Below are 115,343 nucleotides of genomic sequence, written 5' to 3' on the forward strand. Positions count from 1 at the left end.
TCCTACTCCTCGTAAAATGCGCATATTTTACTACCGGTACCTGTTGAGCAAAAACCAATTGATCGGTAAGTACGGGGCTCTCCAACGGCCCAATATCTGGCAGTACCCAATTGGTATTACTGCCATCATGGAACTGATTTATTTTTATTCTCATGCTCCCAACCATGGATTGATCATCAGGGATTATAGGCAAAGCTGGGAAAATACTAACGAAATGATACCTATACCGCATAGTTCGGAACAACGAACAGTGCCGCGCATGGACCTGCTGTACCTGCTGGAGGTGTTAGAGCTAACCATAGCCTATTGATGACTGTGACCATCAACTGATTTTATGAGTTTTAAGTATCGGTAAGGTTATCCAAGTCTTTCAAAAGGGGGCAGCTATACCAGGCGAGTAATTTTCGCATACCTAACAGACGCTAATAAAAACTCAGCCCAGCTCCAAATGCTTGAGCACAGGTTGTTTCCTCTTCGATACTGACCTAAATAATTATTATGAGTTATGTTAACGAGGCCTTTCAGGGAACAGTGTCTTGCTGCTTATTGGCGTGTTTATGGTTGTTTGCCACCCAACGAAATGAAGGATTACTGATCCGGATTACTCCCAGAATTTTATTACATGTTTAAGTCTTTGAATTTCATCAAATCATCCAAAAGCCAGTTCGACAATCGTCTAGCCGGCCCGACTAAAAAAATGACCCCTTCAAGTGATTGGATTTGAAGGGGCTTTTTGGTTCGAAGTGATCTTGTTAAAGAGACTCCGGCGTTATATCAACAAAGTTACCTTCAATCAATTTGTAAGTTACTCCATGGATTTTAATTGTTTCCCCTTCTTTTAGCAACGAAATTGAATATATGTCTTCTTCAATTAGATGTATAGATCCCCTCGTCTCTCTTGCCAGTTTCAGGTAGTCTTTATTGATCTTATCAAAAACACCGCACAATACAATTTTTACTGGTTTGTGATAACCTGCAAGGAGTGAGATATCTTTTACGGGCGCCCAATTATCAGCAATCATAACTATTGAATCACAGTACCTACAGATTCTGTCACTTTCGATCAGGGCTTCTATATTATTTTCAGGAAGGTCTCCACCACTCCCGTTTTCCATTGCTGTAATAATGGTATTTTCAATTTCGTCATATTTATTAGTAAAAACTGAGTAAATGCCGCCTGTTTTGCCAATAACTTTTTTATCATCGTCTTTGCTATCCCCATCATTGAAAAACACGAACTGTCTTTTTACCTTATCAGTAAGGTTAAGTTGTAACCATTTGAGTAGTTGTGCTGTGTACGGATACATACTGCCTGTAACATCGGCTACTATAAACGAGTTTTTCCAGTTATGTCTTTCAAATACCTTTGCAACAGTAGAATCAACTGGATTATAAATCAAATAACCAACCTCGTCGCATCCGTCTTCGCGTTTGTCTTCAACACAAAAAACAGAGTCTCCAAACTGTAGAAATTCCCTTTCCGATTCTTCCTCAATTAGCTCACGCGATACTGCCTTCTTAACGGATATCTTTGTAATTGTTCGTGTATATTCCTCTGGCAGCACCGGCAAATTAACCTTGTTTGTATCAACACAAATAGTAATCTGTGAACACCATGTGACATTGTTAGTGTCGCCAGCCTTTTCAGCCTCCCCATCAGCAAGTAAAGCTTTTAGCTTCCGCGCTTCTTTTTTACCTGATGTCTTTGTTGGCAAAGGCCTGAAGTAAATAAAAAAACCGTGTTGTAAACCAGATGCAATATTTTTGGTTTTTCCTATGGTTTGTCTGATTTTCCTGAACTCAATTGATTTATCCAAAAAAACCTTCGGTATTATTCTTTGTAAAGATTCCAGTCTTCTTTTTGTTAAAAGCGAAAAATCTGTCCTGGCAGGATAATCAGAATACACCAGATCAATACGTACAATTACAGCATTTTCCAGACGCTTAATCGCTTCTTTCTGATTGTTTGAAAAGTCCGACCTGCCATAATCCATCGGAAGGTAAAGGACTTTACCGCCTGCTTCGGTCAATTCGTAATATGGCCTGAAAATCTCTTTAGCGGTTACTGACGATGTAATGCTATTTTGACAATAACCCTTTAAGGAAATAAAAATAATCAGGGTAACAAGGGGCATTAATCTCATATGTTACTTTATTTGAAATAAATTTGCCTGATGTCCCGTTTTTAATCAATGTACAGGGAATATACACCCGGAAAGGTCATTATTTATTGCGGCATCTTATTATAAGTAGATGTTAGCCTAAAAATATTACTATTCCTGTATATTAAGGCTCTCTTTTAACCACCTCTTGAGTTATTGCAGGTCGAATTGCTGGACAATCGAACCTTAGTTACCGTGATTTCTAATATTTGAGTAATAAAAACAAGTCTTTTCACTTTTTTATTTAACTGTTTGATTACTCCCGTTTCAGGGCATATATTGACTTTAGCGGCTAATGGGTTTTGCCATTTACGACTTGACGGTCACATATTTTTATAAGGTCTATATTAAGGTATACAAACTTGCCTAATTCTTTTATATCCTGTATTAACAGGTTAGAAATTTGTCCATTTGTCCCGACTAAAAATTACAAGAGCCTTCAAGTCGTTGGATTTGAAGGCTCTTTTTGGTTCGAAGTATTCTTGTTCTTTATAGGTTTTGAAGCGCAGAGTAATTTCATTATTTATTCCCGTTCAACTGACGTTTCCCAGCCGTCATAGTCTCCATCACATTCTTCTGCCAGTCATGCACGTGTGGCAGTTTGGGTTACAGGTGTTCTGCTATAAAGCTGATTTAAGACAGTTTGTTTCGCGTGTTTTCAAAAGCACTTTTGTATAAAACTACGTGTTAGGTGCTGCCTTCTTTTTGAATAAGACCACCAAAAGAGTAATGGCAATGCAGCTATCGCACTATAAAAATCAGGCTCGGTATTGAAGCAACGCTGTTTACGTTTTTAGATACCCGCAGACGGCACAATTACAGACCTCACCACGGGAGAAAAAGAGAAAGTTGACTAACAGGCGGCCGTTTTCGTATATCACTTCGGTTTTCATTGCCCCATTCTCATACCACCATTTTCCATCTCCCTCTATTTTGTCGTTTAAATAAAAAGCTTCATGCTTAAGTTGCCCGCTATCATAGAATTCTTTTAAATGTCCCTATCTGATAAATGCGTGAATTTTGCTATTCTTTTTTTCTAGATAAGGCTGGATGTATTGTTCTTTTTGGTGCCAGTTTCTAAGTATGTATTCAATATGCCATGGGTATAAAACCTCTATCAGGTCTTCGATATTAAACTTTATTTCCTCCCTCGTTGTAGGGTAATGGGTTATTGTAACAAATCGGGGGAACATTTTTAAATTATAATAGGCCTTCAGTTTATGATGTCCATCAATTATAAAGTTATCAGAGAACAGGGAACGGTCATAGATGTTCCCATTTTCACTGGTTACCTTTTGTTCATAATGACAGTTGAATACTATTGCAAAAGGGCGGTCCCCTTTGGTTATTTGTTCTTCAAAATATTTTACTCTTTCCTCCTTGATGCCTGAAGCCGGCATTGTTGCCACAAACGAAAATTCAAAGCCATCATAAAATGAATAAGTGGTTTGTCTCCATAGTTTGGCAATATTGTGCCATTGGTGTCTTTTATTTTCAGCTAAAAACTCCAGATATTCTTTCAGCTTGAGTTCCTGCAATTGTACATCGATAGGGTTTGCAAAAGCTAACTCCCAATCGTTAAAAATGTAGTCTGTTTCAGTGGGCTTTTTCCAACTTGTAGTATGAAACTGTAAACTGTATTCTCCTGCAGGGAATAATTGCAATAAAGGATCAACGATCGCTTTCAACTCCGGCAGCCTGTTTGTATAATCCTCATTCAAATTGCTGATCAGTCGCTGTCTTACTTCATCTCTGTATTCCTGATTATTAGGTAGAACGGACAATAGCTTTACAACCGTTGGACTGTTATCCCACCAGGCAGCAATAAGCGGCTGTTGAAAGTGAAAATAACTTCCAATTTCACTTAGCTTTATAGAAATTAAATTTAACCCTTTTGTGTTTTGATATCTGGACGGTTTATCGTACATCTGCTTCTTAATTGAAGTACAATTAAATAAAAATTTAAATGATAGACAATGTAAAGATCCTGAAACATGGTGCGGTCCTGCGTTTTGTTGATACGAAGGGTAGCATTTTTCATTCACGGCCCAGGTTAGGGGTTACAATGAAGAGGTGTCACCCTGCCATTTGCAGGTTTTTGAGCTTGATCGTTCCATTAGGTAAAATAGCGAAGATATAAATGGTGCTGCCTTCCCCTGATTCGTATTCTCCGTTGCCAATGTCAACTCTGGAGTGACTGTTTAAGTTAAGCGTTAAGATGTTGTTCGTTTTTTCAACAGTGCAATATAGTACGTAGGTGGTAGTACCGTCTTTTATCGACGGGGTTTGATATTTTCCGCTTTTATACAATTCTTCCGCTTTTACTTTCAGCAAACAATTGACGAATTCTTTAAAGAACAGTTTTGAGTAATGCTTTTCAAAGTCCTTTTCGGTAAAGGGTATGCTTTCACCTGTTTGTACATTTGTTTTACTATCATCGCCAACGAGGTACCATATTTCATGGCTTGCTATAGGAAACTCAATAAATGGCTTTACTTTTTCCTTTTTGCGCTGGTAAACCGCATCCCTGAACTCCCGGAAGCTGTTGATCCATTTTGCGGTATCGCTGGTGGCCGGAGCCAGTTGGGCCGTCTCAACTTGGGTAATTTCTTTCATTGCCGGTTGGCCTGTGCGAGCCGGTTGGGTTGCGTTGTTGCCGCAGGAAATAATTAGGCAGGAAGCGACGAACGCTTGCAGGTGTTTGATTATCATTTTCAAAGGGGTTAAACAAGTGATAAAGATAGGTATTAGCCTGATTTTATCAAGGAGGTAATAAATACTTATAATGAATGGGTTTGTCGGCACCAAAGGGGGACCAAATTTAATAGGGCAATAGCACTAAGGAGCAGCCTAAGTTTTTAGACTTTCCCAACGAAGAAAAAGAAAAATTATCAAAAGCATTTTCAATACTATAATTGTAATAGTATTTATATAAACAATAACTGTTATGTTATGTTTTTGATGAAGGAATAATGTATAGCCATTTTGTCATCTGACTTAAGCTAATAATGCATCCTTATCAGTAATCGATTAAGGTTCATAAATTCACCAATTACTTTTAAATCCTGTACCAACAGGTTAGAAATCTGTCCAGTTGACCCGACTAAAATTAAAAAGAGCCTTCAAGTCGTTCGATTTGAAGGCTCTTTTGGTTTGAAGTATTCTTGTAAAGAATGAACAAGGATCAGGTATTCCCCGATCAGTATGTTTTCATGGGGAAAAATCACTTACTCCATCTTCTCCCAGTCAAACCTTCCATTCTGATACATGACCAATGTTACCACCTTCCCGTTTTTAATCAAAAACTTACCCGTTATATCAAATACGCTTTTTGCCTTAAACCGGGTATCCGAATAAAAGCTAAGCGGCATCTTTTCCTTACCAAGATTTATGAATAACTCCTGCTTATGCGACTCGACCTTTAACTTACGTGACTCGCCCTTTAGTTGGTACGTGCCAACATAGCTTTTCAATAGATCCGAAGAAAGCGTTACAACGGTTGCAGCTTGCTTCATTAACTCGTACTTTTCTTCTCCATCATTTACTCTTACTTTTTCCACCTCCCCTTTTGAGTTTTTAAAAATTCAAGTGTAACAGGAAAAACCCTCATGAAGAAAAGGTCTTCGCTTGTGGCATACAGAACTGTTTTAGGCAGGCCAGCATCAGCAGACTCAACTTTTAACTGGTTATTTTCCACCAAAAAAATTGCATTGAATTTACCGGTGTATCTGCCCGTGTATTTTTGAAGCAGGTTGCCGGAAAGTTTTATAGCTGGTTTATATAGGGGATAGCCTTCCCATTCCCACGGAATGTTCACACCTATTACAGTACTTACCAGTTCTTTGTAGATACTTTCACTATTCATGCTATTTCCCATCAGAACAAGCGCTGTTTTCTTTTCAGGGAGCGCGATCAAATAATGTTCCCAACCATCATCGCTGTGCCCCTCTTTAAAAAAGGCCCGGCCATAACTACCTGCATTAAACAAACCCCATCCCAGTCCATAGGAAAGTTGTATTGAGCGATATTGATCCGTAGTATCGTTATTCAATGAGGGAAATTGTTTTTTACTGTTGATGTGAATTTGAGGAGAAAGCATTTCACCTTTGGCCGCTTCACTGAGACCCTTTCCCTGGAGAACAGCAGCAATGAAATTAGTATAGTCTGTTATCGTTGTCTGCATTGAGCCACCCGCATTGGCTTCACTCCTCTTTTTGACAGCAAAAGAATCTTCGTCTACGCTATGCCCATTGGCGTAGTCGCTATCGAAAACGGGTTGCCAGATAAAACTTGATCTTGCCATACCGAGAGGAGTAAAAACCTGCTCGCGTGCCAGTTCTTCCAACTTATTACCGGTGATCGTTTCTATAACCATTTGTAATAAATAAAGCCCTTCACCGGAATAAGCGTAATGCGAGCCAGGCATAAAAAAGATCTCCAGCTTTTGGCTGCCTTTCGGATTTAAAAATCGCCAATTGGGGAACCCTGTCGTATGGCTCAGACAATGCCTGGCCGTGATTATTTTCCACCGATCATCACCTTGCAGGTCTTTATAGCCTGTATACTCCGGCAATGGCTTTGGTAAATACTGGTATAAAGGTTTGTCGAGATCGATTCGTTTTTGATCTACAAGTTGCATGACCAAATAAGCAAATAGGGATTTTGTAAACGATGCTGCATAAAGGCTTGTATTGACGTTACCCGGCTGATCCAGTATTTTATTTTTATAGCCGTAACTTTTTATAAATACTGGTTTATTATCCTGTATGATGCCAACAGATAATCCCGTAACACCGGCACTATCCATTAATTGCTGTATTTTTTGGTCAATGATATTGACTGCGATGCTGCTTCCATCAGGTCGGATAATTTCTTTTCGTTGTGCGAATGTTATTAGAGTGTAAAGCGAAAATGAATTAATAAAGAATAAGAATTTAATCATTGACTGGATATTATCGTTAGAGTTAGTTTATTGAGATGACAGAAAATTAGAGATATTAAAAAGCTATGTGGTTCTTTGAAAAATATTTAACAATTATTTAGGCACCACTTGCCAGTTCAATAATCATTTATTATATGTTTAATCTTTTTGATTTCTATCAAATCTCTTATAAACGGGTTCCGGGTAGAGCGGTTCGTTGCGTCCCCGCTCCCCCCACAGACCCGTGCGAGCAGCTTTCCTGCACACGGTTCCTCCACTTACGGTTTCGCTAAAAGTCGGCTGTGATAGATTCTCGGCTTCTCTAGTGGTAGCCATTCCTCCGTTAGCTTTGTGATCTTTTCCCATGACCAAACCCGTTTACCGCCACGATGGTTTAACCAATTGTGGAGTAGACGTTTTGTTTGGTAATAGTATGAGTTCAGCCTTCGGGTGTTGAATGTCATTCCATAATAGGCATAATGGCCCCGGAGTTTACCCTCGGCAATCGCTGTCTACGCTTCGTGCAGGCATCTCTACCTACTACGCAAGACTCGCTTCCGGTGGTTGACTAAACCTTGCCGAACAGGATTGGTTACCTGCCGGGTAGTGTTGAAGTGTTTCATTCCTAAAATCCCCACTTCACGGACTTTGCACAGCGCGATCTACAATTGTCCAGCCGCCCCGACTAAATTTAAGAGAGCCTTCAAGTCATTGGATTTGAAGGCCCTTTTTCGTTCGAAGTATTCTTGTTCAAGGAAAATTTTAAGGCTATACCTGACTAGTAGATTTCATTCTCAGTGATCTTAATGCGTGATAGTTTTAAAAAATACAAACAACATTTTGCGTAGCCTCCAGTCTTTCCGGGAGACCACCTGGTTGTAAAATGATAATTGTTTTGGGTTGCGTCCTCCAATATCCACTCAGCGCCATCAAAACCTCTAAAGTCGTTTTCAGCGTTAAGTTGATAAAAATTGATTTGCTTAAGCTTTGATTGTATTTCATCCCATTCTGTCTCTTTTATTTTAAATGTTTTGTTCATAATAATTTGTCCGGGCTCATAGCCACTTTGCCCACTTAATCGTTTTACGGTTAAAGTGAAATTACTTTCTACTTTCTGAACTCTTATCATTATTGGGTTGTGAAACGTTCTAAGCCATGTAAAACGATAAATCTCGATGTCTTCTTCACAATCTGCCAGGATTGGCTCTTTCATAGCGGCTAGATTTTTTGAATACCAGACATTCATAAAGGTGTCTAACGAATTGACTGTTCTGTTGAATTCTGCGTCGAATCTTTTAGCGGAAAATATAAGAATAGTGTATCCTTGTTTTTTGAGTTTACAGAACAATAAGAGCCTTTTAATTGACCAGCGGCAGTTAATGAAAAATATACAAAAATGCAAGTAGTTATATACTTCATGGAGTAAAGATGCAAACGTTGTATGAATCCATATAAATTTGCATAATATTAGAAATCGACGTTATCCAAATTTTCTGGATTTCAATGAAGAAATGTTACCCTGCCATTAGCATATGCGAACCATTTTCTCAACGAAAATTAAAACTACAAGTATTACTGAAAAAAGATTGTTGGAGTTTATTCGCACCCTGATGTCAAAATATACTTTGTCAGACAATGAAATACTTGAACAGTACATTAGAATTTCTTTCAAGCCGAAGAAGGAATATATTACGATTCGACGTTTTCAAACGTAAAGGAAAATGAATTAAATATTAGTTATTATACTCAAAGCAGCGATATATCCGTAGAAGTTTCCTTAACTAATTAAATGAGATGTGTGTAATGGGATGAATTGTACTCAAATAGGAAATACAATTCTTAGTATAGCGACGAGCTATCAGATCTATTTTCAACTTTAGGATCAGGCGTTTTATAATCTGACGTCCGGGCCTTATTCCAAAACTGAAACAAAGAAGTATTATCTTCCATAAACTGTTTCAGTCTCTCAGCAGGAGATTTCGAAAGCCATATTTTTAACTGCAGTTCTTTAATGTGTTGTGGTGTATCATTCATGATGGTAATAAATCAAATGTTTTCAAATTCAATTTGCTGATCCATTTCTTAATATAAGCCCAATCCATATTTTCAATAGCCGTAAAATTTTTAATATCTTCTGCCTGCTGTGCCGATAGATAATCCTGTATCCATATTACTTTCGAAATAAGCAAATCTTCTGGAGATACCACAAATATGGTTTTATCGAAAAAGTCTACTTTTTTTCTCCTATTAAATTCCTCTTGTCGAAAAGGCTCATTTTTTAATACAACGAAATCTGCCTTAAAACCAGATGCATGATCGATAATATTGAAAAGACTTCTTCTTTTTACCGCATCTCGTATTGCATCTTTATCGCAGAATAACCTTCCTGAAAATGCTGAATAAATCGATCAATATTTTTTTCTTCAAGATGAATAATAAAATCAAAGTCCCTGGTAGCCCTGGGTACAATGTATATACTCATTGCTACACTGCCTTAAAGCATATAGGGTATATTCGATTCATTGAGTACATCTGTTATTTTCTGAAAAAATGCGATCATACGGAGGACAAGTTACTTCAAGTCACTCTATTAAGCAAAAAATATCGCCTAAAAGTTTAGTTATCAGTGTTATACATTGACTTTTCGTCCGGATTCTGCACTAAATTTTGCATGGTAGCTTAAATCATCGCTTCCTATAACTTATATCCTGCTACTCAAAACAATTACCCGTGACACGGTACTATCTTATACCATTGATTAACTTCTTGACGTCTGACAATACTGCTGATGCAGAAACTATCTTATAGCTCTCTCTACAACAAATAAGATATAACATTTTGTTACAACAATAGCAGATCCGGTTAGTTCCGTCACCAGCAAACATCCCACCTTTGACACCTCAAAACATCATTTCATGAAAAAGCTAATTTTCATTTTAAGCATTACTATTTCCTCCATTTGCTATGGACAACAGCACAATACTTACCTTTTCGTTCCCGGTGCATGGGACGGAGGCTGGGATTATGCAAAAGTAGATTCGATCTTAAGCGCACATGGAAATATCGTCTATCGGCCAACGCTTACCGGGCTGGGAGAAAGAGTGCATCTGGCAAGCCCTGGGGTTAACCTAACGACCTACATCAACGACATCGTGAATCTGATACAATTTGAGAACCTGCATAACGTCATCCTTATAGGACACAGCTACGGAGGAATGGTGATTTCCGGAGTAGCAGAACAAGTTCCCGATCGTATCAAGCAACTTATCTACCTGGATGCGATGGTTCCAAACGATGGAGAAAGTGCAAAAGATGTATGTGGTGATCTGTGGGCCCCTATGACCAAAGGCAATATCAAAGACAGCATGGTCCTTTATCCCTTTGGTGTTACTCAAAAAGATGTGCCGCAACCTCTGAACACCTTTACGGAACCCATAAAACTGAACAATCCATTAGTCAAAAAAATCCCTACTGTATTTCTCCAAATGACCAAAGATGGAAAAGGAAGTCCTGCCCACGATAAAATGGGACTTTTAAGAGCAAAAGCAAGGAATTGGAAGATCTATACCCTGGAAGGGGGGCATTACGCCATGCGCGAACAACCCCAAAACCTGGTTAAAAAGTTGGAAGAGATCACGCAATATTAATCCTTAATTTAGGGTATGGGAAAAAGGGTGATCCATAATATAAGAACGATCAGTGAATACCATAAAGTAATGGGGCTTTCCAAGCCGGAACATCCCCTGGTCAGCGTAGTTAATTACGGGTCCATTACCTTGCCTTGCAAAGCAAGCATGAGCTTTACATTTGATTTTTACACCATCCTGCTGGACAAAGATTTTAAAGGTAATATGAAATACGGTCAGCAATCCGGCGACTTTGAAGATGGCGTACTATTTTTTATGGCGCCAGGACAGGTATTCGAAGTTGAGCTGCTAAGCGCAGACCCAATCGATCGCTCCGGCTTGGTATTACTCATTCATCCTGATTTTCTGTGGAAAACACCCTTGTCAAAGTCGATCAGGCAATACGAATATTTTGGTTATTCAGTCAATGAGGCATTATTCCTATCTGATAAGGAACAAAAATCCATTCAGGGCATTATGGAAATTATGGCACAGGAATATAAAAATAACATTGACAAATTCAGTGAGCCAGTAATTCTGGCGCAGCTCGAATTACTATTGACCTATTCCGACAGGTTTTATCAACGTCAGTTCATTACCCGTAAAAAGTCAGGCCATTTTATCCTTGATCGTCTGGAAAGTCTGTTGGACGAGTATTTTAATAAAGAACATCTATCAACTAAGGGCATTCCGACTGTGCAGTATATAGCTTCATCCCTGAACGTTTCGCCAGGCTACCTTAGCAGCTTGCTAAAATTACTAACAGGAAAAAGCACCCAGCATTACATTCAGGACAGAGTCATTGATCAAGTCAAAGACCAGTTGTCAACGACTGATCGCACCGTAAGTGAAATTGCCTATGTGTTAGGCTTCGAACACCCACAATCTCTAAGCCGCTTATTCAAAGCAAAGACCAGTTTATCACCTCTGGAATATAAAAAACAACTAGGTGCCCCAAATTGAGGCACCTTCTTTCTTTTGCTTTCTGTAGTATAAGAAGCGCCACGTATTTTATTATACAGCTAGCTCGTTACTTTTAAAGTTTGAATAAGTCCATCTTTTATATCAAAATGAAATTTTAAGATAATTGGACTTCCATCAAAGGTTCCTGAACACTCTGCAGATAAAACGCTTGTTTTACCTTCATGAGCTATTGACAGAGGCTTCATTACCGATTTATACTTTTTATTTGCTTCTTCGATCCACTCCTGAATAGCTTTTCTTCCTGTATGCGTTTTCCCTTCGTCAAACGCAACAGCTGTTTTAGTAAAACAGTTAGCATAAGCCAGACTGTCGTATTGGTTTTGAGCCGTTACTAAGTCAGCTATTACTTTTGGTAAATTCATGATTTGTTATTTTTATTGGATATTAAATTGTTGGTAGTGTGCCGCCATCGATGACGAATTCTGTCCCTGTTAGATAGTTCGCTCTCGGAGAAACCAGAAACCCAACCAGTTCAGCTACTTCTTCGGGCTCTGCTGGTCTTCCGAAGGGTATTCCACCCAAGGCATCTATAACGCTTTGTTGAGCCTCCTCAATAGAACAATTTGAACTCTGGGCGATCCGTTCCAAAAAATATTTGACATTTTCAGTCCTTATCCATCCTGGAGAAACTGTCAGTACCCGCACCCCTTTAGATGTCACCTCTTTCGATAACCCTTTGCTGTAATTGATCAGACCAGCCTTAGCTGCCGCATATGGAAGCGTTGCATCATATAAGGGAAGCCGCCCCTGGATAGAAGCAATATGAATGATCACCCCGTTTTTCTGCTCAAGCATTTGCGGTAAAAATCCCCGGTCTAATCTCACTGGTGCCAGCAGATTTGTTTGCAGGGTTTTCTCCCAGTCTTTATCGGTTAAAACCGCAAAACCACCTCCCGGGGTTTCCGACGCTCCCAGGTTGTTTACAAGGATGTCGAGTTTTTTGTGTTTTGACAAGACTTCGTCCACCACTTTTTGTGTTCCCGATTCCGTACTCATATCTGCTGAAATAAAATGCAGGTTTTTGGCTAGATTTTCAGGTGCGTTTCTTGCGGTAATAATAACCGTTGCGCCGGCCTGTAGCAGCCTTTCTGCAATTGCCCTTCCGGCTCCCTTTGTTCCTCCTGTTACCAATGCAATTTTACCATTTAACTCATCGTTGTAATTCATACTGTTTTCTTTTAAAATTGATACTGCAATTTCAGACGTATGAGCTACTAAAACAATTACGGGGAATCGAATTGCATAGGGATAAATTTGTCCCATATTGTATTTATAAGAACATTAGGTTAATTTTATACAATGCGCGAAAGAAAAACTCCTTTAAATTTGAATTGCGGCCTTGACCTGATAGGCGAGGTTTTGTATGGCAAATGGAAGATCCGTTTACTTTGGTTTATTAACGAAGGGCATAAACGTCCGAGTGAATTACAAAGAAAAATCCCAGATGCCTCACGAAGAGTTTTGAATGTACAGTTAAACGAACTCGAAGCTCACGACTTAATTAAAAAGAAAGTGTTCGCAGTGGTTCCTCCAAAAGTGGAATATTCTTTGACACCTTTTGGAAAAACAATAATTCCTATCATCGGGGCTTTAGGGAAATGGGGCGATGAAAACGAGAAAAAATTACGTGATCTTATCCTAAATAGTAAAATAAAACTGCATGCAGAGAATTATAACAGTATTAAACAACGTAAAGCCATCAAACACGATTAAGCAGTTTAATTCAAGACATCCATCATCGACTGCTCGATATTAGCCACACAAACTGATTGAAATTTGACCAGCTATTGCCCCTGGAAAAATCTCCATCTTGCTGCTGATTAAAATGTCCGAATTGAAGGCTTATTTTGCCGGGTAAGTTCAAAAACCGGGTCGGTAAGCACCCGCTTACGGTTTAACGGCGTTTTTTTCTTCTTCATAATGAGTGGTAAATTACTATACTGGCAGTGTTAGGTGATAGTATCGCAGTTGCTTACAAGATAGCCATTTTCCGCCTGGTAATTGCATAGGAATCGCATAGGAATTGCATAGAACTTGTATGGTAAAGTGCAATTCAGGTGATAAACCGGTGTAGAAAGTATGGGTTATTCTGGCTATTTAAGGAGCTGAATTAGTACATTGCCATAACGAGCTTCTCTGCATCCACCGTTCTGCTTATGATAAATATCTATATATTTAATCCCTTAAATTTTAACAAGGCTTTGATCAAATAATTCGACAATTGTCTGGTTGTCCCGACGAAATTGGCCAATGCATCCGCTAGCCGGCAGATGCATTGTTTGTTTTTATCACTTTCTGAAATTATGGGTAATCCCTTATTATCAAATCCAAATTGATGATAATCGATCTCTTCATTTGGCTGTTGGGTCTGGAAAACGCCTTCCCGATAAGTAGAGAGGGCGTTATTAAAAGATACATATACAGCAAGCTTAATTTTTAAATTGCGGGCCATAACAGTCAACCTGCCGCAGATCACTATTATGAATATTCAACAGGTCTCTGTACGAAATGGTAAGCTCAAAGCCACCACGATAGTTACTTGCCGCAACCAGTTTGCTTACGTTAACATCATAACTCAACCCAACTATAAATTTTGAGATCTGCAATTTAATAACAGGTATAACTGCATCCTGCAATCGGTGCAATACCCCAAAAGTGATGGTTTTTTGCACATCCCCATCTACAAAAAGATCACGGCTGAACATAATACCATATTGAAACGAACCTTTACCTGCAGGCTTAAAGCCAGTTGCAAACTGTTTAAAGTAATCTGCATATAAAATAAACCGGTCTGTTTCACTGGTTGGGGCCGATACCCCACTGTTCAACGTGAGTTTTCTGTTACGGGTAATTATATTTCCCTCATAAAAGCCAACCTTCGGTTTGGTAAGATGGAACAGCCCGGCCCCGGCAAAATATTGTATCTCATTGGCAAATTCACTACTATAACTAATACCCGCTGAAAGATCTAAATAAGTCACATCAGTTCTATTAAACACCTGGCGCGAAGCCGGTGATACACTTAAGCTGCCGTTGCTTCCCGAAACAAACTGATCATTCATCACCAGCTTAGTTGGATCAAATTTTTGTTGCAGTATTCCACCCATAACACCAAACGATAAATAAGCGGGCCGCTCGCTGCTCAAAGGCAAACTGAAATTAGCTGCAGGCATAATTTGCGTAGTACTGAATTGGGAAGTTCCGGCCACATCTCTGATCAGCTGCAACCCCAACGTAAGGTTATTGTCTGTGAGCACAGGTATCTTATACTCACCGTTCAGGGCATAGGTCCTATAAGGGATAGTAACGCTTTGCCACTGGTTCCTGAAAGCTGCCGTTACCCGCACATCACCGGTAAACACGCCCGCCAGGGCCGGGTTGCGCAACAACGGCTGGTCATAAAACTGTGAAAACCCAACATCCTGTGCCTTTCCGGATATAAACGATTGCAATAAGATTACGGTTAAAAACCACTTCACATTTCTTTTCATACCAGAAGAGTTTAAAGTAATGTAACATTCCCTTTATAGGTGTAGGGCACCCCATTCTCACACATCACATCAATGGTATAAATATATACACCGCTATCGCCCGGCTTGCCGTTCACCTGCCCATCCCAGCCAAAAGAAGCATCGTTGGGTGGAAAATTATTTCTCTCGAATACAATTCTACCCCAGCGATTAAATACCCGGAATGCTTTAACAGAAACAATCCCGGTTGCCCGTACGATCAGTTTTGTATTTTCAGGCACATTGCCACGCGGTGTAAAAGCATTTGCGATCAGTACCTGTGAATTGTTGCAAAATACTTTCACACAAAGGGTATCACTACCGCTGCAGCCATAGATATTGGTAGCCTTCGCAATAAAGCAGGTATTATTTTTTATAGTAGCAATAGGTGAAGCACATACCACATCATTGCAGGCAATATCCTGGGAGGGGGTCCATGCTACATTTTTGATGGGTAAAATTCCCGGATCGGTAGCATTGGTGATCACGGGCTTTAATGGTAACAAAAAGCCTGTAGGCAAGGTGAGGGAATCCTGAGCAAATTTAACGATGGGGTACCCGCCTATTTGTATCAGTGTATCAGAAGTGGAACTGCAACCTGTAGCAGGCGAACTCACCGTGATGGAATAGATGCCGCCATCGGCAACTCTTACATTATTGATACTGGCAGTAGCTGCATTTACCGGGAAACCAGTGCCGGGACCTTTCCACAAATAATTTAATACCGGGGTAGGGCCCAGCATGGAACTATAGGCCTGCAGAAAAAGATTATCCCCCACACACAAAGGTGTTCTGGTAACAATTACCGGTTTTGAAGGCGATTGATTTATATCTACAAGGAAACTGGTCGCAGCTGAAATACAATTGTTCTGCATCGCATATACGACATACGTACCCGCATCTGACACAGCAGCAGAAGGGAACGTAATAGAGGTATTCCTTACCGTATCGGGCGCGGGCCCAAACGCATGACCGGCCCACACATAGTCAATAGGTCCGGCAAGGGAACTGGTAGGCGACAGTGCGGTCAGTATAAGAGGCGTTTCACTGCAAATGGGCGGATTGTACCCTGCAACCGGTTGCGCCGGCGGGTTAGGGTCTTTTAGAACAAAAACATCCGGGATCTGCTGCGATGCACAACCATATGTTTCAACTGATATTTTAGAATAGACGCCGGCTGTTAAAGGCACGGTAACTGTACCACCCGCACTGGTATTGCCAACAAAAGAAAGTGGCGTTTGAAATATAGTATAGTGCACGATCAACGGCGCATTGGGAATGGGGTTGCCATTGAGGTCGAGCAGGTTTAAAACAATAGACCCTGATGGAGTGCCGCAAGCCGTTGGATGGGTAAATGAAGAACCGGTAACTACCGGCGTGGGATGAACAACCGCAATGGCTTTCGACTTCGGGCTTTCGCATCCACTGGCATAAGACTGGCTCACATAGTACGTGAATTGTGCAGGGCTTGTGGTAGGTATAATTGGAGCGGCGCTTAACAATACCTGATTTTGATCGTGCCATTTAACTGTTGTACCCGGTAATGAAGAAATGCTGATGGCAACAGGCGGGGCTCCCATACATAATTGCAGGGTATCAACCAACGGCGCAGCCGGAATTGGATTCACAAGCAGCGTTAAATCATATGGTGCGCCCGGGCATGGGTTCTGACCCTGATTTACTGGCATTACCTGTATGTTAAGCGATTGACCCGTAGCGCCGGTATTGGTGAAAGACAAAGAGATGGCGTTAGAACCCGAAACACTGCCCGATGAAACACCTGTTACCCCCGGCGGCAAAGGCGCAATAACCGACCAGTTATAAATAGTATTGGTAACCGTAGAAGACGGCGCAAAAACCGCCGTTCCACCCGAACAAATACTTTGTGTAGCTGTGGGGAAAGTGATAACGGGGCTGTCGTCTATTTGTACAGTAGTACTGGTTACAAAACCCGGGCAAGGTGGTGCTGCAGGAATGGTGTATGTAACTGTATAAATACCCGGCGTGCTAAGCGAAGGATTAATTTCACCGGTAGCTGCATTCAGTGACAATCCCGCAGGAGCGCTATAGGTTCCACCCGGTGTACCTGACAGGGATATCCGTTGCGGCGTATTGTTTCCACGGCAAAATGGAGAGCCCGGATAACTAATGACTGCTGTGGGTGAACTGTTAACGGTAACGGTAGTTGTTACATTATAGGTAGTGCAACCACCGGCACCGGGGATTGAATATTTTATTGTATAAGTTCCTGCCTGGGCACCCGAGGGATTGAGCTCGCCGGTTGTTGTGTTTACAGATAACCCGGCAGGAAATACGGAAAAAGCGCCTCCTGTTGTACCCGTTTGGGTTACAGCCACTGGCGCATTTGGCGTGGCAGGGGTATTCACCACATTACAAAGTACTGCCGGATTGTAGCTGATTGCAGCTGAAGGCGCAAGGCTTACTGTAATAGTAGCGCTGGCAGTAAAGCCGGGACAAGGCGGCGATGACGGAACCGTATACGTAACCGTATATGTTCCCGGCGTGCTGGTAGCAGGGGTAATAGTACCGGTAGTTTGATCAATTGTTAAACCGGCGGTAGTGGTATATGACCCGCCGGCGGTACCATTGTTGGTTACTCTAACCGGACCATCGCTGGTACAAACAGCCGGATAACTTATAGCAGCATTGGGCGTTCCACTTACGGTAACAGTTGCTGTAGCAACAAAATTGGCACAGCCACCAGTTCCGGCAACAGTATATCTTATAGTATAGTTGCCAGGGATAGCGCCTGAAGGATCTATCTCCCCTGTTGCTGAATTTATTGACAACCCTGATGGCGATACAGTATATACTCCGCCGGAATTACCGGTTTGTACAACCGCAATAGGCGGATTGGGCGTTGCAGGCGTATTCGTTACGTTACAAAGCACTGCGGGTGTATAGCTGATGCCAGCAGAAGGACTGGCGCTCACTACAACTGTAATACCAGTTCTGGGCCCTTCGCCACAAGCAGTGGTTTGACTAACATAATATGTTATACTACTGGCAGTACCGGTAGCAGGGATTGGCGCAACCGGGGAGCCCGCTCCCCCAGCCTGGCCTGTATACCATAACAAGCCGGTGCCCGTTGCCGTTAATGGAGTTGCCGGTTGGTTCTGGCAATAATTTACCGGCGAATTAACAACCGGCGCCGCCGGCAAAGAACCAACCGTAACTGTTATCATCGCCCGGGGACTTTCACAACCATTTACGGTTTGGCTCACAAAATAATTCGTATTACCAATATTCGAAGTAACCGGTGTAGGCGGGGTTGATGAGCCGGTACCACCGGTTGCAGCCGTGTACCATAATAAGCCGGTTCCTGTAGCTGCAAGTGGCGAAGCCGTCTGGTTTTCACAAAGCAATACAGGTGTGGTAACTGCAGGGGCGGCAGGCGTTGCATTAACGGTAACAGTGAGAGGCGTTCTCGGACTTTCACAGCTATTGGGTAACGTTTGGCTTACATAATAAGTAATGCTTCCAGCCATACTGGTTGAAGGTGTTGGGGCTACAGCAGAACCGGTTCCGCCTGTGGGACTGGTATACCATAACAAACCTGTGCCGGTTGCTGAAAGCTGAGAAGCAGCCTGCCCCCGGCAATAAATAACCGGGCTCACGACAGCCGGTGGTGGCGATGGCGGTGCAACAGTCACTGTTTTTGTTATGGCATCGCTGCCGCAGGCTGTATTGGAAGCAGTTAAAGTAACAGTATACGTACCCGGCGCTGCATAGGTATGGCAGGAAGGGTTTTGTTGAGTAGACGTTGTGCCATCACCAAAATCCCAGTTGAAGCTGGTATTCGTATTACAGGAATTGCCACTATAGCCATTCGTACTTTGATTGGTGAAACAAACATTACTGTTCACACAAGCCGGTGAAGGTGAAAAACTAAAATTGGCAACGGGTTTCTTTCTAACAATGATCTGATTTAAAGTATAGGTAGTAGTATAGCACCCATTGTTCGCTTCGAGTTTCGCAGTAAAATCAGGATAAGGACAGGAAGTGGTGTTGTAGATATGCGATAATAACTGGTTAGTATTGGTGGCGTTTAACGGATGCTGCAATGTAGCGCTGGACGTGCCATCGCCAAAAATAACCTTATAAGTAGTTCCTGCCGAATTGTTGAACCAGTTACCAATAACAAATTCAATGGGCGCCGGAATGCATAAACCTGTAGTGGGAGCCGAAGTGGTAAAGCTGGCCAACGGGTTCTTTCCATTATAAAACTTGTAAGTGGTGGTTTTGGCGCAACCGTTTTGCGGCGTAATGGTAATGGTTACAGTAAAATAACCCTGGGCCGTATAAGTATGAGCAATTTGAGCACCTGCAGGCCAGTCGGTTTGGGAAAATGCCGGCGTGTTATCGCCCCAGGTAATATGATAGGCATTGCCCGAACCGGAAGCGGAAGAATTATTACTTACTCTAAGCTGATAGGTGTTATTGCCATCGCAATTGGTAAATGGTGCATCACGGGTGCCAACATCGGTGAGTGCCGGTTTGGGTGTTGGTAAAATGTTTAAAGCGCTGGCACTGGTCCCCGTACCTGCGGGTGTAATTACAGTTATAACGCCACTTGTAGCAAAGTCAGCAACCACTGCTGTAATGGTATTGGCATTATTAACGGTGAAACTGGCTGCATCCAGGGAACCGCATTTTACTGCGCTGGCATTGGTAAAATTGACGCCATTTATGGTGACGGTGCTTCCCTGGCAAACAGAATTGGGTGTGAAGGAAGATATGGAAGGCGCTTGCGCCAGTACGGAAATATGATCGGAAATCAGCAGCACAAACAAAAAGAATGTTCGAAATACATACTTTTTCGTGCCCTGGTTAGGGTTCAAGTTGCATACACGCATAAAATTCCATTGCAGTTAGGGGGGCATAAGTAACTGTAAGTCAATAAAATTTAAATTAACAACAGCTTACATGCTAATAATAAAAACAATGGGATATCTAATTATGGAAGTTGGTTGGGAATATTCGAGGGCGAATGCCTTGTGAATTGCAACGCAAAGATATTCTTATTTTTTAAAATGCAAAGGAACAATGAGTGATGTCCAGCCGGCAGTAAAGTTTTTGGCAATTGTCAAAAAATTAAAGTTTTTATATTAGCGCACACTCCCGTTCTTACTTCCTTCATTCCGTTGTAACCCCCTACTCTACTCACTTGTATACATTTTTCAGAAAATCAAGTGAACATATATGATGGTTTTATAAAATATCACAAACAAAACTTTTACTTATTTCTTTGTCCCACATTGCTTTTTTGTGATGGCTCGTGGCTTGCCAAGCTGCCCTGTCTAAAAAAAACTACAGGCTGTCAAGGCTGTCTTTATAGCCTCTGCCAATTGGAATTGAAATGCCATTTACTTCAATTATTTCAGCTGTATAGGAATCAATTTTATTTACAGCCACTATAAATGACCGGTGTACCCTTTTGAACAGACTAGCCGGCAACAATTCCTCCATTTCATGGGTACTCATTTTTGAAATATATTCCTGTTTGGTGGTAGCAATTTTTATATACTCCCGCTGGCTTTCTATATACACGATCTCGGAGAACAATATCTTCACTTTCTTTTTCTGTATGGTAAGAAAGATGAAATCTTTCATCTGCCGGTTTTCGTACAACGGCTGTTTTCCATTGTCTGCCGGTTTTACCTTGTTTACGGCTACCAGGAACCGTTCAAATTCAATTGGCTTCAACAGGTAATCCGTTACATTCAAATCAAAGCCTTCCACTGCATACTGATGATAGGCTGTAGTAATGATCACGGCCGGGGAACTGGTAAGCGTTTTTAAAAATGCCATTCCTTTTAGCTTCGGCAAATGGATGTCAAGGAAAATCAGCCCGGTACTGGTATTTCGCAGGTAATCGGTTGCCAGGATGGCATCTTTAAAGCTTGCCTGTAGCTGCAGAAAGGGCACCTGCGAAATATAGTCGGCCAGAACTTTTACAGCCAATGGCTCATCTTCGACTATGATGCATTTGATCTTAGACATGGCTTTTCAAATTAATTTGTAAAGAAGCTGTAAACACCGATTCGCCCTGTTGCACCGTAAGGTTAAATTCTTTATAAAGCAATTCCAACTGGCGCCGGAGGTTGGCCAACCCTATATTTTCCTTCAGGCTGCCATCTGCCGGCAACGTTTCTGTGGAATTTTTTACAATGAACTGCAACTGCTGGTTATTCACGGAACAGTGAATATCCACAAAAGGCCGGTTCCTTGTTTCCGAAACACCATGTTTGAACGCATTCTCAACCAGGGGAATCAGCAACAGGGGTGGCAGCGATTGTTTCATATCCCCGATGTAATAATTAAAATTAACCAATAAAGATTCGTCGTAACGCAATTGTTCAAGTGCAATATAATCACTGATGATCTTCAGTTCCTGTTCAATGGCAATATATTCTCCCCCTGCTTCATATAACATATAACGTAAAATTTTCGACAGCCGTAGAATGGATTCCGGGGCCAGATCAGATTTATCTCTTGTCAGCGAATAAATATTATTCAGGGTGTTGAACAGAAAATGCGGATTGGTTTGTGATTTCAGAAAGTTCAGTTCCGCTTCCTGTTTTTCGATACGCAACCGTTGGGCCGTTTGCTTCAATTTTCGTAGATCATACGTGTACCTGATAACACCAAAAAAGAGCATGGAAAAGAAGCTGTAGGGAACACTGTATTCAACCGCTTTTTCAAGCGAAGGATGTGTTTTCAATGAAAAACAGATGCCCGATGCAACGCCGATATGCCGCCAGGCATAAAAGCCAAAGGAAGCCAGTATCAAATGCCCGAATAATAAAAAGGGGGTTGCCAGCATTCTTGTCCAGCGCAGCCTGATGAAAGGTATGGTATATTCGAAAAGAATATAATTCATTACTACCAGGTAAATTACCATCCAGGCATTATTCACCATTTTTTTAAGAACCGTTTCGGGATGCCGCACCAGATCGATAAACAACAAGAACAATAAATAAGCGGCGCCTATGCGTAAATACAATACCCACCGCTTTTTATTGAATGTGGCCATGCTGTTCTTTTATGAAGTAAATGTCGTCAAATTGTTCGCTTTTCTTTTTAACGTCTACAGAACAGGGTTTGTGGTAACCCAATAACCGAAAACAGTCAATAAACCCATAATAAGTTGTTTGTATACAACAATCCGTTGTGTATCGACAGCTGCTGTATTCGCCGGTATAATTTAAATATTCTTGTGTAAACAATCAACATATGAACAAGCTTTCACTGCTAATTATGACCGTACTGTTAACCGGTGCGGATCTGCAGGCACAGCCCGAGCCTGGCGCCGCAAACTGGAAGACGTGGTTTATTTCATCGGTCAGCGACCATCGCCTGCCACCGCCCCCCGCTTACAAAAATGAAATTGGGCAGGTATTGCTGGCACAGCAGGCGCTCGATTCTGCAGGCTGGCAGCAGCTTTTGTATTGGAACGCAGGTGCGCCCGGTTACCATTGGGTTGATATGGTAAAAGATCTATGGATGTCAGACACAGGTTATAACGGGGCACTGGCCAATATGCTGGTGGGTGTTGCCATTTATGACGCCACCATTGCTGCCTGGGATACAAAGTATGCATACAATCGCCCCCGCCCCTTTACCGCAGATAAGCGTATAAAGGTGTACGTGCCGAAGCCGGAAAGTCCTTCATATCCCTGCGAATATTCAGTAGCGGCAGGCGTTGCCGTTACCATCATTGGCCACTACTTTCCCCACATGCACGATTCGGTAAATAAAATGGCGCAGCAACTCATGACCGCACGCATTGCAGCAGGTGCAGCATTCCCGGGCGATACCCGTGCCGGTTTTGAATTAGGTAAAACAATTGCGCAAAGGGAAATAGACCGTACCAAAGGTTTTACACCGGGTACTGCCTGGGATGGAAAGATGCCGCAGGGGCCAGGTGTATGGAAAGGAAAACGGCCCATGTTCCCGCTGGCCGGAACCAACAAAACGGTTGTACTCGACAGCAGCAGTCAGTTTCGCCCTGCCCCACCGCCCGATTTTGCCAAAGAGATGGAAGAAATGAAGCGCTACAATCAAACGTTCAGTTCACGCGCCAACGCTTTTTATTGGGCAGGCAGCCAATTCTGGTATGATGCACTGAACAAAAAAATATTTGAGCATAATTTGCACCTGAACCCGCCGCGGGCCGCCAGGATATATGCGCTTACTGCTATTGGAAGCTATGATGGTTTTGTGGCCTGTTGGGATGCAAAATATGCCTATTGGGGCTTGCGTCCCGACCAATATGATACTACCTGGCATCCGCTGATACCTACGCCGCCATTTCCCGGGTATCCCTCAGGCCATGCAGCGCTTAGTGGTGTAATGGGTGAGCTGTATGCTTATTTTTTCCCTGCCGACAAAGTTTATTTCCGGAAAAAAGCGAAGGATGCAGCTGAATCCCGCTTCCAGGCAGGCATTCATTTTCGCAGCGACAATACCGTAGCGCTTGAACTTGGTAGTAAGGTAGCAAACGCGATCATTCAACGGGCAAAACGGGATGGAGCGGAAGATACCCCGGAAACTAAAGTATTTTTCCCAAAGAAGCCGGTAGGTCATTAGCCGCTACTAATGCAAAAATGTCAAAGCCCGGGAGTGTGTTGCATAATTTTACCTGTAAGAAATACCCACCGAACTGTTCATGGTATTGAAAACAGGGTCCATTGTACCGCTGATCAGTTCGGAATTGACTACTATAGAACTGCCGTAGATCTTGCCGAATAAATTGCAAACAGCCGTGTCGGCGGCATCCCGGCCCATGGCAATTCTTACAAAACCATTCAAAGGTGCCAGTTTGGTGGCATCAAACATTATCCAGTAGCCCGATAAATAAGCCTCAAAGCAGGCATGAAAATCCTGCGGAGATAAATCAAATGCATAACCGGAGCAATACCGCGCCGGGATATCCAATGCCCGGCAAAATGCAATTCCCAAATGTGCAAAATCCCTGCATACACCGGCCATTTGAACAATGGTATCACAGGCAGTGGTTTCGCCATTGGTTGAACCGCTCAGGTATTCAACATGCTGATAGATCCATTCAGTAATGGCAAGAACTTTTTCGAATTCGTTATCTATTTTTCCAAATAAACGCGAAGCCATTCTTGTCAACTTATCAGACTGGCAATACCTGCTTGGATGCAGGTACAACAAAATTGCAGGGTTCAATTCTGAAACCGGTTGGGGCGAAAGACCTGAGAAATCTATAAAATCGAACTGGCTTTTTACCACTGACGAGTAGGAAATGCTCACCTCACCGGGTTCTACAACAGGCAATACCAACAGTCTGTCCATATCTGATCGATAATCAAGATATGTTATTGTCCCGGGTTCAATGACCAATGATTCGTTGTCCCCCTGTAATGCCCGGATATTCAATACCAGTGTCCCGGGCTCTTCCGCATTGTACATCAATTGTGAACTGACTTTGTATTCCATCCCTGAATATAACGAATAAGTTCACTATCGTGATTTTTTCTCTTAAAGTTATCTGAGTAGTTTATTAAAGACTTTGACAGGGCAAAATACACAACAACGTATTCACGGGAAAGTAATTGAAACAACCAAAGAAAAGCTAACAACCAGCAATCGCTCTGTAAGCGAAATAGCTTACGAATTATGGTTTGAACACTTACAATCCTTCACAAAGTTATTCAAGTCAAAAACCAGGATGTCACCCACGAAATTCAAAAAGTCCTTTAACTAATTCATAGGCCAGGAATCATTCAGGTGTTTTTCCTTATTGCGTAAATGGATTTCCCTTTTTTGAAAGCGCCCCCGTTACACGCGAGCTACTTTTGCTTTCCCTTAACCGGGTGCCATATAATGAAATTCCAATGTAAAATCATTAATACCTTATGTGTAATTACCAGACCTTATTTTATGACGATGAATGCGGTTATGTGATCCTCTGCCGGGGTTGCGATTCAATTCAGGTAGCTTTCGGCAATGTTTTGCTGACCTGGAACCGCCCCGATTTTTACGACTTCTATAACTTCATAAAGCGGATGTTCAACGAAACGCCCATCGATTCCGCTACCATCAATAAAAAAACACTGGCCATTCCCGTTCCCTGCGAAGGGGTTCGGATATTGTTAAGTTCACGGGAATTGCAACAATTGCACAAGATGCTCGACTCGGCCGAAACAGAGCTGCAGTCGCAACAACTGATGAGCATGCTGAGCGGCGCATAACCGACCAGACCCTGAAAATATTTTTGAAAACAAGTTCCCCGATGAAAAGGATATCAATAGTTCTGGCATTATTATTAATTGCCATTATTCCCGTTATGGCCAATGACCCCGATAATGGGTTCGGCACTATCAAAGGCCGCGTTACCACCGCCGACGGCAAACCGGCCGCATCTGTAACTGTACTGATCAAGGGCACTAAAAAAGCGACCGTTACCGAAGAGGATGGCTCTTTTTCCTTCAATCGAATTAAGTCTGGAAATTACGAACTCGAAATTACCCAGGTAGGATATGAAACCATTGTACAACAGGTACAGGTAGATGGGAATAAAATAACCGCCGTTTCCATTCAACTGAAAATTTCTTCGAAAGAACTGCGCGAAGTGGTGGTTAGCGGCCGCAAGGGATTCGGCATCACCGGCAGCGATTATGTGTCGAAGATGCCATTGAAGAATATTGAAAACCCGCAGGTGTATTCAAGCATTTCGAAAACATTGCTCAACGAGCAACTGGTACTCTCTGTTGACGACGCCCTGCGTAACGCACCGGGCGTTCAAAAAATGTGGGATGCTACCGGTCGCAGCGGCGATGGCGGCAGCTACTTCAATATGCGCGGTTTTATTGTACAAAGCACCCTGCGAAATGGTATTGCAGGTAATGTTTCCGGTATTACCGACGCTGCCAACCTCGAGAAACTTGAAGTGATAAAAGGGCCCTCAGCCACTTTATTCGGTAATGTGCTCACTTCCTATGGCGGTATCATGAACCGGGTTACGAAAAAGCCATACGATCATTTCGGTGGCGAGATCAACTATACTGCCGGCAGTTTCCAATATAACCGGGTAGGCATCGATATCAATACCCCGCTCGATTCCGCCCAAAACGTACTCTTGCGCGTAAACGCGGCCTACAGGTCGGAAGGCAGCTTCACTGACAATGGCTTTAGCCGGGGATTTGTTTTTGCGCCCAGTCTTTCCTATAAAGTAAACGAAAAATTGAACTTCCAGTTCGATGCAGAATTTTATAGCGGACAAAACACCGGACTGAACGTATACTTCTTCCCCTGGAAAATGAAGATAGCCGACCTCGGCGCCGACAGGGCCGATAAACTCAACCTCGACTACAAACGTTCTTACGTGAATGAAGACCTGTATCAGACTTCCAGGAATATCAACTTCTTTGGCCAGATGAATTACACCATCTCTGACAACTGGAAATCACAAACGATCTTCTCTGCAACCAACGGCTATTCAGATGGACCTTCTCCTTACTTCTACCTGTTATCGAACGGCACGCCGCATGAGGGTACGCTTTTCTCGCGGAATGATCAGTATACCGACAACAGCAAAGACCAGGTGATTGAACTGCAGCAGAATTTTATCGGTGAATTCAACCTGGGCCGGTTCAGGAACCGCTTTGTGGGCGGACTGGATTTCACGCATCATTTTTCCGACCAGTACTTCGGCGGTAATACCTGGGATACCATTACAGCTTACAGAGGTGATTTGACAGTAGATGAGTATAGCAAAAAATACCACAGTTTTAACCGCACCAATATGGACCGGTTATACCAGGAAAAAGGCGATTTCTTCACGTACCCCGCTAACTACATTACCAACACGTACAGTGCGTATGTAAGCGACATGTTCAATATCACCGATAATTTTATGGTGCTGGCAGCGGTGCGGTTAGATCATTTCAATAACCGCGGACCGGCGGATAACATTACCGGCACTTATTTGAATGCCAAAGCATACAGTCAGACCTTCCTGGCGCCTAAATTCGGCATCGTTTTTCAGCCGGTAAAGGACAAAATATCGCTGTTTGCCAATTACCAGAACTCGTTTACCAATAAATACGGGGTCAATGGCAACAATGGTGAAGGTGAGGACAATGATTTCAAACCTGAGCAGGCGAACCAGGTGGAAGGCGGCGTAAAACTCGATGTTTTCGAGGGTAAATTGAGCGCTTCGGTAAGCGTTTATAACATCAGGGTAACCGATGTGATACGCCCTGATGCGGCCAATCCCGGATTTTCGATCCAGGATGGCACCCAGATAAGCAAAGGGGTTGATGCTGAGTTAATTGCCAACCCGATTGCCGGTTTGAGCCTGGTTGCCGGACTGGCCTATAACGATTCCAGATTTGAAAAAGCGGATGATGTGAATGTAGAAGGCCTGCGTCCTGGCACCGCCGGTTCGCCCTGGGTGGCCAACTGGTGGATCAGCTACCGCCTGCAATGCCCCGGCCTGAAAGGTTGGGGAGCAGGATTTGGCGGCAATTATGCCAGTGACAATAAAGTCATCAATGCAAAGGACCTCGGCACTTTTACCCTGCCGGAGTATGCCGTGTTGAATGCAGCTGTATTTTATGATCAGCCGAAGTTCAGGCTGTCGGTGAAAATGGATAACCTCACCAACAAAAAGTATTGGGTTGGCTACACTACCGTAAACCCGCAAAAGCTCAGGAATTTCGCGGCAGGCATCGCATTTAAGTTCTAAAAATTATAACGTAAACACATAACAGGCGTGGCACGGTTCCCCAACTAAATGGTACGGAACAGTGCCACGCTTTATTATGCCCTTTCGCCCCCTTATACCGGTGAGAAAAAAGGGCATATTCCCCCTATGTAAGCCCTATCCTAACCTCTAAGGCTAAGTATTTGTATTTATTGAGTTAAAGTGTTACTTATCAATATGGTGAAGGAGTAAGCGCAATACTTGGAATGGGGGTGCCGCGGGGTGTATTTTTACATCGTTATAACAATCCAATGCAAATGAAACCGAAAAACGCCAAACGCTGAACGCAGAAAGCAAGGCAGAAAACCGAATCCGACCCAGACCTTACAACCGTAGCGAACAAGGAAAGCGTTAAATACAATCCGAACCCGACCGTACCCTATGATGCTGATTTTGTAGCGAACCGTACCCTGATGATTTTGTAGCGAACAATCCAATGATCCGAAAAACCGAAGAACCTGCCATCCTAAACCGTAAACGACCCCTAAACCCTGATACCCCTAAAACAGACCGTACCCTTTAGGGCCTGATTTGTAGCAATAATTCGTACCCGAACCCTGATTTGTAGCAATAATTCGTACCCGAACCCTGATTTGTAGCTAAGAACCGGCACCAGTCCACCCTTATTTAATCCGAATTGAACCGTACCCTTAAGGCCTGATTTGTAGCAATCCCTAAACGACGCTTAACGCGGAACGCAGCGCGAAACCCGACCCTATGAACGCAGTGCCCCAAAAGTTCAACGCTAATGCAAAGAGCCAAATCCAATGAAATCCGAAAAACCCAATCTGAACCCTGGAAAACCGATCCTTTTATCCTTTGAAACAGAACCAATGAACATGTAGTGTACCCTTAAACGAAATCCTGTACAACGATCCGAATCCATGAAAGCCAAACGCGCTGTGCCAACGCAAAAGGCAGCGCGCAAGATCCGAAAAACCAAAGTAAACCCGTCCCTGAAAACAAGAAACACCCTTTCGAAAACGTAATTTGCAATCCGTACACCGTGCCGCCCGACTAAAGCCGGGACACGTTATGAAACCGGCTTATAGCCGAAGATCCAATCCGTTGAAAAACACGTAATCAATGATCCTTTTGGAAACCATCCAAAGAGATTGTCCTCCCGGCCTGCCGGGAGGATTTTTTATTTAAGGAAATTATTTTTTTGTTATATTCGTATCGGAATCCTTACCTTCGGTTCATGGTAAGTGATATACTGGTAGTCAACCTCCCCAACCAGAAATATCGGTAAAGCTTCTGATTGTAGATTTTATCTTTTTGAATTAGACGTAATGTGTAGAAGGCTGAACTATGTTCAGTAAATATAATTCCCTGCTATAATGCATTTTATAACCGCATTTGGCAAGGCAGCGATTAACGTTATACAGGAAACAATAAGTCGGCACGCACATGGAAGCATGCATTTAAGGTATGTGTGAAGTACAGCCTGAAATTAAAAGTTGCTTCCGGCAACAGGCCCTGTTTTTGCGCAGGGCTTGTTTATTTATATGGATCATCATTTTTTCCGTTTCATTATGGACATAACGATAAGCGTTATAGCTGCTGCCGGGAATAGAAAAACAGAAGCGTAGATAAGAACATAACAGGTGGTGAAAATGACCTCTGAAAGACTGTTTGTCTTCATCATCAATAGAAGTACCAACCGGCAAATGATGATCAGCAGCAGGCTAATGACCATTATGCTGACAGCTATTTTTCCGGTTCTGGTTAGTAATAATTCTTTCATTCGTATATAATGTTTTCGGCAGCAAATTAGTTCATGACTTATTTTAATTTGTTAATATATTGATGGCATTTTGCGCTGCATATTAGTATTATTATAACAATTCTGCTATTTTGAATATCCTTAATTTTTTACACCTTGAGGACCGTAAGCCCGAATTCATTACACCGTACTTAAAAATATGATGAAACCCCTACGCTGTTTATTAGCGCTCGGTATTGTAGTGGCAGGTTGTACCAATAACCAGGAAAAAGATCAGCCAGTTGCCACCGGCTCTTTAAATGCCAGATCAATAGCCAGGACGAATACAATTGATTCTGCTGTTACGCAGCAAAGTGAGCCAGCAATTGTTGACCTGCCGTTTGGTCCCAAAAGTGGCGCCAATAAAAATTTCTGTAATGAAACAATGTTTTATTTGAATATAATTGGAGAGAACTACACCGCCGCAAATGGCTTTAAGAACCTGAAACCTGCCTATCCCCTTCCACCGATCGACAGATACATATACACGGTAATTGATACCGTATATGATCCCGGAGAGTGCGCTCAGGATATATCTATGGATAGTGTTTTCAGGGTTACCAGCTACAAATTACGGCTTCCCGACCATGAAGGTTTTGAAGTGTATTACATGGCTGATGACATGGCCAATAACAACCTCACACCTGGCTTTACGGGACGTTGTGCGAATTTCGAATTGAAATTTTATGGTGCGCTGATCTTTTATCAGAAAGCGACAAAAACGGCGCGGTTACTCCCGGTATATCATAATTATTATAACGAGTCGCAACATGAACGGTATTTTGCTATCGATAAGAATTACCGCATAACCATTTGTAATAAGATATTTTCTGAAGGTGATTATGATTCAAAAAATGCTGTTGAGATGTGGGATGGACCCCGGTATGAGGTTACCATGAAAAAAAGTGGAGCGTTTGAAATAAAGAGGTTTGGAGAGTAGCTATAATGCAATATCCTCCTTTTTTAACCAGCCTCTTATGCGTTTGCCCGAAGGGTTCATATACTCAAATGAAACCCAGTTCTCATTAATGGCAACTATTGTTTTTTAACCGTATAATTTCTTCCTGTCGCTGCTGAACCTTTTTATTCAGATCGATCACATATAAAGTCAGCTCTTCAATTTTCTTTAATAGCAAAGCCTGGTTATCGCCCAAATCGATGCCATTTTTTTCTACCTCTGCAGCGGCTGGTATTTCGGGTAAGTGATGTTTAGCGTATATAAATTGCTCGAGTTCAGACAGTGGGCGTAGTATATATGAAGGATCAAATACATAATCGGCCCAGCCGGCATTTTTATTGAAATAACGTGGCGTCTTTAATTGCTATCCCCAACCCCGGCGCATCGCTGCAGGTTACTTTGCCGTTATCAAATTGTAACCCGGTTGCTATGTCTTCGGCCAACAATAACGGCCCGTCCATATCAACGTAATCGAGCAGCGGATTCAGGTGGGCAATGGCGGCGGAACCTACCGTGCTTTCGTTCATACTTCCTACCATTACCTTCATGCCTAACGAGCGGGCATTGGCGATCATGCGGCGGGCCGGCGTTATACCGCTGCATTTGGTGAGTTTGATATTGATACCATGAAAATGGCCATGGCATTTTTGTACATCCCCTTCCAGCACGCAGCTCTCGTCGGCAATGAGGGGTAATGGCGATTCGTTATACAACCGTTTCATTCCCTCCCAATCGTCTTTTGCCAGCGGCTGCTCAACAAACTCAACGCCCAGTTCTTTTAAGGCAGGCAGTTTTTCCAGTGCTTCGTCAACCGTCCAGGCGGCGTTTGCATCTACCCGTAAAATGGCATTGGTATGTTTTCGCAATGCGGTAACGATCTCTATATCCTGGTCGGTGCCTAATTTGATCTTGTAAATGGGCCAGGGTTTCTCCTGCATTTTCGCTACCATTTTTTCAATGGTATCTATCCCGATGGTGTAATCGGTGGCGGGGGCCTGCTGCATATCGAGACCCCACAACTTGTACAGGGGTTGTTGCCGCAGCTTTCCATACATATCCCAGGCGGCGATATCCAGCGCGCAAACGAGAAAGTTATTTTGCGGATAAAGATGGTGCAGGTAATGCCAGTAACGTTCGGGGTCGGTAAAGGCGAATTTTTCTACAAACATTTTCTTCTGTTCCAGGTCGGCCGCCATTTTTTCAACGGGAATATTGTAATACGTAATGGCCGGCGCCTCGCCATAACCCACATGGCCGCGAAATTCCAATTGCACGATCAATGACGGCTGGTGGGTTTTGGTTCCTTTTGAGATGGTAAAAGGGTAACGGAACGGGAGGTTAATTGTTTTGTATGCTACTTTCATTGGGGTTGGTTGGTGTATGGGCAATGTGACAATGTGATAATTCGATAATGAAATACAAATACAGATTCACGCTACTCGCAGCTCGCGAAATGCTGTTTGCTTTATAAATTTTTCCGGTTTCATAGCATTAGCTTTTTCATTTCTATTCAGTATTTATTAGCGGCTTCCAATATCAAATTATCGAATTATCACATTATCAAATTATCGCCCCGCATCTTTTATAAACTCCTCCAGCTCACTATTGAACTCCTTCTCCTTCAACAACTGCTCCAGCGTAATGTGCATCCTGTACCGCCAGTAATGTTTGGGCATGGCCGGTATATTGATGCGTTCTTCATTCGGGTTTTCACGGCGCAGGGTTTCGTTCATGCCCAACAGGTCCTGCAGCTGAAAGGTTGCCCACAATGCCGGTGACTGCAAATGCTGAATCACAATGGCCTTGTTGATCCATGCTTCACAGGTTGGCGGCGCATCGCCCCACTGACCTAAAATATAGTTATAGAACCGTTGCGTTTTTGTGCGGTCCTCTTCCCACCAGCCGCGGATGGTGCTCATATCGTGTGTTGCCGGCGTAACTACCGATAAATACGGCGCATGCGCGGGATGAAAGAACTCTGCATGAATATCTTTCGGCATCCGCTGTATTTCGAGGCTCGCAATTCCCAACTGTTTCATTACTTCCGGTACGCAATGCGGCACCATGCCGAGGTCTTCGCCGCAGATCAGCATGTTGGTCGACCGTTTCAGCGCCGGCAATTTACGTAACCCTTCCTGCATCCAGAAATGTTCCTGCCGATGATAAAAATAATTTACGTACAGGTCTTTCAGTTTATCCTGCAGATAACCGTCGAGGTGACGGAACGATGTGGTACTTTCTATGCCTATCCTGAAATGATATTCCGTGCCATTTGAACCCGGTTGTTCAAAGAAGATCACGTTTGAAATGAGATCATACAATCCCTGCCGTAAGTGCTGATTCTCCTCACTTCTATCCAGCGCATCGAAATGCGCTTCTACCTGGCGCTGGGTTGCAAATTCCGGCTTCAACGTGTATTGATTGCCGGCAGCATCGAGATATGGTTTGAACTTTTCTGTGTTCGGCCCGAACATATCCCATAACACCGCATCGTTTATAAAGGGCTGACAATATCTTACCGGGTTGAACCAGATGCCGCGTTGTTCAAACTCCACAACATGTACGGGCACTGCATGTACAAAGCGGCCCATAATGCCTTCTACAGCGTGTATTGGAATGCTCCAGATGCGAAAGAAACCTAGTATATGATCTATGCGAAAAGCATCGAAATAGTTACTCATTTGTATGAACCGCCGGTGCCACCATTCATACCCGTCGGCAGCCATACGTTCCCAGTTATACGTAGGAAAGCCCCAGTTCTGTCCGCGTACTGCAAAATCATCGGGCGGCGCGCCGGCCTGCATTTCCAGATGATACAATTCGGGTTCTACCCAGGCATCGCTGCCATAACGGTACACCCCAATCGGAAGATCGCCTTTTAGTATAATGCCATTCTTGTGCGCATACTCAGCCGCCTCCTGCAGTTGCAGGTGTAAATGATACTGTGTAAAATAATGAATGGCTACCTGGTCGTATTGTTTTCCTTTGGGTGAAGCCAGCTTTTGTATGGCCTCTTTATTATACATATTGTTCGACTTCCATTGGTTAAAATCGGCCGTTCCATAGCGGTCGCGCAGGCTGCAGAAAACCGCATAGGGTACCAGCCAGTGTTTATTGTTCTCAAAAAATTGCTGGTAGTCCTCATCATTTGCCCATTCATCTTTCTGCACCATGTACAGCTCTTTTATGGCAGCGAGTTTTGTATGCATCACGGCTTCATAATCCACATCGGGCAGTTCATTCAACTGTGCCTGTTTTTTCTTCAGGGGTTTTATAAGGCTGGCAAATTCTTTACCGGCCACTTTGGTGATGTTGAGGTACATAGGATGTAACGCAAATGCCGAGATGGCCGCGTAGGGATACGAATCAACCCAGGTATGGGTTGCGGTAGTATCGTTAACCGGTAAGATCTGGATCATCTTCATGCCGGTTTTTGCCGCCCAGTCAACAAATAACTTCAGATCGGTGAATTCACCAACGCCAAATGAGTTCTTACTGCGCAAACTGAACACGGGTATCACTACGCCGGCGCCCTTCCAGGTGGTATTGGGTAAATGCACAAAACCATCGTGCAGGACGGTGAGCGTATTCATGAGTGCGTCGCCGTGCAGCCAGCGGTTCTCTCCTTCTTCAAACCGTACAAAGGTTTTGGTCTTGATATTGTAAATGCCGTATTTGTATTGAATGGGGAACGATTCCTTGGGTAAGTCCAGTTTTACCGCCCACCAGTTGTCTTCGCGGTGCAGCAATACAGGACTGGTTTCATCCCAATCGGCCATTTCGCGGGTGCCGCCAAGCACACAAATCACTTCATTTTTCTGCAACAGCGGCGCCTTTGCCTTAAAGTAATGGGTGGCATGTTTAACCGCTTTTGGCTTGGTGCGGGTTTCATTGCTCTTAAGCAGGATCTGCTGAAAAGGATCGGTATAGAAAGCGTTCTCAAATTCGCCAGGGTGGTTCCAGGTATCCAATACCCTTGTCTCCTGCATGGGGCTTTTGGTAATGGTGATGGATTTATTATCGTCCCATTCCTGCACCATACTGCCATCGAGCCCCTTATAGATATAGTTATATTTAATGGCATCGGTTTGCGGATCATTGATCGTAATGGTACCCGTCCAAAGGTCGTTATTGAGCCAGGTTAAAGGGAACGCGTGTTCGATATTGTTGTTTCCTAACTCGTCGGTATTGCCGGTAACATAAAGCGATTCACCGGGCCGGGTATAAAATCTGAGGTAAAAATGGATCGTCATAATGCTTTTTTTATTTATCACTGCCGGGTTTTCATGCACGGGTTAAGACAGATAAAGCGTTCATTTTCAGAACAAAATTATAGCAAGCTGGTTGAAAATAACAACAAAGGCCTTATTGGTTCGGGATAAATCAAGGACTAAATCAGCAGGCCGTAACCGGATGGGATTCGAGGTTTGAAAGATAGTAAAAAATACACACCCATTTTCTATTAGATCCAGATCTTTCGTTTTATTTTTGCGGCAAAATTTTACCATATGGCTAAAGGCGCTTCTAAATTTTTGTACTGGATCCTGTTCCTGGTTTCTACTGCTGCATTTCTTTTTGCTATTGCTATCGGCTGGCCTTATCTGACCATGATCCTGCCTTTCGTTTGTACTTTTTTTGTATTGGCGATGGACATTATTTAATCGGCAATGCCTCATACGCTGCTGATTTTCTGATTTAATTCGTGCTTCATATTATTTGAAATTTTAGAAGTTATTATAAAAAACATGCCCCCGCCAAAAGCGGGGGCATGTTTTTAAGCATATTGATACAATTATCTTGAGACGTCTCGAAATAGATAAGCTGATGAGCTTGCGGCATCCATTTGCCGACTGCCGATTCACGATTCACGATTCACGCTTTACTGCACACTCCCAATCACCTCTTTCTCCGGCTTTTCTATAAAAATGGTTTGTTTCAGTTTCACGCTAACGGTTTGTTCGTGTTTTATGGCCGGTGTCCATTGCGGCATGTTCTCAAAAGCCTCAATGAGCCTGTCGTTAAGGTCGTCATTGCCGCCTTTGATCACATTGGCATAGATCACTTTTCCTTCCTTGTTTATTACAAACTCCACCATGGCAAAGGTCTTCGACTGATCTTCTAAAAGATAAGGCGCCATTTCCGTGCTCAGCTTATCAATAAAGGCCTGGAACTTATCATTTCCACCCGGGAATACCGGCAGGCGCTCAACCACCGCGGAAATTTCAGCCGGGTTATAGGTCTTCAGCGGACGGCGCTCTTTCTTCACTACCACATGTTCCTTTTCTTTTGGTAGAATGCCTTCAACCAGGTAATCGCCTTTTTTCGTTACCATGATGATGGGCAGCTTTTTTGTCTTTTCAAAATATGCATAGGCATGCCTCAACTCTTCCGACAGCATTTTATATTCCGGAAAATCTTTTACATATTTTCTCAGGAATTCGCTGCTCCGCGGATTCTGGAACCGGATGGGGAAAATATGCACCGGAATGAAATCCTGTCCGGCATTGCGGGCATGCGCCGCAAGAATATATAATTCCTCTATTTGTTCATTATTTACCGGAATACAACCGGTGGTAACGCAACTTCCATGAATATAGATATCGCCGCCGGGCATCAGGGAATCGCTGAGGATCCTGTCGGAGGCATTGGGATAATTTAAACCGAGCGACAGGTGATACTGGCTTTTTGGATTGAATTCATTGATGTAATAAAAACCTTCGGGCACCTGGTAATCGCCCTGCATACGTTTGGGGCCCAATGAACCGGCCAAAGCGCATACTCTATACGTTTTAAACAGGGAGAATTTTTCATTCATTTCCTGTTTCACCCAAACTTCTATCTGGCTGTCATACTTGAATGAACGAATGTAAATGTATTTGGCAGGCCATTCCAGCCGTTTTTCCCGGAACTGCTTCATGAGGGTATCTTCCTTACGTTTCAACGCTTCGTTCATACGCGGAAAGGAACGCTGGTAATCAATAAAATTAAAACCCGACGCAGCAGTTTGCGCCGTTGCTGTTTTAATCAGGCATAAAGCCCCCAGTAAAAGTATATACGAGTATCTCATGTAAGGTAACTGGAATTTGAACGCAAAATAGGTTATGATTATTTACTCACTTTTCACAATCGGTGTTAAAATTAATACAAACAAAGCACCAAAAAACACTTTAGCTTATTCACATTGTGGAAAAACTACAAGTCATTGGCCGTCATCTTACAACGGCTGTAATGCCCGATGGTGCTGCTAATTGCTTATAAATTACATATTAGCAGGAAGTATTCTTCATTCTCAGGTGATTCAACAAGAAATAGGGAATAATGTTTAGTAAGGGTTACCGGTTGCCAGGGGATACAAAATACAGGAATGAGTTGCCGGTTGCAGGGGGAAACAAAATACAGTTTGCCCCGCTGATCGGGGTTACAGGTTTCATGGGAGAATGGCTTCGGTTTTAGCGTACTAAGAAACTGGTTTTGAAGCCTGAGTAGAAGGCTTTTCACGATTCACAGCCTGCCCCGGTACAGTGGGGGATTGCCCGATTCTTGAAAAAAAGATAGTCCGGCCACAGCCATTTGTTACCCTGGCTTAGCCGGACCCTCTTCAGAACAGCAGATCTTCTCAATAATAAATTATAAGTTACCTCTCAGTTCCTGCTCCCGCTCAATGGCTTCGAAGAGGGCTTTGAAGTTCCCTTTTCCAAAACTTTTGGCGCCTTTGCGTTGAATGATCTCGAAGAACAGCGTTGGCCTGTCCTCAACCGGGCGGGTAAATATCTGTAATAAGTAACCTTCATCGTCTCGATCAACCAAAATGCCCAGTTCTTTCAGCGGCTCCAGGTCTTCATCGATATGCCCTACCCTGTCGAGCAGATCATCGTAATATGTGCTGGGCACTTTCAGGAATTCAACACCCCGGTCGCGCAGCGTTGTTACCGTTTCCACAATATCGTTAGTTGCCAGGGCTACGTGCTGGCAGCCTTCGCCATCGTAATACTCGAGGTATTCTTCTACCTGTGATTTCTTTTTGCCTTCTGCAGGTTCGTTGATGGGGAATTTCACAAAGCCATTGCCATTGCTCATTACCTTACTCATCAGGGCTGAATATTCGGTTGAAATATCATTGTCGTCAAAGCTCAGGATGTTGCGAAAGCCCAGCACTTCTTCATAAAAGCTTACCCATTTGTTCATCTGGTTCCAGCCTACATTGCCCACGCAATGGTCAACATACTGCAAGCCGGTGGAGGCAGGATTATATACCGTTTTCCATTCTTTGAAACCGGGCATAAAAGCGCCGGTATAGTTCTTTCTTTCAACAAAGAGGTGCACGGTTTCGCCATAGGTATGAATACCGCTGAGCACCACTTCGCCATGTTCATCATTGAAGCGGGTGGGTTCCATGTAGCTTTTACCACCGCGTTTGGTAGTTTCTTCCCAGGCTTTGGCGGCATCCTGCACCCGAAGGGCCAGTACTTTTACGCCATCGCCATGTTTGTAAATATGATCGGCAATGGGATTGCCGGCCCGTAAAGGAGTGGTGAGCACAAAGGTGAGCTTGTTCTGACGGATGGCGTAACTGGCGCGGTCTTTTACGCCTGTTTCCGGACCGGCATATGCCAGCGACTGAAAGCCGAAAGCCGTTTTGTAGAAGTGGGCGGCCTGTTTGGCATTCCCTACATAAAACTCAACATAATCGGTTCCTTCGAGCGGTAGAAAATCGGTTTGCGTGTTTGGCGCAGCCGCCATTGATGTCTTTGACATGCTATTTTGTTTAAATGATATTAAAGCACTATGCTGGCAGAACAATCAAAACAATTGCAGCCGGCAGTAAAAGAATAGAAATGTAAGTGGTGGGAATTTCCTACTTCATAAAAGGGCTGCCCATGGCCAATGCCTCCATCAACAGGCAGTAGCCCATGCGTTTATCGTTAAAAACCTTATGTGGGTAATCGGGTTTCATTCGTATTGATACGGCAAATATAGAATAATTACTCCTCTTCCCCTACACCCCGACTTCCCTATCTTTGCCGCTTAATTAAAAACTAACCATGCAAAAAATCGGAATCCTTGGTGGCGGACAATTAGGTAGAATGTTATTACAGGCCGCTGCCAACTATCCTGTTGAAACCTTTATCCTTGAAAACGATGAACAATGCCCCTCAGCTCATTTATGCCACCATTTCATAAAAGGAGATATCCGCAATTTTGATGATGTGTACAATTTTGGAAAAGGATTGAACGCCATTACCATTGAAATTGAGTCGGTGAACGTGGATGCCCTTGAAAAACTGGAACAGGAAGGCGTTCGGGTATACCCCCGCCCCGCAGCCCTTCGTACCATAAAAAACAAAATACATCAGAAAGAATTCTATAAACAACATCAAATTCCTACTTCCGCCTTTGTAGTTACCCAAAACCTGGGCGAACTGCGGGCCAATGCGAACTTTCTGCCGGCCGTTCACAAAGTGGGCGAAGGCGGTTATGATGGCAAGGGCGTTCAGTTACTGAATAGCGCTGCCGATATAGAAAAAGGTTTCGACGCGCCGGCCGTACTGGAAAAAATGGTAACCATTCAGCGCGAAATATCAATGATCATTGCCGTCAATGAAAAAAACGAAACTGCTCTTTACCCGCCTGTTGATATGGTCGTTGACCCCCGCCTCAACCTGCTCGATTACCAGATCAGTCCGGCCGAACTCACGGAAAAGGTATTATGGAAAGTGGAAGCTATTTCACTGGCTGTAGTAAAAGGTTTGAAAAGCCCGGGAATTTTTGCAGTTGAACTGTTTGTCGACAAACAGGGTGACGTATTCGTGAACGAAACCGCTCCGCGTGTGCATAACAGTGGCCATCATACTATAGAAGCCAATTACAGTTCGCAGTTCGATATGTTATGGCGCATTATGTTACAGTATCCGTTGGGGAACACCGATCCTATTTTACCAGCCGCCATCGTGAATCTTGTAGGCGCTGCCGGTTTTGAGGGAGAAGCGAAATATGAAGGCCTGGTAGAAGTTTTGCAAATGGATAATGTATTCGTTCACCTCTATGGTAAAAAACAAACCAAACCCGGCCGCAAGATGGGGCATGTAACTATCGTCAGTAAAGAGAAACAGGATTTAACGTATAAAGCGAACAGGATTAAAAACATATTAAAAGTAGTGAGTTAGTATCTGTTCTGCCTGCCGTTCATACCCTTTTTGGTTATGGTCCTTAGTTAAAACATTAATTTTGCGGGCGTGAAACAAGTAACATTTAACGGTAAACAAGGAAAAGTATATCCCGGATTAAGAATGGATTAATACGGAATATTTTTTCTCGTTTGCCGTTTCCTGTTTTGCGCTAAAACAAACTATAAACACTCAGATGAACCGTAAAAGCCGGATTGTAATTGGAATAATTCTGTCCTTCATTTTTGTATCCTGCAAAGACGAAAAAAAAGAAGCCCCTGCAGGAAATGCCGGCCGTACCGGCGGTAATCGTCCCGTACAGGCTGAAGCATTTATTGTAAAGACAAAAGCCCTTAGTGAGAACCTTGAAATTCCCGGCACCCTGTTACCTTTTGAAGTTACGGAGATCAGGCCAGAGATCTCGGGCCGTGTGATATCTTTAAATATTCCGGAAGGAAGTTTTGTACAAAAAGGAACTTTGCTGGTAAAGTTGTTCGACAGTGACCTGCAGGCACAGTTAAAGAAATTACAGGTGCAGTTGGAGATCGCTCAGAAAACAGCCGAACGCCAGGAGGCTTTGTTAAAGATAGAAGGTATCAGCAAACAGGAAGTTGACCTTAGCCAGTTGCAGGTGAGCAACCTGAAAGCGGATATTGAACTGGTGAAAGTCGATATCGGCAAAACGGAAATAAGAGCGCCATATACAGGCCGTATAGGGTTGAAGAGCATTAGCAATGGCGCCTATATTACACCGGCTACCCTTATAACTACCATTAGCCAGGTGAGCCAGTTGAAACTGGAGTTTTCGGTACCTGAGAAATACAGCGAAGCCATGCACAAAGGCAGGAAGGTGAACTTCAATATCGCAGGCTCCGATAGTAAATTCAATGCTTCGATATTGGCAACCGAATCGAACATAGAGGCCAACACGCGTACATTGAAAGTACGGGCGGTAGTACAGGGTAATCACAACCTGCTGGTGCCCGGTGCTTTTGCCAAAGTGAATTTGCAGTTGGGTAAGAACGACCATTCGCTGATCGTTCCTTCGCAGGCAGTGATTCCGCAGGCGCGTAACAAACGGGTGATCGTTTATAAAGATGGTAAAGCCGATTTTGCCGTAGTTACTACCGGCATTCGCGATTCGTCGTATGTGCAGGTACTGGATGGCGTGAAGGAAGGAGATACAGTGTTGACAACGGCTTTGCTGGCAATACGCCCTGATAGTAAAATTAAATTAACCAAAGTACAATAAGCGATTTTCATGAACATTTCGGAACTGAGTTTACGGCGACCGGTGTTGGCAACGGTACTGAACATCCTGATCGTGCTGTTTGGGGTGATCGGTTTTACCTACCTGGGCGTTCGTGATTATCCTGCTATTGACCCGCCCAACGTAAGCGTACGAACGCAATATCCTGGCGCCAATGCAGAGATCGTAGAATCACAAATAACCGAACCACTCGAAAAAGCCATCAATGGTATTGCGGGTGTAAGAAATATAACGTCAACCAATAGCCAGGGAGTAAGCAGCATCAACGTAGAGTTCGACCTGAGCATCGACCTCGAAGCTGCGGCCAATGACGTGCGCGATAAAGTGTCGCAGGCGCAGCGCTCGTTACCCGATGACCTTCCTGCCCCGCCGGTGGTATCGAAGGCCGATGCGAGCTCCGATGCCATCATTTCCATGACGGTGCAAAGCAATACCCGCAATCAGCTGCAGATAACCGAGTATGCCACCAACGTACTGGTTGAACGGCTGCAAACCATTCCCGGGGTAAGCGGTATTCAGATCTGGGGCGAGAAGCGGTATGCCATGCGCATCTGGTTCAACCCGGCCAAACTGAGTGCATACGGTTTAACACCCGGTGATGTACAGGCGGCGCTGAACAGGGAAAATGTGGAACTGCCTTCAGGTAAGATCACCGGTAATTCAACCGAGTTAACGGTTCGTACATTCGGCCGGCTTACAACGGAAGAGGATTTCAATAATGTTATCGTAAAGAATGTAAATGGCAGCGATATCCGGCTGAAAGATGTGGCCGAAGCAGTGCAGGGCCCCGAGAATGAAGAAACCATTCTGAAAGAAAGCCGTATTCCCATGATAGCGCTGGCGCTGGTGCCGCAGCCGGGAAGTAATTATGTTGCTATTTCAAACGAGTTCTACAAACGGCTCGATCAGCTGAAAAAAGAAGTGCCCGACGATATAAAACTGGGTATAGCGCTCGATCAAACCAAATTCATCAAGAAGTCGATCTCGGAAGTAGAGGAAACACTGATCATTGCCCTGATTTTGGTGGTGCTGATCATTTATTTGTTCTTCCGCAGCTGGCTGATAGCCCTGAGGCCGCTGGTTGATATCCCCGTATCATTGATTGGCGCCTTCTTCATCATGTACCTGAGCGGGTTTACGGTGAATGTATTGTCGCTGCTGGGTATTGTACTGGCAACCGGCCTGGTGGTGGATGATGGTATTGTGGTTACCGAGAACATCTTTAAAAAGATGGAAGAAGGAATGAACAAATACCAGGCGGCAAAAGAAGGTTCGAAGGAAATATATTTTGCGGTTATCGCAACCTCCATCACACTGGCCATTATCTTTTTACCCATCATCTTCCTGCAGGGCTTTACCGGCCGGCTGTTCCGTGAGTTCGGTATTGTGGTAGCCGGTGCGGTGCTGATCTCTGCCGTGGTGTCGCTTACGCTTACACCGGTACTTAACGTAAAGCTTACCCGCAATGTGCATAAACATGGCTGGTTCTATCATAAGACAGAGCCTTTCTTCCGCTGGATGGAAACCGGTTACTACAATTCGTTGAAGCGGTTTATGCGTGTAAGATGGGTGGCCGGCATAATTGTGTTGGGTTGTATTACGCTTATCGTATTAATTTTCGGGAACATAAAATCTGAACTGGCGCCATTGGAAGACCGCAGCCAGTTCCGTTTACAGGTAACGGCGCCCGAGGGTACATCGTTCGATTATATGGATGCCTATGTTGACCGGCTTGCGCAGTTTGTTATGGATTCGGTTCCTGAAGCCAGAACAGTGCTTACCGTTACCGCGCCCGGTTTCAGCGGTTCGGGCGCAACCAATACCGGTTTTGTTCGCGCAACGTTATCTGAACCCGGTGAACGTACCCGTTCACAACAGCAGATCGTCGATATGATCAACCGGAACCTGAGTAAATTCTCCGACGGTAAAGCATTTGCCATTCAGGAACAAACCATTTCGGTGAACCGGCGCGCTGGCTTGCCGGTACAGTTCGTTATACAGAATAATGATTTCAATAAACTTGCCGAGGTATTGCCTAAATTCCTTGAACAGGCAAACAGGAACCCTGCATTCCAGGGCGTGGATGTAGATCTGAAGTTCAACAAACCGGAAGTTAGTTTACAGATAGACCGTCTTAAAGCCGCCCAGCTGGGTGTAAGTGTGGCCGATGTGTCGCAAACCCTGCAACTGGCGTTGAGTAACCTGCAGCTGGGGTATTTTTACCGTGCCGGTAAACAGTATTCAGTGATTGGCCAGGTAGCGCGGAACGACCGCGACGACCCCACCGATCTTAAGAATATTTATGTACGTAATAACCGGGGAGAGATCATTTCGCTCGATAACCTGGTGACCATGCAGGAGCAAACCACCCCGCCTACCCTGTATCACTTCAACCGGTATAAATCGGCTACGGTTTCTGCCGGTGTGGCCCCGGGGCATACCCTTGGCGAAGGTATTCAGGCGATGAAAGACATTGCCCAACCTTTACTCGATGAAACTTTTTCAACGGCACTGGCAGGCGCCAGCCGCGATTTTGAAGAAAGCTCCGGTAATATCATGTTCGCATTGGGACTGGCCATTCTGCTGATCTTTTTAGTTCTGGCGGCCCAGTTCGAAAGCTTTATAGACCCTATTATCATCATTATTACGGTGCCCCTGGCCTTTGCCGGCGCCTTGCTGTCACTATGGTTGTTTGATCAGACCTTTAATATATTTTCACAAATCGGGATGATCATGCTGGTGGGGCTCGTTACCAAGAACGGGATCCTTATTGTGGAGTTTGCCAACCAGAAACAACATGCGGGCATGTCGAAGCGCGATGCGGTAATTGAAGCGGCCAGCGCCCGTTTGCGTCCCATTCTCATGACGAGCCTTGCTATGGCCCTGGGCGCATTGCCCATTGCATTGTCGCTGGGCGCGGCATCAACCAGCCGTATACCCCTGGGTATTGTAATTGTAGGTGGTATCATGTTCTCGCTGATCCTGACGCTTTATGTGGTACCGGCCGTTTATTCGTTCCTGTCGCGCAAAAAACACAAAAGCGAAATGGAGCTGATGGACGAAAAAGAAGTTAGCAGAGCATAAATACAGGTTACATGTTACAGGTTTCAGGGCTTGCCCCGCGCTGCGGGGTTACCCGGTTAAAACAGCCATTTCCCTGGAACCTGTAACAGTTTCAATAAACAAACAGTTTCTCCTTATATGAAATATGTTTCAATAATCTTCATTTGCCTTTTCAGTTCCGTACTGGCAAATGCGCAACAGCAACTTACCCTTCAGGATGCCATTGCTGCTGCTTTGAAAAACAACTACGACATATTACTGACCCGTAACGATTCTACTTCCTATGCGCTGGACCGGTATTATTCATTTGCCGCTTTTCTGCCACAGGTGAATGGTGCTGCCAATGCGATCTGGAACACCAATAATCAACAGTTGAAATTTCAGAACCGCAACACCGGCAAAGACAGCCTGGTTATCCGTAACGGCGTACGCACCACCAATATGAACTACTCGGTTAACCTTAACTGGACGCTCTTCGACGGTATGCGCATGTTCGCTACCCGTGAAAGGCTGTATGAACTGGAGCAACTGGGCGGTTTAAGCGTTAAAGGGCAGATCGTGAACAGCGTGGCTGCGGTGATCAACAATTACTATAATATCGTTCGGCAAAAACTGCAGTTGAAGGCGGTGGAAGAACAGATGTCGCTCACCGAAGAACGCATGAAACTGGCCGATAAGAAATTGTCGGTGGGCCTTGGCAGCAAACCTGAATTGTTACAGGCGAAAGTTGACTACAATGCCCAACGGGCGGCACAGCTGAACCAGCTTACGTTAATTGCCCAATTGCGTGATCAGCTGAGCCAGCTGATAGGTTTTAAAACAGGTTCGGTGTTTGAAGTAGCCGATACCATACCAACCAATATGGGATTACAGTATGGCGAACTGGCCACAAAGTATGAGGAAACCAATTTCGACCTGCTGATTGCCAAAAAGAGTATCGATATAGCCAATATCACTGTAAAGGAAGCCAGGGCCGGTTTGTGGCCTACCCTTTCCTTTAACTCGGCCTACAATTTTACCAGATCCGATAACAGCGTTGTGGTAAACCAGAACCAGCCCTTTTTCAACCAGAACAAGGGCTTCAATTATGGGTTTGGGTTGAATGTACCCATTCTGAATGGTTTCAATACCCGCCGCCTTATTAAACAGGCGAAGCTCGATGTGGAATATCAAAAGATCAATTATGAAAAGCAACGCACGCTGGTTGATGTGGGATTAACCAATTCGTTCAAGAATTATGAACTGCAAAAGCAATTACTCACGCTTGAGAACGACAATATAGTACAGGCCGAAGAGAACGTATCCATTGCCCGGGAAAGATGGAAACAGGGCGTGGCCACTTTTATCGAATACCGCGAAGCGCAATTCAGCCTGCAGGACGCCCGCAACCGTCTTTATGCCGCCCAGTACAACTTAAAACTGGCCGAAACGGAATTGTTGAGGTTGAAGGGAGATTTGTTGAAATAGATTATGTTTGTGGTTTGTAGTTTGTTGTTTGTGGTTGTTTTCCACCGGCAGCAGACTATTCTTTTTTAGATCTTAATACGGGTTTAAGGTTTTGAAGTAGCCATTTATACCATTAAAAACTGTATTTATGGCAACTATTACAAAATTTGAAGATCTTGAGATCTGGCAATTGGCAAGGACCTTAAGTAAAAAGGTTTATGCTTTAACTACTAAGGAACCATTAGCATTGGATTTCAGGCTAAAAGATCAAATGCGCGGAAGTAGCGGTTCCATAATGGATAATATCGCGGAAGGATTTGAAAGGGGCAGCCGGTTTGAATTCATAAATTCTTTATCGATCTCTAAAGGAGAAACCGGAGAATTGAAATCGCAATTGTACCGTTCATTTGACAATGCATATATTTCAGAAGCAATTTTCAATGAATTATATCAGGATGCTGATATTCTGACCAAAAAGACGACCAATTTTATATTATACCTGAATTCAACAAAATTCAAAGGGCAAAAATTTAAAAACAGGGACCGCAAATGAGCCAACCACAAACAACAAACAATAAACAACAAACAATACATGTGGGAATAATCATGGGCAGCGACAGCGACCTGCCGGTTATGCAGGCTGCAGCCGATATATTGAAAGATTTTGGCATTGCGTACGAATTAACCGTGGTTTCGGCTCATCGTACACCGGTGCGCATGATGGAATATGCTACAAAGGCCCGTGAAAGAGGACTGAAAGTGATCATTGCCGGGGCCGGTGGCGCCGCTCATTTGCCGGGAATGGTTGCCTCTCTGACCCCACTTCCGGTTATTGGAGTGCCCATTAAGTCGTCAAACTCGATAGATGGCTGGGATTCCGTTTTATCGATACTTCAAATGCCTAATGGCATACCAGTTGCAACAGTAGCATTGAATGCTGCTAAAAATGCTGGCATCCTCGCGGCTTCCATAATTGGTTCTTTTAATGAACATATTGGAAATCAGGTGGCAGCCTATAAGCAGAAATTGGAAGATGAGGTATTGGTAAAAGTTGAAAATCTGAAAAAACAAGGGTGGGAAAACAAATTTGATTAGGGAATCTTAGCTCATCCTTGTAATTTGCGCACGGTATGAAACTCAAATTGCTCGACTACAGAGAAATTCCGGATTTGCCCGTTGGCTCAAACCTTGAATTTTTTAACGACACGCTGTACCTGGTGGATGATGATGCCAGCGATATGATGGCCATCAACAAAAAATGGCAAACACTCGCCAATCATCAGTTACTGAGGTACGATGATCCGAAAATACTTCCCGGGACAAAATCCGATTTCGAAGCAACTACCATAGTTGAGGTGAATAGCATTCCCCGCCTGCTGGTATTGGGTTTCGATGTAAAAGACAGTCATCATAAAGCCATTCTGGTTAACCTCGATGACTATACCAAAGAAGAATACGATATCACACATTTTTACAACCGGTTAAAAGAAACCGTTGGCGTTATAAATATCGAGTCGGCCGCGATCGTTCTCGGCAAACTGATATTATGTAACCGCGACCATAAAACCGCACCGGAAAATCATATCATCGTTACCGATGCCGAATTCTGGAAGAACCAGGACAAGGCCGAGATCACTACCGTAAGTTTCGATCTGCCCCAAACGTCGAACCAGGTAGTAGGTTTATCGGGCCTCACCTATTCGTACAAAAACGACTGGCTGGTTGTTACCTTAATATCTGAAAGCAATGATAAAGAGCACCAGTCCACTGGTGACAGCTATCTTGCCGTGATAGAGAACGCTTCGCGTAAAGTGGTGCGCAAAAAAATGAAGGTAAATGCCCTGTTCCATCTGAATGAAACAAACAGTGATTTTTCCGGTTTCAATATGCTTTCCGTTTGTATTCGCTCGGAAAAAAGCAGCCGGTTAAAACTCTTACTGCTTGCAGATGGTAGTAAAGTCGGAAAAAGCGGTGTGTTTACCGTACGAATAAAGGAATGATGTGCTAATGTGCTAATTCACCAGGTGCGGCAGTCCCTATAATTTGCAAAGCCCCCGCGGGGCACTCACCAAAATTGCATTCCATTATCGATAATGTGCTAATTGTTTATTCCCAATTGCGTAAACTGTTTTCCCGATTGTGAAGGCCAATACATAGTGGCTCCTTTATTTTTGCTTCATTCGGGAAAGTTTTAGTTCACACGTATAGAAAAAGTAACAGTGCCATTCCATAATACGGGATGGCGCTTTTTTTAATGTGCTAATGGGATAATTAGCTAATTAGCAAATTGTATTACCGTGAATGCCTGCTCTAATGTTAGTGAATGGTTATATACCATATGAATAAACTCTTTCCCATACCCGGCATACCAGGGCATAAAGTTCTCAACCCTTTCCTGCAAACCGTTCCGGGGGAACAGGGCCTGCCTTATGGTCTGTATCTGCCGTTGTTCGGCTTCATATTTCCTTTTTTCCGCGCGAAGCATTTTCTTTTCCAGCTCCTGTAATGGTTTCAGCGTTCTGGCCTGTAATGCTTCCACGTGTTGTAGCAACGACCTGTCGATATTAGCAGCTTTGTCTTTTAAAAGATCGTATACCCGAATGGCTGCATCCAGTTCATTCTTCAATTTCAGTTCCCCGTTCCTGTGCCGGCTTACCAGCGCAGTAAGCAATTGTTGTTCGCTTTGAAAGAGGTCTTCTGCATTCAAACCCAGCCGCCGGATCTTTTCCTGCCACTTGTTCTCTATTATCAAAAACGAATTCCGCACTATCAATACCGGGAACGGCGTGCTGTAATGGGTGAACAGGTCTTTCAACTCGAGCCAGTAAGCCGTTTCGCCGCCACCGCCTATAAAGGCAATATTGGGAAGAACCGTTTCCTGGTACAGTCCGCGCAGGATCACGTTCGGACTAAACCGTTCAGGATGAGCTTCCAGTTCTGCCAGTATTTCTTCCCGGCTAAAGCTAAGTGTAGTATTTCTCACTTCGTACTTATCCCCATTCAGCGCTATCAGTTCCCTCACATTATCTTTCAGGTAGAACAAATTTATCTCGCGGGGATGCGCCTGTACTTTGTGTTCCTGCTGCGTTAACTGCTCGATGGTCTTATTCACCACGCCTGCGGGAGTGTGTTGCAGCAGGTCATCGCGGAAGACCGGCGCCATTACCCTTTTCAGGTTGGCGTTATCGGGCATAATTACGACCAGCCCATATTCGGCAAATAAGGTATTGATGAGTTTGAACGTGGCGGTTTGTATATCGGAACTTCGTAAATAACAGTTGCGCAGTAATTGTATCAGCTCCTTACCAAAGGGCTGAACCGATAATTCGCCTTCTATGCGATGGATCAGTTTTTCGAGCCCCTTCGTGTTCATACGCCCTACAGCGCCTGTTTGTTTTGTTTCCCACACCAGCTTTTCGCCGCCGAGGTAAACATGCCCCAGTTCGTCGAGGTCGGCATCTTCGCTGCCCATCCAGAATACCGGCACAAAATGATTACCGGGATGTTCTTTTTTTAACCGGTCGGCCAGTTTTATTACATGTACTATTTTGTATATAAAGTACAGGTTGCCGGTAAAAATAGCCGGCTGGTGCGCTGTGGTGATCGTAAATGTATTGGGTTGTAAAAGGCTTTGAATATTATTTGATACATATTCTGCGGTTTCAACGCCCTTATATTGTTCCTGTAATTCTTTTACCAGCAAATGGCGATCGGGTTGTGCCGACTGCCGGGCCTGTATAGCGGCGGCAATGCCTTCCGGCGAAACCGGGTGCGTATAAAATGGCCGTAACGAAGGCGACTGATTAAGATAATCGATGATGATCTTTGAAAAATAACCGGTTTGCCCGAACGATAAATTGGTAGAATTACAATCCATAAATTAAGAAATGCAACATAAAAGTACTATCAATCACACGATTGCCATAACTGATCGTCATTTTTAACGTTCCATTCTTACTTTAGTTCGTAGGCTACTATTTTATTTTTCCAGAAGGTGGGAACATAAACGATCCTGTTTTTGGCGTCATAGCCAATATCTGCGGTGTTGATCTTTTGTTCGCGTGTATCGAGCAGGTTTTGTTTGGTGCCGTCGCCGTTTACGTACCAGATAGAACCGGCCCAGCAGCTTACCAAATATTCGTTACCTTTTACATGTTCTACCCCATCGGTGCCGCCTTCCATGCCTTCGGCCAGTTTAGTGAGCGATTTGTCTTTTTCAACTTTGTATAAACCGCCGGCATCCAGCACAAACAGGTCTTTTCCCTTTACCAGAACACCATTGGGCCCTTTCAGGTTATCGAGCCATAAGGTAACCTGGCCGTTTTCGATACGATGTACTTTTTTGTTCTTTGAGTCAGAAACGTATAACACGCCTTTTTTGTCGACGGTGATATCGTTTAAGGCCAGTGCGCCTTCAACCGGGATGGTTTGTGAAAGAACGCCTTTTTTTATATCTATAATGCCTACTTTATCTACATCGGCAACATATAAGTTGTTTTTATACAGGGCCATTCCTTTGGGCGCCTGAAAGCCGCTTACCCAGTCAACCGTAATGATGCTGCCATCGAGGCCCACCTTGCCAACAGAGCCCTTATTGTCTTTTTCCCAGGGTTGTCCGTCAATATTGGTAACATAGAGCACCTTATTATCAGCATCGTACAGAACCGATTCGGGTACTTTCAGCAGCGTATCTGTTTCCCATTTTTTAACAAGCTGGTGTTCCTGGGCATACGAAAGAAAAGTTCCTGCAATGAACACCCCCGAAATAAGGTATTTTTTCATATTAAGCATATTTAGAGGGGCTAAGATACAAAACGGTTTGTGGTTTGTGGTTTATGGTTTGTTGTTCTTTTATTTCAGACTCGCGGTAAACGCTTACAGCCAGAGATTATCAGAGAGCCGAAATTCGCAGCGAACCATAAAGCGCGGCAGCAACCACAAACAACAAACTACAAACCCCAAACCGTTCAAAATCGTTCGGGGTTGAATGCTTTTACATCTATCGTGGTTTTCTTCTTTGAAACTAATTCTTCTACCAGCTTTCCGGTTGCGGCGGCCAGTGACAAACCAAGCATGGCATGGCCGCCGGCGATAACGAGGTTGTTGTATTTGCTGTGATTGCCGATGTATGGCAAACCATCCGGGGTAAGCGGCCGCAGGCCATACCAGATCTTTTCCTTTGGCATTACATCTACCGGCAGATCGGGGTAATAAGCTTTGGCACCATTGTAAATGGCATGTGCACGTTTTACCAGTATGGGCGAATTGAGCCCGCTGATCTCCATGGTACCGCCCATGCGCAGGTCGGGGCCCATAGGCGTCATGGCCACTCTTTTATCAACCAGTATGGCGGGGTAACGCAGGTTGCGGGCAACGTTCTCATACGTCATGCTATAGCCTTTACCGGCCTGCAGTAAAATCGAAACGCCCAGCTTTTCGCTAACTACCGGCAGCCACGAACCACTGGCCAGCACAAGTTGCGAACAGTTGAACTTTCCTTTATCTGTTATCACCGCCGTTATGGTGTTGCCTTTCTTCTCAAAACCGGTTACCGTTGTATTCAACTGCAGTTTTACCCCTGCTTTTTGTAAATGGGTTTTCAGCGTGCGCATAAAATCGCCGGGATGCAGGTGACAGTCTATCGGGTACAAAACCCCTCCTTTTACATCAACCTGTACATCTGGCTCCATGGCCTGCACTTCCTGTGCATTCAATATTCGGGTATCTATTTTAAATTGTGCTGCTTCTTTGGCCAGTTCTATTTCGTGTTTTTCAACTGCGGCCGACTTGTATAACATAAAGCAACCTGCTTCCTGCATCCGGAAATGATTGCCCAGTTCATTTTTTATATCGCCTGTCAGCTCGCGGCTTAACTGAAGAATATCATTTAAAGGGGGAACGTTGCGTTGCAGGGTTTGTGCATTGGCCTGCTTCCAGAAGGTCATCAACCATTTTATAAGATCGACATTGAGGCGGGGTTTTATGTAAAACGGGCTGGTTGAACTCAACATCCAGCGTAGTCCCTGTGCTACTATACCGGGCGATGCAAGCGGCACGAAATGGCTGGGCGATACATAACCGGCATTACCAAAAGAAGTACCATCGGTAATATCACCTTTTTCTATAACCGTAACTTCATAGCCCGCTTTCTGCAAATAAAAAGCGCAGCATAGACCGATAACGCCCCCTCCGATAATAGTGACCTGTTTACTCATGTGTATTTTTGGGTTGTTTAAGAACAGAGCTAGTGGCAAGTGGTAAATGGCTGGCAGGGCTGTAATTCTCAAAATTATTTGCGGCCTTCCTCACGAGCCCCCCGCTATTTACTTCTCGCCATTTTAAATAACCTGGAAGCCATAAGCATACGGATCATCTTCCGGATCGATGGTAATGGTGTTGTACCCGTACACTTTTGCCCAGCCTTCTATACCCGGGCGGATGGCCGGTTTTCCAGCTATCCCGAAAGCATTCGGGATTTCTTCTTCTATTCTTCCCACAAACTGCGACCCGATGATGCTTTCATGCACAAAGGCATCGCCTTTCTTCAATTTACCCTTTGCATACCATTGCGCCATTCGCGCCGATGTGCCTGTACCGCAGGGTGAGCGGTCGATGGCTTTGTCGCCATAAAACACCGCGTTGCGGGCGGTAGCGTTTTTATCGATCACACTGCCCGTCCATAAAATATGCGAACATCCATTGATGGTTGGGTTCTCAGGATGTACAAACTGGTATTGTGCGTTTATTCTTTTGCGTAATTCCCTTGCCCAGGCGATCAGTTGATCGGCGCCGTAATGTTCAAGCCCTTTGAAATTGGGTTGTACATCAACAATAGCATAGAAATTACCTCCATAAGCCACATCAACCGTCAGGTCACCCAATTCGGGCGCTGTTACTTTCAGGCCTTCTGCCGCCAGGTATGCCGGCACGTTCGTAAGTTTTACGCTTTTTACTTTTTTGCCTTCCTGTTTGTAACTGATCATCACCAGTCCGGCCGGTGTTTCAAGCCTGATGGTACCCGGTACTTTGGGCGTAATCAAACCTTCTTCAACGGCAATAGTTATGGTGCCGATGGTACCATGGCCGCACATTGGCAAACAACCGCTGGTTTCAATGAACAAAACTGCCATATCATTTTCAGGGTCATGCGCGGGGTACAGGATACTTCCGCTCATCATATCGTGACCGCGCGGCTCAAACATCAGCCCTTTGCGGATCCAGTCATAATCTTTTAAAAAATGCTGGCGTTTTTCACTCATGTTCTTTCCTTCCAGTACCGGACCGCCGCCGGCAACCAGCCTTACGGGATTACCGCAGGTATGTGCATCGATACAGAAAAAAGTTTTCTTCATGAACCGGGAGTAAAGTAATTAAAAATTGGTAATGGCAATATTTTTCTATGCCGCATAAAGCAGCAACGATTGTTTATTGTTTATGGTTTATGGTTTATGGTTTGTTGTTTGTGGTTGCTGCCGCGCTTTGGTGTTCGCTATTAATTTTCAATAGCCCAAATTCCCGGGCAGCAGCCATTTAACAGAAAGCTGCATATGCAGAACCATAAACTATAAACTGTCTTTCGTTAATGAATCATTCACCGTTCTCCATATTCCCAACGGATTGCTGTTCTTCAACTCATCAGGCAACAGGTTATCTGACCAGTTCTGGTATGACAATGGGCGGGCAAAACGTTTAATACCGTCGGCCCCAACCGAAGTAAACCTTGAATCGGTAGTTGCGGGAAACGGACCGCCATGATGCATGCTCAAACATACCTCCACACCGGTGGGCACACCATTCACTATAAAGCGGCCGCAGATATTTTTTATGGCTTCTACCAGTTCTTCGTTTTGAAGAATATCATTATCGGTTGCCATCAGGGTGGCTGTCAGTTGTCCTTCGAGGTGACGAACTGCTTCCAGCAATTCGTTGCTGTCTTTACAACGGATAACAATTGAATAGGGGCCGAACACTTCCTGGTGTAAGACGGGGTTGTTGAGGAAGGCTTCGCCGGTGGCAGACGCTATGGTAGGCATTCCCTGGTTATCGGCAGGTTGTACATCGCTTGTGGCAACTGTTTGTACCTGTTGCTGCGATAAGGCGCGTGCCCTGTTTTCGGCGTAATTCTTCGAAATGCCGGCATGCAACATGGTACCGGGGCTCACGGCTTTTATTTCATTGCCCAGGGTGGTAATGAACTGCTGCAGGTCATCGCCTTCAATACCGAAGATCAAACCCGGGTTGGTACAGAATTGTCCAACCCCCAGGGTAATGGAGCCTGCATACAATTTGGCCACATCGGCGGCCGATTGTTTCAGTTTTTCGGGCAGCAGGAATACGGGGTTCACGCTGCCCATTTCTGAAAATACGGGTATCGGCTCTTTGCGTTGGTTTGCCCAGTCGAACAACGCTTTGCCGCCTAGATAAGAACCGGTAAAACCAACCGCTTTAGTATGCGGGTGGGTAACCAGCGCCTTTCCAACTTCCTGTGAAGCGCCGTGCACGTGGGCAAACACGCCTTTGGGAAGGTTGCATTTTTCAGCAGCTTTCAAAATAGCCTGCGCTACCATTTCCGAGGTTTGTGCGTGGGCCGGATGGGCCTTTACAATAACCGGGCAACCGGCTGCAAAGGCACAGGCTGTATCGCCGCCAGCGGTTGAATAGGCGAAAGGGAAATTACTGGCGCCAAATACTACCACGGGGCCTAACGGCACCAGCATTTTGCGTATATCGGGTTTGGGAGGCGTTTTAGTCGTATTTGCCGTATCGATCCGTGCTTCCAGCCATTCGCCGCGTTCGCAGGCGTCGGCATAGCTGGTTAACTGGAACATGGTACGCGCCCGCTCATTGCGCAGCCGCGCTTCGGGCAAATTGGTTTCCCGCATGGCGGTCTGAATCAGTTCATCGCCTGCATTTTCCAGTTCTGCGGCAATGCTGCGCATGAATTGTGCTCTTTCTTTTAACGAACACTTCCGGTACTGATGAAAGGCCTGCCAGGCGTTGTTCAGTGTTTTATCTATTTCCTGTGAAGTTGCGTCTTTAAACATAGTTCATGTATTTACCGTGAATCGGGTTACAAAGGTATTATACATTCCTTTAACCCATATACCCGCGTGAAATAATGAAGATAATATGATAATAATGGTAAAGTGGAGAAAATCAGGCATTTCAACCAGACAAAAAACGGAAAGTGTCACTTTTTGACGGCGGCTGGCACCTCGCCGGGGCTTCGGCCATACATTACCAAAGGCTTGCCGGCGGTGCGCGCCCAACACCGGATTTAACAGGAAAGAAAGAGCTGATCTTTCTTTCGCTGTTAAATTACTCCGGCGATGCTGTAAGCACAGCATAATTAATCAGAACCTAAACCCTCTTTGTAAGGGTTGCTACTAAAAAGTGAATCAAAGCGTTTTAACCTGATTTCAAATTTACCGGCTTATTAATTTACTTACACATTTTGCCGGCCTATTTATTATATTTTTTTGTTAATGGTATGTGACAATTATCTAATTAATTAGGACTGCAAACGTTCATTTAACAGTTATAAAATAAAAAACCCCGACGGTGCCGTCGGGGCTATTGTGGATAATGTTCAGTAAAATATTGTCGCACTACCTGATTATCCACTCAATGCCGGAAGATCTGTTTTTCACAGACCATCCGGATTTGCCATTGCCTCACATTGAGCTTTTATAGAAACCGCCGACGAAAAATCAATTGAATCAAGTAAGACTAATGGCGATTAGTACCGGGTAGGAAATGCGGGGATGTAAAAGATGTAAAATATATTCACGGGTTAAAAACCAGGCCCCACCGGCTATTTACCACTAACCGCCAGCTGTTCAATAATCTCAATGCGAAGGTATCGCTTAATTAAAGCGACAACAATACAACTTTGTGGTAATTCACGCAGAACGATAAACGCAAAAGAAAACTACCGCCGCAAGCTGCAATGCAGTATGCAAATAACAGTATGAATGCCGTAGATAAGTATACAAACAAAAAAGCTGCATCCAAAGTTGATGCAGCTTCCCTTATACATGTTTTTTATATTAAAGCCGGTTATCGATGTATTCCTTTATCACATTATCAAATTAACCAACTACTTCGCCTTCCAGGTCGTAATCGTACGCCTTCGTGATCTTTACATTCACAAACTGGCCGATCGGTAATTTTTTACTGCTGTTGATGATCACTTCATTGTCTACTTCCACACTATCGAATTCGGTACGGCCCAGGTAACGGCCCGATTCTTTTTTATCGATCAGTGTTTTAAAAGTTTTGCCAACCAGTTCCTGGTTCTTTTCAAAACTGATCTCCTGCTGCACTTCCATCACCTCCTGTGCTCTTGCTTCTTTTTCCTCATGCGGGATATTATCTTCCAGGCCGTGTGCTGTTGTGCCTTCTTCATGCGAATAGGTAAAGATGCCTACGCGTTCGAAGCGGTGATGTTGCAGGAACGACTTTAACGACTCCACATCATCTCTTGTTTCACCGGGGAAACCGGCAATAAGCGTTGTTCGTAATGCAATACCCGGCACTTTCTCCCTGATGGCACTGATAAGTTCATTCATTTCCGCCTGGGTTATCTGGCGTTTCATGGCCCTGAGCATATTATCGCTGGCATGTTGCAGCGGCATGTCGAGATAGTTGCAGATGTTATCGCGGTCACGCATCACATCCAGTATATCGAGCGGGAATTTTGAAGGATATGCATAGTGTAAACGGATCCATTCCAGCCCATTTACATCTGCCAGCCGGTTCAACAGGTCGGGCAGCATGCGTTTTTTATAGATGTCCAGGCCATAATAGGTTAGCTCCTGCGCAATAAGCATAACTTCCTTTACTCCTTTCTTTACAAGGTTTTCCGCTTCTTTCACCAGTTCTTCTATGGGACGGCTGATATGTTGTCCGCGCATAAGCGGAATAGCGCAAAATGAACAGGTGCGGTTGCAACCTTCCGATATTTTCAGATACGCATAATGGGTAGGCGTAGCCAGTAAACGTTCGCCCAGCAGTTCCGCCTTGTAGTCGGCCTCGAACTGCTTCAGGATCATCGGCAGCTCCATGGTGCCGAAATAGGCATCCACTTCGGGAATTTCCTGTTCGAGGTTATTCTTGTAGCGCTCGCTCAAACAGCCGGTAACATATACTTTATCGAGCTGGCCGCGGCGTTTGCGTTCAACCTGGGCCAGAATGGTATTTACCGATTCTTCCTTTGCCTTATCAATAAAACCGCAGGTGTTTACGATCACTATGTTGTGATCTGATTTTTTATTCTCATGAACCACGTCAATATCATTGGCCATCAGCTGACCGCTCAATACTTCACTGTCGACCATGTTTTTACTGCAGCCGAGGGTAATGATATTTACCTTATCCTTTTTATGTGATCTTACTTTCATATTAAGGGCGCAAAGGTACTAAAGAAAGGCAACAAGGCAACAGGGCATAGGGGCAAAAGAAAAACCTGATAAGTTATTACCCGTATTGCCATTAATATATTTATAATTCATTAATATTAAGTATGCAACCTTCAACAGTTGTTAACGCCTTTGTATTTTAACCGTTTTAGCATTAATATTGCTCCGCATTTTGCCAAAAAAGCATTTGAAAATTAAGTGTTTATACTATGTTTTTCGATAAATGTGGATTTGGCATAGTTTTTTAAAATGTTAAAGACCAAACAATAGATATTTATGAAAAGAATCGTTGCTCTTTTAGGTTTATTGGCCCTTTTAACTGTAACCCGTACACAGGCCCAGTCAATGGGTTCTGATTACCGTACTGCCATTGGCGCCAAATTCTGGCCTGGCGGTCTTACCATCAAGCATTTTATTCGCGATAACCGTGCGCTGGAAGGAATTTTATATTTCTGGGGACATGGTTTTCGTTTTACCGGTTTATATGAATTTCACGGCGATATTAATGGCGCACCCGGCCTGAAATGGTATGCCGGACCAGGCGCCCACATCGGCGTTTATAACGATCATTACTGGCGCGGCCGCGACCATTATGAAGACGGGTCTGCTTCTTTTGGTATCGATGGCGTTTTAGGACTGGATTACAAGATCAAAGGCGCTCCAATTGCAATCAGCCTCGATATAAACCCTTACTTCGAGTTATTGCACCACCCATATGCCGACGTTTGGGGTGGATTAGGTTTCAAGTTTACCTTCTAAACAACTAAGAACACATAAAATAAAAGAAAGGGTCCCGGCTAAGCCGGGACCCTTTCTTTTATAAAAACGATTGTTGTTAGTTGCTTAATTTGAACAGGCTGTCTACGAACTCATGTTTGTCGAACACCAGCAGGTCTTCCATCTTCTCTCCCATGCCAATAAATTTCACCGGTATTTTAAACTGGTTGGCAATGGCCAGCACTACCCCGCCCTTGGCGGTTCCATCGAGTTTGGTAATGGCAAGAGCGGTAACATCGGTGGTTGCGGTAAAATGTTTGGCCTGCTCCAGGGCGTTTTGCCCGGTTGAACCATCCAGCACCAGCAGCGCTTCGTGCGGGGCTTCGGGAATCAGTTTTTGAACAACCCGGCGGATCTTGCCCAGCTCATCCATCAGGTGGGCTTTGTTATGTAACCGCCCGGCGGTATCGATAATGATCACTTCAGCGCCTTTGGCCAATCCGCTTTGTACGGTATCGAAAGCTACGGAGGCTGGGTCGCTGCCCATGGCCTGTTTTACGATGGGTACGCCTACCCGTTCGCTCCAGATCGTAAGCTGGTCAACCGCAGCGGCCCGGAAGGTATCGGCCGCGCCCAGTAATACCGATTTACCGGCTTTTTTGAAATTATAGGCCAGCTTGCCGATGGTGGTGGTCTTTCCAACCCCGTTTACGCCAACCACCAGTATCACAAATGGCTTTGCAGGAAGCTCGGTATTGAAACTATACGAGTTATTTTCAGGCGCATCAACCAGCACGGCTTCAATTTCCTGCTGTAACAGCTTGTTAAGTTCGCTGGTATTGAGGTATTTATCTTTTGCAACACGTTGTTCTATGCGTTCAATGATCTTAACGGTGGTATCGATGCCCACATCGGCGCTTACCAGGGCGTCTTCGAGGTTATCGAGCACTTCTTCATCGACCGTGCTTTTGCCGGCGATGGCCTTGGTGATCTTCGATAAAAAACCTTCTTTAGTTTTCTGCAACCCCTGGTCGAGTGTTTCTTTTTCTTTTTTACCAAACAACTTCCCGAAAAAACTCATTTTCCTGATTTTAAGGCTAAGATAGATAATGTAATCGTGAAACGGCAAAGTTCCCAGTTGCCGGGTACCAGTTGCCTTGGCTTAAATTAATGACTGCCCGATTGTTGGCGGGCAGCCTGGCATTAAGGTTATGGCAACCGGAAATTGGTATCCTGAAACCTGTATCTGTCCCTGCTGTAATCCCGTAAATATTGGGCGGTTGCAGTACAGCAAAGCAAAAAAGCCTCCCGATACATCGGGAAGCTTCTTATAAATATCAGGTACTTACGTACTAACCTTAATAATTAAATTGAAAGAAGGTCAATTATTTTCCAGCTAAGAAATCCTTAACCTTGTCTTTGTGCACGATATTCTCTTTGAAAGTATATGCACCAGTTTTTTCGCTGCGTACCGCACGAATTACTTTGGTCCAGTTTTTTGCTTCAGCTGCTGCTTTAGCATCTTTGGTTTTCGCGTTCTTTGAAGCTGCTTTTGCCATGACTCGCTAATTTGATAATGTGATAATTCGATTATGTGATAATGCAATAACGGCAGTAAACCTGTTATACAATACCTATCAGCATAACTTGTCCCGCTCTGCGGGATTGGCTAATTATTTAATTTCTTTATGAACCGTTACCTTCTTCAGGATCGGGTTGTATTTTTTCAGCTCCAGGCGCTCTGGAGTGTTCTTTTTGTTCTTGTTAGAAATATACCGGCTGGTACCAGGCTGTCCACTGTTTTTGTGCTCAGTACATTCCAATATAACCTGAACTCGGTTACCTTTCTTTGCCATTGTTATAACGCTTTAAAAGTTAATTAGATTTTTTCACCCTTAGCGCGCAGCTCTTTTACTACGGGCAATAATCCTCTTTTGTTAATAGTACGAATTCCTTCAGTTGATAACTTCAGGGTGATCCATTTATCTTCTTCGGCCAGGTAAAAACGTTTTGTTTGCAAATTCGGTAAAAACCTACGTTTGGTTTTAATGTTAGAATGCGAAACTTTGTGTCCTGTTACTGGAACTTTACCTGTCACCTGACATACTCTAGCCATGACGCATAAAAATTTAGGACGGCAAAGGTCGGAAAATCTATGGATTTCACAAACTCTAACCAAACTTTTTTTAAGAGTTTTTCAACATCTGTGGATATGTAGTGCTTGGAATTGTGCAAATTAGCCAATTTCAGCCGGTTATTCACATTCCCGGGTCCCATGGCGCCCTTTCATACTCGTAAATCTACGAACAATTGGCATTCACCCGGTTAAACCGGTTTTATCTGAACCAGGCAAAACCCGGTTCGGTGCTCCCCCATTTCTCCTTTTACTACCCTTTTACAGGTTCTGTTTGCCCGTTGTTCCGGGCGGCACAATACCCGGGTATCCTTTTCCCGGTAGTTTTTTGTATAATATATCAGGTAAAAACGGCCCCTATATCATTAAAACTGCCATCTTTATGATCAGATTTCCCCTGCCCGATTTAATAATTACTTAATTTAATTTTAATTTACGCCTTCTCACCTTTGGCAGAACATATTCATACCCAACCGTATGAAGTGATGAACCGGGCACAGGAATTAAATGTATTTCTTAAACCTTAAATCGGATTTCAGGGGGAATTCTGCCAAAACAAATTATGATCATACAGATGAAACGTAAAACAATAGCGCGTGATATAAGCTGGTTATCTTTTAATGCCAGGGTGTTACAGGAAGCCGCTGACCCCAGTGTGCCACTGCGGGAACGGATCAAATTTTTAGGCATTTTCTCCAATAACCTCGATGAATTCTTCCGCGTGCGGGTGGCTACCCTTAAACGTATGACCGAAGTGGGTAAAAAGAATATGCATATGGAGATCGCTCCGGGGAAGATCCTCGATGAAATTCAACAGATCGTTCTGGAACAGCAGGCCGAGTTCAACCGCATTTGGGAAGCCCTGCACCGCGAACTGGAAAAAGAAAAGATCTACCTCATTACCGAAAAAGCGCTGAATAAAGAACAACAGAAATTCGTTCTTTCCTATTTCGAGGAAGAAGTGCGGAGCAATACCATTCCGCTCATGATCGAAAGCATTACGCATTTCCCGTACCTGCGTGAAAAATCAATTTACCTCGGCGTGGTGCTGAGCCGCAAAGACGCTACGCTTAAGCGGAAATACTCCATCGTTGAAATACCCGCCAAGGCCAACGGCCGTTTTATTCAATTGCCCTCACCTCCCGGTGAGCACCATATAATATTACTCGAAGATGTGATCAGGTTCAACCTGAAAAGCATTTACTCCTATTTTGGTTACGATCGCTATGCCTCCTGGGTATTTAAAGTAACCAAGGATGCTGAAATTGATATGGACAGCGATATCTCCACCACCCTTATTCAAAAAATTGAAAAGGGAGTAAAGAACCGGCGAAAAGGTAAACCCGTGCGTTTTGTGTTCGATAAACAAATGGATGCCGGACTGCTCGATTACCTGATACGCAAGCTGAACCTGTCGCGGAAAGACAGCCTTATTCCCGGCGGCCGCATTCATAACTTCCGCCATTTTATGGATTTCCCCGATGTTTTTGAGAAAAGAGGGCACCGTAAAAGGCCGTTTGTGCATCCTTTATTAAAAGGCGCGCAGCGGGTGACCGATGTGGTGCAACAAACGGATGTGATGCTGAACTTCCCCTACCATTCCTTCCATTCCATTATCGACCTGTTGCGCGAGGCCGCCATTGACCCCGATGTAACGGTAATTAAAATAACCGCCTACCGGCTGGCCAGCAATTCAAAAGTGGTGAATGCCCTTATAAATGCGGTTCGCAACGGTAAACAGGTAACGGTAATGCTCGAGCTGCGGGCCCGGTTCGATGAGGAGGCCAACCTCGAATGGAAAGAAAGACTGGAGATCGAAGGCGTAAAGGTTTTGATCAGCATTCCCGACATGAAAGTGCATGCCAAGGCCTGTTTGATAAAAAAACGGGTGAACAACCATACCATTCATTACGGCTTTATCAGCACCGGCAACCTGAATGAAAAAACGGCGACGGTTTACGGCGATCACTGCCTGCTTACCGCCGACCGGCATATTATGGCCGATGTGAACCGGATCTTTAATTACCTCGAGAAGCCGAAGGAAGGCATCCAGTTCTTAAAAAGCTGTAAAACCATCATACCCTGCCCCACCGATCTGCGCAAAGAGCTGTTGAAGCTTATCAGCCGCGAAATAAAAAATGCCAAAGAAAAGAAACCGGCAGCTATCATTTTAAAGATGAATTCGCTCTCTGACGAAACGCTTATCGAAAAATTATACGAGGCGGCGCGCTCGGGTGTGGAAATAAAACTCATCATCCGGGGAATATTCTGTATGTATTCGGAAAATGCGAAGTTCATAAAACCCGTAAAAGCGGTAAGTATAATTGACGAGTATCTGGAACATGCGCGGGTATTTATTTTTCATAACAATGGAAGCGAAAAGGTATTTATTTCGTCGGCCGACTGGATGGTGCGCAACCTCGACCATCGTGTAGAGGCTACTTGTCCGGTTTTTGACGAGAATATTAAAAAAGTGTTGAAAAATATTCTGGAAATACAACTGAGTGATAATGTAAAAGCCAGAATTTTGGATAATGAATTAAGTAACCGGTATGTGCGCGACCGGAAACATAAAAAAATACGGTCACAATTAGAGATATATAATTACTTACATCAAAAAAGCAACGCTATCCCCGGCCTGCCCAGTTTTGTAGATACAGAACCTACAATAATAGGCGAAGCTCCGGCGGTATAAACCAACACATGAAACTGGCGGCTATCGATATAGGAAGTAATGCGGCAAGATTGCTGATCTCTGATGTTATTTCGTCTAATAACAGGCGACCGCAATTTCAGAAGGTGAACCTGGTGCGTGTACCGTTGCGTTTGGGGTTCGATGTGTTTGAGAAGAATGAGATCTCGAAGGAAAAGGAAGAAATGATCATCAACACCATCAAGGCTTATAAACTACTGATGGATGCCTATGGCGTGCAATATTGCAAAGCAGCCGCCACTTCGGCCATGCGCGATGCATCGAATGCGCACCGGATCCTCGAAAGGGTGAAAAGGGAAACCGGTATAGGCATCGAGGTGATCACCGGCGACGCCGAGGCTTCATTCATTTATGAAAATCACATTGCCGAGAACCTCGATAAAAACCACACCTATTTATACATCGATGTAGGTGGTGGCAGCACCGAACTCACTTTCTTTGCCGGTGGCAAACTTATCTTCAAACGTTCATTCGATATTGGCACCATCAGGCTGCTGAAGAACCAGGTTGATGATTTTCTGTGGGGTGAAATAAAGGATTTCATAAAACGCGAAACAAAACCCTACCAGGATATTGTGGCCATTGGTTCGGGCGGTAACATAAACAAAGTGTTTTCGCTTTCCAAACGAAAAGAAGGCAAACCTTTGCCGTTGGAACTATTGAAAGACTATTATAAAGAATTAAGCAGTTTTTCGGTTGAGGACAGAATACGCATGTATAAACTGCGTGAAGACCGCGCCGATGTAATTGTGCCGGCCCTGTTCATATATATCAATATAATGCGCTGGGCTAATATAGAAGATATATTTGTACCCAAGATCGGTTTGGCCGACGGGCTTATTCAGCATTTGTACGATGAGTTGAAGATGAAACAGTTGACCAGTTGACTTGTTAACGAGTTAACTAGTTAACCCGTTAACTATCTCACTTCTAGTCACTTAGATTTTCATTAACCAACATGCGACATGTCATATCAGGCATTTTGTTTTACTTCATTTTTCATTTCTAATTTACTTTTCCCTTACCTTAGCAGGCGCTAACAACTGCGAGGAGCATTATGAATGTGTTTTATTCTAATGCAGAGCCATATTCCCTCCCGCCATACTTGCACTAAACTCTCAGTTATGTCGGTACACGTTAACAAAGAAGTAAAAAAAGTAACGACCCATACGTTACAAAGAATGAAAGCCGTAGGAGAAAAGATCTCAATGATAACGGCTTATGATTTTTCCTTTGCCCGTTTGTTCGATGATGCCGGTATCGATGTGATACTGGTTGGCGACTCTGCTTCAAATGTAATGGCTGGTCATGAAACCACCCTGCCCATTACGCTCGATCAAATGATCTATCATGCCTCTTCGGTTATCCGTGGCATCAACCGTTGTTTTGTAGTGGTTGATCTGCCCTTCGGTACCTACCAGGCGAACTCGAAGGAAGCGCTGGCCTCAGCCATTCGTATTATGAAAGAAACGGGTGCGCATGCCGTTAAGCTCGAAGGCGGCGAGGAAGTGCTGGAATCGGTAAAACGTATTGTGGCGGCCGGTATACCGGTAATGGGGCACCTCGGTTTAACGCCGCAAAGCATTTACAAATTCGGTACCTATACGGTTCGGGCACGCGAAGAGGCCGAAGCCAATAAATTACGCAACGATGCCAAAATGCTGCAGGATGCAGGTTGTTTTGGCGTGGTGCTTGAAAAAATACCGGCCATACTGGCAAAAGAAGTGTCTGAATCGCTTGTAATACCAACCATTGGTATAGGCGCCGGTATGTATTGCGACGGGCAGGTACTGGTAATGCACGATATGCTGGGCATCAATACCGAGTTCAAGCCCCGGTTTTTGCGGCAATACCTGAACCTGCATGAGCAAATTACAGGCGCTGTAAAGAATTATATCACCGATGTGAAAGCAAAGAATTTTCCCAACGATAAAGAGCAATATTAAAACGCCGAGCACTTAATGCTAAACCCTGGACAAGTCAAACAGGTGGCGTTTAGCGTTTAGCGTATCACAATATCGGCATTCAAAACTTCATAGAGAAGCAGATTATCCTGCTTCTTTTTTAATTGCATGAACAGCGTATTGCAATCGGTAGCGGCTGTTGTTTTTGCTATTACTTCTATCTTATTATAAAAGAGTAACCGCAGCATGCGCTTTTCTTTTTCGAGCCGCGTTTGGGCTTTTGCGAGATCCTCCTGCCCTTCACTATTTGTTTTCTCGGCAAATACCACTGCATTCTTTACATAATGATTGTTTGACTGCAGGTTGAGGATCTGGCAGGCGCATACCTTGGCAGTAGCATTGACCGCAATGATGGAGTCAATCTTTTTTGCCGAAGCCAGAAAACGGGTGGTGGTAAATGGTGATGGTGCCATACGGCCATCGTTAGCGAGTGTAGAATTGCCGATTGCAATACATGCAATCACCAGGAAACAGGTTTGCGTAAAAGTGTTCATTGGTACGAATAATCAAGTTAACAATGTGGTTGAGGTTTTTACAGGAACACCGGAACTTGATTAGAGAATTCTGATTTCGGGAGAGATTTCGAGATTTGCTTATGAGCCGCATTCATTACATGTTTCTGCCCTAATAATTATTAATAAATACCGAAATCTCAGGAGCGTATTTCTGATTTCGTGATTTAGAGATTTTGATATTTGCTTATGTAGGTCTTCTGATTGTAATTAAATCATAAATCTAAAAATCGTAAATCAGCAATTGTATTTGTGCGGGTCTCTCAAAGGATACGTGTGCAAAGAATGCAACTTTATCCGGTATTTCATAGCCTTTGCGGAAAACTTTTTTTTATCGGTATATACCGGCAAACATTTTCGGGTTTTTACGTGGTGAACTTTCGCAGGCGTATATGTTATAACCTTGTTCAGGTACATAAAATAAAGAAGCCCTTTGTAGAAACAAAAGGCTCAAACGATTGCTTGCCATATGAAAGTGCAAATGTAAGTCAATCAGAATAACGACGTATTACCGTAGTGTTAAATGTTACTAAAAATAAGTGTTCATTGAACGTTTGTGAGTACTGGCGCTCAGTACAGGAGTTGCATGTATCGTATCTGACGCTTATGTGGTCAATGGTGAATGGTCAATGGTCAATTTGCTGAACGCCTGTTCGCGGCATCTTAAATGTAATAAAATCTGGAACGCTATTCGTTACTCAATGGCTTAGGAAATTACAATTAATGGAGCAGGTTGTAAGATCCCGAGGCCCCACTCACCATTCACGATTCACCATTGACCATTCACCTCTCTACTCTCTGTTCGCTCTTCTTTCCTTAAACTCATCCTTCATTTCTTTCTGTTGTTCTTTATATATTTTAAACTGTTCCTTTGTCAATACTTCTTTCATTTTTTTATCTCTTTCAGCATTCAGTGATTTGAACTTTTTATATTTCGCCATTTTGCCGGCGCCTGAATTCTTAATTTCCGCTAAGCCTTCAAACCAGGTGGTATTGATAGCATCTACCTGTTTGCTTTGTTCTTCATTCAGGTTTAGTTTTTCCTTATAGGCCTGGTATTTTGCCCGGGCCTCTTTCTTTTGTTCTTCCGTCATTTTCGATTGGGCCGATGCCTGGTTCGCAACCAGCGTTACCAAAACCAGCATTACCGTTGTGCAGATGATCTTTTTCATAATTATTATATTATATACAAAATTCGGGTTTGGTATTGTACTGTTAATTGCATAACACTTGAAGCTGACAAATATCGTATTCAACCTGCTATCCAATCCCTGAAACGGCCGGCCTTTGCTTTGCTGATAAGCACCGGTTCTTCGGGAATAGGCGACATATGCAAACAAAAGCGCCCGTTGAAATAGTATTCAACTTCTTTAATGGCTTTACGGCTTACCAGGTATTGGCGGTTCGCCCGGTAAAACGTTTCGGGGTTTAACGATTCAGCCAGTTCATCGAGGCTTTCTTCCAGCAGCCAGTGCTTTTTATCGAAAGTAATACCCCGCACTACCCCACCCTTTATTTCAAACCACGCAAACTCATCTGCCTGCACGGGAATAAGCCTGTCTTTATAAGGAATAAGGAAATGTTGTTTGTAACCGGGGGCCTGCGTTATGTGCCGGGTGATAAGGCGAAGCTGCTGCTCACTCAGGGCTATCTGGCTGGTAAGACGCTGAAATTTATCAAGGGCTTGCTGTAACCTTTCTTTTCTTACCGGTTTTAAAAGATAATCGATGCTGTTCACCTCAAAGGCCTGAATGGCATACCGGTCGTAAGCGGTTACGAAAATAACCGGCACCTCGATCTTACACTGTTGAAAGATGGCAAAACAGGAACCATCGGCAAGGTGAATATCGATAAAGATAAGGTCAACCACCGGGCGGGTATTCAGCCATTCAACAGCTTCCTCCACCGTATCAATAACAGCTGTCACTTCGGCGTTTGTTACCGTTGCCGGCAACAGGCTTTTCAATTGTTGCACGGCCATTTCTTCATCTTCAATAATTGCGATCTTCATAGTCATGAATGCATTAATGGAACAGTTACAGAAAAACTGCTTTGGGTTTGTTGTATTATAAGCTGGTTGTTCGATAAATATTTACAACGCTGGTTTAAGTTGTGCAAACCCACACCGGTTGAAGGCGCAGGGTCGTTTCGCTTTTGAAGATTGTTCTCCACTACCAGCATGGCGCTGTCGTTTGTATAAATGCGAATGTTCAACGGTTTGTTGTTCGATGCTATATTGTGTTTTACCGCATTTTCAACAAGTATTTGCAACGCCATTGGCGGCACCTGGTATTGCCGGCATGCATCAGGTATTGTACAGTCAACCTGTATCTTGTTGCCGTAACGGCCCCTCAGCATATGCGTATAAGCGGTAATAAAGCGAAGCTCTTCATCGAGCGCAATGGCATTCAGCTCATGGCTTTTCAATACATACCGGTATACATCAGACATATTGTTTACATAATTCACCGCAGCCTGCTGATCGGTTATTATAAGTGAGTTGATCGTATTTAAAGAATTGAAAAGGAAATGCGGGTTCACCTGGTTCTTCAGCACTTCGAACTTTGTTTCTGCATTTGTTCTCAACAACGATGCATTCGATAAACGCATCTGGTAATTGTTCAGTAAAAGGCGGAAGATATGCGCTGCAAGAATGGTTATAATAACGGTTATAACCATATTGATATTAAAAATGAATTTAAACAGTTGTTCGTTTACCTGTGGACGAAACAACATTTTGTGGAAACGGATCAACAGCGGTTCTATAATAAGAAAAAGTATAATACTTACTGGTAACCGTTGCCAGAAACTATTGGTGTTTATCGTTATTAAACCTATCCTGAAGGAATGGGTTTGCAGGTGGATAATAAAAAACAATACGGAGGTAATGAATATATAAACGGCTCTTAATAAAATATCTGCAACAGTGGTTGCCAATGAATGCCCCTGCACTATCCGTTGCAACAGCAACAACCGGGGTAATAGAACCAGCACGGTAATAGCGGTTGCCGTAAGCAGTATTAAATTGGTGCGGGAGGGTATCATGTGCCATATGACTACCCGCTACCCATGATGTTTATTTACATGGCATAATATTTTTTAAGATCGTACATTGGAAGGTGTGCCACATTTACCGGCGACGTCGAAAGGAATTGTGGCACAACCTTATCCCGGCTTTGCAGCTTTAACAAAATTGTTGTTACAGGTAACGTAAAAATTACGCAGTTTTAACCCTGCATTAAGGCCCTGAACGTAAAATGATATACTTAACCCAGCTGATTTATATACACGAAGGCCAGGAAGAAGCTTTCTATGAGTTTGAAAATGTTGTTCTTCCACTATTGTGGAAATATAACGGACAACTTCTTTTACGTTTACGGCCAACAAGTAGTACATTTGTTGATAATTCAATAGAACCGCCATTCGAAATCCACCTGGTAGCTTTTGAAAATGAGGATGGTCTTGCGGGATATACACAGGATGAAACACGAAAAAGCTACTTACATCTTAAAGAACAATCCGTTAAGTCGGTTGTTCTGATAAAAGGTTCACAGGTCTGATAAATCCAGTTTATTCTACATTTTTTACAATTCACCGGGTAATCCAACGGTAAGTGAGTCAGGAATGTCAATTTTGGAAAAACCTGTCCAAATATGGGACGGACTTTTTTGATATGCCTGTAGTAATTCATTAAGAATCATTTATAAGGAATATGGTATGGCGATTGGGTATTTTAGGCAGAACGCTTAAGGCAAAAGGCTGAAGGCCAAACCGAATTATGCTAGCCGGCTTTTTTTCTCTGAAGTTCGCGGGGATGCAGTAACAAGCAAAGACCGAATTTCGGGAGCAAGCGTTAAGCATTAAGCCTTCAGCATGATCCATACCGTTGTTTCTTTTTCTATTTAATATAAAACGGAATCTATGAATACTAATTTACCCGGTAAATTACTGAAGAGGAAGTTGGCTGAACTGAACAGCGCTTTGTTTTTTGCAGAAGGAGATTCTTTATTCAAACTCCCTAACCACCTGGTTACCGAAATGGAAATTAATGACGATGGCGAGATCAGGTTCGTTATTCCCAAGCCAGCCCAGGATATTGAAGCATTCGACAAAGAATTTCCTGTAAGGCTGGAATTTTTCAAAAAGGGCATCGCATACCGGTTGAAATTACAGGGTAAGGGCGCCATTGTTGAGGATAGCGCAGAAATGGAAACATGGTTAGCGGCTTCTGAAAGCAGACAGGAAAAAGCAAAAAACGAAACCATGATCATGATTAAAGTGATGGTAAAGTATGTTGACTATACCGGCAATGCTCCTGGTTCTTTCCCCAGCCGGTTGAAAACACAACTGACAGAGTGGTTATTTTCAGGTAAAAGCGCCAGTGTTTCAGTTTAAACATTGATTATACGGCTATAGAATGTATATCAGGTGGGTCGCCTTCAATGCGACCCACCTTTGCTTTATAGAGGAGCTAATGGGAATATATCTATCTTTGTGATGCTCTTTCATTTATTTACTCAAAAAATTGCCATATGAATCTACTCCAACGACTTGAGTATTGGGGTGACAGGCATCATCCCAAATGGGCAGATATCCTCCGCTTTGCCCTTGGTATATTCCTCTTCTACAAAGGGATCGAGTTTCTTGAGAATATGAGTACCATGATCAGCCGCATGAGCGGTTTCCTGCCAAACAGTTATTTCGCTTTAAGCATTCTTGGCCACTATATTGTATTCGCTCACCTTGTAGGCGGGCTTATGCTCGCATTTGGCCTGCTTACGAGGGCCGCCTGTCTCATGCAGATCCCGATACTTATCGGCGCCATTTTCTTTATAAACCAGGCTGAAGGCATGTTCCGCCCCTTCTCGCAGTTGATAATAACACTCCTGAGCCTGGCCGGGCTTATTTACTTCCTGATTGCCGGCAATGGACCATGGTCGGTAGACAGGTATTTTGACGAAAAGAAAGATAAAGGAGATGTGCGGGTACCTTGATGTTGTTTTCAGATCTGCTACGTACCACGCTATAAAATATAAAGGGCCGGCACAACGCCAGCCCCTTTATAAGAATCATTTTCATGCTATTTAGTGAAGGCTATTTTGCATTTTGCAAAATCAGTTGCAATACCTCGTCTCTTTCCGCATCATAGGTACTGGTATTTCCCTGAAACTGCGCCAGTGGAGTTTTCATAAGCTCGTGGTCTATTACTGGCGTTTCAAAACCCAATTTCTGTCTTGTTTTTAAGAGCAACAGGATCTCATATGGCACCAGTTCAAAATAAGAAAACTCAATAAAGTTTCTGTCGGCCGCCAGTGTAGTATGCATTAAATGATAATCGCAGGCTTCCTGCAGCAATGGTGCATACTCGTTATTCGGTAAATTGATCGAGTTGATAAGCCGGCGGTAAATATGATCTTCTTTTAAAAAATCAACCGGTAACCCGGCTTGATTATCGTTGAAGTAGATCTCATACAACGATACCAACAGTTCTTTATGAACTACGTACTCATGTGCCTTTTCTTTCTTCAAATTCCACCTGCGTCTTAACAGCGAAACGGCGTCATCGGTAATATCTTTTTTATCAAACAGCCAGCTCATTCCTATTACCGCGGCAAATGGCTCGTCGGTCAATGAAAAGTTAGTGGGTTTAGACTTTTTTATATAGTTATATATCCAGACCATGGCCCGTTCAAAATTCGTCCACCCTTCGGCCGTTCTGTTATTCAGTACAAAATTATTAGCCGGGGCCAGCAAGGTCTTTCCAATTTCAAAAGTCAGTTCGTCAACAAGGGCTTCCTTATCATCTTCATCTTCTATATTCTCTATTTTTTCCTGTTCATAAGCTGCTATATCCGTTGGTGCATCTAAAAAAAACTGCATCTTCTTTTTCAGTATCTGATTTGGCTTCATAAAAAATATATTATGGACATTTTACCCATTTTTTGACACCCCGCTTTCTGGGTTTCAGCGTTACCACATATTTACCTCTTACCTTTTTCACTTTATACCTCACCACATACCGCCTCATGCCATGTTTATCTATTTCTCTCAATATCTGGCGGGCGGCCCTGCTGGTACCCGGCGGCGTTTGTTTACCACATATAGTTCCAAAATCCCTCGCTTCGGTTAACCGGTCTGCAATATATTTTTCAGGATCTTTTTGCAGATCCGACAACCGCGATGTATTCGCTTTTACTTCAAACACATATACCTTATTATTTTTGGGATGCTGCGCCACGATATCCAACCCGTTCTCGCTACCATTTTTAATGTCGGGAAATACTTTCCATTTGTGTTTATTAAGCACCGCCCTTAAATGATTCTCTGCCGCATCACCAATGGGTGTATTATTGGCCAGCCCCCATGCATCTATCCACGAATTGGGATCATGCGCATACGAATATACATTAAACCCACCCAGTACCGACATCGGGTCTTTGCTTATATAAAGCCCTTCGCCGGGATTGTAATACCTGTACCTGTTATAATACAAACCCGTTTCCTCATCTTCGTACTGCCCCTGAAACCGGAAAGGTATAAAATTTTTACTTCCATTGATCATCGATGCCCGTCCATAAATATCCAATACGCATTCCCAAACTTTTTTCCCGGTATCATCATACGCTTCTACCGGAGTGCCGAGGTGATCGGTGATGATGCTGTACGTATTACCACCTTGTATTTTTGCACAGGGAACAAAGCTGTCGTCATCAAAGATCCAGGTAATGCCTTCGCCCGACAATTTATTTTGCGGGTTTGGTTCTTCTTTATCAAAGGTCATTTCACCCCATTCGTTCACTATTGCGCGGGGTCTTTCCTGTTCATTGTAACTCCACTCATGCAGGGGCACATTGGCATGCCACACCCACCGGGTAAGCACTCCGTTACAACTTTTTGCGATCCGCCTGCCCAATGCATCGTATGTAAATTGTATTGTTTTCCCATCGGGGCGAATCACCTTTTTCAACATGCCGTTAGCATACCAGGTATAGCGGGTTTTCTTATGCGTAACCTTATCGGTTTTACTTACCAGGAAGCCTTCTTCATCATATTTGTAAATATATTTCCTGCTCTCCAGTGGTGCGCCGGCACTGTTATAACTGCGGTCGCTTTTGTCGGTTGTTTCATAAATATTACCCGTAGCATCAGCCGTTCTGTGGAGTATGCTGTTGTTGGCATACTGGGCAAATACAAGGTTACCCAACTGGTCGTGTTTGAAATGGGTGTTACCCTGGCTCAGGGCATCAAAAATATCGGTAAGCCGGGTATCCGAATCCCAGGTATATTTTTTCCAGCTTTGCACCACGCCTTTCCTGCTTACCTTCAGTTCGCCGGGCCTTCCGCCCTGGTCATACTTCCATTCACTGCACAGGCCGCCGGGTAATATCCTTTCTATTTCAGCGCCTTCGCGGTTATATTTCATCTGTGCCTGCCAGTCATCGATCTGCATACTGGTTACGGCTCCCGTTTCATTTCGCGTCATAAGCATATCGGCGCCCAAACTGCTGGTAAGCCGTATACGGTTGCCCCATTTGTCATATGTGCTTTCTACCTTATATCCATCCTGGTCTTCACAAATGATGAGCCCGCGCTTGTTGCGGGTAAACCTTACCGCACTGTGCTCATTAATGGCTTCGCGCAGATCGCCGTTTTTATCATAGTTGAATAATTCCCAGCTGCCGTCGTGGTATTCTATTCTTGTGATATTACCATTCACATCGTATTCATAATTGGTAGTACGGGCGCCGGGCCTTATTGCCCTGGTTATACGACCGATAACATCACGCTCATAGTGCGACTGTATACCATCGAAACCGGTTTCACTGATAATTTCGCCCCGTTTATTATATCCCAGCCTGTAATGCCGGCCCGATTCATTTATTACAGCGCATAACCGTTCTTCCGTATCGAATAAAAATTGCATTTCGGCATTACCCTGTTTGCGCTTCTTTACGTTACCGAGCGGCGTGTACTCAAACTGCACGCTGGTATGTTTATCCGTGGCGAGCACTATATCTTCATACGCATTATACTGCAGCCTGATGGTATTGCCATCGGGTAAATGCATTGTTTGAATGCGGTCCAGTTCATCATAGGCAATATGACGTACCTGGCCATTGGGGTTTACCGATTGTATGCAACGTCCAAGCGCATCGTATTTCCATTGTGCATTTGTGCCGTCGGGCAACTGCACGTTCGAGAGGTTTCCATCCTCATCATACTTCAGCTGTGTTTTGAGCCTGCCATTTTCCACAATGCATTCTACCTGGCCGGTTGTATTGTACTGTAAGGTGATGCTTCTTCCGTTGGGATGGTTTATGAAACATAACCGGCGCAGGTTATCGTAACCAAAGGTTTGGCTGGTACCATCGGGATGCACGATCAACACAGGCTGATTAAAATCGTTATAATGATACTTTGTACTGCTGCCATCGGGCGAAATATTTTCTATGAGCCTCGATCTTTCATCATATGCATACCCTTCGATATTACCGGCCTCATCTATATCGCGGTATATTTCAATATTATCGGTGTATTCGGTATACCTGTGATTGCCGTAATGATCTGTTTCCTGGATGCATAAGTTATTTTCATCGTAATGGTAAATGGTGGTTTCACCCAGTGAATTGGTTACTTCGTTATACCCCTTCCGGTATTGTATGTAACCTTCCAGTACACCGCCGTCGCCCCAGGTATGAATACAACGGCGTTTACTGTCATATTCCCAGTAAAAGCTTTGGCCGTTCCGGTCGGTTTTCCTTATCATCAGGTGATAACGGTATTCGATAGTGGTAACCTGGTGCAGGGCATCGGCAATACTTACTAGGTCGCCATGCTCATTATACTCATAGCTTACAAGTATTTTACTCATATCGCGGTGCTTTACCTCAACCTGCGTAATGCGATATTGTTTATCCAGTGTAAAAAGCAATTGCCGGCCAACGCTATCGGTTATCGCCTGCAGGTGTTTGCCGCTATAATGTAATTGAACCCGGCTCCCGTTGCAATCCTCTATAAAAGACAACTGCCACCGCCCCTGATCCACATCATGGTTGAAGTGATAATAACAGGAGTCGTTGTAATCCTCCAGTAAAAAATGACCGTTCTGTTTGCGGCGGAGCATTAATTTCTCCTGCGGATGATAAAAGCTTTCGCCATGATACAGCAATGGAAATACCGCCTGGCGGCCATCGGCCAGCATTACCGACAAACATCCTTCATCAGACCAGAGTTGAATATAACGGTCGTACGACAGTTGTACGCCATGACCAAGGGGGCCGCTGATGCGGGAGTCGCTGTCCCAGCTTCTTTCCCATTTAACAGGGATAGCGCCAGGCAATTCAAAATCGGTGTATTCATAATTTACCCGGCCGGTGACAAGGTCTACCGGCTCAAACCCCATTTTACAGAATGCCTTGCTGAGCTTTGCGGTGGCCGGTGATTTCTTAAGCACTTTATGATTCAGTGCTTTCAATAGTTTGCTGCCCAGTTTGCCAAATATTTTCAGGAAAGAACCGAAAGCAAAAGCCTTTAACAACGCCATCAGGCTGAAATGCGGCACCATTGGGCCGCCCACCACCACGGGTTTTCCCCATTGCAGCGGAATGCAAAACGAGGTAGGCAGGTATAAGGAAGGGATCGGTTTGAATTTTTTACCGGGACTAAATGACAACGGCAACCCGATATCATTACAGGTCATGAGTACATAACCGGCGCCGCTCATGGGGGCTCCGTCGATCTGTACCGTTTTGCTGCCAAAGAAGTTCTGGCTGTCGTGCCCGATCATGGGCACCAGGCTGAACCCAACGCCAAAGGGTATATGAATAAAGGTGATGATCATGCCGCCGGTATCGGTATTGCCCCGCGGCACATTATTTACCGAAACCGTGGCGCTGATAAATGGAATATAATCGAACGGATCGATCACCAGTCCGATGTATGGATGCGGGAGAGGGATAAAAGGAATAGGCGTATTCACAAAGTGAATATCGATGCCGATCACCGGTTTCAGGTGCGTGTTGGCTACGTACATAGAATAAGTTTTCTTTGTATCTAAACCTGGTTTTAATTAGTGCAGTATAGCAACTGTCTCAATGTGCAATTGCCTGCTATTTCCCGAAGGGAACCGATTGTTCAACGGTATTCTGAAATAAGGACTTAACGGAATGGTTGCCGTATTTTATTTCATCGGATGCATACTTAAGCAGGTGTTGTAAAATGGGCCTGATGTCGACCCTGCCCGATTCACAAAAGCGTATAAGATCGCCGAAGTAAACCATTTCGTCCCGGGCATCGGGGTCCATATTCCTTACCATAAACAACACCAGGCTAAGGGCAATGTATTCATGGCTGCCGGCCTGCAGGTTGGCTTCCAGTTCGTCGAACGTCGGCGTTATGTAGTTCTTTAAGCGCTGTGTGTCTTCAAGCAGGGCTGCCATGGCAGCCATATCTTTGAAATTATTACCGGCCAGCAGCTCCCCTATTGTTCGCCTGATATAAGCCAGTTCGGGTTCAATCGATCTTCGGTACTCCGATTCAATGGCCCGCATTTCTTCAACCCAGCCATCTTTGGTAAAATCGATCCGGCTTTCTTTTGCCCTTAACCCGTCGGCATATTTGTGAGTGATCTCTTCATCGATCAGCTCTATTTTCGATTTTACGGTGGTAATGTTTTCCATAGTGGTTTTTGATTGTTCTGTTATATCGTTAAGCCGGCTCGCCTGCATTTGCTTCCCTGATCTTTTTCTTCGTATAGTTTTGTTTCAGGTCTTCAACCGTTTTCTTCCAGCCGGCCCCATACGCAGCCGTCATTTTATCTGAAACAAGAGCGGCCAGTTCATCTTCTTCCTGTTGTTTGTATTGCACATACTCATAGGCCATAAAAGGATATTCAGATGCCTGGATCTCTTCTTCAGTAAGGCGGGCGGTGAGTTGTAATGCCTGGCGGCAGGCGTGTATCTTTTCTTCCTGCCAGTTTTTGTAGCTGGCAAACACCCAGGCTTTATAATAGGCAGAAACAGCCTGGTTGGTTAAACCAAACGCTACCGCTTCATCGCCGGCTTTCATAAACCATTGCAATGCCTCTTTTCTTTCTTTTTGGATCTGGCAGTCGGCTCCCTTATATGTATAATATTGCAGCAACATTGGCTTCAACGATTCATTACCGCCGGCAATTTCCTGTTTGCACAACCTGATGCCCGTATCGAGCAGTTCATTGATGCGTTCATGATCCCTGAAGTTGAACAGCATGCCGGCATAGGTGATATAAGCGGTGGCAAGCAGGCTTTTATCGCCTGTTTTCTTACCACTTTCAACGGCTTTATCGCCCCACTCGCCCAGTAATGATCTATTCTTTTTGTTGGCGGCCTCGCCCATTTCGAACATACATTTTCTGAAAAATGCGTAGGGATCGGTTGCAGCGCCGGCCGTAGCGATCTGCCTGATGGCCTCCTGCATGCGCAGGTCATGTGTAAGCGTTACGGTGTAATCATTGTACTGCTCAAACACATTACCCCAGAAGTTGCCATTTACATGATCGAATACCAACAGCCGGGCAGCCGGTGGTTTTATCAGTTCCATCCATTGCTGCAGCCATTGGTGAAACTGCACCGGGCTGCTCATTTGTTTTGGCAATACGCTGAAAACAAATTCGGCATCGGGCCGGTCAACGAATTGTTTGTAGGATTGTATCATTGCCGGCAAAAGCTCGTCGCATAACTTATAATCATTCTCTTCTACCGCTTTTCTGAATACCTGTACATCCCAGGTATTATTTATGCCGGCGCCAGCCAGCAATTTTTGTTGCTGCGGATCATCATATTCATGCAGCCAGTTTTGGAGTAATGCATGGCTATACGTTTTCACATTGCTGAACGGCGTATAAAAGAATACAAAAAGGTTATCGAGTTTTCCGTGCGGCGACGCTTCCAGCCGGCAGAACCCTTCGTACATGCGATGGTCTTCGGGTTTCAGCATCCAGCGGATAAGCGTATGGTGCGGCTGTACATTCTTTTTCCAAACCTGCACCATTTCATCGAGCCGAACGGTTATGGGATTGTGTTCATTCATTTTTAGATTGCTGAATTTTGTGACTCTAAATACGTGAAACGGCAAACCCCGGCTTCGTCGGGGCAGGCTGTGAAAAGCTGATATTTCATGGCTCGCTCTCAAACTTTACTCCCTGCTTTCCTCACTTCTCTCCTTTTCACCTTTATAAACGCTATCAACTTTTCAACTTTCCCTGTTAACCAGTCAACTCGTTAACTAACAATTCAGCTTCAGTTGTCCGCCCACAATGGTGGTCATCATTTTACCATTCGCTTCCATGGCGCCTTCCGATGCCATGCCTACTTTGGTTTTACCATATACATCCACTTCTACCGATGCGGCAACTGAAACCTTATTATCTGATGTTACATTAACCGCCGACTGGGAACCGACGTTCATTTCATTTGTACCGTACAGCGTAGCGGTTTCGGTAAATTGTCCATCGAGTACTTTTGAATTCATCGTTATCTGATCAACGGCTTCCATCGAGATCAGCTTCGTTTTGAACGTGATCTGGTTGGTAGCGTCGATAGTTACGGTATCGTTTGATTTTACAGTGATGTTTCCTGCGCCGTCGATAAGAATACTGTTGCCTCCTTTGTCTTCAATGAACACACTGCCATCCTTATCGTTCATAATTAATTTAGTACCGCTGCGGGTTTGCAGGGCTTTTACATCATTACCGGCATTGGCGAAGCTGTTGCTGGCTTTGCTGTTATATACACTGCCTATCATATAAGGCTTGGTGGCACTGCCGCCTTCAAAGCCAATGATCACTTCCTCTCCTACTTCAGGCATAAAGTACATGCCTTTATCCTGGCCGCCATGCGCACTGGTAACCCTGATCCACGGTGTTTTCTCGGCGCCGTTCATCCAGTGAAATTTAACCCTGATGCGGCCTAACCCTTTGGGATCGAAATTATCGGTAACAACGGCGCTTTGCGTTTCTGAAAAAGGCATTCCCGGTGATTTTACAGGCGGCATTTTTATACCTGCCGGAACTGCCGTAAAGTCGTTATTGTAATTGCCATGTCCGTCGAAATAATGGCTCACGGAAAGCACCGTATACTCGCCATAATTTTCACCTGCCAGGCTGTACAGGTTATTGCCCTGTACATTGATGGTGCCGCCTATTTTTACTCCCGGATGAGCGCTGCTGCCCGAGAAACGCACGGTATTACTGCTTTGCATAGCCGTGCGGATGTTGATAGCGTCGTCAACCTGTTTTTTATTACTTACAAAATTGTTGTTCCAGTATTTGGGCTGGGTGGCATATACATCATTGCCGGCCTGAAAAACATGTTTGCCCAGGTCGTTGAGACCGGCCCTGCCTTCTATGCCTTGCGGCGTACTGTTGTATACTTCGGTATTGAGGTAATCGTAAGCCATCATCTGGCCGCTGGCGGGTTGTGCCTGAAGTGCCATACTGAAACGGCTGATATTGCTGCCGAAAGTAAGGGCGGTAGCTTCTGAAGATTTAAGCGCGCCAATCTGCAACTGGTTGCCATCATAAAACAACCACTCGCCATAGCTGGCGCAAAGGAAGTTGAGGAACTGCCAGGCGGTTTGTTTGTATTGCACCGTATAGGCCAGCGTTTCAGGGTATGATGGCGCTACCTGCGCCTGCAACAGGTTTTGCGGAAAGTGTTTCAACACATCCTGTGCAATGTTCTTGATGGCTTTTTTCTCCCAGCTTTTGCTGTGGGGGCCATTATCGAGCACGATGGTGGGACTGGTTCCTGAAATGACGATATTACCGGTATGACCACTGAAGCGGTCGGCTTCAATCTGCATCACAATGCCCCTGAATTGTAAACCGTTTCCTGAAACGGGCGTATTGAATGATGCCTGGAGAATACCACCGATCAGGTTGCGTGAGGAGGTGAGCATGCCGCCGTCCATTCCTTCGAGCGCTTCGGCCGGACAAACCAGCCGGAAGTAGTGGTGGTCAAAAATATTTTGGGTTAGCTGAAAAGAGGTGATCTGTTTTATAGGAGTTCCGGCAATGGTTATATTGCTACTAATTAGTTGGGCCATAAAAAATGTTATGTCGTTTATGGTTGAAAATCGTGAAACGGGAAACGGGAATACAGCTGCCTACTTCACGCTGCAAGCTGCAAGCAAACACTATGAGTGCTATGCTTTATATCCTTTTTCATTTCTCTGTTTTTCATTTTTAATTTCTCATTTTACTGCGGCCAGTTGTTTTTGAACTTTGATTCATTCAGTTTTACTTCTTTGGCGCTGAGAATTATCTGCACCTGCATAGGACTTTCACTGTTGTGATCATAGGTTTCATAATAATCAACACAGTGCGCATCGCTAAAATTGAGCGTTTTTAATTTACTCATATTATCACGGCGATAAAAGGTGATGGTGCCGCTCTTGGTTTGGGTGGGACTAACCATCCAATCGAAGAGGCCGGTAGTGCCATTACTTTCAACCACCAGTGTAACAGCGCCGCCTTGCGGAATGGCAGTTGGCTTGCCTGTTCCGTCAGTGGCCTGTGAAAAGCGAAATGCACAATGCAGAATATTCATTTCTTCGCCATCTAAAGAAAGTTTTGCTATAAATGACATGGAATATTTGATTAGTATTTAATGATTGACATGGCGCTTAAATGTATAAAGGGGAGCCACCCCGGTCCTTACCGGAACCGGGATGCCCCTCCCTTTAAACAAAATAATGATGAGATATTATACCCATTCATTTTCATGTTTGCCGGTGCCCAGTTCAATTGACTTGGCGCTCAGCGTAAATGATTCTGTAACGGGGCTATCGTTTGCGCCGTCGAAATTTTCACGATACTCAACGAGGTAAGCTTCACCGAATTTCAGTTCTTTCAAAGTGGCGTTGTCGTCACGTTTGACGAACACAATGGAGCCGTCTTTACGCTCGAAGTTGTTGGTCATCCACTCGAAGAAGGTAGTATCGCCTGTAGATTCAACTGTTAGTTGAATCTTGCCGCCACGAGTGATAGATGAAGGACGACCGGTTGCATCGGTTTCCTGTTTCAGTGCGTAAGAACATGCAAGAACATTCACATCCTTGCCAGCCACTTTAAGTTTTGCCTTAAATGACATAATTAATGGTTTTGAAATGATTAAAAAATGGTATATAGACCTAAATAATAAAAAACGGATCCTGGTGGCAACACATCGGGGCATTGCCATAATACTAATTGCTAATGTGGTATTGATCCCTGGAGTTAAACGGTATTGCAAAACACTCCTGTTCAGCGTCATTGATATGATGCTGTCAATTGCTACTACAGATGGGTTATCCGTTGAATTTAATCAGGGACGCGGGGGTGCCGTTTGGGGTGTGATATGGATTTTAAGCGGGTTTTTAGCAGTGTGTGCAAAGACTATTTATCCTGCTCGTATTTGGACGACCATTCAGTTTTATCGGCATCGTCTCCTTTCTGCCCTTCCAACTTGATCATAAAAGTTTTTGCGGGGAAATACGGTTTCAGATGAATGTCGAGGTAAATGCGGTCTTTTTGATTGGGATCCTGTTCAAACCGCTTTATAGTAAAGTTTTCAATCAATTTATTGGGACCGGTAATGCCATCGAGAAATTTAACGATCTGGCCATTCAGCTCCTTACGGGTCGATGCGTTAAAGTTTTCAAAAGCACGACGGTTAAGGAAGTCCATCATAACTTTTGTAACGTAATCAAACACCCGCACAACCGAATAGGTTTGCAAACCCAGGTTGTCGCCATTGAACAATGTTTTGGCAGAGAATGCCATCACCTTGCCATACTCTTTCACCATGGGAATAAGCCCCAATTTCTCGAGGCTGGCTATTTCGCTTTTCTTCAGATCGAAACGAACGCCATCCACTTCATTGATGCCGCCGAATTTTTTACCGGCTGTTACCTGTGACATCAGGGTTTGATAGATCTTTCCGGCCAGTGCTGCAGACGGCGGAACCAGCAGATCGTCTTCTTCATCAATTTCTGCAAAACGCCCGCGGCCTACCAGCCAGTTACAGGCCATGATCACATTGGAGCGATAAGGATCGCCGCCGGTGAGATTGGCTGCTTCGAACAATTCCATAACATCATCGGGTGAATCAAGGTCTTCGAAATCGGTTACCAGCATCACCTTATTTTCGTAGGCGATCTTTGCCCATTTCTCTACTACCTTATTGCTGCCGAGATAGCCGGGTAATATCAATATGCTATAGTTATTCCGTAAGTCGAGCCTGTCGTAATTATCAACCAGTTCGTTGTGAATTGCGTCGATAAAACGGGTATTGTCGAGGTCGCGGATCTGATCGGGATCAGCATTCATTACCGATACGTTTTTGACCCTAAGGCTTTCCGTGTTTTTGAAGAAGAGGGCTACCGAGCGGTATGATCTTTCCAATTGTTCGGTTTCTTTAACCGCCGCTTTCAGGTTCTTTTTCAAAACCTGGCCGGCCTGTTCTGAACGCAGATTACAGGTTTCGATCATTTGTGCGGGATCATCGGAACTTTGCAGTACATCGAGCCAGAGTTTCAATGTTTTTTTAAGTGCAGTACGTTCTTCTTTTTTACTGCTCTCTTCGAGGAAGATCTTCTTGCGGGCCTTTCTTTCTGGATTTATATTCTGCACGGCATCGATAGCTGATTCAAGCAGATCAAATCCTCCGAACTTCGCAAGTCCCTGCACACTGTTTTCCAGTTGTTCAGCTGGCTGCAACGCCTCTTTCAGCGCCGCCTCCTGAGAAAGGGGTTTAATGGATTCAGTACTCATGATAACGTTTTAATGATAAATGATTAATGGATGTTACCTGGCTGATTCAAGTTCCTGTATAAGTGATTGTAAAGCTTTAATGATACTTTCCTTTGTGTCAGCATTGGCGAGCGCCTGTTTCAGCAGTTTGTTTGTCTTTAGCTGCCTGATGATCTTTTGATACTGCAATTGCTGCATGTTCACATCGCCCAGGTATTCGCTTTGTGCAATAATACCTTTTGCGCCAAAATCGGCCAGACCTTTAAAATGAAGGGTTTCGCGGCGTATGGCGCCATCCTCGGTTTCAAAGGTCATGTCTACCTTAGGTTTGAAGTTTTCAAACACATCGTCAATGCCTGTAAGGCCCTCTACTATCTGAGGTTTAACCGGTGGGTCGTGCGTGAGTTTTTCTGCGAGCAATACTCGATTTTGTGGAATGTCTGCAAAGGCTTCGAAGGCATCCGTTTTTACTTCCGTGCCGCCTATTCCGTAAGGCTGAATGCTCATGATAGATATTTTTGGTTTTCAGAATAAGTCCTGCTCTCTGTAACGAGTAATCGAATATAATTTACGAATAAAATGGTTTGACGGATTGGATATCAGACAAAAAATCAAAAAAGGATTTGGCAAATTTCATTCCCAAAAAACAATGAATCAACATTAATGATCAAAAATCCCCAGTAACCCTTTCGTAAAACCACTCGTTGAACTCATTTTCTATCTGCCGGTAACAATGCAAAATAAATTTGCATATTTACGTTAGACCGTATGACAATTCATATAAAGTTAATGTTGCATTCTGTTGATAATTTGAGAGGGGGCATTACAGTTAGTTATTCACATTTTCATCGACACCATATCTTCACGCACTTTCCGTTGGTACATGTGTTAACTATGTTCAGGATATTTTCATACCCACTCACCTTAATTGCCCCATACAAATTCACCGTTCGCATCTACATCCAATGTTAAGGCAGTTGCGCCGTTTACGCCTGCTTCGCCGCTGATGATCTTGCGCGATAAAGGCCGCCGCAGGTTATTCCTGATAACACCCGCCAATGGCCTTGCTCCATATTGTGGTGCAAAGCCCAGCGTTGCTAATAACTTTTTAGCACTATCGGTGAGCTGCAGGGTAATACCCTGTTTATCGAGCGAACCGTACAGGCTGCGCAATTGAATATTAAGTATGCGTTCCACCATGTCGTTCGTCATGGGGGCGAACGGACAGATCTCCGTTAACCTTCCCAGGAACTCGGGCCTGAAATTGCTGCTCATGATCTCCATCAATTGTGTTGAAGTAGGCACCTGTTGTTTACTAAAGGAGTCAACTACAAACTGGCTGCCGATGTTGGAGGTGAAAATGATGAGCGCATTGGAGAAATCTCCCTCCTTTCCCAGTTTATCGTGCAGTTTGCCTTCATCCATGATCTGTAGAAAGATATCGAACACCGACTGATGCGCTTTTTCAATTTCATCGAACAGCACAACCGAATATGGCTGCTGCCTGATCTTGTTGATCAGTAATCCGCCTTCTTCATACCCTACATAACCCGGAGGCGCACCGTATAATAAAGCGGCCGAATGTTCTTCCTTGAACTCCGACATATCGAAGCGGATCATAGAGGCTTCATCCTGGAAAAGAAAATCGGCCAGCGCTTTGGCCAGTTCCGTTTTACCCGTACCCGTAGGCCCCAGGAAGAAAAACGAACCAATGGGTTGACCAGGTTTTCCAAGACCCGCCCTTGATTCAAGTATCGCTTCACTAACAGACCGGATGGCATGGTCCTGCCCTATTACCCTTTGTTTCAGCATCTCTTCCATTTTCAACAGGCGCTCTTTTTCCTGCGCCTGTACCTTGCCAATAGGAATGCCTGTTTTATGGGCAACGATGGCTGCTACATCCGACTGGCTGAGCGTTTGCCGGTCATCAGCCGCCATTGTGGATAATGCGTCATATGCCGCGTTTAAATAACCGATGAGCGCTTTCGTTTCGCTCATTTGCATGGGGTCGGCTTCCGATCGTACTGCCGCCCATAAGATGGGACTGACCTTGTTCCGCAACTGGCTGTAATGCCATTTCCAGTCTTCTTCCGTATGTTTCCCTTCTTCATTTTTCATTTCATCATATGCGGCCTTCATTTCCGTCACTACCTGCATACCGGTATCTCTCGCAAGCCGCAGGGCTGCCATGGAATGATCGGCCAGGTCAATGGCGGCATCGGGCAGGCGGCGGTCTTTTACATATCGTTTGGCAAGGCGAATAGCATCCTGCAGGGTTTCATTATCTACCTCAATAGCATGGTGTTTGCTGTAATGCGGCATGATCATTTGCATCATGCGGAAGGTAGTGGCCACATCCGGCTCTTCTACCTGTATCACATCGAAGCGCCGTGCAAACGCTTCATCTTTTTCAATATGTTTACGGTATTCTTCGAGCGTGGTGGCGCCTATAACGGTGAGTTCACCACGCGCCAGTTCCGGTTTCAACAGGTTGGCTGCCCCGGCCATGGCGCCCTGTTTATCCATCAGCACATGCATTTCATCGATGAACAGGATGGCTTTATCAAATTGCTTTATTTCCTGTATGATATTCTTTAACCGCTCCTCCACTTCGCCTTTATACGAAGCGCCGGCGGCCAGTGCGCCATTATCGAGTTCAAATACCTGTGCGGTTGCCAGGAAGCGCGGTACTTTCTTTTCTTCTATAGCCAGTGTAAACCCGTCAACCAGGGCCGACTTCCCAACACCGGGCTCACCAATGATGAGCACATTGGGTTTCGACCGGCGGCCAAGGATCTCCGCCATCGCCCTTATTTCCTTATCGCGGCCGGTGACAGGATCTATTTTACCGGCTTTTGCTCTTGCATTCTTATGAGTACAGTATTTCAACAAAGCCTGGCTGCCGCCCTGCTTTGGCGCACCATTGCTATTCCCGGTAATGTTATTTAAGGTGGTTTCTGCTACGCTTTGCTGCAGCAGTTCATGCCGCTGAACGGGAAAGGTTTTCAACTGCTCATAACTGAACCCAACACCGGGTGTACTCAATGCTGCCAGTACATGCACTGCCTCCAGTTCATCGCTGCCGCTTATAACCCGTATGGTATCGGCTTCTTCCATCACGGCTTTTACCGGTTCATCGGCTGTGAGCGTATCATCGAGGCGGGTGGCTTTGGGTAATGTTTCCATCCGTACATCGGCCCACTCTTCCAGGTAATAAATGTCTTTGTCAAGTTGCTTCAACAGGGTTTGCAGTCCCGCATCTTTATGTAGTAATGCTTTTAATAAGTGAGGCGGTGCTATATGCGGATGCATATTTTCCCGGGCAATAGCCTGCGCTATGTGGTTCATTCGCTTGAACGAGTCGGATATGGTGGCGCCTAAAAGTTGGTCAGTCATTATTATTTATTGAAATTAACTATTATTGATTTCTGATTTCGAGATTTAGTGATTTCGTGATTTACTTTAATGCCAGGTTTGCTATGAATGTATGTCTATGTATTTCCAAATCTCAAAATCTAAAAATCCCGACATCTCAAAATATACCCAGGAACCCCTGTTTCATTTTAAGACTTACATTCAACCCGATCAAACAATTGGTTTCACTGCTCTTTATTTGCTGCACGTTCAGTTGTTTGATCTTTTTGTCTGCCTTGATGGAGCTGAGCTTATTACAGAACTGGGTAAAAGTTATTTCCGTTCCATTCAAACTAACAGGCACATTCAGGTTATTACAGAAGTACGGACCAAAATTCTCTGCCGTCAGGTAATTATTCACTACGCCCCGCAGCTTGCTTTCCAGTTCCTGTTTGCTGATGGTTACACCCTGTGGTTTGGCCGGTTCCGCAACGGCAGGCTGCGGGTGGCTTTGTTCTTCAAGAGTTGGGCTTTGCGGTTTGGCCGGCACTACGATAAAGGCCGGTTGCTGGCGGGCCGGTACACGCGCATTCGACCTGGAAGGCGCCACGGTTTTATCGTTCACATACACTTTACATACACCCAGTTGTTTGGGATCGCCGTTAAGCACCAGTGAGATCGTTTTCAAACCGGGCGTTTTGTATACATAACTGGCGGTTGACGATGTGGCGTCTATACTGGCTGTTTCGCCAAAACGCCACTCCCAGCTATGAGCGCCGGCGGTTGTATCCTGGAAAGTTACCGTTTTGCCTACCTCGGCCACCTGCGGACAAACGAACCGTGGCATCAGCATGGGATTGTCGAGCCTGGGCGCTTTGGTAATGTAAATGGTCTTATACTCGGTGCATTTGCCGTTCACCGTTAAGGCTACGGTATATTCGCCCGGCTGGTTATAGGCATGCACTACCGAACTGATGTTTGTCTGGCTGCTTTCATTATCGCCAAAATCCCACTCGAAGTCTTTTGAATAAAGCGCGTCCGTTTCGAACCGGATGGGCTCATCGGTGCGAAAGAAATTTGCTTTTGCCTTTATATGAAAATCGAAACAATGTTCGTAATTCTTGTATTTGAACCCGGTTATCACCAGGCCCAGCAAAGCCGTAATGATCATGGCGAGAATGACCTTTTCGTCAATATAAGCCAGCGGTAATTTTTTATTTTCCATAATTTTACTTTTGCATACACGTTTATGGCAGTCGTGAAACGTGAAACGGTCCCGCCTGACGCGGAATGAAAGGCTCGCTGGTTGTAAGATTAATTTACGACCCTTGCACTATCCGAAATGTTTGCCGATTGCCGTACTCATTGTAAACTGTATTTAGAAATACTATGAAACGATTATCTTTTTTATCATATGGTTTTGGTTTTTTTCTGTTGATGCTGGCATCGTGCTCGGGCTCGCGTAAAACTACCAACCAGTACGAAACCATTGTAGTGAAACCTGCCGATCCGGCGCCCAATGCCAGGGCTGAAACGAAACTGATGGCCAAATACGCGGCCTGGTTAAAAGTGTCGCCCGACAGCCTTTCCAATGTGGTGCTGTACGCCTTTATCGACAAGTGGCTGAAAACCCCTTACAAATACGGCGGTATCGATGAAAAGGGGATCGACTGTTCGGGCTTTATCCAACGCCTTTTGAATGATGTGTACAACATTCAGGTGCCCCGCACATCGGCGCAACAGTTCTTTACAAAAAATGTGGAGGCGTTCCATGATAAAACTTATTTTTCTGAAGGCGACCTGGTTTTCTTTTGCACAGTGCCCGGCAATCCCATTTCTCACGTTGGCATGTATCTGAAGAACCGGTATTTCATCAATGCTTCCACTTCCAGCGGCGTAAGCCTTGCCAACCTCGATGATCCTTACTGGAAGAAACGTTTTGTGGCTGCCGGCCGGGTTCGTATAGTGAACAAACCTGCGGCCACTAATAAGAATCAACATCAAACAAAGAGCGCCAGACAATAGGCAATGGCAAATAAGCAATAGGCAAATTGGAAGCTCGCGAATAATTGTAAAGTCTGAAGTCCGGCAACCCTTGCCAATAGGCAATTGCATATTGCCTATTGACTTAAAACCCGGCTGCATTACTTGCTCTTCTCAACAGGTCGATATCACGGCGGGCCTGATCAAGATCGCGCTGGGTTTGTTCATACTTCGATTTATAATCATCCAGCTGTTTGGGTAAATCGCCCATACTTACCACTTTATTGGTAGCATCCTGGTAACGCAGGTACAGGTCGAGCACATTTTTATTCATCCTGCTGTACATACTGCTGTCCTTGTATTGCAGGTCAGTGAGCTCTCGCAGTTTGGCCGCTATCTGCTGGTTCAGGTACATGCTGTTAACGCCCGGTTGCTTCAGCGAATCGATCAGCACTTTTGCCTGGTCCATGCTGGTAACAAATCTTTCCTGCGCAATACTCTGATTGCGGTAACGGGTCACCTGCTCGCGCAGTACATCATTCTCTTTGAAAGGAATGCGCATATCGAAATAAATAGCTCCTACAATGAGCCAGACGGATATAATGAAAAAGAACAAAAACTTCAAAAATGCACGGTTCCTTTCCCTGTGGTTTAATACGGTTGGCATTTTCTATTGGTTTAAATATTGTTTCGGTTATTAATCTGCAAGAAAACTTCTTCTTTTCTTTACCGGCGTTGCTTCGGTTTGCGGTACCAGCACCTGTTCTTTTACGAATATGCCGCTCTCCTTTTTCTTTCCAATGTATTCGAGTCGTGCAAGGCTGGCGAACAGCAAAGAAATGATCTGGGTGAACCGCAATACCTTATCAAGCGCATCATTGATGTCTAAATGATTGTATTGATAGCTGCATAGCGTGGTAATGGCCGATTCCAGTTCGCCCTGGCTTACGCCGCACCATTCGGTACAATAGCTGATCAGTTCATCTTTGCTGGTGCCGGTATAAAAATCAATGGTGTTCTTTATCAGCCGGGCCATACCGGTTACCGCGGTGATCATAAACACGGGCGGCTGATAGATATAGGCCAGTTTGAAATTGCTGTTCTGGGTTGCCGTGAACAGGCTCAGGTTCTCGCATATTTTGTAAATAGCATCGGCCAGCTCGTTCTGCTGTTTTTTCTGTAAGATCTTTTGAATGATCTGCAGGGCGTATAATTCCATTTGTCCAAAGAACTGCTCCAGGCCGGCGTGTACTTCCAGCAATTCAAAATGGCTGTTCACGGCCGTACAGGGCGGAATGTAGTTATCGACCAACCTTACTACCTGGTCATCGATCGTCACCTTCCCTACCGGCACCTGGAATTCGCCCAGCGAAACAGCGCTGGTTTCCTGTGCAGGCAACAATGTGAGATGATATACAGGCATGGTGAACGGCATGCGTGGCGGCGTTTCTTTTGGGTCGGCTGTTCCAAACGGTACGCGCTCATACGGGTCAACGCTTAACACCACATAGTAACTGGCCGAGCGGTCTTTCAGTTCACTGAATGGCACCTGTAAACCCGGTATACCGGCCGACAACTGCTGACCGGTCAATGAAGTATCGGTATCGAACTCCATTACATAACCGCCGCGGGAAATTGCCCGGCAGCGTTGTATGCGCAGGTGTACGGTTTGTTCATTATCTAACGACAAAAATAATTTGGCAGAGGTATGATGCCGGTCGATCACAGGCAGCAACCCATAATTGTGTTCGTTCAGAAAACTGCTTACGGTATGGGCCTGGCGGTAAGTGAATGCATTGTCCTGGGCAATAAAATGTGTTTTATTGATCTTCATTCCATCAACCCAATTCACCGGTAAATATTCACGACTTGACTGCATGCTTAATTATTTTATTTGGTTCTAATCTCAATTTTCTACAATGCGGCTGCAAACAATGACATCATTTTCCCTGATGCGGTTCAGGTAAATAGTTTTATCTGCATCCATGTAAGTGGTTAGTATGGTATACCATTTGGGTTTTTTATAGAACATCCAGCCATGGGGTTTGCCTGTGCCATTGGAGAACATGATCTGTCCCTGCGGATGCCGTTCATTGTAATCGTTTATAAAGTAATAGAACAGTTCGCCCAGCTCCATATCAACCGGGGCCTTGGCCCTGAAGTTGGTGAAGAAGCTGTCGTTCCCGTTTTTCTGAAATTCAAAACTGATGAGCAGCATATTCTTCAGTTTGCTTTCTTCAGGATCTTCCATGGGCTCATGTACCGGGTAATACCATTGGTTAAATACTTTGGGCGGAATGGCCAGCGCGGTAAGAAAGGTATGCCATACAAACAATGGAATAATAAAGAACAGGGCCGAGAACATCATCGGGATCTCCAGTCCTTCGCGGTTCTGCCAGCGGTAGGTGAGCATATAACAAATGGAACCTGCAAGCAGGATGACAATGGTAAAAATGAAATCGGGCAGAAATGATTGTTTATCCTTACCCCAGGGCATTTTTCGTTCCATCATATAAACATGCAGACTGCCGTATAAGAGAAACAATACCTGGAAGAAGATAAAATACCGGTTATAACTTGCAAAGAAACCGGCTGCAATGAACAGGCCTGTAAGGGCAAAAACTGCCACAGAAATCAACAGATACCAGATAGCTTTTTTGCTGAATGGTTTAAAACTGTTACGGATCTTCCTGGCAAAAACACTGATGAGCGCTGAAAAGCTGATCAGGCCTATTCCCAAATAAAGTAACAATCTGTTCAATTCCGGTGATAACATAAGGTTAATTTGATTAATGTGCTAATTTGATAATGTGATAATGGAATACAAATACAAAAAACAAATGAAATACAAACGCAAATAAAAATTCAAATACAAATTCATACAACAAATACTATACGACTATAAAACGGCGTAACCGAGTATCGGGCTTTCATCCTGGCTCAATTCAACAGGCGCCCGTGAACGGTCGACCTCTACCTCAATTAGTATATCTGCTTCAAATGGTGCGAAATAATTATTGAATACATTCAGCAACAGGTCATTGTCGCCCCCGGTTACATAGTCAACCGGTTTTGAATGTTGCAGGGGCCCGATGACGTATTGCAGGCAGGGATAGTCTTCATTGAAAGTGTGGCCGCACACCATGTCATTACCCAGCTCGCCCATACCCAGTTCACTGGCAGTTGCGGGGGCTTCGCAAGCCGGTGGCTGCACTATCGAGATGGTCACACTTTCCTGCAGCAGTATTTGCAGGCAATCCTGCATCAACGAAAGATCGCCCGCAATGGCATGCGCATAGGGCAATAACAATACCAGCAACATGGCCGACGTCTTATTCAGCTCCGCGGGAAATTCCCAGAAAGTGAAAAAGTAATCGTTCAGCAATCCGTTGTTTATACCGGCCAGGATGTTCTCTTCCTGCTGTTCTATCATCACCTGCTGCCTGAAAAAACTATTCTCTATCGGCTGAAAAAATTTCCTGGCTGCCTGTTCTTTCTTTTTGTCTATACGGCTTTGAGCCGCCAATTCCGTTGCAGCGCTACCGGGTTTTGCCGTATATGACTGATGGAACAGCCCTTCAGGCACCAGGTCGTACAGGCCTGAACGTGATAACCGTAATTGAAGCAACTGAAACAGGTGGGAATCTTCTATCTTGTTTACATCGTACAGGTCGGGACGGTATTCACGAACAAAACGCCCGTCGTGCATGGCTACAAAATCTTCTGTATGCAGGTGGTTCTGTAATGCCTGGTTTACCAGCGTTTCGGCCTTTATATCGTACAGGCGGGCCGACAGTTCGTTATAAAAATTCTCTATAGCAACTTTCCGGGTCATTTGTTAATGTGATAATTCGATAATGTGATAATTTGACAATGAATACAGTTCGTGCCGTACGCTTTCTTTCCTTTTTTAATTTCTCATTCTTCCTTTTTAATTTTTCATTTCCTTTCACTTCGACATTCAATATTCGATATTCAACATTCAGATCTCCTGTTCAATAAAAACCCTGAACGGCGTTAGTCCTGCAGACTTCCGGGACAACTTCAACACCAGGCTGTCTTTCCAGTACTGTAACTGGTTTTTCTCCCGGGCTTCCATATACTCTTTGCGGTTCAGCTTTATGATTACATCAATGGTGCGGGTAAAACCCTGCGATGTTTGCCGGGGCACCATTACGCCCTTGCTCACTTCAATATGCCGGGCAATATCACCCAGCTGAAGGCGGCAGAATATTTTGATGTCCTCGAGGCTTACAAGGCGCTCACGCGATAACAAAGCCGATTTATAAGCCGTGATGCTTTCAGAAGCGCTTAACCGGTTGCGGCCGCCAATGGTCGTTGTTACCAATGAACAATGGGTCTGGTACAATTCGCTGGTATTATAGGTTTGCAGCGAGGTGCCGGCCTTTATATCATTACCCTGCTCGCCGTTGGTGCTCCACCAGGCAACGGTAAGGTTACTGAAATACTCATCTTTTTCCTTGCGTACTACCAGGAAGGGCGTATACTCGCGGTTCAGTTCCCGGGTGATCATTTGCTGCTCGAGTTTATAAATGGTCTGTTGCAACTGTTTCAATTCGCTTGAAAGAAAATCGCGCCCCAAAATTGAAAAAGCCGCGCTTTCATCACTTAACAGCTGAACTATGTTCTCGATGATCATGGTGGCGTCGCGTTCGTCGAACCGGCCAATTCCTCCCTGCCGCAGGATCACCGTAAGTTTTTCCTGTGCGTTCTTTTCGATGTCCCGTATATTGTATACGTTACCATCCGAATCGGAGATTTCCTGCAGGTCAAAAAATATGTCGTCTGAATACATAGGAATAATATTCAACATATCGCGCATGGAGTGCACCTTTTCATTCAGCTCGCAGTTCAGCACCGGAAAACAGTTCACATGGCAAACAACATCCTGCAGTACCGCGGTGGAAATATTCTCCGGGAACCGGATCTTTACCCAGTGCACATTATCAGCCTGTAATGCCTGCAATTCTTTTTTATCGAATGCCTGCAACAGTTCAGCAGGCCAGCCGCTGTTTTCGGTTATGGCGGAACCGGTATGCCGTAGGGTGACAAACTTCGGTTTATAGTAGGCGTTCACAAATTCCTTCAGTTTCCAGGCCGCAGTATTTTTTCTTATAAGGAGCTGCTCTATATTGAGGTACTCACCGCTGATGTTATCCTGGTTGTAGCCTGGTACTACCTGCAATTCCTGCGGGCCGTAAAACCAGCGGGTTTGGGAAAGGTTTTGATAGAACAGTTCTTTGTGTACTTCATTTTTTATTTCAAAAAAGAATTGGCTGTTATCGAGGCTGAAACGCTGGCCTGCCAACCCGATCCATAATACCCGTTGTTCCAGTTCCTTACCGGGAAGGCAATGGGTGATCACTTCTTTCGAGGTCATTTCGCGGTACCGGAACAGTTGATGCCCGGTTGCCAGGTAATTGACGGCGGTTGTATTTAATTGAAATGAGCCGGTAGGTGCGAAGAAAATGTCTTTATAGCCTGTGCCGGTAGATTCATACGATACCCCGGTTCTTTGTGAACAGAAGAACTGATCGCTTTCCTTAAGCCAGGCAATATCTTCTACCGTTTTGGCATGGATCACCGCATGTGCAGGCAGGGGGCCGCACAATACTTCGGGTGATAATAACTGCACCATGCGTTCGAGTAAGCGCGCGCGCGATGCATGTATTTCGTTGGAGATCTTTTCGAGTTCCAGGGCACAGGCCGAAAAAAGTACATTCACCAGCGGGTCGAACGATGATTCCGTTTCATCTTCCGGGTATCCCCACAGGCGTGCAGCCGTTTTCATCATCCGGTTCTTTATCTGCTCCCGATTTTCCATATATAATTTTATTCGCTATTTTTTTGCCTCATGCCTAATGGCGAAGGGCTGAGTTTCCTATTTCTGATTTTGAGATTTAGGGATTTTGAGATTTCATATAGTTCAGCATGCAGACAAATCCCAAAATCTAAAAAATCACAAAACCCCGAAATACGTAAACGTTAATGTTTATGCTAATTAATCACGCTACTAAAAAGGCCGGTTAAGTATACACTAACTGTATGATAGCGGGCTCACAAAAAAGCTGTCGCGGAAAGTAATGTCTTCGCTGGTAGCAGTGAGTCGGCCGGTTATATTAATGTCGAGGCGTTTTTTTACACGCCGTTCCGTTGAAATGGCGTTCACTTCTTCCTGTTTAACCAATACATCAACTTTGATCCCATCCAGTCTTTTTTCATGTTTGCGAATGGCCTTTAACAGCGATTCTTTCATCCATTCCTGTTGGCGGGTGCGGGAAGTAAGATTATCAAAATCATGGTCCCAGATGGAGTTGCCATAATCGGCATCGCTTTGCATTTCACCAAAGGCGGTGGTAATGATCAGGTGCAGATGATGACCTACGGATTGCTTCAATGTACAACCCGGATGCTCTTTCTTTTGCATCAGTAATTCCGGGTCCAGTGGTAATGTGTAATACTTAAGCCGCATGATCTGATAAATTAATGTAACGTAACGGGTAAGACGAGTTTACGCAACCAGTGAAGCGTGTCAAAAGGGGAATGTCTTGATCATGCTCTCAGTGCAGCAAAACGAAATTAATACAAAATAATATTCCTGCGAATATATTTTATTACCAATTTACGTGCCGTTTGGATGAACGGATGTTTAAATTAAAATAAAAAATTGAAATTGGTGTAAAATTTGTTGCCAACCAGGTGTTGATTTCTGATTTTGAGATTTCATCAGGGTTGTAGCCTTCTCACAAATCCCGAAATCGTAAATCTGCGTTAATACCCACTTACCATAATCAAAACCTTTCTCTATGAACCATAAGTATATTGTAGTAGGTATAGACGGCACGGGCTCCCGTGAATGGATGTACCAGGATGGAAGCAACAGCAGCACTTTTAAATTTATCAGGGATGTACACTACGGCGCTATGGATATAGACCGCCGCTGGTTCCATGGCCCTTCCAATACGGTAACGGGCAGCGATAACATACCCATTTTACAGGAAGCGCTTGCATTCATTTACCAACGTATCAATATGTTGTTCCCCGCCACCCGCACGCGCTCCGTTAAACCGCTCGAACTGTTCGATGTAAACAGCTGTATGCAAAACCAGGAGCGTTCAAAATCGTACCAGATGGAACGCCGGGGTTTTCACTCCCCTGCCCGCGTACCAGTCCTCGTTACCGAAAACATGCTGTTGAATCAGCCGCTTACTACCGATGACGTACGCGTGGTATTGATAGGCCACAGTCGCGGTGGTTTGGCCGTTACCGCACTGGCAAGGATGTTGAGCCCGCTTGTGCGGGTTTATTTTATGGGTTTATATGATTCGGTCGACCGGCAGAATTGCCTCGATGGCATGAAGGTGGAGAATGTAAAATTCGTGGCGCATGCACGGCGGCATCCCGAAGTCAGATCACGCACTTATTTCAGTAATACCTCACTTAAATACATAGGTGTAGACCACGCTGAAGAACGTTTCTTCTATACTTCGCATGGCGGTATCGGCGGCTCGTTTATTACCGATAAAAAAGAAATGTCATTCTTTGGCGATTCTTCCTGCCTGGCCACCATTACCGCCCCCACAGAAGATGGCGGCACCATGGAAATGATCAACAATCCGAAACTGGTTAAAAAGCTGGGTAAGAAAATGGATCAGATCTGTACCGATGGCAGTTCGGATGCGGACGAATTCATTCGCGCACAGGCCCGGAAGTACGGGATCCCTGTCGCTTAGTGTATCTAGGTCAGAAGACCGTTCAATTCAATTACATACCCACACAAACGTTATCCGGAGAACCGGCCTACCACCTTTGTGTAAACCGGCACACGTACCTTTTTCCGAATCAGGTATATTTGTTGAAACCTATCGGCATGTTACCCATCAACGACCTCCTGCTTTTCGCCCTCGCTGCATTCGGACTGGTAATTAGTCCGGGCCCCAATATGATCTATCTTATTTCTCGTTCCATTACCCAGGGACGAAAAGCCGGCTTGATATCACTGGCCGGTGTTATTTGTGGTTTCCTCTTTCATATCATTATGGTATCGTTTAGCCTCACAGCCGTGCTGTTCACTATACCCTATGCCTATACTATTTTAAAAACGGCCGGAGTAATTTACCTGCTGTACCTCGCCTGGCAGGCTATAAAACCCGGCGGCAAAAATGTGTTCGAGCCGCGTACCGATCTCAAACCCGATGCGCCCGGAAAATTATTTCGTATGGGATTTTTTACCAATGTGCTCAATCCCAAAGTGGCTGTTTTCTATTTAAGCTTCTTCCCCCAATTTATAAAACCAGCTTATGGCGATGTGTTCACCCAAAGTTTTAGCCTCGGTATCGTTCAGATCATGGTAAGTTTTACCATCAATTTCATTATCGTGCTGCTGGCTGCCCGTGCAGCCCGCTGGTTCTCGGCCAACCCCAAATGGGTGCGCATTCAGAAATGGTTTATGGCCGGCGTGCTTACGGGACTGGCCGCAAAGATGGCGCTTGATAAAGCAAAATAGGTGCTCATAATCACGACTCATAACTATCTTCTGAATTCCTCAAATTTCAGGTTATTCAATTATTAAGCTATTAAGTTCATAAGTCATGAGTTCGCGGATAGCCGCGAGTTTAACTGAACAACTGAATAACTAAACAACTGAATAACTAAACAACTGAATAACTGAACAACTGAATAACTGAACAACTGAATTTACTCAAGTGTTAAAATCAATCTAAAGTAATATAATTGCTTTTCGGCTCATGCAATAACAGTGTACTTTAAGGGTATTAACCCCGGAACCGCATGACCCGAACTTTACTCCTGATCTGCCTTATCGGTTTTTCCTTTTCTAACGCCTCGGGGCAATCTCTTAAAATTTATGGCAAGATAACCAACCCGCGCATGGAGCCGCTGGCTTTTGCCACCGTGCAGGTAAAGGAATGGAAACACGGCGTTGTGTCGAAAGAGGATGGCACATACGAATTAAAGGTGGAAGAAGGAAAGTACGACCTGGTGATCAGTATGGTGGGTTATAAATCGCAACTGATCACTATCGTTGTACAAAAGGGCAATTACTTACAAAATATAATCATGGAGCCTGATGGCGCTAAAGATCTTTCAGAAGTGATTGTAAAAGGAAAAGTGCGCGATCGGTCGGAAGAGATCATCAGGCATGTGATCCACAGAAAAGATTTGATTCAAAAAGCGGCCGGCCCTTACACCTGCATGGTATACATAAAGGCGGTGCAGGAAGATTCGCTGAAATTGAAATTAAAGAAAAAGAAAAAACCGAAACCCGACACCCTCGCTGCCGGCATTCCATCCGCTATCGATAAAGAGCTGGAAAAAATGGCGATGGCCGAAATTGTACTGCAGCTCGATAAAGCGCCGCAGGGCGCTAAAGAGGAAAGACTGGGAGTAACCAAACGGGGCAATACCGAAGGACTGTTCTATTTATCAACTACCCAGGGCGATTTCAATTTCTATAACAACCTGGTAAAAACCCCGGCCATATCGGAAACGCCGTTTTTGTCACCCGTTAGTTACAGTGGTTTACTGGCTTATCGTTTCAGGATATTGAGAACCGAAAAACAGAACGGCCGCAAAGTATTTGTTATTGGGGTAAAACCGCGCCAGGTAAGCAATGCAACGGTAGAAGGGGAAATAACCATTGCCGATAGTTTATGGGTGATATTGCATACCCGGCTTAAAATGCCTTCCTATCACTTACCTGAATACGATTTTTTTGAGGTGGAGCAGCATTATGAGCTTATTGCCGGAACCGCCTGGATGATCACCCGCCAGCAGTTCACCTACTACAGTAAAAGTAATAAGGCAAAAAAATCGGGCATAACAGTGGCAACCTACAGGAACTTTGAGCTGCAAAAACAATTCCCTAAAAAATATTTCGGTACAGAAGTGAGCGCCACCGCACAGGAAGCGTATCATAAGGACAGTGCTTTCTGGCAAAGCAACCGCACCGAGCCGCTCACCGAAAAAGAACTGCGGTTCATTCATTATAAAGACAGTATTTATCGCGCTACGCATACCAAAGCATATCTCGACTCAATAGATCGTATAACGAACAGGGTAACCTGGAAGAAGTGGCTGTGGAGCGGCCAGGAATTCAACGATCATGAAAAGGAACGGCACTGGTCGATACCGCCCCTGCCGCAATTATACCAGCCGTTCAATTTTGGGGGCACCCGCATTATGGCTCAAATTCAATACAGTAAACGATTTCCTTCACGCCAGGGTATCTGGATCAATCCAAACCTGAGTTACGGTATTCGCAACCGCGATATCAACGGCAGTCTTTCTGTAAGGTATTTGTATAATCCATTCAACAGGGGTATCCTTAAAGTATCGGCAGGCCGGGAGTTTGCAGCCATTTTCTCAGGCGATGCATGGATCAACCAGATAAAGCGCAGCAACGTGTACCTCGATAATGCATTTGGCGTGGGGCATGAACTCGAACTGGTAAATGGGTTATTCCTGTACACCGATTTTGATATCTCATTCCGGCGATCGGTAAGCGGTTATAAAACCAATGCACGGGTTGACAGTATCTTCGGCGATGTGCTTGACAATAACCAGGCGGTTGATTTTGAAGCGTACAATGCCAGCTATGGAAAGCTCAGGCTGGCTTATACGCCAAGGCAAAAATTTATCAGGGAACCCAGGGAAAAGATCATTCTCGGTTCGGCCTGGCCAACCTTTTATGTGAGCCTGCGTAAAGGCATTCCCAACCTGTTTCAAAGCAAAGTGAATTTCGATTACCTTGAATTTGGTATAGAACATGAACTTAAACTCGGTTTGGTGGGTATATCAACCTACAGTATCAGAACCGGCAGTTTCTTAAATACAAAAGACCTGCGGCTGGTTGATTATAAATGGCAGCGCCGCGGCGATCCGCTGCTGTTCATGAACCCGCATGAAGCCTTTCAGTCGCTCGATTCCACATTCGCCGTATTCAAACGGTTTTACCAGGGGCATTATATGCATGAGTTCAATGGCGCGCTGATCAATAAAATTCCTATCCTTAAAAAACTGCAGTTGCGCGAAGTGGCCGGCGGCGGTTTCCTTATCGCTCCGGAACGTTCGCTCCGGTATGTGGAAGCCTTTGCCGGGATAGAACGGGTGTTCAAATGGCCCTTCAACCCGTTGAGTAAATTCAAACTGGGCGTGTATGTGGTTGGTTCTGCCGCCAACAGGTTCAATAACCCGGTGCAATTCAAGATCGGCATCACCAGTTGGGACAGGAGAACGAATAAGTGGAGATGATTCTTCGAAAGGGACTTTGCAGTAAAAGTTGCAACTCCTGCTTCCTGATTTGATTTACATTTGCCGGGAAAAACAAGCACCATGCCCGTAAAAGAAATAAATCCGGTTCCCAAAGTAAACAACGATACCGGTTTCAGCACAACCGGTGTGATCAATGGCAGCCGGTTCATCAATCGCGACGGCACCTTTAACCTGCACAAAAAAGGATGGCCCTTTTGGGAACGCTTCAGTATCTTTTATACCATGCTATCATTGCCTTTATGGCAATTTATAGTCATCATTATACTTTTCTTTTTCTCTATCAACCTGGCATATACAGTCATTTACTGGCTCATAGGCGCTGACCAGTTTATGGGTTTTGTGGCCACTACACCGGTTGGTATTTTTAAAGAGCTATACTTCTTTAGTACTGAAACTTTTACTACGGTAGGTTATGGCCGGGTAAACCCGGTGGGCGATGCAGCCAACCTGGTAGCCGCTATTGAAGCCATGAGCGGTTTTCTGTCCTTTGCGCTCGCAACGGGTCTTATCTATGGCCGTTTTGCCCGCCCCCGTGCGCACCTGGCCTTTAGCGATGATGCACTTATTGCCCCGTATCGCAATAAAATGGCGCTGATGTTCCGTTTTGTATGTTACAAGCAAAACCATGCACTCACCGACGTTACCGTGCTGGTGACCCTGGCCATGCTAATAAACGAGGACGGGAAACCGGTGTACAAATATTACAACCTGCCGCTGGAACGCAGCAAGATCGAAAATATGCCCATGAACTGGACGGTGGTGCACCCCATCGATGAGAATAGTCCGCTCTATGGCTTTACCAAAGAAGACCTGGCAACCACCGATATGGAAGTATATGTGCTGGTGCGGGGCTTTAATGAAGTATACGGCAATACGGTACAGCAAAGAACCTCCTACACCTACCATGAAATTGCCTATAACCGCAAATTCATCTCCATGTTCCACGAAACCGCCGGGGGTACCGTGCTGGAATTACATAAGCTAAGCAAACATGAAGAGGTTATATAAAAACTATTTGTAAATGCAGGGGTTAGTCATATTCATTAAGTTATATATCATATTGGCAGATTTATTGCTTATGAGCAGGGACCAGATAATACATAACCAGATGAGCAGGACGCGCCGGTCCTGTGCATCAACCTAACCGTACAAATAATGATAAAACAGGAAGCATTAACGCTGGCAAAAAAATTATGGAACTATCATCAGCTGCAACATAAGCTCGAAATATCGGATTGTATTCTGGTTTTGGGAAGTGTTGATACCCGTACAGCCGAACGGGGTGCAGAGATCTATCTGCAGGGTTATGCGCCTATCATTATTTTTTCAGGAGGGCTGGGTAAACTTACCAAAGATCTATGGCAGGGAACGGAGGCCGAACTGTTTGCTACCATTGCCCTCGACAAAGGCGTACCCCGCGAAGCCATCTTTATTGAAAACAAAAGCACCAATACGGGCGAGAATATACTGTTCACGCAACAATTATTACAGGAGAAGAACCTGAACATGGAAAGCTTTATAGTGGTGCAGAAGCCCTATATGGAACGACGCAGTTATGCCACTTTCAAAAAGCACTGGCCCAACAAAAAACTCCTCGTCACTTCTCCCCTGCTTTCGTTTGAAGAATATCCCAATGACACTATTTCTGTTGAAAAGCTCATCAACATGATGGTGGGTGATCTGCAGCGGATAAAATTATATCCCGAAAAAGGCTTCCAGGTTTACCAGGAGATCCCTGATGAAGTGTGGCAGGCGTATGAGGAGTTGGTTCAAATGGGATTTAACCAGCAATTGGTTAAAGGGGATTCTTGACTGAATATAGGTATATGAAGTAAGAAGTAAGAGGTAGGAAATACGAAGTACGAAGCTCGCGAAATTCCGGCCTGTTGCTTTTGTTTAAGGCCTTGAAATAAGCGAAACCTGTATTCCTCTATCAACTCCATCACCTTTATCAACCTGTAAACTTGTTAACTTGTCAACTCCTTGTCAACCTGTCAACTTCTACTCAAACACCACGGTCTTATTCTTATACACCAGCACCCTGTCCTCAAACACCAGGTGCAGCGCCTTCGCCAGCACGGCGGTTTCAATTTCCTTACCGGCTTTCATCATATCGCCCGATGTATGCGAGTGTGTTACGGGAATGATCTGTTGCGCGATAATAGGCCCTTCATCCAGCTCATTGGTAACGAAATGGGCCGTTGCACCTATCAGTTTAACACCACGCTCAAAAGCCTGTTTGTACGGACTGGCGCCTACAAAGGCCGGCAAAAACGAATGGTGAATATTGATAATACTGCCGCTATACTTTGCCACGAAACCGGGCGACAGAATTCGCATGAACTTGGCCAGCACAATATAATCGGGCGCATATTTGTCTATCAGGCCTGCGATCTGTGCTTCAAATTCAGCTTTATCTTTTTGCTCATGCGATACCTGGTAAAAGGGTATATCGAACCGCTGGCTGATATTCTGCAGTGTATCGTAATTGCCTATCACGCATTGTACCCGTGCGCCCAGCGTTTTAAAATGATTGCGGATGAGGATATCGGCCAGGCAATGGTACTCTTTGGTTACCAGCACAACTACTTTCTTCTCGGGCTGCGGGTTCACTTTTATGATCGCATCGGGCGGCAGTACCGCTTTCAGTTTTTGCTCCAACGCCTCCGAACCGGTTTCCTGTTCAATATGCACCCGTATAAAAAAGCGGTTCTCTATTTTGTCAACATGCTCGCGCAGTGAAACTATGTTCAGCTGTTCCTTAGCCAAAACGCCGGTAATACCGGCAACAAGCCCAACCTGGTCTTTACTTTGAATAACAACGATCATACAGAATCAATATGCAGGCAAGATAATTCATTTCTGCCTTTATATAAAAGGCAAACCCACCGCAGATGCAATGGGTTTGTCCTGTATTTTCTCATGTGACCACGTGTTAAAAACTGGCCGAAAGACTGATATAGTAATAACCGCCGTTCATCCCGAACTGGGTGGCATTGCGGCTGTACACAAAACGCCCGTCGGAAGTATTGGCATAATACGTATTGCTTTTATCGCCATTGCCATCCCGGAACCATTTCAGTTTATCGGGATAAACGTCGAACAGGTTATTAGCACCGATGGTTACCCGAACCTGGGGCAGGATACTATAACTGACGCTGGCGTCGGTAATCACTTTGGCCTCATATGTTTCATCGAGCTGCGGGTTCAGGTTCCAGGAAGAAACCGCCCCAAAACGCGTGGCACGAACCATGGCGCCAATTTTTTTGTACTGGTAACTGGCTGCCGCCGATATTTTATTTTTCGGATTGGCCAGCTCTACCCGCGATTGTTCGGCGCGGTCGAAAAAGAAATAATTGCCGGCCGCATCGGGTACCGCCGGTATATTATCGGTGCCCTTTACTTTTTCGATCTTTGTTTCATTGAAGTTAGCCGCCAATGTAAGGTCGAGGCTGCCCTTGCTTAACTGCGGACTAACTGAAAAGATCACATCCACGCCCTGAGTTTTGGTATCTATGAAGTTGGCGAACGCCTGTACCACCTGTACGTCGCTGGAAATGCCGTTGCGGTCTAGCACCTCGGCTACTATTGAACCCGCCGTTCTTCTGAAGGGACCGGCCAGCAATATGCGGTCCCTGATATCGATGCGATACGCATCTACAGTAAGAGATACATTTCTGCCAGGCTTTGAGGTAATACCCAGGCTGTAATTCACCGATGTTTCTTCCTTCAGATCAGGAATACCCAATGCCTTTGCAATTTTATCATTGTTGCGTACCGTTAAAGTATTGCTGGGCGATAAAGTGCCGTTGATGATCTGGAACTGCGTACTGGTATTATTGAAATAATACTGGTGAATGGAAGGCGCTCTGAACCCGTTGCTGATAGCCCCGCGAATTGACAATGCATCGACGATCTTATAACGTAACGCCAGTTTACCGGCCAGGGCATTGCCAAAATCGCTGTACCGTTCAAAACGGCCGGCTACATTTACCAGAAATTTTTCAGTGATGTCCGACTCCACATCAACATAAGCACTGATCACATTGCGGCTTTCATCAACTTCGTTCGCAGGCTGGAACCCCGGGAATACCTGTGCGCCGCCTACCTTGCTTTGATCATAATTACGCCACGACTCTTCCTGCCCCGCTTCGATCTTAAACATATCGAAACGCATTTCTGCACCAACCGCTACGTTGAACGATGTTAGTTTGAGCTGTGAACCGAAGTCTTTCGAAAAGTCGACATTGGTAGTGCTTTGATTAAAGCCCAGTTTACCGCAATCAAATTCAGTGGGCGACGCGGCGCCCATACTGGCATTGTTTGAATTGGTTACCTCAAAGCTGAACTGGTTGCCGCCGTATACGGTGCTTACATCCCAGTTCCAGGCATTGGCGGTTTTACCTTTAATGCCGGCCATTATCGACCGGTCGTTTATATCGGAACCGATGTAAGGCAGAAAACCACGGGGATACAACTGAGCCACTACCTGCGTAGTTTGTTTGGGATAGCGGTAAAAACCGGCCGCTTTCCCTTTCCGGTAACTGTACATGCCCATTGCATAGATCCTCGTATTTGCTGTAACGGGCAGCTCAAGGTTGGCTTCGCCATAAGCATTCAGCTGTTTTGAATTGCCGATATACATGTTGTTCTTTCTGTCCCAGCCGCCGTTCTGCGCAATCAACTGTTCGTCCTGCGCTACATTGCTGGTATAAACTGTGCCCAGGAAATCGCCGGCGCGGTTGGTTGGCTGCCGGTGTCTTACTTCGCCGGTGATGTTCAGCACCCCGTTTTTGCCCAGTTTGAAACCATGATTAAGCCCGAACTGTAAATTGGCGCCATCGCCTTCATATTGTTGTCCGGCATGAGCAAATACCTGCGTACCGGTTTTCTTTTTCAGCACAACGTTTATAACGCCGGCAATAGCGTCTGAGCCATATTGTGATGCGGCGCCATCGCGCAACACTTCGATGCGTTCAATACTGCTGGCGGGAATGGCGTTCAGGTCGGTGCCAACCGAGCCCTTCCCTACCGTACCGTTGATATTTACCAATGCCGTATTGTACCGGCGTTTGCCATTTACCAGTACCAGCACCTGGTCGGGACCAAGCCCCCGCAATGAAGCCGGATCGATATGATCGGTGCCATCGGCAACGGTTTGCCGGTTCGATACAAATGACGGGGCCGTGAACTGGATCTGTTGAGCAGGTTCAATTTGCCCGGTTGCCAGCAGGTCTTTGGAAGAAATAACATCAACCGGTACCGGCGATTCAACATTTGTCCGCGGTCTTAAAGACCGCGAGCCCACTACCACCGTAGTGAGCTCCGCCACTGCTTCTTCGAGACTGATACTAATTTCATGCTGGGTGCCTACAGTTACTTCCTTTGTTTTGAAACCAATGATTGAAACAACCAGTATATCACCTTCATTGGCTTCGATATTAAAAACACCGTTGGCATTGGTAGAGGTACCGCCGGGTTTATTCTTTACCACGATGCTTACACCTGATAAAGGTTCACCTTTGGCATTGGTGATCTTACCGGTGATGGGAACCGGGGCAATTTCAGGTGAGGCTTCCGGTTCTGTTCTGTCTTTATCGGCCAGTTGCCGTTTCAGCAACACCTTATCGCCTATTACTTCATATTCAAGATTGAGCTGCCCGGCAATTTCATTCAGTACAACCGATAACTTTTCCTTTGATTTGGAAATGGTAACCAGCCGGTTGCTCTGTATCAGTTTCGGACTGAAGACAAACATCACTTTTGTTTGTTCCTCGATTTTGGTCAATACATACTCCAGCTTTTTTTCTTTGATGTTGAGGGTAACTTCACGATCGAGCACACCCTGTGTATGGCCTGGTTCGGCATAACCGATAACGGCGAAAACCAGGGCCATTACCAGTTGCAGGGCGGTATGTTTGATTGTGTTTACACAAAAAGACAGCCTGAGCAAAGGGATATTTCTCATACCTTTGAGCGTTTTTGGTTAATAAGTTAGATCAAAAGCAATCCCGGCTCCTTTGCAAAAAGAAGCTATTAACACAACGGGATATTTACTGGCCGGTGATGTAGCAGCATCGCCGGCTTTTTATTTAAGCGCCATCCGCATGCCGCTGAAGCTTTAGCGGAAGCGCAAGCCCTGCCGAAGGTGGATGCCTGAGCGATCCGGGGCGGAATCGAAAGGCTTACGTTGAGTCATGCATTGGTAATGTATTATTTAATTAGTATTTATTGCTCACAATCATGACCTGTTATGATCACCTGCCCGTCGGCCTGTTCGTAAGTGGCCTCGATGGCTTTGCATACCAGGTTAATCCGTTCAAAAAAAGATTCATTGGTAAATACGCCGGTGAAGGAGCAATGGCTCATCAGCTCTTCATCAAACACAATGGAGATGCCATAGGCCCTTTGAATTGCCATAAAAACCGTTGAGGCCGGCGCATCGGCAAATACGGCCTGTTCGTTCCCTTTTGTATTACTGATATTAACCACCAGTGGTTGTGCGGCAATAGACCTTACGATGTTTGCCTGCTGCCGGTTATACAGCACCTGCTGGTTGGGGGTAATGATGGCGGCCTGGGCTTTTGCCATTTCCTGTTCGCCCTGATCTTTCCTGCGCTGGTATACAGTTACCTTACCGGTATGCACCAATACCTTAATGGTATTATCGTGCGGAAATGCGCGAACATCGAAGCTGGTGCCCAATACTTTTGTCACCAGTTCATTGGTATAAACGTAAAATGGCCGGGCCGGATCTTTGGTTACCTGGAAAAATGCTTCGCCTTCAAGGTAGATCTCCCGTTTGGCCGAATCGAACCGGGAGTAAGCAATTTTTGAAGCAGGCTGCAGTATTACATAACTGCCATCATTCAGGGTAATACGTTGCGGGGCGGATGTATTATTGATGCTTTCGGTTAATTTGTTTTGTTGCCGGCTTTGCTCGTATGAAAATGACCTGGGAACGGTATTGAACAAAACGGAGGAGATCACTATCAAACCCGCCACCACAGCAGCGGCGGCAATATAGTATATCCGTTTCCTGCCACCGGCCCGTTCCATATTCCCTTCCATTTCTATATGGGCCCACATTTCCCGTTCAACACTGTCAAGCTCTTCCTGTTTTAATGCAGGCAGTTGGTGATCGTACAACAATTCATACCAGTGATCTACCAGCGCCTTTTCTTCCGGCGCGGCGGTTCCGTTAACATACCTTAGAAGCAGTTCCCTGAAAGCAATGCGGTTCATAAACTTATATTTACCATAACTCAGTATATTACCAGACAGACAGGTGAAGCCATACCCTAAACGGCCCGAAAAAAAATGATGCAGAAAAAACTATAATGCGGGATCAAGGTAATCTTTCAGGTAAAAGCGCAGTGTTTTCAACGACCGGGTGATGTGGTATTCAACGGCTTTTTCCGAAATATTCATACTGGCGGCAATTTCCCTTATAGAAAGCTGGTCGAAGCGGCTGAGCCGGAACACATGCCTTGTTTTTTCGGGCAGCATGTCGATCGCTTTTTCTATTGCCTGTGACAGCTCGTGAAAATTGACGGTTGCCTGTGTGCTGTTACAGAAACCTGCAGAGGAGTCAATAACGTGCTGCTGGTATTTCTTATGTACAAGCGTTGATTCAAGGTAATTGATGATGCTGTTCCTGACCGAAGTTTGCAGGTAGGCGGCAAGATGTTGTATTTGAATGGAGTGCCGTTTTTCCCAGATGCGCAGAAATATGGTTTGAACCAGTTCTTTGGCCACCTCTTTATTGGCGAGCCGGTAATAGGCTGCCTCGAATATGGGTTTCCAGTGGCGGGTATAGATCTCTTTAAAAGCCTTGTCGTTATCGGCTTTTAGTAGTTGCAGCAGTATCTCATCAGTTAGTACCCGCAGGTCCATAGCTGAAGTTAACGAGAAATTTCTGATTTCGGGATGTAGAGCATTAGAGATTTGGCGACCTTCTGAAAAAACAAAATCAATAAATTTCAAAATAAATAAATCTCAAAATCAGAAATCTAAAAACCGATTGCTTACCTATAGTGCCCTTACTGGACAGAAAAGGCAGTACGGGCAAGCCACTGTTAAAAACCTTCTATAATAGATCAAGAAAGGCCAATTAGTAAAAAGTTGATTCCGTATATTAAATGAATCCGGGAGCCGGCAATGCCGGGGTTATAATCCTGGTCATTGGGAGAAAGCCGGGAGCGACTCGTCTTTCATCCCCGCAAAATAAGGGCAGGTGTAAATCATTGACCCTCCTGCAAAATATCGTTCCACCTTACCCGTTGTAATGCCACCGGCCCCGGATCATCATTCTATAGCCCAAAATGTTAAGATCTTCACAGGTTTCCGACTTAGTGCAATTGCAATCTATCATGCCTGTTATATAATATAAGAGTACGAATCAAATACACGGGCGTCAGTAGTGTAGCGGGGTACATATGGCCTGTTTAGCATTATTGTTGTCGAATAACGCTTTGAGGGCTTATGCATCAGAGCACCCAATAAGTTTGTACCGCCGCTAACACTTTCCGACTATGTATGTATTAAAAACCGTCCTTTCAAATATCTAATGCAATATACAACACATCATTTCTTTTATTTGCACAATTTCGATTTTTATTTTCACATTTTCACCTGTTCCATACTGTTAGTGTTATGTAAACATTAAACTCATCATTTGTATGGCAAAAGAAATATCGCCAAAGTGATTTCACTTTGCATGACAAGGTTTATATGTTCACTACGCCTTTAACCGTGAAGCCCGCTTCGCCATTCGGAGGGCGATTTGCTATATATTTTTTTGAACATTGTACTAAAACTACCCATGCTTTTATATCCTACCAGCGTCGATATTTCCTTTACGCTTTTTTCCGTTTGTTCCAGCAACTCTTTCGCTTTTTCCATTCGCAGCAATATCCGGTAATCGTCAATGCTTATCCCAAACAACTGCTTGAATCCATACTGCAGTTTCGTTCTGTTGAGTTGTGTTTGCTGACTTAAATCGTTGATCGTTATATGATATCTTCTGTTCTTTGTTAATAATTCCCTCGCAAGCCTGATCCTTTCAATATCCTCTTTTTTCAATTTCATAAGAAAAGGTTTATTGCAAATAACAATAGCAGTTGATCCGCAAACTTCGTATTGCCACTTGCCGGGCAAAATGCACGTGCACGCCATCAGGTATCGGTTACCTTACTGAAATAACATAGGTTACTATTAAACTGTAAATAAGAATGCGATGGCCCTGCTTGTTGAAGGCAGTACCATAGTCTGATGAGGAGTTGTTGCTATCCGTTTTATTGCTGTTTCATATGACTGCCTGGTATCATCCACCGTTGCTATGCGGTTCTGCTGTACCGTGACGACAGGAACCATTCCGGCACATATTCAGTACAACGTACGATCATCCTGAACCGGTTGGGAAGAACCGCCGGCTGCAGATCGGTAAACAAATGACGTTGATTGAACAATTTCGTTGAAACCTGCCAGTTGTACGGATTGACTATAAATGCAAAATATGAGAAGGCACACCAAAAATGCCCGCAGGCATATGAGATAATAAATAGAGATAAAAAGAGAAGAAATGGCGTAATGTGTTGAATCCGGTCCATCAGATAAGGTTTGTGCATCGGCTACATTGCTCGTCTCACCAGTTCTTGCTCACTTTCGCTGATTAGTGTTGCCAAAACAAAGATAAGGAGGTCTTTTCGATTGTGTGTTTCGAAAAATAAAATTTTTAGACACGCCGGGTGACGCCGCATACAGGTTAACCATTAATGATAGATTGTCATTTCGGTGCCGCCGGAATACTATGGACTATCATTTAATAAATTATCATTTATTGGTTTCTGTTATATATCCTGAAAAATAAATATCGATAATTTATAAAGGTGAAATGGGCATTGAAAAGTTAAAACGACAAATGCGCAAAAGGCGCGCGTAGCGAAAGGTGAACGATCTGTGAACAGTCAACTATTTGCGGCCTGCCATCAACAGGCAACAAAAAAGTCGCTCCGGGTGGAAGCGACTTGCTGTGATTATTTAAAACAAAATTAGTTGGCGATCGGTCGAAAATAAAAGCCTTCTTCACTTAAGACATGTGAATTGGGCACAAAACTCATTAATGACTGGCGTACCATATCTTCCGCTGCCATCTGATACCTTGTTCCTACTTCTGGATTCTTAACGGCAAACTTCCAGCTTTGAATTTTCAGAAGAGCTATCTTACTGGCGTGGGCGATATGATATTCCAAAATCATAAATTTCTCGGCCAGGTAATCCGTTTCGTTTTGGATGTACGGGGTCATAGGGATATGTGATTATAGGTTTTTACAGAATAAAAGGACATCAATACAACGATTTTATAGTAGTAAAATTGCGTGTTTAAAACATAATTTCTGCAATTTTTGCGCTCCATTTTTTTACAAATAAGGGTTTATCTATATATTCCTATACTGAAACTGCAACTAAAAAGTAATTCTTTGAATAATATAAAACAAAAGGTATATTATAGTGAATAATTTTCAAAAATAGCCCCCTGTAAGTGTACTAGTTACATTAAACATCCCCGCTCCTCTTCCTGCCACAATCTATATAACCCTGCCTCCAGTTCCGGCCTATCATGTACCTGTTACTCCGGTCAAAAACCTGCCCCGGCCGGCGGTTTTTACTTCCACCCGCAGCCCGCCATTCGCCGGCCGGCACTTTGCGCCGTTTATCCTGCGCTCCTTTCAACACGGCCCTTCGGGTATTTCTTCCACCTGGTTATTTTGTTACCGCCGTAAAACCCGGTACAAAATTCCTTGCGCCGGTGACCGAACGTAATGTGTGACGCTGCATTTTTATGCGGGGCACGTTGAACCGGTTCAATGCTTTGTAAACGACCTGTTAATGTTTTCTTATCTTAACCCGTTACTACCTAAACCACACATAAAAAATACATTATAAAAAATTGGAAAGGACTGCTAAAACTTTACATTTATGCCTCTAAACCAATCGTCAATTTTAAAAACTTTCTCACTCTTATGGGGGATCTTCAGGTAAAAAAGAATGCAAAGCAGTATGATGCCATCATCGTAGGCTCCGGCGCCGGTGGCGGCATGGCAGCTTACGTATTGTCGAAGGCTGGGTTGAAAGTATGTTTGATTGAGGCCGGACCAATGTACGATCCAAGGACAAATGTAACGCAATTAAAAAATCCATGGGAATCGCCACGTCGTGGTGCAAGCACCAAGTTCAGGCCATTTGGTGATTTTGACGCCTGTTATCATGGTTGGGAAATTGATGGCGAGCCCTATACACGTGCCGATGATACCAAATTTGAATGGTGGCGCGCCCGCATGATCGGCGGCCGTACCAATCACTGGGGACGTATCTCATTACGTTTTGGACCCAAAGATTTTAAACGCCGTAGTATCGATGGGTTGGGTGACGACTGGCCAATTGGCTATGACGACATAAAACCTTATTACGATAAAGTTGATAGGCTGATCGGGGTGTTTGGCAGCAACGAAGGACTGGAAGATCATCCTGATGGAATTTTCCTTCCGCCGCCCAAACCCCGCCTGCACGAGCTCATGATCAAGAAAGCGGCCACCGGTATCGGCATTCCCGTAATTCCTTCCCGCCTTTCTATTCTTACCAAAAAGATCAACGACTCACGTGGGGAATGTATCTTTTGCGGACAATGTAACCGCGCCTGCTCTTACGCTTATGCCGATTTCTCCTCTTCTTCTGTATTGATAAACCCTGCTATTGAAACAGGCAATATCGATGTGCTCACCAATGCCATGGCGCGGGAAGTGCTCACCAATAACGAAGGACAGGCTACCGGCGTATCATACGTAAACAAAACCGATCTGCAGGAATACCAGGTAATGGGCCGCACAGTGATCCTGGCTGCCAGCGCCTGCGAATCTGCCCGCCTGCTGCTGAATTCGAAATCGCCCCGCTATCCGAACGGGCTGTCGAACAACAGCGGTGTGGTTGGTAAATACCTGCACGATTCAACCGGCGCCGATATGGGCGGTGTTATTCCCGAACTGTTCGGCCGCAAACGCTACAATGAAGACGGCGTGGGCGGCGCACACATATATTCTCCGTGGTGGGGCGACAACAAAAAACTCGATTTCCCCCGCGGTTACCACATTGAATACTGGGGCGGTTTTGGCCAGCCGGCTTATGGTTTTGGCGGCGGCATGCAGGAAATGAATGGCAGGTGGCTGGTAAACGGACAGAAAAAAGAGGCCGGCGGTTATGGTAAATCATTGAAAGAAGATTACCGTTACTTCTACGGCGCGCGCGTGGGAATGGCCGGCCGTGGCGAAGCCCTTTCGGTTGAAAGCAATTACTGCGAAATAGATCCGATGGTGGTTGACAAATACGGCATCCCGGTTTTACGCTTCAATGTAAAACCAACCGAATACGATATCAAACAGGCCAAACACATGAAAGAAACCTTTAAGGAGATCATGCATGCAATGGGCGCTGTTATTACCTGGGGCGGCGATGATGATGAAAAGAACAATTATGGTTTGCATGAGCCGGGGGTTATCATTCATGAAGCAGGTACGGTACGGATGGGCAACGATCCCAAACGTTCTGCATTGAACAAATGGGCCCAGGGCCATGAATGTAAAAACCTGTTCTGCGTCGATGGCGGTCCGTTCGTTTCACAGGCCGATAAAAATATCACCTGGACCATCCTCGCTTTATCGATGCGCACTTCCGAGTATATCATCGATGAAATGAAGAAAAGGAATATTAGTTAACGAGTTGACGGGTTAACAAGTAGATTAAAAACGTAGAAATTCATAACTTAGAACTCATTATGGATAGAAGAAAATCCCTGAAAGCAATTGCATTAGGTACCCTGTCGGCCGGTGTGCTGCTCGATGCCTGCAAATCGGATGATAAAAAAGGCGGCGACGGCAAGGCCGCCGGAACTGGCAACAGCGAGTTCACATTAGACCGCGCCGAAGAAGAAAAGATTCGTGAGCGAGAATTATTGTCAACCACTTTCTTTACGCCGCACGAAATGGCTACCATCACCGTGCTGGCCGATATCATCATTCCGCGTGATGAAATAAGCGGCAGTGCGTCTGACGCCAAAGTGCCCGACTTCATCGAATTCATGGTGAAAGACAGGCCCGAGAACCAGATCCCTATGCGGGGCGGTTTGCGCTGGCTCGATGTACAAAGCCTGAAACGCTTCAATAAATCGTTTGTCGACGCAAGCGAACAGGAACGGATGTCGCTGGTTGATGAAATTGCCTGGCCTAAAAAAGCCAAACCCGACATGGCGCAGGGCGTTGCCTTCTTTAACCTGATGCGCGACTTTACCGCTTCCGGTTTTTATACCAGCGAAATCGGGGTGAAAGACCTGGGTTATGCCGGAAATACGCCAAACAAATGGAACGGGGTGCCCGACGATGTGCTGAAACAGTATGGCCTGGCTTATAGTGAAAGAGAGTTGAAGGAGTGTGCGAAATATTAAATGTGTAAATAAGTAATATAAAAATGGCCTCCCCATAAAGGAGGCTATTTTATTTGAATAAGTTGTTCAGTTATTCAGTTGCAAGTTCGTGACTTCATGAATATCATACACTCGCAATTAGTAGCGAGTCTGAACAACTGAACAACTGAACAACTGAACAACTGAACAACTGAACAACTGAACAACTGAACAACTGAACAACTGAACAACTGAACAACTGAACAACTGTTTAACCGGTATGTAAAAATAGAACGTAGCCCCCTGCCCCGGTAAACTTTCCGCCCGCATAAAACCATGATGGTTCTCTACGATCTTTTTACAAATGGCCAGCCCAATACCCGAACCGGTATATTCATTACGGCCATGCAGCCGCTGAAACAGTTCAAAGATCTTCTCCGCATATTCCTGTTCAAATCCGATACCGTTATCGGCTACTGAGAACTGAAAATAATCCTTACCCGGCAGGGCGCCTTTTGCATTCAGGTCTTTTGCTTTTATATAATCTGCTTTTATTTCAATAACCGGCGTTACCCCTTCCCTTGAATACTTCAGCGAATTACTGATCAGGTTCGACAGCAATTGCCTGAACTGAAACGGGATAATGGTCAGTGTAGGTAAATGCGCCGTTTCTATCACCGCCTTTTTTTCTTCAATGCGGAGCCCCAGTTCCTTCCTTACTTCATCGAGCAATACATTCAGATCGGTATTTTCAAAATTCTTCCGCGCGGTTGTGGTACGGGAGAATTCCAGTAAGGAGTCGATGAGGTTTTGCATGCGAACGGCCGCTTTAACCATGCGCTCGAAATAATCCTTGCTGGTATCGCTTAAATTGGCAACGTCGCGTTGTTGTATGAGGTTACCGAATGCCTGGATCTTTCGCAATGGCTCCTGCAGGTCGTGACTGGCCACGTAACTGAATGACGACAATTCACTATTGCTGCGTTCCAGTTCGCGGTTCTTTTGCTCCAGCTGCTCGGCATACATTTTCAGGCGGTCTTCTGCAAGCTTGCGTTGCGTAAGATCGCGCGTCACTTTTGAAAAGCCGATGATGTCGTTCCTGTCGTTATGCAATGCGGTGATCACCGTATATGCCCAAAAAGTTGACCCATCCTTACGAACACGCCAGCCTTCAAATGTTGATTTGCCATGCCTAACGGCTTCTTCAATCAGTCTTTCCGCCAGGCCGTGCTGCTGATCGGCGTGGTTATAAAAGATCCTGAAGTGCCTGCCGATGATCTCATCGGCTGTATACCCTTTTATTTTTTCGGCGCCCTTATTCCAGTTCTCGATATAACCATCCCTGCTCAACAGGATGATGGCATAATCTTCCACTTCATTGGTCATACGTAAATACCGTTCTTCGCTCTGGCGCAGTTGCTCATGGCGTTGCTGCAGTTGCTGGTTGATCTCTTTCAGTTCACGGGTTGTTTCTTCCAGCGCCTGGTTCTTCTGGTATAATTCATGTGTTCTTTCCGCTACCCGGTTTTCCAGTTCGATCCTGATCGTTTTACGTTCATGGATATCGATGCTTGAACCGATATAACCGAGAAAAGTGCCGTCGTACGAAAACCGCGGAATGCCCTGGCACACGATCCAGCGGTAATGGCCGTCATGCCGTTGAAGGCGGAATTCCACTTCAAAGTCGCTCCTGTTTTCATACGCCTGATTATAAATCTCCAATCCGTTATTGAGGTCATCTTCAAAGATGCCTTCCTTCCAGCCATCCCATAACTCCTGCTCCATCGTGCGGCCGGTAAATTCGAGCCACCGTTTATTGAAGAAGGTAAAGCGCTTTTGCGCATCCGACATCCATACCATTACCGGCGCCGAGTTCACCACTACCCTGAACCGCTCTTCGCTTTCGCGCAGGGTGTGCTCTATCCGTTTTACGTCATCAATATCGGTACAGGTTCCATACCATTTAATGATGTGGCCATGTTCATTTGTAATAGGCCTGGCGCGTACCAGGAACCAGCTATATGCATCTATGGGCGCTTTTACCTTGAACCGGAATTCACCTTCATATGGTTCACCCGACTTCACTACCTCATGCCAGCTGGATAAACACCGTTCATAGTCGTCGGGGTGAACATGAGCCATGAAGCTTTCATCTCCGTACTGGTTCTCTTCCCCTATCAGCAGGTACCATTGTTTGTTATAATAATCTACATAGCCATCGGCTGCGGCCGTCCATACGATCTGTGGCATTGAATCGGCAAGCTGCCGGAATTGTGCTTCCCTGAGCCGCACGGCATTTTCGGCCTGTTTACGCTTATCGATATTGATCACCGAACCGATAAACCCTTCAAACGCGCCCTGTTTGTCAAAAACAGGCGAACCGGAGTCGAGGATCCAGCGGTATACCCCATCTGACCCTTTTATGCGGTATTCAAGATTGAAAGGCGCCTGCCGGGCATTGGCTTCCTGAAAAGCGGTTGTCATTTGATCCACATCATCAGGATGAACGACAGATAACCATCGCCGCCCCAGCGTTTCTTCCTGCGGCTGCCCTGTATAGTCGTACCATTTCTGGTTTACATATGTGCAATGTCCGTCGGGCCGGGTAATCCAAAGCATTACCGGAACGGTGTCGGCCAGCCTGCGGAAATAGTGCTCGCTGTTTTCCATCCGTTTTCTTTCCACTTCAAAATCGGTTACTTCGCGGGCAACCAGCATAACGCCCGTAGTACCCGTGGCTTCCTGAACCGGAAAGAACAGTATATTGAAATAAGATTCTACCAACCGGCCGTTTTGCATTACCTGGAACGCCATTCCGTTCTCGATATGCGATTGCCCGGTTTCCATAACCTGGTCGATCAGCTTTTTAAAATGTAGTGCCTCCGGTTCGGGTGATCGCTCGAAGATCGAATGCCCGGCCAGGTCGTTGACAGCCCTGCCCGTCATTTTTAAATAGGCCTCATTGGCCAGTTCAACCACATAGTCCTGCTTTCTTAAAACAAGTATTCCAATAGGAAGCTGCAATAATACCTCATAGATTTTTTTATGCCGGGCCGAAAGGCGGGTGTTGTTTTCGCTGGCGGTAACCAGTACGCCGCCTGTTTCTCCTGTTTCGGTTACGAGCGGAATGCACGAGAAGGTATAGGCCGCTGTTTCGGAATTGCCATGCCGGCTGGTAACGATCGTGATATCGGGTATTGTTGAAGGCCGCCCCTGCAGGGCCTGCTCAAAGGCCGGGGACAGGATATTCCATTGTTCGGCAAATACGGTTTGAACCGGCTGGCCCATAGCCTCGCCGGGAAATGCCGCTATCAGCGGCCGGCACGCATCGTTATACATTAAAGCGCCTGCCGGGCCCCAGGCGACGAACATGGGTACGTG

90 protein-coding genes and 2 pseudogenes (2 of these 92 cut by a window edge) are annotated in these 115,343 nt (G+C 44.7%); 32 read left to right on the forward strand and 60 right to left on the reverse strand.

What is annotated here, in order from left to right:
- A protein-coding gene (locus A4R26_RS22020) for a P-loop NTPase fold protein (RefSeq protein ID WP_081168555.1) crosses the window boundary here: on the forward strand, positions 1 to 310 show its end. It extends 2,540 nt beyond the left edge of the window; 310 of the gene's 2,850 nt are visible here — the last part of the coding sequence; its start codon lies beyond the left edge, outside the window; its stop codon occupies positions 308 to 310.
- Between the two features lie 442 nt (positions 311 to 752).
- On the opposite strand, the gene A4R26_RS22025 is transcribed toward A4R26_RS22020, so the two are convergent.
- The 9 genes and pseudogenes from A4R26_RS22025 to A4R26_RS35970 all read right to left on the reverse strand — a co-directional run bounded on the left by A4R26_RS22025 (position 753) and on the right by A4R26_RS35970 (position 9,290).
- The gene (locus A4R26_RS22025) at positions 753 to 2,144 is read right to left on the reverse strand and encodes a hypothetical protein (RefSeq protein WP_081168557.1); all 1,392 of its coding nucleotides are present in this window, start codon (positions 2,142 to 2,144) and stop codon (positions 753 to 755) included.
- Positions 2,145 to 2,947: 803 nt separating this feature from the next.
- Positions 2,948 to 3,094: a hypothetical protein gene (locus A4R26_RS36125; protein ID WP_081168559.1), complete on the reverse strand. Its 147-nt coding sequence runs from the start codon at positions 3,092 to 3,094 to the stop codon at positions 2,948 to 2,950.
- A gap of 9 nt (positions 3,095 to 3,103) precedes the next feature.
- Positions 3,104 to 3,157 (reverse strand): annotated as a pseudogene (locus tag A4R26_RS36130) (hypothetical protein); the annotation flags it as partial.
- Between the two features lie 3 nt (positions 3,158 to 3,160).
- Positions 3,161 to 4,090, reverse strand: a complete 930-nt coding sequence (locus A4R26_RS22035; RefSeq protein WP_081168561.1) for a hypothetical protein — start codon at positions 4,088 to 4,090, stop codon at positions 3,161 to 3,163.
- A 148-nt stretch (positions 4,091 to 4,238) separates the two neighbouring features.
- On the reverse strand, positions 4,239 to 4,778 hold the full coding sequence (locus tag A4R26_RS22040; protein WP_133054754.1) for a hypothetical protein: 540 nt from the start codon (positions 4,776 to 4,778) through the stop codon (positions 4,239 to 4,241).
- Between the two features lie 611 nt (positions 4,779 to 5,389).
- The gene (locus A4R26_RS22045; protein WP_081168565.1) at positions 5,390 to 5,722 is read right to left on the reverse strand and encodes a DUF3471 domain-containing protein; all 333 of its coding nucleotides are present in this window, start codon (positions 5,720 to 5,722) and stop codon (positions 5,390 to 5,392) included.
- Positions 5,710 to 7,104: a serine hydrolase domain-containing protein gene (locus A4R26_RS22050; protein ID WP_081168567.1), complete on the reverse strand. Its 1,395-nt coding sequence runs from the start codon at positions 7,102 to 7,104 to the stop codon at positions 5,710 to 5,712. Before A4R26_RS22050 ends, A4R26_RS22045 begins: the two co-directional genes overlap by 13 nt.
- 757 nt (positions 7,105 to 7,861) lie before the next feature.
- Complete coding sequence (locus A4R26_RS22060) at positions 7,862 to 8,296, reverse strand: hypothetical protein (RefSeq protein ID WP_133054755.1); 435 nt, start codon at positions 8,294 to 8,296, stop codon at positions 7,862 to 7,864.
- A gap of 817 nt (positions 8,297 to 9,113) precedes the next feature.
- Complete coding sequence (locus A4R26_RS35970) at positions 9,114 to 9,290, reverse strand: hypothetical protein (protein ID WP_165760375.1); 177 nt, start codon at positions 9,288 to 9,290, stop codon at positions 9,114 to 9,116.
- A gap of 708 nt (positions 9,291 to 9,998) precedes the next feature.
- On the opposite strand from A4R26_RS35970, the gene A4R26_RS22075 reads away from it, so the two are divergent.
- Complete coding sequence (locus tag A4R26_RS22075) at positions 9,999 to 10,730, forward strand: alpha/beta fold hydrolase (protein ID WP_081168577.1); 732 nt, start codon at positions 9,999 to 10,001, stop codon at positions 10,728 to 10,730.
- A 15-nt stretch (positions 10,731 to 10,745) separates the two neighbouring features.
- Entirely contained in the window at positions 10,746 to 11,672 is a 927-nt protein-coding gene (locus A4R26_RS22080; RefSeq protein ID WP_081168579.1) for a helix-turn-helix domain-containing protein, read from the forward strand.
- A gap of 59 nt (positions 11,673 to 11,731) precedes the next feature.
- Here the strand turns inward: A4R26_RS22080 and A4R26_RS22085 are convergent, their stop codons facing one another.
- Positions 11,732 to 12,055 carry a nuclear transport factor 2 family protein gene (locus A4R26_RS22085; protein WP_081168581.1) on the reverse strand — a complete coding sequence of 108 codons (324 nt, stop codon included), beginning with the start codon at positions 12,053 to 12,055 and terminating at the stop codon, positions 11,732 to 11,734.
- 22 nt (positions 12,056 to 12,077) lie between these two features.
- Entirely contained in the window at positions 12,078 to 12,956 is an 879-nt protein-coding gene (locus A4R26_RS22090) for an SDR family oxidoreductase (RefSeq protein WP_242674988.1), read from the reverse strand.
- Between the two features lie 36 nt (positions 12,957 to 12,992).
- On the opposite strand from A4R26_RS22090, the gene A4R26_RS22095 reads away from it, so the two are divergent.
- Positions 12,993 to 13,406: a winged helix-turn-helix transcriptional regulator gene (locus A4R26_RS22095; protein ID WP_081168585.1), complete on the forward strand. Its 414-nt coding sequence runs from the start codon at positions 12,993 to 12,995 to the stop codon at positions 13,404 to 13,406.
- A gap of 716 nt (positions 13,407 to 14,122) precedes the next feature.
- Here A4R26_RS22095 and A4R26_RS22105 read toward each other — a convergent pair.
- The 4 genes from A4R26_RS22105 to A4R26_RS22120 all read right to left on the reverse strand — a co-directional run bounded on the left by A4R26_RS22105 (position 14,123) and on the right by A4R26_RS22120 (position 22,259).
- Complete coding sequence (locus A4R26_RS22105; RefSeq protein ID WP_081168589.1) at positions 14,123 to 15,184, reverse strand: PorP/SprF family type IX secretion system membrane protein; 1,062 nt, start codon at positions 15,182 to 15,184, stop codon at positions 14,123 to 14,125.
- Between the two features lie 11 nt (positions 15,185 to 15,195).
- Positions 15,196 to 20,079: an Ig-like domain-containing protein gene (locus tag A4R26_RS22110; protein ID WP_081168592.1), complete on the reverse strand. Its 4,884-nt coding sequence runs from the start codon at positions 20,077 to 20,079 to the stop codon at positions 15,196 to 15,198.
- 454 nt (positions 20,080 to 20,533) lie between these two features.
- Positions 20,534 to 21,226, reverse strand: a complete 693-nt coding sequence (locus A4R26_RS22115) for a LytR/AlgR family response regulator transcription factor (RefSeq protein ID WP_081168594.1) — start codon at positions 21,224 to 21,226, stop codon at positions 20,534 to 20,536.
- Positions 21,219 to 22,259 carry a sensor histidine kinase gene (locus tag A4R26_RS22120; RefSeq protein ID WP_081168596.1) on the reverse strand — a complete coding sequence of 347 codons (1,041 nt, stop codon included), beginning with the start codon at positions 22,257 to 22,259 and terminating at the stop codon, positions 21,219 to 21,221. The genes A4R26_RS22115 and A4R26_RS22120 overlap by 8 nt, the downstream gene beginning before the upstream one ends.
- 200 nt (positions 22,260 to 22,459) lie before the next feature.
- Here A4R26_RS22120 and A4R26_RS22125 point away from each other — a divergent pair, with 200 nt between their 5' ends.
- Positions 22,460 to 23,815: a phosphatase PAP2 family protein gene (locus tag A4R26_RS22125; protein ID WP_107685879.1), complete on the forward strand. Its 1,356-nt coding sequence runs from the start codon at positions 22,460 to 22,462 to the stop codon at positions 23,813 to 23,815.
- Positions 23,816 to 23,863: 48 nt separating this feature from the next.
- On the opposite strand, the gene A4R26_RS22130 is transcribed toward A4R26_RS22125, so the two are convergent.
- A complete protein-coding gene (locus A4R26_RS22130) occupies positions 23,864 to 24,691 on the reverse strand; it encodes a transglutaminase-like domain-containing protein (protein ID WP_081168600.1) in 828 nt (275 codons plus the stop codon).
- Positions 24,692 to 24,740: 49 nt separating this feature from the next.
- Here A4R26_RS22130 and A4R26_RS22135 point away from each other — a divergent pair.
- The 3 genes and pseudogenes from A4R26_RS22135 to A4R26_RS22145 all read left to right on the forward strand — a co-directional run.
- Positions 24,741 to 24,959 (forward strand): annotated as a pseudogene (locus tag A4R26_RS22135) (helix-turn-helix domain-containing protein); the annotation flags it as partial.
- Between the two features lie 151 nt (positions 24,960 to 25,110).
- Positions 25,111 to 25,446 carry a DUF6686 family protein gene (locus tag A4R26_RS22140; protein WP_081168604.1) on the forward strand — a complete coding sequence of 112 codons (336 nt, stop codon included), beginning with the start codon at positions 25,111 to 25,113 and terminating at the stop codon, positions 25,444 to 25,446.
- A 41-nt stretch (positions 25,447 to 25,487) separates the two neighbouring features.
- Complete coding sequence (locus A4R26_RS22145; RefSeq protein ID WP_081168606.1) at positions 25,488 to 27,944, forward strand: TonB-dependent receptor; 2,457 nt, start codon at positions 25,488 to 25,490, stop codon at positions 27,942 to 27,944.
- 1,534 nt (positions 27,945 to 29,478) lie between these two features.
- On the opposite strand, the gene A4R26_RS22150 is transcribed toward A4R26_RS22145, so the two are convergent.
- Positions 29,479 to 29,709: a hypothetical protein gene (locus tag A4R26_RS22150; RefSeq protein ID WP_081168608.1), complete on the reverse strand. Its 231-nt coding sequence runs from the start codon at positions 29,707 to 29,709 to the stop codon at positions 29,479 to 29,481.
- Between the two features lie 178 nt (positions 29,710 to 29,887).
- On the opposite strand from A4R26_RS22150, the gene A4R26_RS22155 reads away from it, so the two are divergent.
- The gene (locus A4R26_RS22155) at positions 29,888 to 30,667 is read left to right on the forward strand and encodes a hypothetical protein (RefSeq protein ID WP_081168610.1); all 780 of its coding nucleotides are present in this window, start codon (positions 29,888 to 29,890) and stop codon (positions 30,665 to 30,667) included.
- A 353-nt stretch (positions 30,668 to 31,020) separates the two neighbouring features.
- On the opposite strand, the gene A4R26_RS22160 is transcribed toward A4R26_RS22155, so the two are convergent.
- The gene (locus A4R26_RS22160) at positions 31,021 to 32,049 is read right to left on the reverse strand and encodes a mandelate racemase/muconate lactonizing enzyme family protein (protein WP_081168612.1); all 1,029 of its coding nucleotides are present in this window, start codon (positions 32,047 to 32,049) and stop codon (positions 31,021 to 31,023) included.
- Positions 32,050 to 32,250: 201 nt separating this feature from the next.
- Positions 32,251 to 34,938 (reverse strand): 4-alpha-glucanotransferase, encoded by a 2,688-nt coding sequence (locus A4R26_RS22165; protein ID WP_081168614.1) that lies wholly within the window; start codon positions 34,936 to 34,938, stop codon positions 32,251 to 32,253.
- A 255-nt stretch (positions 34,939 to 35,193) separates the two neighbouring features.
- Here A4R26_RS22165 and A4R26_RS35110 point away from each other — a divergent pair, with 255 nt between their 5' ends.
- Complete coding sequence (locus A4R26_RS35110) at positions 35,194 to 35,346, forward strand: hypothetical protein (protein WP_165760376.1); 153 nt, start codon at positions 35,194 to 35,196, stop codon at positions 35,344 to 35,346.
- 218 nt (positions 35,347 to 35,564) lie between these two features.
- On the opposite strand, the gene A4R26_RS34535 is transcribed toward A4R26_RS35110, so the two are convergent.
- Entirely contained in the window at positions 35,565 to 36,752 is a 1,188-nt protein-coding gene (locus A4R26_RS34535; RefSeq protein WP_107685880.1) for a L,D-transpeptidase family protein, read from the reverse strand.
- 560 nt (positions 36,753 to 37,312) lie between these two features.
- On the reverse strand, positions 37,313 to 38,440 hold the full coding sequence (gene hppD / locus A4R26_RS22175) for a 4-hydroxyphenylpyruvate dioxygenase (protein ID WP_081168616.1): 1,128 nt from the start codon (positions 38,438 to 38,440) through the stop codon (positions 37,313 to 37,315).
- A gap of 287 nt (positions 38,441 to 38,727) precedes the next feature.
- Between hppD and A4R26_RS22180 the strand changes: the two genes are divergently transcribed.
- The 7 genes from A4R26_RS22180 to A4R26_RS22210 all read left to right on the forward strand — a co-directional run bounded on the left by A4R26_RS22180 (position 38,728) and on the right by A4R26_RS22210 (position 47,628).
- Positions 38,728 to 39,849 carry a 5-(carboxyamino)imidazole ribonucleotide synthase gene (locus A4R26_RS22180; protein WP_081168618.1) on the forward strand — a complete coding sequence of 374 codons (1,122 nt, stop codon included), beginning with the start codon at positions 38,728 to 38,730 and terminating at the stop codon, positions 39,847 to 39,849.
- Between the two features lie 196 nt (positions 39,850 to 40,045).
- The gene (locus A4R26_RS22185) at positions 40,046 to 41,101 is read left to right on the forward strand and encodes an efflux RND transporter periplasmic adaptor subunit (protein ID WP_081168620.1); all 1,056 of its coding nucleotides are present in this window, start codon (positions 40,046 to 40,048) and stop codon (positions 41,099 to 41,101) included.
- A gap of 9 nt (positions 41,102 to 41,110) precedes the next feature.
- A complete protein-coding gene (locus tag A4R26_RS22190; RefSeq protein WP_081168622.1) occupies positions 41,111 to 44,203 on the forward strand; it encodes an efflux RND transporter permease subunit in 3,093 nt (1,030 codons plus the stop codon).
- Positions 44,204 to 44,320: 117 nt separating this feature from the next.
- Positions 44,321 to 45,649, forward strand: a complete 1,329-nt coding sequence (locus A4R26_RS22195) for a TolC family protein (RefSeq protein ID WP_081168624.1) — start codon at positions 44,321 to 44,323, stop codon at positions 45,647 to 45,649.
- 127 nt (positions 45,650 to 45,776) lie between these two features.
- Positions 45,777 to 46,181 (forward strand): four helix bundle protein, encoded by a 405-nt coding sequence (locus A4R26_RS22200; protein WP_081168626.1) that lies wholly within the window; start codon positions 45,777 to 45,779, stop codon positions 46,179 to 46,181.
- Positions 46,178 to 46,723: a 5-(carboxyamino)imidazole ribonucleotide mutase gene (gene purE / locus A4R26_RS22205; RefSeq protein WP_081168628.1), complete on the forward strand. Its 546-nt coding sequence runs from the start codon at positions 46,178 to 46,180 to the stop codon at positions 46,721 to 46,723. The genes A4R26_RS22200 and purE overlap by 4 nt, the downstream gene beginning before the upstream one ends.
- A gap of 35 nt (positions 46,724 to 46,758) precedes the next feature.
- Positions 46,759 to 47,628, forward strand: a complete 870-nt coding sequence (locus A4R26_RS22210; RefSeq protein ID WP_081168630.1) for a DUF6929 family protein — start codon at positions 46,759 to 46,761, stop codon at positions 47,626 to 47,628.
- A 275-nt stretch (positions 47,629 to 47,903) separates the two neighbouring features.
- Here A4R26_RS22210 and bshC read toward each other — a convergent pair whose 3' ends face one another.
- The 5 genes from bshC to A4R26_RS22235 form a co-directional block, all read right to left on the reverse strand.
- Positions 47,904 to 49,505 (reverse strand): bacillithiol biosynthesis cysteine-adding enzyme BshC, encoded by a 1,602-nt coding sequence (gene bshC / locus A4R26_RS22215; protein ID WP_081168632.1) that lies wholly within the window; start codon positions 49,503 to 49,505, stop codon positions 47,904 to 47,906.
- 77 nt (positions 49,506 to 49,582) lie between these two features.
- Complete coding sequence (locus A4R26_RS22220; RefSeq protein ID WP_081168634.1) at positions 49,583 to 50,410, reverse strand: SMP-30/gluconolactonase/LRE family protein; 828 nt, start codon at positions 50,408 to 50,410, stop codon at positions 49,583 to 49,585.
- A 185-nt stretch (positions 50,411 to 50,595) separates the two neighbouring features.
- Positions 50,596 to 51,843 carry an NAD(P)/FAD-dependent oxidoreductase gene (locus A4R26_RS22225; RefSeq protein WP_081168636.1) on the reverse strand — a complete coding sequence of 416 codons (1,248 nt, stop codon included), beginning with the start codon at positions 51,841 to 51,843 and terminating at the stop codon, positions 50,596 to 50,598.
- A 123-nt stretch (positions 51,844 to 51,966) separates the two neighbouring features.
- A complete protein-coding gene (locus A4R26_RS22230) occupies positions 51,967 to 52,980 on the reverse strand; it encodes a 4-hydroxyproline epimerase (protein ID WP_081168638.1) in 1,014 nt (337 codons plus the stop codon).
- 210 nt (positions 52,981 to 53,190) lie between these two features.
- Positions 53,191 to 54,672, reverse strand: coding sequence for an aldehyde dehydrogenase (NADP(+)) (locus tag A4R26_RS22235; protein ID WP_081168640.1), 1,482 nt, complete (start codon positions 54,670 to 54,672; stop codon positions 53,191 to 53,193).
- Positions 54,673 to 54,815: 143 nt separating this feature from the next.
- Between A4R26_RS22235 and A4R26_RS35115 the strand changes: the two genes are divergently transcribed.
- Positions 54,816 to 54,977: a hypothetical protein gene (locus A4R26_RS35115; RefSeq protein ID WP_165760377.1), complete on the forward strand. Its 162-nt coding sequence runs from the start codon at positions 54,816 to 54,818 to the stop codon at positions 54,975 to 54,977.
- Positions 54,978 to 55,719: 742 nt separating this feature from the next.
- Here A4R26_RS35115 and rimO read toward each other — a convergent pair.
- A complete protein-coding gene (gene rimO / locus A4R26_RS22240; protein ID WP_081168642.1) occupies positions 55,720 to 57,030 on the reverse strand; it encodes a 30S ribosomal protein S12 methylthiotransferase RimO in 1,311 nt (436 codons plus the stop codon).
- A gap of 294 nt (positions 57,031 to 57,324) precedes the next feature.
- On the opposite strand from rimO, the gene A4R26_RS22245 reads away from it, so the two are divergent.
- Positions 57,325 to 57,807, forward strand: a complete 483-nt coding sequence (locus A4R26_RS22245) for a hypothetical protein (protein WP_081168644.1) — start codon at positions 57,325 to 57,327, stop codon at positions 57,805 to 57,807.
- 76 nt (positions 57,808 to 57,883) lie between these two features.
- Here A4R26_RS22245 and ftsY read toward each other — a convergent pair whose 3' ends face one another.
- From ftsY to rpmB, 4 genes are all read right to left on the reverse strand, one after another.
- Positions 57,884 to 58,846 (reverse strand): signal recognition particle-docking protein FtsY, encoded by a 963-nt coding sequence (ftsY, locus tag A4R26_RS22250; RefSeq protein ID WP_081168646.1) that lies wholly within the window; start codon positions 58,844 to 58,846, stop codon positions 57,884 to 57,886.
- A gap of 304 nt (positions 58,847 to 59,150) precedes the next feature.
- Positions 59,151 to 59,324, reverse strand: coding sequence for a DUF4295 domain-containing protein (locus tag A4R26_RS22255; RefSeq protein ID WP_014218834.1), 174 nt, complete (start codon positions 59,322 to 59,324; stop codon positions 59,151 to 59,153).
- Positions 59,325 to 59,438: 114 nt separating this feature from the next.
- Positions 59,439 to 59,621, reverse strand: coding sequence for a 50S ribosomal protein L33 (gene rpmG, locus A4R26_RS22260; protein WP_081168648.1), 183 nt, complete (start codon positions 59,619 to 59,621; stop codon positions 59,439 to 59,441).
- 23 nt (positions 59,622 to 59,644) lie between these two features.
- Positions 59,645 to 59,881, reverse strand: a complete 237-nt coding sequence (gene rpmB, locus A4R26_RS22265; RefSeq protein WP_081168650.1) for a 50S ribosomal protein L28 — start codon at positions 59,879 to 59,881, stop codon at positions 59,645 to 59,647.
- A 592-nt stretch (positions 59,882 to 60,473) separates the two neighbouring features.
- Here rpmB and ppk1 point away from each other — a divergent pair.
- From ppk1 to panB, 3 genes are all read left to right on the forward strand, one after another.
- Positions 60,474 to 62,594 carry a polyphosphate kinase 1 gene (ppk1, locus tag A4R26_RS22275; RefSeq protein WP_107685888.1) on the forward strand — a complete coding sequence of 707 codons (2,121 nt, stop codon included), beginning with the start codon at positions 60,474 to 60,476 and terminating at the stop codon, positions 62,592 to 62,594.
- An 8-nt stretch (positions 62,595 to 62,602) separates the two neighbouring features.
- Positions 62,603 to 63,499 (forward strand): Ppx/GppA phosphatase family protein, encoded by an 897-nt coding sequence (locus A4R26_RS22280; RefSeq protein ID WP_081168656.1) that lies wholly within the window; start codon positions 62,603 to 62,605, stop codon positions 63,497 to 63,499.
- Between the two features lie 237 nt (positions 63,500 to 63,736).
- Entirely contained in the window at positions 63,737 to 64,558 is an 822-nt protein-coding gene (gene panB, locus A4R26_RS22285; protein ID WP_081168658.1) for a 3-methyl-2-oxobutanoate hydroxymethyltransferase, read from the forward strand.
- A gap of 56 nt (positions 64,559 to 64,614) precedes the next feature.
- Here panB and A4R26_RS22290 read toward each other — a convergent pair whose 3' ends face one another.
- The 4 genes from A4R26_RS22290 to A4R26_RS22310 form a co-directional block, all read right to left on the reverse strand.
- The gene (locus A4R26_RS22290; protein WP_081168660.1) at positions 64,615 to 65,070 is read right to left on the reverse strand and encodes a hypothetical protein; all 456 of its coding nucleotides are present in this window, start codon (positions 65,068 to 65,070) and stop codon (positions 64,615 to 64,617) included.
- A gap of 809 nt (positions 65,071 to 65,879) precedes the next feature.
- Entirely contained in the window at positions 65,880 to 66,260 is a 381-nt protein-coding gene (locus A4R26_RS22300; protein ID WP_081168664.1) for a DUF4890 domain-containing protein, read from the reverse strand.
- Positions 66,261 to 66,340: 80 nt separating this feature from the next.
- Positions 66,341 to 67,099 (reverse strand): LytR/AlgR family response regulator transcription factor, encoded by a 759-nt coding sequence (locus tag A4R26_RS22305; RefSeq protein WP_165760378.1) that lies wholly within the window; start codon positions 67,097 to 67,099, stop codon positions 66,341 to 66,343.
- Positions 67,100 to 67,101: 2 nt separating this feature from the next.
- Complete coding sequence (locus A4R26_RS22310) at positions 67,102 to 68,133, reverse strand: sensor histidine kinase (RefSeq protein WP_081168668.1); 1,032 nt, start codon at positions 68,131 to 68,133, stop codon at positions 67,102 to 67,104.
- Between the two features lie 876 nt (positions 68,134 to 69,009).
- On the opposite strand from A4R26_RS22310, the gene A4R26_RS22320 reads away from it, so the two are divergent.
- Positions 69,010 to 69,483, forward strand: coding sequence for a hypothetical protein (locus tag A4R26_RS22320; protein ID WP_081168672.1), 474 nt, complete (start codon positions 69,010 to 69,012; stop codon positions 69,481 to 69,483).
- Between the two features lie 137 nt (positions 69,484 to 69,620).
- Positions 69,621 to 70,082: a DoxX family protein gene (locus A4R26_RS22325; protein ID WP_081168674.1), complete on the forward strand. Its 462-nt coding sequence runs from the start codon at positions 69,621 to 69,623 to the stop codon at positions 70,080 to 70,082.
- 100 nt (positions 70,083 to 70,182) lie between these two features.
- Here the strand turns inward: A4R26_RS22325 and A4R26_RS22330 are convergent, their stop codons facing one another.
- The 11 genes from A4R26_RS22330 to A4R26_RS22380 all read right to left on the reverse strand — a co-directional run bounded on the left by A4R26_RS22330 (position 70,183) and on the right by A4R26_RS22380 (position 86,438).
- Positions 70,183 to 70,998: a hypothetical protein gene (locus A4R26_RS22330; protein WP_081168676.1), complete on the reverse strand. Its 816-nt coding sequence runs from the start codon at positions 70,996 to 70,998 to the stop codon at positions 70,183 to 70,185.
- Between the two features lie 10 nt (positions 70,999 to 71,008).
- Positions 71,009 to 75,121 carry an RHS repeat-associated core domain-containing protein gene (locus A4R26_RS22335; protein WP_081168678.1) on the reverse strand — a complete coding sequence of 1,371 codons (4,113 nt, stop codon included), beginning with the start codon at positions 75,119 to 75,121 and terminating at the stop codon, positions 71,009 to 71,011.
- A gap of 76 nt (positions 75,122 to 75,197) precedes the next feature.
- Entirely contained in the window at positions 75,198 to 75,767 is a 570-nt protein-coding gene (locus tag A4R26_RS22340; RefSeq protein WP_133054756.1) for a hypothetical protein, read from the reverse strand.
- A gap of 28 nt (positions 75,768 to 75,795) precedes the next feature.
- Entirely contained in the window at positions 75,796 to 77,157 is a 1,362-nt protein-coding gene (locus A4R26_RS22345; protein WP_081168682.1) for a hypothetical protein, read from the reverse strand.
- 195 nt (positions 77,158 to 77,352) lie between these two features.
- On the reverse strand, positions 77,353 to 79,173 hold the full coding sequence (locus A4R26_RS22350) for a type VI secretion system Vgr family protein (protein WP_081168684.1): 1,821 nt from the start codon (positions 79,171 to 79,173) through the stop codon (positions 77,353 to 77,355).
- A 152-nt stretch (positions 79,174 to 79,325) separates the two neighbouring features.
- Positions 79,326 to 79,715, reverse strand: a complete 390-nt coding sequence (tssD, locus tag A4R26_RS22355) for a type VI secretion system tube protein TssD (RefSeq protein WP_081168686.1) — start codon at positions 79,713 to 79,715, stop codon at positions 79,326 to 79,328.
- A 117-nt stretch (positions 79,716 to 79,832) separates the two neighbouring features.
- Entirely contained in the window at positions 79,833 to 80,219 is a 387-nt protein-coding gene (gene tssD, locus A4R26_RS22360; RefSeq protein WP_081168688.1) for a type VI secretion system tube protein TssD, read from the reverse strand.
- A gap of 284 nt (positions 80,220 to 80,503) precedes the next feature.
- Positions 80,504 to 81,880, reverse strand: a complete 1,377-nt coding sequence (locus tag A4R26_RS22365) for a DUF5458 family protein (protein WP_081168690.1) — start codon at positions 81,878 to 81,880, stop codon at positions 80,504 to 80,506.
- A 33-nt stretch (positions 81,881 to 81,913) separates the two neighbouring features.
- The gene (locus A4R26_RS22370) at positions 81,914 to 82,366 is read right to left on the reverse strand and encodes a hypothetical protein (RefSeq protein WP_081168692.1); all 453 of its coding nucleotides are present in this window, start codon (positions 82,364 to 82,366) and stop codon (positions 81,914 to 81,916) included.
- A gap of 417 nt (positions 82,367 to 82,783) precedes the next feature.
- On the reverse strand, positions 82,784 to 85,255 hold the full coding sequence (locus A4R26_RS22375) for an ATP-dependent Clp protease ATP-binding subunit (protein WP_081168694.1): 2,472 nt from the start codon (positions 85,253 to 85,255) through the stop codon (positions 82,784 to 82,786).
- A gap of 136 nt (positions 85,256 to 85,391) precedes the next feature.
- Complete coding sequence (locus A4R26_RS22380) at positions 85,392 to 86,438, reverse strand: PKD domain-containing protein (RefSeq protein WP_081168696.1); 1,047 nt, start codon at positions 86,436 to 86,438, stop codon at positions 85,392 to 85,394.
- Between the two features lie 164 nt (positions 86,439 to 86,602).
- On the opposite strand from A4R26_RS22380, the gene A4R26_RS22385 reads away from it, so the two are divergent.
- The gene (locus tag A4R26_RS22385) at positions 86,603 to 87,238 is read left to right on the forward strand and encodes a C40 family peptidase (RefSeq protein WP_081168698.1); all 636 of its coding nucleotides are present in this window, start codon (positions 86,603 to 86,605) and stop codon (positions 87,236 to 87,238) included.
- Between the two features lie 103 nt (positions 87,239 to 87,341).
- Here the strand turns inward: A4R26_RS22385 and tssO are convergent, their stop codons facing one another.
- The 6 genes from tssO to A4R26_RS22415 all read right to left on the reverse strand — a co-directional run bounded on the left by tssO (position 87,342) and on the right by A4R26_RS22415 (position 93,689).
- Entirely contained in the window at positions 87,342 to 87,863 is a 522-nt protein-coding gene (gene tssO / locus A4R26_RS22390) for a type VI secretion system TssO (protein WP_081168700.1), read from the reverse strand.
- Between the two features lie 30 nt (positions 87,864 to 87,893).
- Positions 87,894 to 89,075 carry a hypothetical protein gene (locus A4R26_RS22395; protein WP_081168702.1) on the reverse strand — a complete coding sequence of 394 codons (1,182 nt, stop codon included), beginning with the start codon at positions 89,073 to 89,075 and terminating at the stop codon, positions 87,894 to 87,896.
- 27 nt (positions 89,076 to 89,102) lie between these two features.
- Positions 89,103 to 89,972 (reverse strand): TssN family type VI secretion system protein, encoded by an 870-nt coding sequence (locus A4R26_RS22400; protein ID WP_081168704.1) that lies wholly within the window; start codon positions 89,970 to 89,972, stop codon positions 89,103 to 89,105.
- 123 nt (positions 89,973 to 90,095) lie between these two features.
- On the reverse strand, positions 90,096 to 91,031 hold the full coding sequence (locus A4R26_RS22405; RefSeq protein ID WP_081168706.1) for a hypothetical protein: 936 nt from the start codon (positions 91,029 to 91,031) through the stop codon (positions 90,096 to 90,098).
- Between the two features lie 147 nt (positions 91,032 to 91,178).
- On the reverse strand, positions 91,179 to 93,041 hold the full coding sequence (locus A4R26_RS22410; RefSeq protein ID WP_081168708.1) for a type VI secretion system baseplate subunit TssF: 1,863 nt from the start codon (positions 93,039 to 93,041) through the stop codon (positions 91,179 to 91,181).
- 213 nt (positions 93,042 to 93,254) lie between these two features.
- Entirely contained in the window at positions 93,255 to 93,689 is a 435-nt protein-coding gene (locus A4R26_RS22415; protein ID WP_081168710.1) for a GPW/gp25 family protein, read from the reverse strand.
- 334 nt (positions 93,690 to 94,023) lie between these two features.
- Between A4R26_RS22415 and A4R26_RS22420 the strand changes: the two genes are divergently transcribed.
- From A4R26_RS22420 to A4R26_RS22440, 5 genes are all read left to right on the forward strand, one after another.
- Complete coding sequence (locus A4R26_RS22420) at positions 94,024 to 94,950, forward strand: hypothetical protein (protein ID WP_081168712.1); 927 nt, start codon at positions 94,024 to 94,026, stop codon at positions 94,948 to 94,950.
- A 137-nt stretch (positions 94,951 to 95,087) separates the two neighbouring features.
- Positions 95,088 to 95,723 (forward strand): LysE family translocator, encoded by a 636-nt coding sequence (locus A4R26_RS22425; RefSeq protein ID WP_081168714.1) that lies wholly within the window; start codon positions 95,088 to 95,090, stop codon positions 95,721 to 95,723.
- A gap of 284 nt (positions 95,724 to 96,007) precedes the next feature.
- Positions 96,008 to 98,488 carry a DUF5686 and carboxypeptidase regulatory-like domain-containing protein gene (locus A4R26_RS22430; protein WP_081168716.1) on the forward strand — a complete coding sequence of 827 codons (2,481 nt, stop codon included), beginning with the start codon at positions 96,008 to 96,010 and terminating at the stop codon, positions 98,486 to 98,488.
- 81 nt (positions 98,489 to 98,569) lie between these two features.
- A complete protein-coding gene (locus A4R26_RS22435) occupies positions 98,570 to 99,517 on the forward strand; it encodes an ion channel (RefSeq protein WP_081168718.1) in 948 nt (315 codons plus the stop codon).
- Positions 99,518 to 99,664: 147 nt separating this feature from the next.
- Complete coding sequence (locus A4R26_RS22440) at positions 99,665 to 100,321, forward strand: YdcF family protein (RefSeq protein WP_081168721.1); 657 nt, start codon at positions 99,665 to 99,667, stop codon at positions 100,319 to 100,321.
- A 189-nt stretch (positions 100,322 to 100,510) separates the two neighbouring features.
- On the opposite strand, the gene purU is transcribed toward A4R26_RS22440, so the two are convergent.
- From purU to A4R26_RS22475, 7 genes are all read right to left on the reverse strand, one after another.
- Positions 100,511 to 101,338: a formyltetrahydrofolate deformylase gene (gene purU, locus A4R26_RS22445; RefSeq protein ID WP_081168723.1), complete on the reverse strand. Its 828-nt coding sequence runs from the start codon at positions 101,336 to 101,338 to the stop codon at positions 100,511 to 100,513.
- Between the two features lie 106 nt (positions 101,339 to 101,444).
- Positions 101,445 to 104,477, reverse strand: coding sequence for a TonB-dependent receptor (locus A4R26_RS22450; protein ID WP_081168725.1), 3,033 nt, complete (start codon positions 104,475 to 104,477; stop codon positions 101,445 to 101,447).
- 260 nt (positions 104,478 to 104,737) lie between these two features.
- Positions 104,738 to 105,754, reverse strand: a complete 1,017-nt coding sequence (locus A4R26_RS22455; RefSeq protein WP_081168727.1) for a FecR family protein — start codon at positions 105,752 to 105,754, stop codon at positions 104,738 to 104,740.
- Positions 105,755 to 105,844: 90 nt separating this feature from the next.
- Positions 105,845 to 106,405 carry an RNA polymerase sigma-70 factor gene (locus A4R26_RS22460; RefSeq protein ID WP_081168729.1) on the reverse strand — a complete coding sequence of 187 codons (561 nt, stop codon included), beginning with the start codon at positions 106,403 to 106,405 and terminating at the stop codon, positions 105,845 to 105,847.
- Positions 106,406 to 107,257: 852 nt separating this feature from the next.
- Positions 107,258 to 107,599 (reverse strand): helix-turn-helix domain-containing protein, encoded by a 342-nt coding sequence (locus A4R26_RS22465; protein ID WP_165760379.1) that lies wholly within the window; start codon positions 107,597 to 107,599, stop codon positions 107,258 to 107,260.
- A gap of 248 nt (positions 107,600 to 107,847) precedes the next feature.
- Positions 107,848 to 108,120: a hypothetical protein gene (locus A4R26_RS22470; RefSeq protein ID WP_081168733.1), complete on the reverse strand. Its 273-nt coding sequence runs from the start codon at positions 108,118 to 108,120 to the stop codon at positions 107,848 to 107,850.
- Between the two features lie 441 nt (positions 108,121 to 108,561).
- Positions 108,562 to 108,816, reverse strand: a complete 255-nt coding sequence (locus A4R26_RS22475) for a hypothetical protein (protein WP_081168735.1) — start codon at positions 108,814 to 108,816, stop codon at positions 108,562 to 108,564.
- 717 nt (positions 108,817 to 109,533) lie between these two features.
- Between A4R26_RS22475 and A4R26_RS22485 the strand changes: the two genes are divergently transcribed.
- Both A4R26_RS22485 and A4R26_RS22490 read left to right on the forward strand, forming a co-directional pair.
- Positions 109,534 to 111,279: a GMC oxidoreductase gene (locus A4R26_RS22485; protein WP_081168739.1), complete on the forward strand. Its 1,746-nt coding sequence runs from the start codon at positions 109,534 to 109,536 to the stop codon at positions 111,277 to 111,279.
- A gap of 59 nt (positions 111,280 to 111,338) precedes the next feature.
- Positions 111,339 to 112,004 carry a gluconate 2-dehydrogenase subunit 3 family protein gene (locus A4R26_RS22490; RefSeq protein ID WP_081168741.1) on the forward strand — a complete coding sequence of 222 codons (666 nt, stop codon included), beginning with the start codon at positions 111,339 to 111,341 and terminating at the stop codon, positions 112,002 to 112,004.
- A gap of 117 nt (positions 112,005 to 112,121) precedes the next feature.
- Here A4R26_RS22490 and A4R26_RS22495 read toward each other — a convergent pair whose 3' ends face one another.
- Positions 112,122 to 115,343 carry the 3' portion of a PAS domain S-box protein gene (locus tag A4R26_RS22495; protein ID WP_081168743.1) on the reverse strand. 156 nt of this gene lie beyond the right edge of the window, so only the last 3,222 of its 3,378 coding nucleotides appear in the window; its start codon lies beyond the right edge, outside the window; its stop codon occupies positions 112,122 to 112,124.

Origin of the sequence: Niastella populi (genome assembly GCF_002078015.1) — a bacterium.
Taxonomy (GTDB): Bacteria; Bacteroidota; Bacteroidia; order Chitinophagales; family Chitinophagaceae; genus Niastella; species Niastella populi.

Bases quoted from the DNA above. Each gene is read 5' to 3' on its own strand.
- A4R26_RS22025 (WP_081168557.1), bottom strand. From the start codon at position 2,144: ATGAGATTAATGCCCCTTGTTACCCTGATTATTTTTATTTCCTTAAAG.
- A4R26_RS22035 (WP_081168561.1), bottom strand. From the start codon at position 4,090: ATGTACGATAAACCGTCCAGATATCAAAACACAAAAGGGTTAAATTTA.
- A4R26_RS22040 (WP_133054754.1), bottom strand. From the start codon at position 4,778: ATGAAAGAAATTACCCAAGTTGAGACGGCCCAACTGGCTCCGGCCACC.
- A4R26_RS22050 (WP_081168567.1), bottom strand. From the start codon at position 7,104: ATGATTAAATTCTTATTCTTTATTAATTCATTTTCGCTTTACACTCTA.
- A4R26_RS22060 (WP_133054755.1), bottom strand. From the start codon at position 8,296: ATGAAAGAGCCAATCCTGGCAGATTGTGAAGAAGACATCGAGATTTAT.
- A4R26_RS22075 (WP_081168577.1), top strand. From the start codon at position 9,999: ATGAAAAAGCTAATTTTCATTTTAAGCATTACTATTTCCTCCATTTGC.
- A4R26_RS22080 (WP_081168579.1), top strand. From the start codon at position 10,746: ATGGGAAAAAGGGTGATCCATAATATAAGAACGATCAGTGAATACCAT.
- A4R26_RS22085 (WP_081168581.1), bottom strand. From the start codon at position 12,055: ATGAATTTACCAAAAGTAATAGCTGACTTAGTAACGGCTCAAAACCAA.
- A4R26_RS22090 (WP_242674988.1), bottom strand. From the start codon at position 12,956: ATGGGACAAATTTATCCCTATGCAATTCGATTCCCCGTAATTGTTTTA.
- A4R26_RS22095 (WP_081168585.1), top strand. From the start codon at position 12,993: ATGCGCGAAAGAAAAACTCCTTTAAATTTGAATTGCGGCCTTGACCTG.
- A4R26_RS22105 (WP_081168589.1), bottom strand. From the start codon at position 15,184: ATGAAAAGAAATGTGAAGTGGTTTTTAACCGTAATCTTATTGCAATCG.
- A4R26_RS22110 (WP_081168592.1), bottom strand. From the start codon at position 20,079: ATGCGTGTATGCAACTTGAACCCTAACCAGGGCACGAAAAAGTATGTA.
- A4R26_RS22115 (WP_081168594.1), bottom strand. From the start codon at position 21,226: ATGTCTAAGATCAAATGCATCATAGTCGAAGATGAGCCATTGGCTGTA.
- A4R26_RS22120 (WP_081168596.1), bottom strand. From the start codon at position 22,259: ATGGCCACATTCAATAAAAAGCGGTGGGTATTGTATTTACGCATAGGC.
- A4R26_RS22125 (WP_107685879.1), top strand. From the start codon at position 22,460: ATGAACAAGCTTTCACTGCTAATTATGACCGTACTGTTAACCGGTGCG.
- A4R26_RS22130 (WP_081168600.1), bottom strand. From the start codon at position 24,691: ATGGAATACAAAGTCAGTTCACAATTGATGTACAATGCGGAAGAGCCC.
- A4R26_RS22140 (WP_081168604.1), top strand. From the start codon at position 25,111: ATGTGTAATTACCAGACCTTATTTTATGACGATGAATGCGGTTATGTG.
- A4R26_RS22145 (WP_081168606.1), top strand. From the start codon at position 25,488: ATGAAAAGGATATCAATAGTTCTGGCATTATTATTAATTGCCATTATT.
- A4R26_RS22150 (WP_081168608.1), bottom strand. From the start codon at position 29,709: ATGAAAGAATTATTACTAACCAGAACCGGAAAAATAGCTGTCAGCATA.
- A4R26_RS22155 (WP_081168610.1), top strand. From the start codon at position 29,888: ATGATGAAACCCCTACGCTGTTTATTAGCGCTCGGTATTGTAGTGGCA.
- A4R26_RS22160 (WP_081168612.1), bottom strand. From the start codon at position 32,049: ATGAAAGTAGCATACAAAACAATTAACCTCCCGTTCCGTTACCCTTTT.
- A4R26_RS22165 (WP_081168614.1), bottom strand. From the start codon at position 34,938: ATGACGATCCATTTTTACCTCAGATTTTATACCCGGCCCGGTGAATCG.
- A4R26_RS35110 (WP_165760376.1), top strand. From the start codon at position 35,194: ATGGCTAAAGGCGCTTCTAAATTTTTGTACTGGATCCTGTTCCTGGTT.
- A4R26_RS34535 (WP_107685880.1), bottom strand. From the start codon at position 36,752: ATGAGATACTCGTATATACTTTTACTGGGGGCTTTATGCCTGATTAAA.
- hppD (WP_081168616.1), bottom strand. From the start codon at position 38,440: ATGTCAAAGACATCAATGGCGGCTGCGCCAAACACGCAAACCGATTTT.
- A4R26_RS22180 (WP_081168618.1), top strand. From the start codon at position 38,728: ATGCAAAAAATCGGAATCCTTGGTGGCGGACAATTAGGTAGAATGTTA.
- A4R26_RS22185 (WP_081168620.1), top strand. From the start codon at position 40,046: ATGAACCGTAAAAGCCGGATTGTAATTGGAATAATTCTGTCCTTCATT.
- A4R26_RS22190 (WP_081168622.1), top strand. From the start codon at position 41,111: ATGAACATTTCGGAACTGAGTTTACGGCGACCGGTGTTGGCAACGGTA.
- A4R26_RS22195 (WP_081168624.1), top strand. From the start codon at position 44,321: ATGAAATATGTTTCAATAATCTTCATTTGCCTTTTCAGTTCCGTACTG.
- A4R26_RS22200 (WP_081168626.1), top strand. From the start codon at position 45,777: ATGGCAACTATTACAAAATTTGAAGATCTTGAGATCTGGCAATTGGCA.
- purE (WP_081168628.1), top strand. From the start codon at position 46,178: ATGAGCCAACCACAAACAACAAACAATAAACAACAAACAATACATGTG.
- A4R26_RS22210 (WP_081168630.1), top strand. From the start codon at position 46,759: ATGAAACTCAAATTGCTCGACTACAGAGAAATTCCGGATTTGCCCGTT.
- bshC (WP_081168632.1), bottom strand. From the start codon at position 49,505: ATGGATTGTAATTCTACCAATTTATCGTTCGGGCAAACCGGTTATTTT.
- A4R26_RS22220 (WP_081168634.1), bottom strand. From the start codon at position 50,410: ATGAAAAAATACCTTATTTCGGGGGTGTTCATTGCAGGAACTTTTCTT.
- A4R26_RS22225 (WP_081168636.1), bottom strand. From the start codon at position 51,843: ATGAGTAAACAGGTCACTATTATCGGAGGGGGCGTTATCGGTCTATGC.
- A4R26_RS22230 (WP_081168638.1), bottom strand. From the start codon at position 52,980: ATGAAGAAAACTTTTTTCTGTATCGATGCACATACCTGCGGTAATCCC.
- A4R26_RS22235 (WP_081168640.1), bottom strand. From the start codon at position 54,672: ATGTTTAAAGACGCAACTTCACAGGAAATAGATAAAACACTGAACAAC.
- rimO (WP_081168642.1), bottom strand. From the start codon at position 57,030: ATGAAAGTAAGATCACATAAAAAGGATAAGGTAAATATCATTACCCTC.
- A4R26_RS22245 (WP_081168644.1), top strand. From the start codon at position 57,325: ATGAAAAGAATCGTTGCTCTTTTAGGTTTATTGGCCCTTTTAACTGTA.
- ftsY (WP_081168646.1), bottom strand. From the start codon at position 58,846: ATGAGTTTTTTCGGGAAGTTGTTTGGTAAAAAAGAAAAAGAAACACTC.
- A4R26_RS22255 (WP_014218834.1), bottom strand. From the start codon at position 59,324: ATGGCAAAAGCAGCTTCAAAGAACGCGAAAACCAAAGATGCTAAAGCA.
- rpmG (WP_081168648.1), bottom strand. From the start codon at position 59,621: ATGGCAAAGAAAGGTAACCGAGTTCAGGTTATATTGGAATGTACTGAG.
- rpmB (WP_081168650.1), bottom strand. From the start codon at position 59,881: ATGGCTAGAGTATGTCAGGTGACAGGTAAAGTTCCAGTAACAGGACAC.
- ppk1 (WP_107685888.1), top strand. From the start codon at position 60,474: ATGAAACGTAAAACAATAGCGCGTGATATAAGCTGGTTATCTTTTAAT.
- A4R26_RS22280 (WP_081168656.1), top strand. From the start codon at position 62,603: ATGAAACTGGCGGCTATCGATATAGGAAGTAATGCGGCAAGATTGCTG.
- panB (WP_081168658.1), top strand. From the start codon at position 63,737: ATGTCGGTACACGTTAACAAAGAAGTAAAAAAAGTAACGACCCATACG.
- A4R26_RS22290 (WP_081168660.1), bottom strand. From the start codon at position 65,070: ATGAACACTTTTACGCAAACCTGTTTCCTGGTGATTGCATGTATTGCA.
- A4R26_RS22300 (WP_081168664.1), bottom strand. From the start codon at position 66,260: ATGAAAAAGATCATCTGCACAACGGTAATGCTGGTTTTGGTAACGCTG.
- A4R26_RS22305 (WP_165760378.1), bottom strand. From the start codon at position 67,099: ATGAAGATCGCAATTATTGAAGATGAAGAAATGGCCGTGCAACAATTG.
- A4R26_RS22310 (WP_081168668.1), bottom strand. From the start codon at position 68,133: ATGATACCCTCCCGCACCAATTTAATACTGCTTACGGCAACCGCTATT.
- A4R26_RS22320 (WP_081168672.1), top strand. From the start codon at position 69,010: ATGAATACTAATTTACCCGGTAAATTACTGAAGAGGAAGTTGGCTGAA.
- A4R26_RS22325 (WP_081168674.1), top strand. From the start codon at position 69,621: ATGAATCTACTCCAACGACTTGAGTATTGGGGTGACAGGCATCATCCC.
- A4R26_RS22330 (WP_081168676.1), bottom strand. From the start codon at position 70,998: ATGAAGCCAAATCAGATACTGAAAAAGAAGATGCAGTTTTTTTTAGAT.
- A4R26_RS22335 (WP_081168678.1), bottom strand. From the start codon at position 75,121: ATGTACGTAGCCAACACGCACCTGAAACCGGTGATCGGCATCGATATT.
- A4R26_RS22340 (WP_133054756.1), bottom strand. From the start codon at position 75,767: ATGGAAAACATTACCACCGTAAAATCGAAAATAGAGCTGATCGATGAA.
- A4R26_RS22345 (WP_081168682.1), bottom strand. From the start codon at position 77,157: ATGAATGAACACAATCCCATAACCGTTCGGCTCGATGAAATGGTGCAG.
- A4R26_RS22350 (WP_081168684.1), bottom strand. From the start codon at position 79,173: ATGGCCCAACTAATTAGTAGCAATATAACCATTGCCGGAACTCCTATA.
- tssD (WP_081168686.1), bottom strand. From the start codon at position 79,715: ATGTCATTTATAGCAAAACTTTCTTTAGATGGCGAAGAAATGAATATT.
- tssD (WP_081168688.1), bottom strand. From the start codon at position 80,219: ATGTCATTTAAGGCAAAACTTAAAGTGGCTGGCAAGGATGTGAATGTT.
- A4R26_RS22365 (WP_081168690.1), bottom strand. From the start codon at position 81,880: ATGAGTACTGAATCCATTAAACCCCTTTCTCAGGAGGCGGCGCTGAAA.
- A4R26_RS22370 (WP_081168692.1), bottom strand. From the start codon at position 82,366: ATGAGCATTCAGCCTTACGGAATAGGCGGCACGGAAGTAAAAACGGAT.
- A4R26_RS22375 (WP_081168694.1), bottom strand. From the start codon at position 85,255: ATGACTGACCAACTTTTAGGCGCCACCATATCCGACTCGTTCAAGCGA.
- A4R26_RS22380 (WP_081168696.1), bottom strand. From the start codon at position 86,438: ATGGAAAATAAAAAATTACCGCTGGCTTATATTGACGAAAAGGTCATT.
- A4R26_RS22385 (WP_081168698.1), top strand. From the start codon at position 86,603: ATGAAACGATTATCTTTTTTATCATATGGTTTTGGTTTTTTTCTGTTG.
- tssO (WP_081168700.1), bottom strand. From the start codon at position 87,863: ATGCCAACCGTATTAAACCACAGGGAAAGGAACCGTGCATTTTTGAAG.
- A4R26_RS22395 (WP_081168702.1), bottom strand. From the start codon at position 89,075: ATGCAGTCAAGTCGTGAATATTTACCGGTGAATTGGGTTGATGGAATG.
- A4R26_RS22400 (WP_081168704.1), bottom strand. From the start codon at position 89,972: ATGTTATCACCGGAATTGAACAGATTGTTACTTTATTTGGGAATAGGC.
- A4R26_RS22405 (WP_081168706.1), bottom strand. From the start codon at position 91,031: ATGACCCGGAAAGTTGCTATAGAGAATTTTTATAACGAACTGTCGGCC.
- A4R26_RS22410 (WP_081168708.1), bottom strand. From the start codon at position 93,041: ATGGAAAATCGGGAGCAGATAAAGAACCGGATGATGAAAACGGCTGCA.
- A4R26_RS22415 (WP_081168710.1), bottom strand. From the start codon at position 93,689: ATGCGGCTTAAGTATTACACATTACCACTGGACCCGGAATTACTGATG.
- A4R26_RS22420 (WP_081168712.1), top strand. From the start codon at position 94,024: ATGAACCATAAGTATATTGTAGTAGGTATAGACGGCACGGGCTCCCGT.
- A4R26_RS22425 (WP_081168714.1), top strand. From the start codon at position 95,088: ATGTTACCCATCAACGACCTCCTGCTTTTCGCCCTCGCTGCATTCGGA.
- A4R26_RS22430 (WP_081168716.1), top strand. From the start codon at position 96,008: ATGACCCGAACTTTACTCCTGATCTGCCTTATCGGTTTTTCCTTTTCT.
- A4R26_RS22435 (WP_081168718.1), top strand. From the start codon at position 98,570: ATGCCCGTAAAAGAAATAAATCCGGTTCCCAAAGTAAACAACGATACC.
- A4R26_RS22440 (WP_081168721.1), top strand. From the start codon at position 99,665: ATGATAAAACAGGAAGCATTAACGCTGGCAAAAAAATTATGGAACTAT.
- purU (WP_081168723.1), bottom strand. From the start codon at position 101,338: ATGATCGTTGTTATTCAAAGTAAAGACCAGGTTGGGCTTGTTGCCGGT.
- A4R26_RS22450 (WP_081168725.1), bottom strand. From the start codon at position 104,477: ATGAGAAATATCCCTTTGCTCAGGCTGTCTTTTTGTGTAAACACAATC.
- A4R26_RS22455 (WP_081168727.1), bottom strand. From the start codon at position 105,754: ATGAACCGCATTGCTTTCAGGGAACTGCTTCTAAGGTATGTTAACGGA.
- A4R26_RS22460 (WP_081168729.1), bottom strand. From the start codon at position 106,405: ATGGACCTGCGGGTACTAACTGATGAGATACTGCTGCAACTACTAAAA.
- A4R26_RS22465 (WP_165760379.1), bottom strand. From the start codon at position 107,599: ATGAAATTGAAAAAAGAGGATATTGAAAGGATCAGGCTTGCGAGGGAA.
- A4R26_RS22470 (WP_081168733.1), bottom strand. From the start codon at position 108,120: ATGGACCGGATTCAACACATTACGCCATTTCTTCTCTTTTTATCTCTA.
- A4R26_RS22475 (WP_081168735.1), bottom strand. From the start codon at position 108,816: ATGACCCCGTACATCCAAAACGAAACGGATTACCTGGCCGAGAAATTT.
- A4R26_RS22485 (WP_081168739.1), top strand. From the start codon at position 109,534: ATGGGGGATCTTCAGGTAAAAAAGAATGCAAAGCAGTATGATGCCATC.
- A4R26_RS22490 (WP_081168741.1), top strand. From the start codon at position 111,339: ATGGATAGAAGAAAATCCCTGAAAGCAATTGCATTAGGTACCCTGTCG.